The sequence below is a fragment of the Actinosynnema sp. NPDC020468 genome, assembly GCF_040642015.1.
Lineage (GTDB): Bacteria > Actinomycetota > Actinomycetes > Mycobacteriales > Pseudonocardiaceae > Actinosynnema.
On the sequence record NZ_JBFAEO010000004.1, the window covers coordinates 1 to 115,343 of the forward strand.

At 71.2% G+C, this 115,343-nt stretch carries 94 protein-coding genes and 1 tRNA gene (1 of these 95 running past the window's edge); 47 read left to right on the plus strand and 48 right to left on the minus strand.

Features of this window, described 5'->3' with window-relative positions:
* Positions 1-559: 559 nt before the first annotated feature.
* Positions 560-1,243: a hypothetical protein gene (locus tag AB0G50_RS04865; RefSeq protein ID WP_360102339.1), complete on the minus strand. Its 684-nt coding sequence runs from the start codon at positions 1,241-1,243 to the stop codon at positions 560-562.
* A gap of 125 nt (positions 1,244-1,368) precedes the next feature.
* Here AB0G50_RS04865 and AB0G50_RS04870 point away from each other — a divergent pair, with 125 nt between their 5' ends.
* The 11 genes from AB0G50_RS04870 (at position 1,369) to AB0G50_RS04920 (ending at position 10,226) form a co-directional block, all read left to right on the plus strand.
* Positions 1,369-3,120: an acetyl/propionyl/methylcrotonyl-CoA carboxylase subunit alpha gene (locus AB0G50_RS04870; RefSeq protein WP_360102341.1), complete on the plus strand. Its 1,752-nt coding sequence runs from the start codon at positions 1,369-1,371 to the stop codon at positions 3,118-3,120.
* A gap of 10 nt (positions 3,121-3,130) precedes the next feature.
* Entirely contained in the window at positions 3,131-3,568 is a 438-nt protein-coding gene (locus tag AB0G50_RS04875; protein WP_360102343.1) for a DUF1707 domain-containing protein, read from the plus strand.
* The gene (locus AB0G50_RS04880) at positions 3,565-4,389 is read left to right on the plus strand and encodes an HAD family hydrolase (protein ID WP_360102345.1); all 825 of its coding nucleotides are present in this window, start codon (positions 3,565-3,567) and stop codon (positions 4,387-4,389) included. Before AB0G50_RS04875 ends, AB0G50_RS04880 begins: the two co-directional genes overlap by 4 nt.
* Positions 4,389-4,919 (plus strand): GNAT family protein, encoded by a 531-nt coding sequence (locus tag AB0G50_RS04885; RefSeq protein WP_360102347.1) that lies wholly within the window; start codon positions 4,389-4,391, stop codon positions 4,917-4,919. The genes AB0G50_RS04880 and AB0G50_RS04885 overlap by 1 nt, the downstream gene beginning before the upstream one ends.
* 11 nt (positions 4,920-4,930) lie before the next feature.
* On the plus strand, positions 4,931-5,371 hold the full coding sequence (locus AB0G50_RS04890) for a GNAT family N-acetyltransferase (RefSeq protein ID WP_360102349.1): 441 nt from the start codon (positions 4,931-4,933) through the stop codon (positions 5,369-5,371).
* Between the two features lie 21 nt (positions 5,372-5,392).
* A complete protein-coding gene (locus AB0G50_RS04895; protein WP_360102351.1) occupies positions 5,393-5,959 on the plus strand; it encodes a DUF3558 domain-containing protein in 567 nt (188 codons plus the stop codon).
* 132 nt (positions 5,960-6,091) lie between these two features.
* The gene (locus tag AB0G50_RS04900) at positions 6,092-6,433 is read left to right on the plus strand and encodes a transcriptional regulator (protein ID WP_360102353.1); all 342 of its coding nucleotides are present in this window, start codon (positions 6,092-6,094) and stop codon (positions 6,431-6,433) included.
* Positions 6,434-6,474: 41 nt separating this feature from the next.
* Positions 6,475-7,779 (plus strand): PPE domain-containing protein, encoded by a 1,305-nt coding sequence (locus tag AB0G50_RS04905; protein ID WP_360102355.1) that lies wholly within the window; start codon positions 6,475-6,477, stop codon positions 7,777-7,779.
* Positions 7,779-8,570, plus strand: coding sequence for an ESX secretion-associated protein EspG (locus AB0G50_RS04910; protein ID WP_360102357.1), 792 nt, complete (start codon positions 7,779-7,781; stop codon positions 8,568-8,570). The genes AB0G50_RS04905 and AB0G50_RS04910 overlap by 1 nt, the downstream gene beginning before the upstream one ends.
* Positions 8,571-8,670: 100 nt before the next feature.
* Entirely contained in the window at positions 8,671-9,078 is a 408-nt protein-coding gene (locus AB0G50_RS04915) for a YciI family protein (protein WP_360102359.1), read from the plus strand.
* 2 nt (positions 9,079-9,080) lie between these two features.
* Positions 9,081-10,226, plus strand: coding sequence for a DUF6596 domain-containing protein (locus tag AB0G50_RS04920; protein WP_360102712.1), 1,146 nt, complete (start codon positions 9,081-9,083; stop codon positions 10,224-10,226).
* 52 nt (positions 10,227-10,278) lie between these two features.
* Here AB0G50_RS04920 and AB0G50_RS04925 read toward each other — a convergent pair whose 3' ends face one another.
* Positions 10,279-10,728 (minus strand): gamma-glutamylcyclotransferase, encoded by a 450-nt coding sequence (locus tag AB0G50_RS04925; protein WP_360102360.1) that lies wholly within the window; start codon positions 10,726-10,728, stop codon positions 10,279-10,281.
* A gap of 116 nt (positions 10,729-10,844) precedes the next feature.
* Between AB0G50_RS04925 and AB0G50_RS04930 the strand changes: the two genes are divergently transcribed.
* A complete protein-coding gene (locus AB0G50_RS04930) occupies positions 10,845-12,248 on the plus strand; it encodes an NAD(P)H-quinone dehydrogenase (protein ID WP_360102362.1) in 1,404 nt (467 codons plus the stop codon).
* 50 nt (positions 12,249-12,298) lie between these two features.
* Here AB0G50_RS04930 and glpK read toward each other — a convergent pair whose 3' ends face one another.
* Positions 12,299-13,804 carry a glycerol kinase GlpK gene (glpK, locus tag AB0G50_RS04935; protein WP_360102364.1) on the minus strand — a complete coding sequence of 502 codons (1,506 nt, stop codon included), beginning with the start codon at positions 13,802-13,804 and terminating at the stop codon, positions 12,299-12,301.
* 11 nt (positions 13,805-13,815) lie between these two features.
* Positions 13,816-14,556 (minus strand): MIP/aquaporin family protein, encoded by a 741-nt coding sequence (locus AB0G50_RS04940; protein ID WP_360102366.1) that lies wholly within the window; start codon positions 14,554-14,556, stop codon positions 13,816-13,818.
* 172 nt (positions 14,557-14,728) lie between these two features.
* On the opposite strand from AB0G50_RS04940, the gene AB0G50_RS04945 reads away from it, so the two are divergent.
* Positions 14,729-16,456 carry a glycerol-3-phosphate dehydrogenase/oxidase gene (locus AB0G50_RS04945; protein WP_360102368.1) on the plus strand — a complete coding sequence of 576 codons (1,728 nt, stop codon included), beginning with the start codon at positions 14,729-14,731 and terminating at the stop codon, positions 16,454-16,456.
* 78 nt (positions 16,457-16,534) lie between these two features.
* Here the strand turns inward: AB0G50_RS04945 and AB0G50_RS04950 are convergent, their stop codons facing one another.
* From AB0G50_RS04950 to AB0G50_RS04975, 6 genes are all read right to left on the minus strand, one after another.
* Complete coding sequence (locus AB0G50_RS04950) at positions 16,535-17,806, minus strand: amidohydrolase (RefSeq protein WP_360102370.1); 1,272 nt, start codon at positions 17,804-17,806, stop codon at positions 16,535-16,537.
* A complete protein-coding gene (locus tag AB0G50_RS04955) occupies positions 17,803-18,969 on the minus strand; it encodes a M20 family metallopeptidase (protein ID WP_360102372.1) in 1,167 nt (388 codons plus the stop codon). The genes AB0G50_RS04950 and AB0G50_RS04955 overlap by 4 nt, the downstream gene beginning before the upstream one ends.
* A 177-nt stretch (positions 18,970-19,146) precedes the next feature.
* On the minus strand, positions 19,147-19,452 hold the full coding sequence (locus AB0G50_RS04960) for a hypothetical protein (RefSeq protein WP_360102374.1): 306 nt from the start codon (positions 19,450-19,452) through the stop codon (positions 19,147-19,149).
* 40 nt (positions 19,453-19,492) lie between these two features.
* Positions 19,493-20,506 carry a methylmalonyl Co-A mutase-associated GTPase MeaB gene (meaB, locus tag AB0G50_RS04965; protein ID WP_360102376.1) on the minus strand — a complete coding sequence of 338 codons (1,014 nt, stop codon included), beginning with the start codon at positions 20,504-20,506 and terminating at the stop codon, positions 19,493-19,495.
* Positions 20,499-22,670 (minus strand): methylmalonyl-CoA mutase, encoded by a 2,172-nt coding sequence (gene scpA / locus AB0G50_RS04970; RefSeq protein ID WP_360102378.1) that lies wholly within the window; start codon positions 22,668-22,670, stop codon positions 20,499-20,501. The genes meaB and scpA overlap by 8 nt, the downstream gene beginning before the upstream one ends.
* On the minus strand, positions 22,667-24,424 hold the full coding sequence (locus tag AB0G50_RS04975; protein WP_360102714.1) for a methylmalonyl-CoA mutase family protein: 1,758 nt from the start codon (positions 24,422-24,424) through the stop codon (positions 22,667-22,669). The genes scpA and AB0G50_RS04975 overlap by 4 nt, the downstream gene beginning before the upstream one ends.
* Before the next feature lie 113 nt (positions 24,425-24,537).
* Between AB0G50_RS04975 and AB0G50_RS04980 the strand changes: the two genes are divergently transcribed.
* The 3 genes from AB0G50_RS04980 to AB0G50_RS04990 all read left to right on the plus strand — a co-directional run bounded on the left by AB0G50_RS04980 (position 24,538) and on the right by AB0G50_RS04990 (position 29,070).
* Positions 24,538-26,214: a serine/threonine-protein kinase gene (locus AB0G50_RS04980; RefSeq protein WP_360102380.1), complete on the plus strand. Its 1,677-nt coding sequence runs from the start codon at positions 24,538-24,540 to the stop codon at positions 26,212-26,214.
* A gap of 430 nt (positions 26,215-26,644) precedes the next feature.
* A complete protein-coding gene (locus AB0G50_RS04985; protein WP_360102382.1) occupies positions 26,645-27,457 on the plus strand; it encodes a purine-nucleoside phosphorylase in 813 nt (270 codons plus the stop codon).
* A complete protein-coding gene (locus tag AB0G50_RS04990) occupies positions 27,454-29,070 on the plus strand; it encodes a phospho-sugar mutase (RefSeq protein ID WP_360102384.1) in 1,617 nt (538 codons plus the stop codon). Before AB0G50_RS04985 ends, AB0G50_RS04990 begins: the two co-directional genes overlap by 4 nt.
* On the opposite strand, the gene AB0G50_RS04995 is transcribed toward AB0G50_RS04990, so the two are convergent.
* Entirely contained in the window at positions 29,057-29,389 is a 333-nt protein-coding gene (locus AB0G50_RS04995; protein WP_360102386.1) for a hypothetical protein, read from the minus strand. The genes AB0G50_RS04990 and AB0G50_RS04995 overlap by 14 nt on opposite strands.
* 166 nt (positions 29,390-29,555) lie before the next feature.
* Here AB0G50_RS04995 and AB0G50_RS05000 point away from each other — a divergent pair, with 166 nt between their 5' ends.
* A complete protein-coding gene (locus AB0G50_RS05000) occupies positions 29,556-30,008 on the plus strand; it encodes an NAD(P)H-dependent oxidoreductase (RefSeq protein WP_360102716.1) in 453 nt (150 codons plus the stop codon).
* A 28-nt stretch (positions 30,009-30,036) separates the two neighbouring features.
* Here AB0G50_RS05000 and AB0G50_RS05005 read toward each other — a convergent pair whose 3' ends face one another.
* From AB0G50_RS05005 to AB0G50_RS05020, 4 genes are all read right to left on the minus strand, one after another.
* On the minus strand, positions 30,037-30,948 hold the full coding sequence (locus AB0G50_RS05005) for an aldo/keto reductase (protein ID WP_360102718.1): 912 nt from the start codon (positions 30,946-30,948) through the stop codon (positions 30,037-30,039).
* Positions 30,949-30,992: 44 nt separating this feature from the next.
* Positions 30,993-31,376, minus strand: a complete 384-nt coding sequence (locus tag AB0G50_RS05010; protein WP_360102388.1) for a MerR family transcriptional regulator — start codon at positions 31,374-31,376, stop codon at positions 30,993-30,995.
* A gap of 71 nt (positions 31,377-31,447) precedes the next feature.
* Complete coding sequence (locus tag AB0G50_RS05015) at positions 31,448-31,834, minus strand: Fic family protein (protein WP_360102390.1); 387 nt, start codon at positions 31,832-31,834, stop codon at positions 31,448-31,450.
* 304 nt (positions 31,835-32,138) lie between these two features.
* Positions 32,139-32,339 (minus strand): CopG family transcriptional regulator, encoded by a 201-nt coding sequence (locus AB0G50_RS05020; protein WP_360102392.1) that lies wholly within the window; start codon positions 32,337-32,339, stop codon positions 32,139-32,141.
* Positions 32,340-32,420: 81 nt separating this feature from the next.
* On the opposite strand from AB0G50_RS05020, the gene AB0G50_RS05025 reads away from it, so the two are divergent.
* Positions 32,421-33,023 (plus strand): TetR/AcrR family transcriptional regulator, encoded by a 603-nt coding sequence (locus AB0G50_RS05025; RefSeq protein WP_360102394.1) that lies wholly within the window; start codon positions 32,421-32,423, stop codon positions 33,021-33,023.
* Between the two features lie 65 nt (positions 33,024-33,088).
* On the opposite strand, the gene AB0G50_RS05030 is transcribed toward AB0G50_RS05025, so the two are convergent.
* Positions 33,089-34,378, minus strand: coding sequence for a glycoside hydrolase family 18 protein (locus tag AB0G50_RS05030; RefSeq protein ID WP_360102396.1), 1,290 nt, complete (start codon positions 34,376-34,378; stop codon positions 33,089-33,091).
* Between the two features lie 213 nt (positions 34,379-34,591).
* Here AB0G50_RS05030 and AB0G50_RS05035 point away from each other — a divergent pair, with 213 nt between their 5' ends.
* Positions 34,592-35,422 carry an NAD(P)H-binding protein gene (locus tag AB0G50_RS05035; RefSeq protein ID WP_360102398.1) on the plus strand — a complete coding sequence of 277 codons (831 nt, stop codon included), beginning with the start codon at positions 34,592-34,594 and terminating at the stop codon, positions 35,420-35,422.
* Here the strand turns inward: AB0G50_RS05035 and upp are convergent, their stop codons facing one another.
* The 3 genes from upp to AB0G50_RS05050 form a co-directional block, all read right to left on the minus strand.
* A complete protein-coding gene (gene upp, locus AB0G50_RS05040; RefSeq protein ID WP_360102400.1) occupies positions 35,423-36,046 on the minus strand; it encodes a uracil phosphoribosyltransferase in 624 nt (207 codons plus the stop codon). It abuts the gene before it with no gap.
* Positions 36,047-36,241: 195 nt separating this feature from the next.
* Entirely contained in the window at positions 36,242-37,195 is a 954-nt protein-coding gene (locus tag AB0G50_RS05045) for a YncE family protein (protein ID WP_360102402.1), read from the minus strand.
* A gap of 167 nt (positions 37,196-37,362) precedes the next feature.
* On the minus strand, positions 37,363-38,373 hold the full coding sequence (locus AB0G50_RS05050; protein WP_360102404.1) for a hypothetical protein: 1,011 nt from the start codon (positions 38,371-38,373) through the stop codon (positions 37,363-37,365).
* A gap of 118 nt (positions 38,374-38,491) precedes the next feature.
* Between AB0G50_RS05050 and AB0G50_RS05055 the strand changes: the two genes are divergently transcribed.
* Positions 38,492-43,474 carry a trypsin-like peptidase domain-containing protein gene (locus AB0G50_RS05055; RefSeq protein WP_360102406.1) on the plus strand — a complete coding sequence of 1,661 codons (4,983 nt, stop codon included), beginning with the start codon at positions 38,492-38,494 and terminating at the stop codon, positions 43,472-43,474.
* Here the strand turns inward: AB0G50_RS05055 and AB0G50_RS05060 are convergent.
* The gene (locus AB0G50_RS05060; RefSeq protein ID WP_360102408.1) at positions 43,471-43,668 is read right to left on the minus strand and encodes a hypothetical protein; all 198 of its coding nucleotides are present in this window, start codon (positions 43,666-43,668) and stop codon (positions 43,471-43,473) included. The two genes, AB0G50_RS05055 and AB0G50_RS05060, sit on opposite strands and share 4 nt — an antisense overlap.
* A gap of 97 nt (positions 43,669-43,765) precedes the next feature.
* Between AB0G50_RS05060 and AB0G50_RS05065 the strand changes: the two genes are divergently transcribed.
* Both AB0G50_RS05065 and AB0G50_RS05070 read left to right on the plus strand, forming a co-directional pair.
* Entirely contained in the window at positions 43,766-44,605 is an 840-nt protein-coding gene (locus AB0G50_RS05065; protein ID WP_360102720.1) for a helix-turn-helix transcriptional regulator, read from the plus strand.
* Between the two features lie 14 nt (positions 44,606-44,619).
* Entirely contained in the window at positions 44,620-44,778 is a 159-nt protein-coding gene (locus AB0G50_RS05070; RefSeq protein WP_360102410.1) for a DUF397 domain-containing protein, read from the plus strand.
* Here AB0G50_RS05070 and AB0G50_RS05075 read toward each other — a convergent pair.
* Positions 44,759-45,115 (minus strand): hypothetical protein, encoded by a 357-nt coding sequence (locus AB0G50_RS05075; protein WP_360102412.1) that lies wholly within the window; start codon positions 45,113-45,115, stop codon positions 44,759-44,761. The genes AB0G50_RS05070 and AB0G50_RS05075 overlap by 20 nt on opposite strands.
* A 21-nt stretch (positions 45,116-45,136) precedes the next feature.
* On the opposite strand from AB0G50_RS05075, the gene AB0G50_RS05080 reads away from it, so the two are divergent.
* The 5 genes from AB0G50_RS05080 (at position 45,137) to AB0G50_RS05100 (ending at position 50,718) form a co-directional block, all read left to right on the plus strand.
* Positions 45,137-46,711: a caspase family protein gene (locus tag AB0G50_RS05080; RefSeq protein WP_360102414.1), complete on the plus strand. Its 1,575-nt coding sequence runs from the start codon at positions 45,137-45,139 to the stop codon at positions 46,709-46,711.
* A 10-nt stretch (positions 46,712-46,721) separates the two neighbouring features.
* On the plus strand, positions 46,722-47,372 hold the full coding sequence (locus AB0G50_RS05085) for a DUF1707 domain-containing protein (protein WP_360102416.1): 651 nt from the start codon (positions 46,722-46,724) through the stop codon (positions 47,370-47,372).
* 92 nt (positions 47,373-47,464) lie between these two features.
* The gene (deoC, locus tag AB0G50_RS05090) at positions 47,465-48,430 is read left to right on the plus strand and encodes a deoxyribose-phosphate aldolase (protein ID WP_360102418.1); all 966 of its coding nucleotides are present in this window, start codon (positions 47,465-47,467) and stop codon (positions 48,428-48,430) included.
* Positions 48,431-48,434: 4 nt separating this feature from the next.
* Positions 48,435-49,862 carry an aldehyde dehydrogenase family protein gene (locus AB0G50_RS05095; protein ID WP_360102420.1) on the plus strand — a complete coding sequence of 476 codons (1,428 nt, stop codon included), beginning with the start codon at positions 48,435-48,437 and terminating at the stop codon, positions 49,860-49,862.
* Positions 49,855-50,718, plus strand: a complete 864-nt coding sequence (locus AB0G50_RS05100; RefSeq protein WP_360102422.1) for an aldehyde dehydrogenase family protein — start codon at positions 49,855-49,857, stop codon at positions 50,716-50,718. Before AB0G50_RS05095 ends, AB0G50_RS05100 begins: the two co-directional genes overlap by 8 nt.
* On the opposite strand, the gene AB0G50_RS05105 is transcribed toward AB0G50_RS05100, so the two are convergent.
* Genes AB0G50_RS05105 through AB0G50_RS05115 form a run of 3 tightly spaced genes read right to left on the minus strand, consistent with a single transcriptional unit; the run spans position 50,715 to position 52,484 of the window.
* Positions 50,715-51,293 (minus strand): Fic family protein, encoded by a 579-nt coding sequence (locus AB0G50_RS05105; protein ID WP_360102424.1) that lies wholly within the window; start codon positions 51,291-51,293, stop codon positions 50,715-50,717. The two genes, AB0G50_RS05100 and AB0G50_RS05105, sit on opposite strands and share 4 nt — an antisense overlap.
* Positions 51,290-51,880, minus strand: coding sequence for a type II toxin-antitoxin system antitoxin SocA domain-containing protein (locus AB0G50_RS05110; RefSeq protein WP_360102426.1), 591 nt, complete (start codon positions 51,878-51,880; stop codon positions 51,290-51,292). Before AB0G50_RS05110 ends, AB0G50_RS05105 begins: the two co-directional genes overlap by 4 nt.
* A 37-nt stretch (positions 51,881-51,917) precedes the next feature.
* A complete protein-coding gene (locus AB0G50_RS05115) occupies positions 51,918-52,484 on the minus strand; it encodes an SMI1/KNR4 family protein (RefSeq protein WP_360102428.1) in 567 nt (188 codons plus the stop codon).
* A gap of 125 nt (positions 52,485-52,609) precedes the next feature.
* Between AB0G50_RS05115 and AB0G50_RS05120 the strand changes: the two genes are divergently transcribed.
* The 5 genes from AB0G50_RS05120 to AB0G50_RS05140 all read left to right on the plus strand — a co-directional run bounded on the left by AB0G50_RS05120 (position 52,610) and on the right by AB0G50_RS05140 (position 56,212).
* Positions 52,610-52,933, plus strand: a complete 324-nt coding sequence (locus AB0G50_RS05120) for a type VII secretion target (protein WP_360102430.1) — start codon at positions 52,610-52,612, stop codon at positions 52,931-52,933.
* Entirely contained in the window at positions 52,933-54,114 is a 1,182-nt protein-coding gene (locus AB0G50_RS05125) for a C40 family peptidase (RefSeq protein ID WP_360102432.1), read from the plus strand. The genes AB0G50_RS05120 and AB0G50_RS05125 overlap by 1 nt, the downstream gene beginning before the upstream one ends.
* Before the next feature lies 1 nt (position 54,115).
* Positions 54,116-54,490: a hypothetical protein gene (locus tag AB0G50_RS05130; protein WP_360102434.1), complete on the plus strand. Its 375-nt coding sequence runs from the start codon at positions 54,116-54,118 to the stop codon at positions 54,488-54,490.
* Complete coding sequence (locus AB0G50_RS05135; protein WP_360102436.1) at positions 54,487-54,933, plus strand: YbaB/EbfC family nucleoid-associated protein; 447 nt, start codon at positions 54,487-54,489, stop codon at positions 54,931-54,933. The genes AB0G50_RS05130 and AB0G50_RS05135 overlap by 4 nt, the downstream gene beginning before the upstream one ends.
* Positions 54,934-54,997: 64 nt before the next feature.
* Complete coding sequence (locus AB0G50_RS05140) at positions 54,998-56,212, plus strand: primosomal protein (RefSeq protein WP_360102438.1); 1,215 nt, start codon at positions 54,998-55,000, stop codon at positions 56,210-56,212.
* Positions 56,213-56,287: 75 nt separating this feature from the next.
* Here the strand turns inward: AB0G50_RS05140 and AB0G50_RS05145 are convergent, their stop codons facing one another.
* A complete protein-coding gene (locus AB0G50_RS05145; RefSeq protein WP_360102440.1) occupies positions 56,288-57,340 on the minus strand; it encodes an adenosine deaminase in 1,053 nt (350 codons plus the stop codon).
* A 349-nt stretch (positions 57,341-57,689) separates the two neighbouring features.
* Between AB0G50_RS05145 and AB0G50_RS05150 the strand changes: the two genes are divergently transcribed.
* Positions 57,690-58,883, plus strand: coding sequence for a hypothetical protein (locus AB0G50_RS05150; RefSeq protein ID WP_360102722.1), 1,194 nt, complete (start codon positions 57,690-57,692; stop codon positions 58,881-58,883).
* Positions 58,884-59,083: 200 nt separating this feature from the next.
* Positions 59,084-59,911, plus strand: a complete 828-nt coding sequence (locus AB0G50_RS05155; RefSeq protein ID WP_360102442.1) for a hypothetical protein — start codon at positions 59,084-59,086, stop codon at positions 59,909-59,911.
* A gap of 37 nt (positions 59,912-59,948) precedes the next feature.
* Here the strand turns inward: AB0G50_RS05155 and AB0G50_RS05160 are convergent, their stop codons facing one another.
* The 6 genes from AB0G50_RS05160 to AB0G50_RS05185 all read right to left on the minus strand — a co-directional run bounded on the left by AB0G50_RS05160 (position 59,949) and on the right by AB0G50_RS05185 (position 66,733).
* The gene (locus AB0G50_RS05160; RefSeq protein ID WP_360102444.1) at positions 59,949-61,226 is read right to left on the minus strand and encodes a thymidine phosphorylase; all 1,278 of its coding nucleotides are present in this window, start codon (positions 61,224-61,226) and stop codon (positions 59,949-59,951) included.
* Positions 61,223-61,612: a cytidine deaminase gene (locus AB0G50_RS05165; protein ID WP_360102446.1), complete on the minus strand. Its 390-nt coding sequence runs from the start codon at positions 61,610-61,612 to the stop codon at positions 61,223-61,225. Before AB0G50_RS05165 ends, AB0G50_RS05160 begins: the two co-directional genes overlap by 4 nt.
* A complete protein-coding gene (locus AB0G50_RS05170) occupies positions 61,605-62,870 on the minus strand; it encodes an ABC transporter permease (protein ID WP_360102448.1) in 1,266 nt (421 codons plus the stop codon). The genes AB0G50_RS05165 and AB0G50_RS05170 overlap by 8 nt, the downstream gene beginning before the upstream one ends.
* Positions 62,867-63,937, minus strand: a complete 1,071-nt coding sequence (locus AB0G50_RS05175; RefSeq protein ID WP_360102450.1) for an ABC transporter permease — start codon at positions 63,935-63,937, stop codon at positions 62,867-62,869. The genes AB0G50_RS05170 and AB0G50_RS05175 overlap by 4 nt, the downstream gene beginning before the upstream one ends.
* The gene (locus AB0G50_RS05180; RefSeq protein WP_360102452.1) at positions 63,937-65,502 is read right to left on the minus strand and encodes an ABC transporter ATP-binding protein; all 1,566 of its coding nucleotides are present in this window, start codon (positions 65,500-65,502) and stop codon (positions 63,937-63,939) included. The genes AB0G50_RS05175 and AB0G50_RS05180 overlap by 1 nt, the downstream gene beginning before the upstream one ends.
* A gap of 94 nt (positions 65,503-65,596) precedes the next feature.
* Positions 65,597-66,733 carry a BMP family ABC transporter substrate-binding protein gene (locus AB0G50_RS05185; RefSeq protein ID WP_360102454.1) on the minus strand — a complete coding sequence of 379 codons (1,137 nt, stop codon included), beginning with the start codon at positions 66,731-66,733 and terminating at the stop codon, positions 65,597-65,599.
* Between the two features lie 389 nt (positions 66,734-67,122).
* On the opposite strand from AB0G50_RS05185, the gene AB0G50_RS05190 reads away from it, so the two are divergent.
* Both AB0G50_RS05190 and AB0G50_RS05195 read left to right on the plus strand, forming a co-directional pair.
* Positions 67,123-67,632, plus strand: a complete 510-nt coding sequence (locus AB0G50_RS05190; protein WP_360102456.1) for a YbaB/EbfC family nucleoid-associated protein — start codon at positions 67,123-67,125, stop codon at positions 67,630-67,632.
* A 51-nt stretch (positions 67,633-67,683) separates the two neighbouring features.
* Positions 67,684-69,318, plus strand: coding sequence for a hypothetical protein (locus AB0G50_RS05195; protein ID WP_360102458.1), 1,635 nt, complete (start codon positions 67,684-67,686; stop codon positions 69,316-69,318).
* Between the two features lie 8 nt (positions 69,319-69,326).
* Here the strand turns inward: AB0G50_RS05195 and AB0G50_RS05200 are convergent, their stop codons facing one another.
* The 3 genes from AB0G50_RS05200 to AB0G50_RS05210 form a co-directional block, all read right to left on the minus strand.
* Positions 69,327-69,827: a hypothetical protein gene (locus tag AB0G50_RS05200; RefSeq protein ID WP_360102460.1), complete on the minus strand. Its 501-nt coding sequence runs from the start codon at positions 69,825-69,827 to the stop codon at positions 69,327-69,329.
* A 12-nt stretch (positions 69,828-69,839) separates the two neighbouring features.
* The gene (locus AB0G50_RS05205; RefSeq protein ID WP_360102462.1) at positions 69,840-71,528 is read right to left on the minus strand and encodes a hypothetical protein; all 1,689 of its coding nucleotides are present in this window, start codon (positions 71,526-71,528) and stop codon (positions 69,840-69,842) included.
* A gap of 81 nt (positions 71,529-71,609) precedes the next feature.
* Complete coding sequence (locus tag AB0G50_RS05210; protein ID WP_360102464.1) at positions 71,610-72,140, minus strand: hypothetical protein; 531 nt, start codon at positions 72,138-72,140, stop codon at positions 71,610-71,612.
* Between AB0G50_RS05210 and AB0G50_RS05215 the strand changes: the two genes are divergently transcribed.
* From AB0G50_RS05215 to AB0G50_RS05235, 5 genes are all read left to right on the plus strand, one after another.
* On the plus strand, positions 72,085-93,150 hold the full coding sequence (locus AB0G50_RS05215) for a hypothetical protein (protein ID WP_360102466.1): 21,066 nt from the start codon (positions 72,085-72,087) through the stop codon (positions 93,148-93,150). The genes AB0G50_RS05210 and AB0G50_RS05215 overlap by 56 nt on opposite strands.
* A 269-nt stretch (positions 93,151-93,419) precedes the next feature.
* Positions 93,420-93,842: a succinate dehydrogenase, cytochrome b556 subunit gene (sdhC, locus tag AB0G50_RS05220; protein WP_360102468.1), complete on the plus strand. Its 423-nt coding sequence runs from the start codon at positions 93,420-93,422 to the stop codon at positions 93,840-93,842.
* 2 nt (positions 93,843-93,844) lie between these two features.
* Complete coding sequence (locus tag AB0G50_RS05225) at positions 93,845-94,255, plus strand: succinate dehydrogenase hydrophobic membrane anchor subunit (protein ID WP_360102470.1); 411 nt, start codon at positions 93,845-93,847, stop codon at positions 94,253-94,255.
* A 24-nt stretch (positions 94,256-94,279) separates the two neighbouring features.
* Positions 94,280-96,031: a succinate dehydrogenase flavoprotein subunit gene (gene sdhA / locus AB0G50_RS05230; protein WP_360102472.1), complete on the plus strand. Its 1,752-nt coding sequence runs from the start codon at positions 94,280-94,282 to the stop codon at positions 96,029-96,031.
* Positions 96,031-96,813, plus strand: a complete 783-nt coding sequence (locus AB0G50_RS05235) for a succinate dehydrogenase iron-sulfur subunit (RefSeq protein ID WP_360102474.1) — start codon at positions 96,031-96,033, stop codon at positions 96,811-96,813. The genes sdhA and AB0G50_RS05235 overlap by 1 nt, the downstream gene beginning before the upstream one ends.
* Positions 96,814-96,830: 17 nt before the next feature.
* On the opposite strand, the gene AB0G50_RS05240 is transcribed toward AB0G50_RS05235, so the two are convergent.
* Together AB0G50_RS05240 and AB0G50_RS05245 are read right to left on the minus strand one after the other, a co-directional pair.
* Positions 96,831-97,421 (minus strand): GNAT family protein, encoded by a 591-nt coding sequence (locus tag AB0G50_RS05240; RefSeq protein WP_360102476.1) that lies wholly within the window; start codon positions 97,419-97,421, stop codon positions 96,831-96,833.
* Positions 97,422-97,658: 237 nt separating this feature from the next.
* Positions 97,659-98,948: a D-alanyl-D-alanine carboxypeptidase family protein gene (locus AB0G50_RS05245; protein WP_360102478.1), complete on the minus strand. Its 1,290-nt coding sequence runs from the start codon at positions 98,946-98,948 to the stop codon at positions 97,659-97,661.
* A 62-nt stretch (positions 98,949-99,010) separates the two neighbouring features.
* On the opposite strand from AB0G50_RS05245, the gene AB0G50_RS05250 reads away from it, so the two are divergent.
* On the plus strand, positions 99,011-99,235 hold the full coding sequence (locus AB0G50_RS05250; RefSeq protein ID WP_360102480.1) for a hypothetical protein: 225 nt from the start codon (positions 99,011-99,013) through the stop codon (positions 99,233-99,235).
* Between the two features lie 25 nt (positions 99,236-99,260).
* Positions 99,261-99,605, plus strand: a complete 345-nt coding sequence (locus tag AB0G50_RS05255) for a hypothetical protein (RefSeq protein ID WP_360102482.1) — start codon at positions 99,261-99,263, stop codon at positions 99,603-99,605.
* A gap of 748 nt (positions 99,606-100,353) precedes the next feature.
* Here AB0G50_RS05255 and yhjD read toward each other — a convergent pair.
* From yhjD to AB0G50_RS05300, 9 genes are all read right to left on the minus strand, one after another.
* Complete coding sequence (gene yhjD, locus AB0G50_RS05260) at positions 100,354-101,376, minus strand: inner membrane protein YhjD (protein ID WP_360102484.1); 1,023 nt, start codon at positions 101,374-101,376, stop codon at positions 100,354-100,356.
* A gap of 25 nt (positions 101,377-101,401) precedes the next feature.
* Entirely contained in the window at positions 101,402-102,418 is a 1,017-nt protein-coding gene (trpS, locus tag AB0G50_RS05265) for a tryptophan--tRNA ligase (protein ID WP_360102486.1), read from the minus strand.
* A 22-nt stretch (positions 102,419-102,440) separates the two neighbouring features.
* Positions 102,441-102,749 carry a hypothetical protein gene (locus tag AB0G50_RS05270; RefSeq protein ID WP_360102488.1) on the minus strand — a complete coding sequence of 103 codons (309 nt, stop codon included), beginning with the start codon at positions 102,747-102,749 and terminating at the stop codon, positions 102,441-102,443.
* Between the two features lie 104 nt (positions 102,750-102,853).
* A complete protein-coding gene (locus AB0G50_RS05275) occupies positions 102,854-105,373 on the minus strand; it encodes a bifunctional FO biosynthesis protein CofGH (RefSeq protein ID WP_360102490.1) in 2,520 nt (839 codons plus the stop codon).
* A 66-nt stretch (positions 105,374-105,439) separates the two neighbouring features.
* On the minus strand, positions 105,440-107,149 hold the full coding sequence (locus AB0G50_RS05280; RefSeq protein ID WP_360102492.1) for a TIGR03767 family metallophosphoesterase: 1,710 nt from the start codon (positions 107,147-107,149) through the stop codon (positions 105,440-105,442).
* 409 nt (positions 107,150-107,558) lie between these two features.
* Positions 107,559-108,359, minus strand: coding sequence for an exodeoxyribonuclease III (locus AB0G50_RS05285; RefSeq protein WP_360102494.1), 801 nt, complete (start codon positions 108,357-108,359; stop codon positions 107,559-107,561).
* 10 nt (positions 108,360-108,369) lie between these two features.
* A complete protein-coding gene (locus tag AB0G50_RS05290) occupies positions 108,370-108,582 on the minus strand; it encodes a hypothetical protein (protein WP_360102496.1) in 213 nt (70 codons plus the stop codon).
* A 34-nt stretch (positions 108,583-108,616) separates the two neighbouring features.
* The gene (locus AB0G50_RS05295) at positions 108,617-108,913 is read right to left on the minus strand and encodes an SH3 domain-containing protein (RefSeq protein ID WP_360102498.1); all 297 of its coding nucleotides are present in this window, start codon (positions 108,911-108,913) and stop codon (positions 108,617-108,619) included.
* Positions 108,914-109,075: 162 nt separating this feature from the next.
* Entirely contained in the window at positions 109,076-110,296 is a 1,221-nt protein-coding gene (locus tag AB0G50_RS05300; RefSeq protein ID WP_360102500.1) for an NADP-dependent isocitrate dehydrogenase, read from the minus strand.
* A gap of 139 nt (positions 110,297-110,435) precedes the next feature.
* On the opposite strand from AB0G50_RS05300, the gene AB0G50_RS05305 reads away from it, so the two are divergent.
* Together AB0G50_RS05305 and AB0G50_RS05310 are read left to right on the plus strand one after the other, a co-directional pair.
* Positions 110,436-111,242 carry a metal-dependent hydrolase gene (locus AB0G50_RS05305; RefSeq protein WP_360102502.1) on the plus strand — a complete coding sequence of 269 codons (807 nt, stop codon included), beginning with the start codon at positions 110,436-110,438 and terminating at the stop codon, positions 111,240-111,242.
* Between the two features lie 130 nt (positions 111,243-111,372).
* Positions 111,373-111,849, plus strand: coding sequence for a hypothetical protein (locus AB0G50_RS05310; protein WP_360102504.1), 477 nt, complete (start codon positions 111,373-111,375; stop codon positions 111,847-111,849).
* Here the strand turns inward: AB0G50_RS05310 and AB0G50_RS05315 are convergent.
* The 3 genes from AB0G50_RS05315 to AB0G50_RS05325 form a co-directional block, all read right to left on the minus strand.
* Positions 111,846-112,103, minus strand: a complete 258-nt coding sequence (locus AB0G50_RS05315; protein WP_360102506.1) for a Prokaryotic metallothionein — start codon at positions 112,101-112,103, stop codon at positions 111,846-111,848. The two genes, AB0G50_RS05310 and AB0G50_RS05315, sit on opposite strands and share 4 nt — an antisense overlap.
* Positions 112,104-112,267: 164 nt before the next feature.
* The gene (locus tag AB0G50_RS05320; protein ID WP_360102508.1) at positions 112,268-112,624 is read right to left on the minus strand and encodes an MmcQ/YjbR family DNA-binding protein; all 357 of its coding nucleotides are present in this window, start codon (positions 112,622-112,624) and stop codon (positions 112,268-112,270) included.
* Between the two features lie 81 nt (positions 112,625-112,705).
* Positions 112,706-112,783, minus strand: a tRNA-Arg gene (locus AB0G50_RS05325).
* 74 nt (positions 112,784-112,857) lie between these two features.
* On the opposite strand from AB0G50_RS05325, the gene AB0G50_RS05330 reads away from it, so the two are divergent.
* Together AB0G50_RS05330 and AB0G50_RS05335 are read left to right on the plus strand one after the other, a co-directional pair.
* Positions 112,858-113,976: a DnaJ domain-containing protein gene (locus AB0G50_RS05330; protein WP_360102510.1), complete on the plus strand. Its 1,119-nt coding sequence runs from the start codon at positions 112,858-112,860 to the stop codon at positions 113,974-113,976.
* A 676-nt stretch (positions 113,977-114,652) separates the two neighbouring features.
* Positions 114,653-115,343 carry the 5' portion of a hypothetical protein gene (locus AB0G50_RS05335; protein WP_360102512.1) on the plus strand. Its footprint extends 113 nt past the window's final position, so 691 of the gene's 804 nt are visible here — the first part of the coding sequence; the start codon lies at positions 114,653-114,655; its stop codon lies beyond the right edge, outside the window.

The window sequence follows — 115,343 nt, forward strand, 5'->3', positions numbered from 1 at the left end:
ACCCAGGTCCCCCGGAGGTCCTCGCCCCCCCCCATGGGGGTGGGCGAGCACAGCCGGAGTCCACGCAGGCCGGAGCTCATATGGTCGGACCTGCACAGATCAAGCGACCGCAGGCCGGCCCCACTCTCGCCCAACCGCGCCCGCCGCCCTCGCCCGCCGCCCTCGCCCGCCCCAGCTCGCCCCCACCCGCTCCCGCGCTCCCGCCTCAGCCCCCATCCGCCCCCGCGCCCCCGCTCCCGCCTCAGCCCTCACTCGCTCCCGCCCTAGCCCCACTCCAGCCCGCGCCCGCCCGCCGGCTCGTGCTCGTGCTCGTGGGTTGCCTTCGGCTTCGATTGCTCAAACGTCGGATCGTTCAACAATCCCGTTGCTGAACATTCCTACAACCCTCCACCGTGCACTGCCAAAGGATCATTCAACAATTCTACAGTTGAACATTTCTACGGCCATCCCTTCACAGCCAATCGTAGGATTGTTCAACAACCCTACGACTCAACAATCCCCTGAGCGGTACTCGCGGCCGGGGCGTCCGGGGCTCCTGCGAAACGAACGGCCGTGTGGGTCAGGCGCCGCAGGGTTGCAGGTGGGTCGGGTCGGGGGTGATCACCGGCCAGCCGGGGAGGGACTCCGCGTTCGGGGTGACGGTGGTGCAGCCGAGTTCGGTGGTGCCGCCGTTGCCGCCGACCACGGAGAAGACCTGGGCGTAGCGGTTCGGGCAGTCGGTTCCCGTGGCGCACGCCCGTTGCACCGCCACCACGTCCACGACCCCGTCGCCGTTCACGTCGTGCAGGGCCAGGTAACCGCCCGTCGACACGTACGGCAGCGCCGCGCGCGACCACGCCCCCGACCGCCGCACGATGGCCTCACCCTGGGTGTCCGCCCCGACCGCGCCCCGGACCAGGCACACCGCGACCTCGGCGTCGACGCACTGCAACGCGTCCTTGCCGATCGACGCGCCCTGCTGCGCGATGGTCAACTCGAAGATCGTCCGCCCGGTGGTCCCCGACGTCCGGATCCGCCCGGAGTCCGGTCCGACCAGCACCTCGACGGTGTCCGTCCCGACCTCGGTCGACACCACCGACCGGCACGTCGTGGTGCCGCACCGCAGGTCGTCCTGCTCGTTCGAGGACTCGGCCGCCGACCCGGCCGAGGGCGGGCGGAGGGTCCACGCGTACCCCATGCCGGCGATGGTCACGGCGACCGCCACGCAGGCGGTGATCAGCGCGGGAAGCGACGGGCGGGCCACCCGGGTGATTCTTCCACCCCCACGTCCGGCCACATGTGGTCCGTGTCTCGGTCCCACATTACTGATGGGTCACTAAACTCCTGCTCCGTCACTTCCGTACCAACGTCGCTGGAAGGTAGGACGTCGTGTCGCTGCGCAAGGTCCTCGTCGCCAACCGCGGTGAGATCGCCGTCCGGGTCATCCGAGCGTGCCGGGACGCCGGTCTCGCGAGTGTCGCCGTCTACGCCGACCCCGACCGGGACGCGCCGTTCGCGCGCCTGGCCGACGAGGCGTTCGCGCTCGGCGGCAGCACGCCGGGCGACACCTACCTCTCCGTCGACAAGCTGCTGGACGCGGCCAAGCGGTCGGGCGCGGACTCGGTGCACCCCGGGTACGGCTTCCTGTCCGAGAACGCCGACTTCGCGCAGGCCGTGCTGGACGCCGGGCTGATCTGGATCGGGCCGACCCCGCAGGCCATCCGCGACCTGGGCGACAAGGTCACCGCGCGGCACATCGCGACCCGCGCCGGCGCGCCGCTCGTCCCCGGCACCAAGGACCCGGTGTCCGGTCCGGACGAGATCGTCGCGTTCGCCCGCGAGCACGGCCTCCCGGTCGCGATCAAGGCGGCGTTCGGCGGCGGCGGGCGCGGGCTCAAGGTCGCGCGCACGCTCGAGGAGATCCCGGAGCTGTTCGACAGCGCGGTGCGCGAGGCGGTCACCGCGTTCGGCCGCGGCGAGTGCTTCGTGGAGCGCTACCTGGACCAGCCCCGGCACGTCGAGGCCCAGGTGCTGGCCGACCAGCACGGCAACGTGGTGGTCGTCGGCACCCGCGACTGCTCGCTCCAGCGCCGGCACCAGAAGCTGGTCGAGGAGGCGCCCGCGCCGTTCCTGACCGACGAGCAGCGCGCGTCGATCCACACGTCCGCGCGCGCCATCTGCAAGGAGGCCGGCTACCACGGCGCCGGCACGGTGGAGTACCTGGTCGCGCGGGACGGCACGATCTCGTTCCTGGAGGTCAACACCCGGCTCCAGGTAGAGCACCCGGTGTCGGAGGAGACCGCGGGCGTCGACCTGGTGCGCGAGCAGTTCCGGATCGCGGCGGGCGAGCGGCTGCGGTTCACCGAGGACCCGACCCCGCGCGGTCACTCGATCGAGTTCCGGATCAACGGCGAGGACGCGGGCCGCGGCTTCCTGCCCGCGCCGGGCACCGTCACGAGGTTCGAGGCGCCGTCCGGTCCGGGCGTGCGGGTGGACGCGGGCGTGGAGTCGGGCACCGTCATCGGCGGCCAGTTCGACTCGTTGCTGGCCAAGCTGGTCGTCACCGGCGAGGACCGCGCCCAGGCCCTCGAGCGCGCCCGGCGGGCGCTGGACGAGCTGGTCGTGGAGGGCATGGCGACGGTCGTCCCGTTCCACCGGCTGATCGTGCGCGACCCGGCGTTCGTCGGCACGGACGAGGGCTTCGCGGTGCACACCCGCTGGATCGAGACCGAGTTCGACAACACCGTCGAGCCGTTCGCGGATCCCGCCGAGGCCGAGGAGGGCGAGGCGCGGCGGACCGTGGTCGTGGAGGTCGGCGGCCGCCGGCTGGAGGTGTCGCTGCCCGGCGACCTCGCCGCGCCGGCCGCGGCCAAGGACGTGAAGACCAAGGCGCGCAAGCGGTCCGGCGGCAAGGCCGCGGTGTCGGGCGACGCGGTGACCGCGCCGATGCAGGGCACCATCGTGAAGGTGGCGGTCGAGGACGGGCAGCAGGTCCGGGCGGGCGACCTGGTCGTGGTGCTGGAGGCGATGAAGATGGAGAACCCGGTGACCGCGCACAAGGCGGGCGTGGTGACGGGTCTCTCGGCCGAACCGGGCGCGACGGTCACCCAAGGCTCGGTCCTCTGCGAGATCAAGGAATAGGCTGGGTCCCGTGGGCGAGCGGGACATCCGGATAGGCGACGCGGAGCGCGGTCAGGCGCTCGAACTGCTCGGCACCCACCTCGGTGAGGGCCGGCTCTCGGTGGACGAGTACGGGGAGCGGTCGGCGCTGGTCACGGCGGCGAAGACGCGCGGCGAGCTGCTCGCGCTGTTCGCCGACCTGCCCGGGCCGCACCCGGTGTTCGCGCAGACCACGCCCCTGCCGACGGTGACGGCGGGCGCGGCGCCGGTCGAGCGCCGCCGGTTCGAGCTGGACCCGCGGTTGGGCAAGGTCGCGGTGCCGCTCGTGGTGCTGACCTGCGTGGGGTTGTACATGCTGATCAAGGTGCCGGCGATCTTCCTGCTGATCCCCGTCGTGGTGATCCTGGTCGGGTCGTTCGGCGGTGGTGGCGGCCACGGCGGGCACGGTCGTGATCGGCGTCGGCGGTGACGACGCTGCTGCTCGACCTCGACGGCGTGCTGCGGGCGTTCGGCCCGGACGAGCCCATCGAGGACGCGCACGGCCTGCCGCACGGCTCGCTGGCCGCCGCCGCGTTCGCGGTGGTCGGCCCGGCGCTGGTGGGCGAGCAGACCGACCGGCAGTGGCGCGCGGCGATCGTGGACCGGCTGGTGGCCGACGGCGTCGACCGCGCGGTGGCCGAGCCCGCGGTGCGCGACTGGTCCCGGATCGGCTCGGTGGTGCCCGAGGCGGTGGCGCTGGTGCGCCGGGTACGGCCGCGGGCGCGGGTGGCGGTGCTGACCAACGCGACCGACCGGGTGTTCGCCGACCTCGGTGAGCTGGGCTTGGACCGCGAGGTGGACACGGTGGTGTCCTCGGCGGTGCTGGGCGTGGCGAAGCCCGCGCCGGAGGCGTTCGCCAAGGCGTGCGACGTGCTGGGCGTGCGGCCGGCGGACACCGTGTTCGTCGACGACTCGGAGCGCAACGTGGCGGGCGCGCTGGCGGCCGGGTTGGACGCGGCGCACGCGCCGGACCACGTGGCACTGGAACGGGTGCTCGCCGAACGCGGTCTGCTGGGCCCGCTGCTGCTGGTGCTGCACGACCGGGACGAGGCGCTCGCGGTCGCGGCGGAGCTGCGGGCCGCCGGGTGGACGCCGTGCCTGGTGCACCGGGAACTCCTGGCGGGCGAGGACGACGCCGAGGACGCGGACTGGGTGGTGGAGCTGGCAGGCGGACCGGACGGGCCGGCCGCCGCGGCGCGCGCGTTCCTGGAGGAGCTGGCCGACCGGCACGACGGTTTCGTGACGGACTGATGGACCCCGTCGACCTCGTCGCGGACGACTACGTGCTGCGGCAGTTGCGGGCGGAGGACCACGGTCAGCTGGTCGACGCGCTGGGCGACGCCGAGATCCGCCGGTGGCTGTGGGCCTACCGGGTGGCGGACGCGGCGGCGGCGCGGTCCTACGCGGGGTTCCGCGGCTGGCAGTGGCTCAAGGGCGAGCGGTACTCGTGGTCGGTGTTCGCGGCGTCCGGCGAGCTGGCGGGCGAGGTCGGGCTGCGGGACGTGAACGCGCACGACCGGTCGGCCGAGGCGGTGTGCTGGACGACGGCGGCGTTCCGCGGCCGCGGGCTCGCGGTGGCGGCGCTGACCGCCGCGCTGGGGTTCGGGTTCGGCGAGGCGGGGTTGCACCGGGTCGCGTACCGGCACTCGGCGCGCAACCCGGCGTCCCGGCGGGTGGCCGAGAAGTGCGGTTTCCGGCTGGAGGGGACGTTGCGGGACGCCGAGGTGATCGACGGCGCGCCGCACGACCTCCTGCTGTGGTCCAGGCTCTCGACCGACTAACGTGCCTCGGCGTGGAACCGGTCGAGATCAACGCGGGCGAGCTGTACCTGCGCGCGCTGCGGGTGGACGACCGGATCGACGACCGCGTGGCGCTGGTGGAGGGCGGCCGGTTCGCCGACGCGGGAACAGCGGGTGAATTCATCTCCGCGCGCACCACCGACTGGGCGGCCGACGAGGGCTGTTCCTGGGCGGTCTGCGAACAGCTGGGCAACACCGCGGTCGGCGAGATCTCGTTGACCGCGCGGGGTGCGATCGACTGCTGGACCACCCCGGACCGGCGCGGCGAGGGCATCGGGACGGCCGCGCTGGACGCGGTGCTGCGGTTCGGGTTCGGCTTCCTCGAGCTGCCGCACGTGGACGGGAGGCCGGTCGACCCGGCCGGGATCCGGTTGGCGCAGAAATGCGGCTTCGCCCCCGACCGTTCACGTGGCGTGTGGACACGGCTACGGTAGGTGCGCATGAGGGCCACTCGCATGATCGCGTTCGCGGTCGCGTCGTCGCTGGTCTCCTGCACCGCCACGCCCGTCGAGAAGACCGACGGCCACGTGGATGAACCACTCAGCGTGACGACGACCTTCGCGCCCGGTCCGCCGCGGCCCTCCGAGATCCGCCTCGACGGCGTGGACCCGTGCACCGTGCTCTCGCCCGACCAATTGCGGCAGTTGAGCTTGGACCTGCCTCCGAGCGGGTACGTGGAGTCCGGCTTCGGCAACGCGAAGGCGTGCTCGATCCGCAGCGGGATCAGCGGGAACGTGGTGCGCCTCGCGCTCGTCACAGTCGAGGGCGTCGGTGTGTGGCTGGACGAGAACGCGCAGGTCGACGCCCGACCGCTAACGATCGCGGGCTTTCCGGCGATGACTGTCCGTACACCTGGTCTCGACCAGCTGTGCAACGTGGAGGTCGATGTGGCGAACGGGCAGTTCCTCGACGTGATGTTCCGCGACGGGGGAAACGCGCAGAAGTTGCCTCAGGACGCGCTCTGCCTCGGTGCGCAACGCGCGGCCGAGGCGGCGGTGGCCGGTTTGCTCCAGAGGCGCTGACCCACGCGGGGGAGGTTGGGCTCATCCTCTCCCTCAGTGTCGTACCGCATGGCTACAGTGACTGTGCGCTGACGGAAACGGATCACGGGGAGGTCGTCCATGCCGTCGGAAGACCACGGACAGGGTGGCGATGTGGGTGCTCCGCCGACGTCGCACGCGTTGAACGTGGACCCCACCGCCATTCCCGGCCTGAAGAGCGCGTTCGCGGGCGCGCTGTCGAGGCTCGACCAGCAGATCGAGTCGGCCGTCACCGAGATCCGCGTCCGCCCCTGGGCGGGCGATCCGGTGAGCGCCGACGCCGCGCAGAAGTTCAACGACCGCTCGCTGGAGTCCGGCGACTCGGCCCTGGCCGCGCTCCAGGACTACCAGGCGCAGCTGAAGTCGGGTCTGGACGCGCTGAACCTGGTCGAGCGCCAGTACCACTCGATCGAGTCCGACAACACCGGGTTGATGGGGCAGCAGGGCGGCTGTTGATCGGCCACCCGGGATCCGTGCTCTAGGCAAGGGGAAACGTCGTGCCGGAACACCGCTGGAGCGGGTACAGCCACGAGGAGCTGTACAAGCAGATCAACTCCGGTCCTGGACCGGCCGCCTCGCACGCCTCGATCGAGCGGTGGGAGGGCATCTCGGCCGCGTTGACCGAGATCAACGCCGACCTGCACGCGGGTGTGCTGAAGTCCGGCGCCAAGTGGGAGGGGGCCGCGGCCGACCAGGCGCGCAAGGGCATCAACCCGCTGGCGACGTGGGCCGAGGACGCCCGCAGCGGCTCGGAGTTGATGCGGCTGTCGGCCGAGTTCCAGGCCGACCACATCTCGAAGGCCCGCGCGGACATGCCGCCACCGGTGAAGGTGACGGCGGAGAACCCGGGCGCCCTGGTGTCCGGGTTGACCCACCTGATCGGCGGGCAGACGGACTACGAGATCCAGGAGAAGGCGCACAACGCGGCCGAGCAGCGCGCGCGTGAGGTCATGACGACCTACGCGTCCAGCACGGCGGCGAACACGGCGTCGCTGGGCCAGTTCCACCAGCCGCCGCAGTTGGTGATCAACGCCTCGAACATCGTCCGCAACGACACCGCCGGCCTCTCCGGCGTGCCCGGTTTCGGCGGCACGTGGGGCAGTTCCGGCTGGTGGGGCACCGGTCGGCCGCCCGCGGGCGGCGGGATGCGCACCACGCCCGCCGCGCCGAAGGCGGTGCCGACCAACGGTGGCTCGGCGACCGCGCCCGCGGGCAGCGGCTCGGGTTCGGGTGGCACCACGTCGGGTTCCGGCGCGGGCGGCACGACGCGCACCAACACCGGTGGCGGCGGCGGTGGCGCGGGCGGCGGTTCGAGCACGTCCGGCGGCCTCTACGGCTCGGGCGGCGTGATCGGCGGTCGCACCTCGGACCAGGACAAGCGCAAGTCGGGCACCACGACGGCCGAGCAGCACGGCGGTTCGTCCGCGACGACGGGCTCCGGTTCCGACGCGGCGGGCGGGCACGCGCCCAAGTTGGCCGGCACGACGTCGACGAGTTCCGCGGAGTTCGGCGCGCTGGCGTCGGCGCAGCACAACTCGATCGGCGCGGGCGGCTCGACGGGTCTGCTGGGCGGCGGCGGTCCGGCGTCGGCGGCCCACGGCGACAACGGCGACACCGTGCACAAGCGCTCCACCGCGCTCCCCGCGCAGCAGGCGTTCGACCCGTTCGGGTTGGGCACCGGCCGCGCCGAGGAGGAAGAGGAGCAGACCCACGACGCCGCCGAGTACCTGCGGGAAACCGACGACATCTACGGCGTCGGCGGCTACTCCCCCGCCGTGATCGGGGAGATCGCGACCGACTGATGACGATCGGCATCGACTTGGGCACACCGGAACTGCGGGACCCCGTCACGATCTCCGCGCTGGAGTTCGACGTCCTGTGGGAACACCTGCGGCTCGAGTCGATGCCGCTCGTCCTCAAGGTCCCCTCGCCCGGTCGCACGACCGAGGAGCGGGCGACCTTCGAGCAGCGGGCGTGGACGTCGCTGGCGGGCCGGGGTCTCGGCTCGCCGCGGTCGGTGGACGAGAACCTCGAGGAGTTGCTCTCGGTCCTCGACCGCCCGGACGTGGAGGTCGACGCCCGGCTGTGGCTGGGTCGGAGCACCAGGGTGCTGGCCGCGGCGAAGGGTCCGGTCGCGGTGCTGGCCACCCTCACCGAGGACACCCTGACGCTGCGCCCGGCCTCGGCGGAGGGTCTGCCCCGGGAGGCGCTGACCGCGCTCCCGTCGCTGCCGGCGGGCAAGGGCCGGTCGATCACGCTGCCCAGCCCGATCCTGGACGCCGCCGCGGCGGAGGCCACCACCCCGGCCTCGCTGGAACCGCTGCTGGTCGCGGCCGGTGTGCGCGGCTCCGACGCCAGGACGTTGACCGAGATGCTCACCGACGCGGGCCACCGCGGCCAGTTCGGCGCGGCGCACCGCGACAAGTGGGGCAAGCGGCACCGCAACCCGGAGGTCGTGTCGTTCTTCGACAACCCGACCGGCCGCTACCTCCAGCTCCGCAGGCAGGCCGACCCGCAGCCGCCGTGGTCCACGATCTCCCCGACCACGCACCGCGACCTGCTGGCCCACCTCACCGCCCTGCTTCCCGAATAGGGGAAAATTCTTTCGGCGGTCGTGTCGAGAACCTGCGGCGTGCTCCGTCCCCGGGGTGAGCGCGACCGGACCGGGTCGCATCGACGCGAGGAGAACGACCATGGCCAAGTACCTGCTGCTCAAGCACTACCGCGGCGCGCCGGACCCGGTGAACAACGTGCCCATGGCCCGGTGGACGCCGGAGGAGATCACCGCGCACGTGAAGTACATGAAGGACTTCGCGGCCCGGCTGGAGGAGACCGGCGAGTTCGTGGACAGCCAGGCGCTCGCGCCGGAGGGCACGTTCGTCCGGTTCGACGGCGAGGGCCGGCCGCCGGTCACCGACGGCCCGTTCGCCGAGACCAAGGACCTCATCGCGGGGTGGATGGTGATCGACGTCGACAGCCACGAGCGCGCCCTGGAGCTGGCCGCCGAGCTGTCGGCCGCGCCCGGCGCCGGCGGGAAGCCGATCCACGAGTGGCTCGAGCTGCGCCCGTTCCTGGGCGCGTCGCACACCATCACGGAGTGACCGTGGACGAGGCACTGCTCCGGAGCCTGACCCCCGGGGTGCTCGGGATCCTCGTCCGCCGCGGAGCCGATTTCGCGGCGGCGGAGGACGCCGTGCAGGACGCGCTGGTCGAGGCGGTCCGGGTGTGGCCGGCCGACCCGCCGCGCGACCCGAAGGGGTGGCTCGTCACGGTCGCGTGGCGGCGGTTCCTCGACGCGACCAGGGCGGACGCCGCCCGACGGCGGCGCGAGGACCTCGTGGAGGAGGAGCCGGCGCCCGGCCCGGTGCCCGCGTCGGACGACACGCTGCGGTTGTACTTCCTGTGCGCCCACCCGTCGCTGACCCCGTCGTCGGCGGTCGCGCTGACGCTGCGCGCGGTCGGCGGGTTGACCACCCGGCAGATCGCGCGGGCCTACCTGGTGCCCGAGGCGACCATGGCGCAGCGGATCAGCCGGGCCAAGCGCACCGTCTCCGGCGTGCGGTTCGACCAGCCGGGCGACGTGGCCACCGTGCTGCGCGTGCTCTACCTGGTCTTCAACGAGGGTTACTCCGGTGACGTCGACCTGGCCGCCGAGGCCATCCGGCTCACCCGGCAGCTCGCGACCGCGATCGACCACCCGGAGGTCGCGGGCCTGCTCGCCCTGATGCTGCTGCACCATGCCCGGCGGGCCTCCCGCACCACGCCCGACGGCGGCCTGGTGCCGCTCGCCGAGCAGGACCGGACCCGCTGGGACACCGCCATGATCACCGAGGGCGTCGCGATCCTCCAGGCGGCGCTGGCCCGCGACCGGCTGGGCGAGTTCCAGGCGCAGGCGGCCATCGCGGCGCTGCACGCGGACGCGCCCGCCGCCGAGGAGACCGACTGGGTGCAGGTGGTCGAGTGGTACGACGAGTTGGCGCGGCTGACCGACAGCCCGGTCGTCCGGCTCAACCGCGCGGTGGCCGTCGGCGAGGCGGACGGCCCGCACGCGGGGTTGGCGGCACTCGCGGCGCTGGACGCGGGCCTGCCCCGGTACTCGGCGGTGGCGGCCTACCTGCACGAACGCGCCGGCGACCCGGACACCGCGGCCCGGCTGTACGCGGAGGCCGCCCACCAGGCGACCAACCTGGCCGAACGCGACCACCTGACGAGCCAGGCGGCGCGCCTCAACACCCGCGGCGCGGGGTGACTCCTCCCGGCGACCGGGAGGAACCCCGGTCACCTCGGCGGACGTGGCGGGGTCAGGGCCCGATTCCCCGGCACGGCCGGGTGCGCAGGTCGGAGACGTAGTCGTCGGGTGCTCCCGCCGACTCGGCGGCGTCGGCCACCACGCCCAGGTAGCGGGCGCTGGGCAGGCCGCCCTCATAGGCGTCGAGGACGTAGAGCCAGGCCACGACCGAACCCTCCAGGGTCTGGGCGCGCAGCCGGATCTTCTTGTACAGACCCAGCGCGCCCTCCCACCGGTCCAGCAGGGACTCGTCCCGCGGGCTCAGGTCGTACAGGACCACGAAGGTCTGGGCGATCGGGTCCTCGACGATGGTGGCGAGCGCGCCTTCCCAGCCCAGGTCCTCGCCACCGAACGTCAGACGCCATCCGGCGAGCCACCCGGTTCCCGCCATCGGGGAGTACGGGGCTCGCTCCATCATCTGGTTCGGATCCATGTTGGACCCGTACGCGGCATAGAGCGGCACGAGCACAGCCTAGCCACTCGCCGATCACCCGGAGGAACCAGAAGACCGGACGACACGCCCCGACACCCGACCGCGTACGGTTGGACCGCTGCCCTGGAGCTTGAGGAGGACGTGTCGTGACCCGCATCGTCATCATGGGTGGTGGCCCGGCAGGTTACGAGGCGGCTTTGGTCGCGGCCCAGCACGGCGCCGAGGTGACCATCGTCGAACGTGAGGGCCTGGGCGGCGCGTGCGTGCTCTACGACTGCGTCCCGTCCAAGACGTTCATCGCCTCGGCCGGCGGCCGCAGCAGCTTCCGCAACGCCGGTGAGCTGGGCATTCGCACGAACGACAAGGAAGCCAAGGTCGACCTGCCGGTGGTGCACGGCCGGGTCAAGGGCCTCGCGCTCGCCCAGTCCGCCGACGTCCGCGCCCGGCTCCAGCGGGAGGGCGTGCGGATCGTCAACGGCACCGCCCGGTTCTGCGACAGCGAGCGCGGGCTGGCCCAGCACAAGGTCGTCGCGACGACCGCCGACGGCGCCGAGGAGGTGCTCGCGGCCGACGTGGTGCTGATCGCCACCGGCGCGACGCCCCGCGTGCTGCCGGGCGCGGAGCCGGACGGCGAGCGGGTGCTGACCTGGCGGGAGATCTACGACCTGCCCGAACTCCCCGAGCACCTGGCCGTCATCGGGTCGGGTGTCACCGGCGTGGAGTTCGCCAGCGCGTACACCGAACTCGGCGTGAAGGTGACCATGGTCTCCAGCCGCGATCGGGTGCTCCCGCACGAGGACGCCGACGCGGCCGTGGTGCTGGAGGACGTGTTCGCCGAACGCGGCACGGCGGTGGTGAAGCACGCCCGCGCGGACCGGGTCGAGAACACCGGTGACGGGGTCAAGATTCACCTGGAAGACGGTCGCACGATCGAGGCGAGTCACGCCCTCATGACCGTCGGCAGCGTGCCGAACACCGAGGACCTCGGCCTCGAGAAGATCGGCATCGAACTCGGGCGCGGCGGGTACATCCCGGTGGACCGGGTGTCGCGCACGAACATCTCGGGCGTGTACGCGGCGGGCGACTGCACGGGTGTGCTGCTGCTCGCGAGCGTCGCGGCCATGCAGGGCCGGATCGCGATGTGGCACGCGCTGGGCGAGGGCGTCAGCCCGATCAAGCTCAAGACGGTCGCCGCGAACGTGTTCACCAGCCCGGAGATCGCGTCGGTCGGCATCAGCCAGCAGTCGATCGACAGCGGCAAGGTGCCCGCGCGCACGGTCATGCTCCCGCTGGCCACGAACCCGCGCGCCAAGATGGAGGGCGTCCGGCGCGGCTTCGTGAAGCTGTTCTGCCGCCCGGCCACCGGTGTGGTGATCGGCGGCGTCGTGGTCGCGCCGAACGCGAGCGAGCTGATCCTGCCGATCGCGCTGGCCGTGCAGAACCAGCTCACCGTCGAGGACCTGGCCACGACGTTCTCGGTCTACCCCTCGCTGACCGGGTCCATCACCGAGGCCGGCCGCCAGCTCATGCGGCACGACGACCTGGACTGACCACCTGGGACGACGGCCGGAGCCCCGAGGGCGCCCCGGCCGTCCGGCGGTCACTCCACCCAGTCGAACGTGCGGGTCACCGCCTTCTTCCAGTAGTGGTACTGCTGCTCGCGCGTCTCCTCGTCCATCGCGGGGTCCCACTGCTTGTCCTGGGCCCAGTTCTGCCGGATGTCGTCCTCCGACTCCCAGAACCCGACCGCGAGGCCGGCGGCGTAGGCGGCGCCCAGCGCGGTGGTCTCGTTGACCACCGGCCGGATCACCGGCACCCCGAGGATGTCGGCCTGGAACTGCATGAGCAGCTCGTTGACCACCATGCCGCCGTCGACCTTCAACGAGGTCAGCGCGACGCCGGAGTCGGCGTTCATCGCGTCGATCACCTCGCGGGTCTGGAACGCGGTCGCCTCCAGCACCGCCCGCGCGAGGTGGCCCTTGTTGACGAACCGGGTCAACCCGACGATCGCGCCGCGCGCGTCGGACTTCCAGTACGGCGCGAACAACCCGGAGAACGCGGGCACGAAGTACGCGCCGCCGTTGTCGTCCACCGACCGCGCGAAGTCCTCGATCTCGGCGGCGGTCCCGATCATGCCGAGGTTGTCGCGCAGCCACTGCACCAGTGAGCCGGTGACCGCGATCGACCCCTCCAGCGCGTACACCGGGTCGTTCGAGCCGATCTTGTAGCAGACCGTCGTGAGCAGGCCGTTCTCGCTCATCACCTTCTCGGTGCCGGTGTTGAGCAGCACGAAGTTGCCGGTGCCGTAGGTGTTCTTGGCCTCGCCCGGCGACAGGCAGGCCTGGCCGAACGTGGCCGCCTGCTGGTCGCCGAGGTCGCCCGCGATCGGCACGCCCGCCAGCGCGCCGCGTTCCCGGACGTGCCCGTAGACCTCGGACGACGACCGGATCTCGGGCAGCATCGACAGGGGGATGCCCATGTCGGCGGCGATGTCCGGGTCCCAGCTCAGCGTGTCGAGGTTCATCAGCAGGGTGCGGGAGGCGTTGGTCGGGTCGGTGGCGTGCACGCCGCCGTCGACACCGCCGGTCATGTTCCACAGCACCCAGGTGTCCATGTTGCCGAACACCAGGTCGCCCGCCTCGGCCTTGGCGCGGGCGCCCTCGACGTTGTCGAGGATCCAGCGGATCTTGGGGCCGGAGAAGTAGGTGGCCAGCGGCAGTCCGGTCTTGTCCCGGTACCGCTCCTGACCACCGCCGAGGTCGCCCAGCCGGTTGCAGATCTTGTCGGTCCGGGTGTCCTGCCACACGATCGCGTTGTAGACCGGCTGCCCGGTCGTGCGGTCCCAGACCAGCGCGGTCTCGCGCTGGTTGGTGATGCCGACGGCGGCGATGTCGCCGAGGTGGAGGTCCGACCTGGCCAGCGCGCCCGCCGCGACCTGGCGGGTGTTGGTCCAGATCTCCAGCGCGTCGTGCTCGACCCACCCCGCCCTGGGGAAGATCTGCTCGTGTTCCTTCTGGTCGACCGACACGACGCGGCCCGAGTGGTCGAAGATCATGCACCGGGTCGACGTGGTTCCCTGGTCGATCGCGGCGACGTACTTGCTCATGGAGCGTCCTTTCAGACCGGGAGGGCCAGGTAGAGCAGCGCCGCGAGCGCGCCGCCGATCAGCGGGCCGACGATCGGGACCCACGCGTAGCCCCACTCGGCGCTGCCCTTGTCGCGGATCGGCAGGATCGCGTAGGCGATGCGCGGACCGAGGTCGCGGGCCGGGTTGATGGCGTACCCGGTGGGTCCGCCGAGCGAGTTGCCGATGCCGATCACGACGAACGCGACGCCCGCGTAGCCCAGCGCCGAGTTGCCGAACTGCGGGACGCCGTCGGTCGCGGCCTTCGCGGCCGGGCTCAGCAGGACCCACGCCACCAGCACGAACGTGCCGATGACCTCGGAGATCGTGTTCCACGCGGGTGAGGGGACGGTGGGTCCGGTGCAGAAGATGCCCCGGGTGCCCGCCGGGTCGTCGTGCGTGTCGAACTGGAGCTTGTAGGTGAGCCACGCGAGCACGGCGCCGATGAAGGCACCGAGCAGTTGCGCGGCGAAGTACACCGGGACCTGGTCCCACGGGGTCTTGCCCGCGATGGCGAGGCCCAGCGTGACCGCGGGGTTGAGGTGCGCGCCGCTGGGAGCGGCGACGCTGGCGCCCGCGAAGACCGCGAAGCCCCAGCCGAAGTTGACCAGCAGCCACCCGCCGCCGGCGCCCAACGCGTTCTTCAGGACCGTGTTGGCGACGACGCCCGCGCCCAGCAGGATCAGGATCGCGGTGCCGATGGTTTCCCACACGAAGATCGAACCAGTGCTCATCCGGCGACCTCCTCGTCTTGGAAGGAAGCAGCGCACTGGGTACGGCGGCGCTGCCCACCCCACACGATGTGGGATGACGCTAGTTCCGGCATGTTCGGATGTCCACGGTGGCGTACTGGCGGGTAACGTGGTCTGGTCGACGCTGACGAGTCGACTCAGGGAGGCGTTGCCCGTGGTCGCACGTGTGCAGTCCGAGACGTCCGGTCGGTTGGGCCCGGACGAGCGCGAGGCGTCCTGGCGACGACTGGGCGAGGAGACGTTCGACCTGGTGATCGTCGGCGGCGGGGTGGTCGGCGTCGGGTCGGCGCTCGACGCCGCGACCAGGGGGTTGCGGGTCGCGCTGGTCGAGGCCAGGGACCTGGCCTCGGGCACCTCGAGCCGTTCCTCGAAATTGTTCCACGGTGGTTTGCGCTACCTGGAACAACTGGAGTTCGGACTGGTCCGGGAAGCGCTGCGGGAACGCGAACTGATGCTGACCCGATTGGCACCGCACCTGGTGAAACCGGTCAGCTTCCTGTACCCGCTGACCCGTCGGGTGTGGGAACGCCCGTACACCGCCGCCGGATTGCTGATGTACGACACGATGGGCGGCGCGCGATCCGTTCCGGGGCAGAAGCACCTGACCCGCGCGGGCGCTTTGCGCATGGTGCCGGCGTTGAAGCGGGACGCGTTGATCGGCGGTATCCGCTATTACGACGCGCAGGCCGACGACGCGCGGCACACCATGATGGTCGGTCGCACGGCGGCGCACTACGGCGCGGTCGTGCGGACGTCGACGCAGGTCGTGGGCTTCCTGCGGGAGGCGGACCGGGTGTCCGGGGTGCGGGTGCGCGACGTCGAGGACGGTCGGGAGACCGAGGTCCGGGCGCACGCGGTCATCAACGCGACCGGGGTGTGGACCGACGAGTTGCAGCGCCTTTCCGGATCGCGCGGGCGTTTTCGGGTGCGCGCCAGCAAAGGCGTGCACATCGTCGTGCCGCGGGACCGGATCGTGTCCGAGAGCGGGTTGATCCTGCGCACCGAGAAATCGGTGCTGTTCGTGATCCCGTGGCGCAACCACTGGATCGTGGGCACCACGGACACCGATTGGAACCTCGATCTCGCCCATCCCGCGGCGACCCGGGCGGATATCGACTACATCCTCGAACACGTGAACTCGGTGTTGGCGACGCCGTTGACGCACGACGACATCGAGGGCGTCTACGCAGGATTGCGGCCGTTGCTCGCCGGCGAGAGCGAGTCGACCAGCAAGCTGTCGCGCGAGCACGCCGTGGCGCGGGTCGCGCCGGGGCTGGTGGCGATCGCGGGCGGCAAGTACACGACCTACCGGGTGATGGGCGCGGACGCGGTGGACGCCGCGGCGGTCGACCTGCCGGGTCGGATCCAGGCGTCCATCACGGACAAAGTTCCCCTGATCGGGGCGGACGGGTACCACGCCCTGGTGAACCAGGCGGACCAGTTGGCGGCCCGGTACGGGTTGCACCCCTACCGGGTGCGGCACCTGCTGGACCGGTACGGCTCGCTGGTGCACGAGGTGCTGGCCTCGGCGGACCCGGAACTGCTCAAGCCGCTGCCGGGCGCGCCGGACTACCTCCAGGTCGAGGTCACCTACGCGGCGTCGCACGAGGGCGCGCTGCACCTCGAGGACGTGCTGACCCGGCGGACCCGGATCTCGATCGAGTACCCGCACCGGGGCGTGGACTGCGCCGAGGACGTCGCCCGGCTGATGGCGGGCGTGCACGGCTGGGACGACGACCGCGTCGCCCGCGAGGTGCAGGTCTACACGGCCCGCGTGGAGTCCGAGCGCGCCTCCCAGGCCGAGCCCGACGACCAGGCCGCCGACGCGGTCCGCTCGGCGGCGCCGGAAGCCCGCCCGGACCTGGTCGAACCGGTCTCCTGACACCGGAGAAGCCTCCGGGCCGCACCGCGGGGGTGCGGCCCGGAGGCCGGTGACTCGGCGCCGTCGGGGCCGGGTGGCTCAGGCCAGCGAGGTCAGCGCGGTGTGGACCATCACCCGGATGCCGGCCATGAGGGCCCGCTCGTCCAGGTCGAAGCCCGGCTGGTGCAGGTCCTTCTGCTTGGTGACGCCGTCCCAGACGCCCAGGCGGGCGAACGAGCCGGGCACGTGCTCCAGGTACCAGCCGAAGTCCTCGCCGCCCGACGACTGCTCGGTGCCGGCCAGGGCGTCCTCGCCCAGCGCCGCCTCGATGCCGGCGCGCAGCAGCATGGTCGACTCGCGGTCGTTGACCACGGGCGGCACGCCGCGGCGGTGGTGCAGGTCGAAACCGACGCCCAGCGGCGCGAGCAGGGCTTCCACCAGTTCCTTGACCAGCGGTTCCAGCTCGGCCCAGATGTCGCGGTTGCCGGTGCGCAGGGTGCCGCGCAGGACGCCGTCCTGCGGCACGGCGTTGGCCGCCTCGCCCGCGTGCACCGCGCCCCACACCAGCACGGTGCCGGAACGCGGGTCGACGCGGCGGGACAGCAGGGTCGGCAGGCCCGTGATCACCGAGCCGAGCGCGTGCACCAGGTCCGCCGTGAGGTGCGGGCGGGACGTGTGGCCGCCCGGCGAGGTCAGGCGCAGTTCCAGCATGTCCGAGGCGGACGTGATGGCGCCGATCCGGGTGCCGATCCGGCCGACGGCCAGCCGCGGGTCGCAGTGCAGGCCGAAGATCCGCTCGACCCCGTCGAGACCGCCCGCCGCCAGCACGTCGAGCGCGCCGCCCGGCATGACCTCCTCGGCGGGCTGGAACACGAGCCTGATCCGGCCGGGCAGCTGCGTCGCCGACGCCAGGGCCAGCGCCGCGCCCAGCACCACGGTGGTGTGCGCGTCGTGGCCGCACGAGTGCGACACGCCGGCCACCGTCGAGGCGTAGGGCGCGCCGGTCGTCTCGGCCAGCGGCAGCGCGTCGATGTCCGCGCGCAGCGCCACGCAGCGCGGCCCGGAGCCGACGTCGCACACCAGGCCGGTGCCGCCGGGCAGCACCCGGGGCCGCAGGCCCGCCGACCGCAGCACGTCGCAGATCAGCTCGGTGGTCGCCACCTCGTGCCGGGACAGCTCCGGGTGGGCGTGGAGGTGCCGCCGCCAGGCGACGACCTCGGAGGCGTTCGCCGCCAGCCACTCGTCGAGCCACGACGGCCCCCGGCCCGCTCCCGGATCATCCACAGGGGCAATGCTGACCCCGCGATCGGTCAACAGCACTTCGGCTCCCTCCTCTCCCGGCAACGGCGGACGCGAATCCACGACCGTCATGCCGCACCACCCAGCAGACGTGCGCGCTGCGCCGGGTCTGTCGCGGCGGCAATGGTTGTCCAGGCAAGGGCGAGTGCTCCGTCGAGCACAGCTCGGTCGGCGGATGCCGACGCACAGGCGGTCGCGAACTCGATTTGGTGGTTCACCGCGTCTCCGCAGTCGATGGCGATGGTCGGGTGGATGGCCGGCAGCGCGCGGGTGACGTTACCCATGTCCGTGCTGCCGATCTTGTGCTGAGCCTCCTCGGCGGGGCTCAGCGGGGTGCGACCCAGGGACGTGACGGCCTGCCGGTAGGCGTCCGCCAGCCACGGGTCGGGTGTCAGCTCGGCGTATACCGGCGAGACCTTGACGACCTCGTGGGTGCAGCCGGTGGCCAGCGCGCCCGCCTCGAAGCACCGGTAGACCCGGTCCTCGAGCGAGCGCAGCGACTCCAGGTCGGAGGCGCGCAGGTCGAACATCGCCGACGTGTGCGCCGGCACGATGTTGGGCACGGTGCCACCCCTGGTGACGATGCCGCTGACCATCTGGCCCGGCGCGAGGTGCTGCCGGGCGAGCCCGACGGCGACCTGGGCGACGGTGATCGCGTCCGCCGCGTTCACGCCGAGGTGCGGCGCGGCGGCGGCGTGCGAGGGCTTGCCGGTGTAGTGGACCTCGACGTCGGTGATGGCCAGCGACTTCGCCGCGACGGCCTCGTAGGGCGCCGGGTGGACCATCATCGACAACGACACGTCGTCGAATACCCCGCGCTCCAGCATGAGCACCTTCCCGCCGCCCACTTCCTCGGCGGGGGTGCCGATCACCCGGACCGTGAGGCCCAGTTCGTCGGCGAGGTCGCGCAGCGCGAGGGCGGCGCCCGCCGACGCGGCGGCGATGACGTTGTGCCCGCAGGCGTGGCCCACCTCGGGCAGCGCGTCGTACTCCGCGCAGAGGCCGAGGACGACCTCGCCCGAGCCGTAGCAGGCCGTGAACGCGGTCTCCAGGCCGGCGACACCGCGCTCGACCTCGAAACCCTCCGCTGCCAGCAGGTTCGCCACCTTGGCCGCGCTGCGGTGCTCCGCGAACGCGAGCTCCGGCTCCGCGTGGATGCTGTGCGAGAGGCCTACCAGCGCATTCGAGTACCGCTCGACGGCCGAGCGCGTCCTGGACTTGAAGTCGGTACCCATTTGCGTCCATCTTCCATCACGGTCCGGCGGCCTCGCGGCGCGTCACGTTGATCAACCGCCGGCCGGTCGAACCGATGCGCCAAGCGGTGTTCAAGTTTCGGTCAGACCGATCAAGAGTGCGCAGTGGTCCCTGCACCGGGACCGGGAACCGATCAACTCGTCCGAGCCGTGCCGGTACTACTTCTTCCGCGCCTTCCGCCAGTTCGACCAACGTCGCCTGTTACGCAGGTATACGAGGCCGAACAGCACCACCGCGATACCTCCGGCCCACAACTTGTTCTTCGTCTCGCTGCTCACGCCGGCGGCCGGCGCCTGGGGCGCATTGATGTCCGGGCCGGTGGCGGTCGGCGTGACGGTATCGCTCGGTTGGGCGACCAGGTGGGCGACCGCGACGGGCGCGGGCTGCGCCGCCACCGCTGTTCCACCAACGGTGAAAGTGCTGGCCAGCACGAAAAAACAGACCGCGAGCACGGATCGCCACATAGCCGCCAAGCCTAGCTACCGCACCCCAGGCTTACCACTCTCAGTGGTCACCCAAACCGGCGAGGTGAGTACCACTCGTGAAGGCGCGCAAGATCTTCTCGGCGGCGAGGGTCGCCGTCAGCTCACCGTTCCGAACCTGCCGTTCGACTTCGGGAACCAGAAGTCGGACGGCGGGCGCCGCGTGCAGGCTCCCGAGCAGCTGCTCGTGCACCATCGCCCACGTCCACTCGACCTGCTGCCGGCGCCGCGACGCGTCCAGCTCACCCGCCTCCTCCAGGGTCGACCGGTGCGCGCGGACCCGCGCCCACACCTCGTCCAGCCCGGTGCCCTCCAGCGCGCTGCACGTCAGCACCGGCGGGTGCCACAGCGCGTCGGCCGGTCGCAACAGCCGCAGCGCGCCGGACAGCTCGCGGGCCGCCTTGCGCGCGTCCAGCTCGTGCGGGCCGTCGGCCTTGTTCACCGCGATCACGTCGGCCAGCTCGAGCACGCCCTTCTTGATGCCCTGGAGCTGGTCGCCGGTGCGGGCGAGGGTGAGGAACAGCGAGCAGTCGGTCATGTTCGCCACCGCGACCTCGGACTGGCCGACGCCGACCGTCTCGACCAGCACCACGTCGTACCCGGCCGCCTCGACCAGCACGATCGACTCGCGGGTGGCCCGGGTGACGCCGCCGAGCGTGCCGGAGGTCGGCGAGGGCCTGATGAACGCGGCGTCGTCCACCGCGAGCCTGGCCATCCGGGTCTTGTCGCCCAGGATGCTGCCGCCGGTCCGGGTCGAGGACGGGTCGACGGCCAGCACCGCGACCCGGTGGCCGGCGGCGGTCAGCATCGTGCCGAACGCGTCGATGAACGTCGACTTGCCCACGCCCGGCACGCCCGTGACGCCGATCCGGTGCGCCGCGCCCGCGTGCGGCAGCAGCTCGACCAGCAGCTCCTGCGCGGCCGCGCGGTGGTCCGCCCTGGTCGACTCGACCAGGGTGATCGCGCGCGCGAGGATGCCCCGGTTGCCGGCGAGCACGCCCTTGGCGTACTCGCCGACGTCGACCGGCCTAGCCATGCCCGAGCTGGGCCGAGAGCCTGCCCAGCAGGTCGGCCGCCGCGTCCGCGATGACGGTGCCGGGCGGGAAGATCGCCGCCGCGCCCGCCGCGCGCAGCGCGTCGAAGTCCTGCGGCGGGATCACGCCGCCGACCACGATCATGACGTCCTCGCGACCCAGGTCGGCCAGCGCCTCGCGCAGCGCGGGCACCAGCGTGAGGTGGCCCGCGGCGAGCGAGGACACGCCGACGATGTGCACGTCGGCCTCCACGGCCTGGCGCGCGACCTCCTCCGGCGTCTGGAACAGCGGGCCGACGTCGACGTCGAAGCCGAGGTCGGCGAACGCGGTCGCGATCACCTTCTGCCCGCGGTCGTGCCCGTCCTGGCCCATCTTGGCGACCAGGATCCGCGGCCGGCGGCCCTCCTGCTCGGCGAACTCGGCCACGACCTCACGCGTGGCGTCCACGTTGGACACCGAGCCGACCTCCTCGCGGTACACGCCGGTGATGGTCCTGATCTGCGCGGAGTGCCTGCCCCAGACCCGGCCCAGCGCCTCGGAGATCTCGCCGACGGTCGCCTTCGCGCGCGCCGCGTCGATCGCCAGCTCCAGCAGGTTGCCGTCCGCGTCGGCGGCCCTGGTCAGCGCGGCCAACCTCGAGTCCACTTCGGACTGGTCGCGTTCGGCGCGCAGCCGGGCCAGCTTCGCGAGCTGCTGGGCACGCACGCCCGCGTTGTCGACCTTGAGCACGTCGATCTGCTCGTCGGTCGCGACCTGGTACTTGTTCACGCCGATCACCGGCTGCCGGCCGGAGTCGATGCGCGCCTGGGTGCGCGCGGCGGCCTCCTCGATGCGCAGCTTGGGGATGCCCGCGTCGATCGCCCGCGCCATCCCGCCGGCCGCCTCGACCTCGGCGATGTGCGCCCACGCCCGGTTCGCCAGGTCGTGGGTGAGCCGTTCGACGAACGCGCTGCCGCCCCACGGGTCGATCACGCGCGTGGTGCCCGACTCCTGCTGGAGCAGCAGCTGGGTGTTGCGGGCGATGCGCGCGGAGAAGTCCGTCGGCAGCGCGAGCGCCTCGTCCAGCGCGTTGGTGTGCAGCGACTGCGTGTGGCCCTGGGTCGCGGCCATCGCCTCGACGCAGGTGCGCGCCACGTTGTTGAACACGTCCTGCGCGGTGAGCGACCAGCCCGAGGTCTGGCAGTGCGTGCGCAGGGACAGCGACTTGGGCGACTTCGGCTCGAAGGTCTTGACCAGCTTGGCCCAGAGCAGCCGGGCGGCCCGCAGCTTGGCCACCTCCATGAAGAAGTTCATGCCCACGGCCCAGAAGAAGGACAGCCGGGGCGCGAACGCGTCCACGTCCAGCCCGGCGTCGCGGCCCGCGCGCAGGTACTCGACGCCGTCGGCCAGCGTGTAGGCCAGCTCCAGGTCGGCCGTCGCGCCGGCCTCCTGCATGTGGTAGCCGGAGATCGAGATCGAGTTGAACTTCGGCATCCGCCGCGAGGTGAACGAGAAGATGTCGGAGATGATCCGCATCGACGGCGTGGGCGGGTAGATGTAGGTGTTGCGGACCATGAACTCCTTGAGGATGTCGTTCTGGATGGTCCCCGCGAGCAGTTCCGGCGCCACCCCCTGCTCCTCGGCCGCGACGACGTAGAGCGCGAGCACCGGCAGCACCGCGCCGTTCATGGTCATCGACACGCTCATCCGGTCCAGCGGGATGCCGTCGAACAACTGGCGCATGTCGTAGATCGAGTCGATGGCCACGCCCGCCATGCCGACGTCGCCCGCGACCCTGGGGTGGTCGGAGTCGTAGCCGCGGTGGGTGGCCAGGTCGAACGCGACCGAGAGGCCCTTCTGGCCGGCCGCGAGGTTGCGGCGGTAGAAGGCGTTGGACTCCTCGGCGGTGGAGAACCCGGCGTACTGCCGGATGGTCCACGGCTGGTTGACGTACATCGTGGGATACGGGCCGCGCAGGTAGGGCGCGATGCCCGGGTACGTGCCGAGGAAGTCCAGACCCGCCAGGTCCTCCGCGCCGTACACCGGTTTGACCGCGATGCCCTCGGGTGTCTCCCAGGTGAGGGCGTCGACGTCCTTGCCGGTCACGTCGTTGAGGGCGCGCCGCCACGCGTCGTGGCCCGCGCCGGTCGGCTCGCCGAGGTCGAGTCCGGTGAAGTCGGGGATCATCGGGTCACTCCGAGGAACTCGAAGGTGTGCTCCAGCACGCTCAACGCCGGGCAGCCGGTGTACACGTACTCGTCGATCCCGGCGTCGGACTTCTTGCCCGCCAACAGGATCCGCTCGGCACCGGCGGCGCGGAGCGCGTCCGCCACCGGTGCCGCGAGCTCGGCGTAGCCGCTCTCGCTGCCGCACAGGCACACGACGCGAGCGCCGCTCTCGGTGAACTTCGCGACGACGTCCTCGACGGTCTTCGTCGGACCGGCGTTCGGGGTTTCGAGGCCGCCCGCCTGGAACAGGTTGGCCGCGAACGTCGCACGCGCGGTGTGCGCGGCGACCGGGCCGAGGGTGGCCAGGAAGACCTTGGGCCGCACGGGCGCGGCGTCGGCGGCGTCGCGCAAGGCCTCGAAGTCCTGCGCGTAGCGGATCCGGGGCAGTCCGCCGCCGGGTTCGGCCGGCGCGGGCGCGCGGGTCACGGCCGCCTCGCCGAGGTTCGGGAACTCGCTGACACCGGTGATGGCGTCGGTGCGGTCGGCCAGGTTGGCCCGGCGCCGTTCCCAGGTGGCCGCGATCCGGTCGGCGACCAGCGGGAACGCCGTCGGCAGCCCGCCCGCGGCCTCGATCTCGCGGAACCACTCCCAGGCCGCGCGGGCCAGGTCCTCGGTGAGCGCCTCTACGTACCAGGAGCCGCCGGCCGGGTCGACCACGCCCGCGAGCCTGCTCTCCTCCAGCAGCAGCGACTGGGTGTTGCGCGCGACGCGCCGGGAGAAGTCGTCGGGCAGGCCGATCGCGTGGTCGAACGGCAGCACGGTCACCGAGTCCGCGCCGCCCAGACCCGCGCCGAAGCACGCGATCGTGGTGCGCAGCATGTTGACCCACGGGTCGCGCCGGGTGGTCATGGCGGGCGAGGTGACCGCATGCTGCACCTGCGCGGCGGGCGCGCCGGACAGCTCGGTGACCCGCGACCACAACCGCCGCGCGGCGCGGAACTTCGCGATGGTGAGGAACTGGTCGGCGGTCGCCGCGTGCCGGAACTCCAGCAGCCGCACGGCTTTCGCCACCGGCACGCCGCCGTCGACCAGGTGCCGCAGGTAGGCGACGCCGGCCGCGAGCGCGGCGCCCAACTCCTGCGCGTCGCTGCCGCCCGCCTCGTGGAACGGCAGTCCGTCGACCACGACGACCCGCAGTTCGGGGAACGGCTCGGCGCGGGCGACGAGGTCGGTCAGCGCGGCGAGGTCGGCGGGCGCGCCGGTGCGGGCCTGCACGCCGAGCGGGTCGGCGCCCACGTTGCCGCGCACGTCGCCGGGCAGCACGGGGCTCTGGTCCCAGACCCGCAGCATGGCGCGGCCGGTGTCGAGGAAGTCGACGCCGCCGTCGACCACGACGGGCGCGAGGTCGAGGTAGACCTCGGCGAGCACGTCGGCGAGCCGGTCGCCGGGCACCCGGAGCCACAGCGAGGTGACGCCGTTCTCCAGGTCGGCCATGACGGCCTCGCGGTCAGGTGTCCGGTGCAGCTGGCGCACGTCCCACGCGCCGCTCTGCGGTCGGCCGCCCCTGGTGTAGGGCGGCAGGCCGGGGAATCCGGGCGGGACGTCGGTCGCGGTGTACAGCGGCCGGACCCGGATCCCGTCGTAGGTGGTGGTGACGAGGCTGTCGAACTCGGCGCCGGACTTCTTGAGGACACCCTCGACCAACCCGAGCCACTGCTCGTGGTCCGGGGTGGGGAATTCGGCGGCCAGCGCCAGTTCGCCGGACGGCTCCATCATGCTCCGCAGTGTTACTCACTAGTAGTAGGGCGGCTATGTGAGGTTCGCCGCCGTTAACGATGCAGTCCGTTCTCCACGCTAGTGGTTACCCGGTCGTGGAGAATGGCGCGGTGGAGGAGACCGAGCGCCTGATCGGCGGCCGATACCGGCTGCGGCACGTGCTGGGCCGCGGGTCGATGGGCACCGTGTGGGCCGGTCACGACGAGGTGCTGCGGCGCGCGGTGGCGGTGAAGGAGATCCTGCGCCCGCCGGGCATGCCCGAGGGCGAGGCCGAACTGCTGCGCGAGCGCACGCTGCGCGAGGCGCGGTCGGTCGCGGCGCTGACCCATCCCAACGTGGTGACGATGCACGACGTGGTCGTGGTGGACGGCGACCCGTACGTGGTGATGGAGCTGGTCCCGTCACGGTCGCTCGCCGATCTCGTGCGCGAGCACGGTCCGCTGACCGACGGGCAGGGAGCGCTGGTGGCCGACGCGGTCGCGGCGGCTCTGGACGCGGCGCACCGGGCCGGGATCACGCACCGGGACGTCAAGCCGGGCAACGTCCTGGTGGCCGACGACGGCCGGGTGAAGCTGACCGATTTCGGCATCGCGCGCAACGTCGCCGAGGCGACCCTGACCAGTCGCGGCATCACGCTGGGCACGCCCGCGTTCATCGCGCCCGAGGTGGCGGCGGGTGGCGCGGTGTCGCCGGCCGCGGACCAGTGGTCGCTCGGCGCGACGCTGTTCGCGGCGATGACCGGGCAGCAGCCCTACGAGGGCGCGAACGTCCTCCAGACCATCAACCAGGTCGTGCACGGTGACGTGCCCTCCGCCTCGGTGACCGGTGGGCTCGAGCCGGTCGTCGCGGGGCTAATGGTGAAGGACCCGACCAAACGGATCTCACTGGCCGAGACGCGGCGGCTCCTGCGCGGGTTGCTGCCCGAGCCGGACGCCGAGGTGTTCCCGGCGTCGCCGGAGGTGAAGCGCGAGGTCGTGGAGGTCGTGCGACCGCCGCTGGTGACGCCGAAACCGGTGATCCCGCCGGACACGCCGCTCGCCTCGGACCCCGGCCCGCTGCCGTTCCTGTCTTCGACTCCGGCACCGCCGCCGCGCCGCCGACCGCTGCTGTCGACGTTGGTCGTGATCGGCGCGGTGGTGCTGTTCGCGATCGGCGGCGCGGCCGGGTTCACCCTGACCAGGACGCTCGCGGGCCGTTCGTTCCTGCCGCCGTCGGGCTCGGGCACGCCGCCCGTGCCGGCGATCACCGACGCGGTCGACCTGACGCCGGTGACGATGTCCGCGGTGGCGGCCAACGGCGGGCGGCGGGTCGAGTTCACCCTGTCCGTGGGCCGGAACTGGACGAGCTTCCTGGAGCAGCGGGTCAACAAGGGGTTGACCGCGAGCACCGTCGTGCACTTCGTGGACCCGACGGGCGCGTACGAGGTGGCGGTGCAGAAGTTCACCGGCTACTACCCGCGGCACCGGGCGGAGGAGTACTTCGAGCTGGTGCGCTCGACGTGGGGCGAGGGCCAGTACTTCGGCGAAACCCAGGAGCAGACCGACCCGCTGCCGGGCAACACCCCGGAGCCCGCGACCCAGTTCACCTACCGCACGGTGGAACGCCCCACGGCGCTCGAACACGCCCAACCCGCGGGTCCCGACCTCCGGCGCTCGCGGTACTCCCGGGTCCTGCCGTCGGAGTCCGACCTGTGGGTGGTGGAGGTCAGCTTCCCGACGGACCAGGAGGACATGGGCCGCAGCAAGCTGTTCCAGACCATCGCGCCCACGTTCAGGTTGCCGGGCTGACGCCTGCCGGGGGTTGGCGCCGGGCGGGGGCCGGGGGGACGAGCGGTCGCTCCGACGCTGGGGTCCGGGCAGTCGGCAGGCCGGGCGCTCGGGCAGCGGGCGGCGAGCGGTTGGCCGGGCGGCGGCGGGTCGGGTGGGCGGTGGTCGGGCGGCGGCGGGTCGGGCGGTCGGCGGTCTGATCGGGCCGGCGGCAGGTCGGGCGGGCAGTCAGTCACGCAGTCGGCGGCGTGATCGGGCGGGCAGGCGGCGGCGAGGTGAGCGGCGGGGCGGCCGGCAGTCGTGCCGGCTCGGTGGTGCCTGCCCGATGGTGCGGGTCGTGTGGGTCGTCCGAGCTCACCGCCCGGGCCTCGGGTGATCTCCGGGTGATCATCGGGTGGGAGCGGGCGTGGGGCGGCGGCGTGGGCGGGCGGGTGACATTAGGCTCGCGGGGGTGAGCGCCATCAGTGAGAACGGCAGTCCCGAAAGTCTCGCGGCCGACGCCGCGGCCGAGCTCGCCCGGCGGACCGGGGTCGAGCGGCACGACATCGCGGTTGTGCTGGGGTCGGGGTGGCGGCCCGCCGCCGACGTGATCGGCGAGGCCGCCGTCGAGGTGCCGATGAGCGAGTTGCCCGGGTTCGAGCCGCCGACCGCGGTCGGGCACGGCGGCACGATCCGGTCGGTGCCCATCGGCGACAAGAACGCCCTGGTGCTGCTCGGCCGGACGCACGGCTACGAGGGCAAGGGCATCCGCAAGGTCGTGCACAACGTGCGCACCGCCGCCGCGGCCGGGGTGAAGTCGGTGCTGCTGACCAACGCCGCCGGCGGCCTGCGCCAGGGCATGGCGGTCGGTCAGCCGGTGCTGATCAGCGACCACCTGAACCTCACCGCGTCCTCGCCGCTGGTCGGCGCGCGGTTCGTGGACCTGACCGACCTGTACTCGCCCCGCCTGCGCGCGGTCGCGAAGGGGATCGACGCGTCGCTGGAGGAGGGCGTCTACGCCGGTTTGCCCGGTCCGCACTTCGAAACGCCCGCCGAGATCCGCATGCTGCGCACCCTGGGCGCGGACCTGGTCGGCATGTCGACCGTGCTGGAGGCCATCGCGGCCCGCGCCGAGGGTGTCGAGGTGTTCGGCCTGTCCCTGGTCACGAACCTGGCCGCGGGCATCACCGGCGAGCCGCTGAACCACGTCGAGGTGCTGGAGGCGGGCCAGGCCGCGGCGAGCCGGATGGGCGCGCTGCTGCGGGCGCTGGTGGAACGGGCATGAGCCTGTCGCCCGCGCTGCGCGACGCCGCGTTCCGGTGGATCGCCGACGACCCGTCGCCGCAGGACCGCGCCGAACTCCAGGGCGTGCTCGCGCGGGCGATGGGTGGCGCGCCGGGAGCGGCCGAGGAACTGGCCGACCGGATGGCCGGGCCGCTGACCTTCGGCACGGCCGGGTTGCGCGGACCGGTGCGCGCCGGCCCGAACGGCATGAACGTCGCCGTGGTGACCAGGACGACGGCGGGCCTCGCGTCGTGGTTGCGCGGCAAGGGCCTGTCCGGCACGGTGTTCGTCGGCCGGGACGCGCGGCACGGCTCCGAGGCGTTCGCCTCGGCGGCCGCGGACGTGCTGGCGGCGGCCGGTTTCGCGGTGCGGGTGCTGCCCCGCCCGCTGCCGACGCCGATCCTCGCCTACCTCGTGCGCAAGCACGGCGCGGTCGCGGGCGTGCAGATCACCGCCTCGCACAACCCGCCCGCGGACAACGGCTACAAGCTGTACCTGGCGGGCGGCGGCCAGATCGTGCCGCCGGAGGACCGGGAGATCGAACGCGCGGTCGCCGCGGTGCCGGCGGCCGTGTCGGTGCGCCGGTCCACCGACCACCTGCCGGTGTCCGACGCCGAGGTGGACGAGTACCTCGACCGGGTCGCGTCGCTGCCGCGCGGGGTGGCCCGCGACCTGCGCGTCGCGCTGACCCCGATGCACGGCGTCGGCGGCCAGACGGCGGTGGAAGCGTTGCGGCGCGCGGGTTTCACCGACGTGCGGGTGGTGCGCGACCAGGCCGTGCCGGACCCGGACTTCCCGACGGTGGCGTTCCCGAACCCCGAGGAGCCCGGCGCGGCCGACCGATTGTTGGCGTTGGCGCAGGCCGAGGGCTGCGACCTGGCGGTGGCGCTGGACCCGGACGCGGACCGGTGCGCGCTGGGCGTGCGGGACCGCGACGGCACGTGGCGGATGCTGCGCGGCGACGAAACCGGCGTGCTGCTCGGCTCCCTGGTCCTGTCCACTGTGGACACACCGGATCCGTTGGTGGCCACCACGATCGTCTCCTCGTCGCTGCTGAAGTCGATCGCGGCGGCGCACGGCGCGCGGTACGCGGAGACGCTCACCGGCTTCAAGTGGCTGGTGCGCGCGGGTGAGGGGCTGGTGTTCGCCTACGAGGAGGCGCTGGGCACCTGCGTCGACCCGGCGGCGGTCAACGACAAGGACGGCATCTCGGCGGCGGTCGTGGCGTGCGACCTGGCGGCCACGCTGAAGGCGTCGGGTCGGACGCTGCTGGACGCGCTGGACCAGTTGGCGCTCGACCACGGCCTGCACCTGACGGACCAGATCTCGTTGCGGTTCACGGACCTGAGCCGGATCGGGGCGTTGATGGCCGCGTTGCGCGCCGACCCGCCGGCCGGGTTCGCGTTCGAGGACCTGCTGCCGAAGGCGGACGTGGTGCGGTTGACCGCGCCCGGCGCGCGGGTCGTGGTGCGGCCGTCCGGGACGGAGCCGAAGCTGAAGGCGTACCTGGAGGTCGTCGAGGTGGTCGACGACCCGGCCGCGACCCGGTCCCGTGCGGCGGAGAGGTTGGCGGAGTTGCGGCGTCAGGTCGAGGGACTGCTCACGACGCCATAGCGATCAGCAGGCAGAGCACGGCGATGCCCATCGCGGCGCCCGCCACCAGGTACGGCCGCCTGGTCGGCGGGGCCACCGCGTTGTGCCGGTTCTGCGTGACGGCGGCGACGGCGATGCGCCCGGCGATGTAGCTGACGGTGCACAGCGAGACGCCGGCCGCGAGGATCATCGTGTTGACCTCCCACGGGCTGTGGTCCACGCCGGGCCACACCCCGATGAACACGAGCGGCACCCCGATGAGCCCGATGCCGATCGCGAGGCCGGAGCCCCAGGTGATCCTGCGGTTGCGCTCCAGGGTGGCGATGCTGCGAGTTTTCATGTCTCCCTCCAGGTCTGCCTACTAGGACGCGCGGGGACGGGACCGGTTCCCCGGGTGGTCCGCTCCGCGCCCCCGACCCACTATGCAGGAGATGCCGGCGGCCGTGGTCCGGGTCGGCGTCACGAACCGGTTGCGCCCGGCCGGACCGCGCGTCACCGTGGCGGACATGCCCCGTCTGCTGCTCGTGCACCACACGCCGTCACCGAACCTCCAGGCCATGTTCGAGGCGGTGGTGGCGGGCGCGACGGACCCGGAGATCACCGGCGTCGAGGTGGTGCGGCGGCCGGCGCTCGCGGCCACCGCGTCGGACGCGCTGGAGGCGGACGGCTACCTGCTCGGGACGCCCGCCAACCTGGGGATGATGAGCGGCGCGCTCAAGGTGTTCTTCGACCTGGCCTACTACCCGTGCCTGGACGCGACGCGCGGCCGGCCGTTCGGGCTCTACGTGCACGGCGGCGGCGACACGGCGGGCGCGGTGCGCGGGATCGACTCGATCACCGCGGGGTTGGCCTGGTCGAAGGTGTCGCCGCACGTCACCGTGATCGGCGAGCCGTCGCGGGAGGACCTGCGGGCGTGCCGGGAGCTGGGCGCGACGGTCGCCGCGCACCTCGTGCCGTGACCGCGGCACGAGGTGGCGTCGACGCGGCTCAGCGGCCGGACAGGCGGGCCATCTCCGGCGAGTAGCGCTCGCCGGCGGGCGCGGGCACGACCTCCTCGATCCGGGCCAGCTCCTGCGCGGAGAGGGTGATCGACGCGGCGGCGGCGTTCTCCTCCAGGTACTTCACCCGCTTGGTGCCGGGGATCGGCACGACGTGCTCGCCCCGGTGGTGCACCCACGCGAGCGCGAGCTGACCGGGCGTGACGCCCTTGGCGGCGGCCAGTTCGCGCAGCGCCGTCACGATGGCGGCGTTGCGGGCGAAGTTCTCCGCCTCGAACCGCGGCAGGTTGCGCCGCATGTCGTCGGCGGGCAGCTCCTCGACCGAGGTGACCGCGCCGGTCAGGAAACCGCGGCCGAGCGGGGAGAACGGCACGATGCCGATGCCCAGCTCGACGCACGTCGGCGCCACCTCGGCCTCGATGTCGCGCGACCACAGCGACCACTCGCTCTGGAGCGCGGCGATCGGGTGCACGGCGTGCGCACGGCGGATCGTGCCGGCGGCGGCCTCGGACAGGCCCAGGTGCCCGACCTTGCCCGCGGTGACCAGTTCGGCCATCGCGCCCACGGTCTCCTCGATCGGCACGGTCGGGTCGACGCGGTGCAGGTAGTAGAGGTCGATGTGGTCGACGCCGAGGCGCTCCAGGGACGCCTCGCAGGCCCGGCGCACGTAGTCGGCGTCGCCGCGCGGTCGGCGCTCGGCGTCGGCCAGGCCGAACTTGGTGGCCACCACGACCTCGTCGCGCCGACCCTTGATCGCCTTGCCCACCAGGACCTCGTTGGTGTGCGGTCCGTACACGTCCGAGGTGTCCAGCAGGGTGACGCCGAGGTCGAGGGCGCGGTGGACGGTGCGCACCGACTCGGCCTCGTCGTCCCGGGTCCCGTAGGCCTGGCTCATGCCCATGCAGCCGAGACCTTGCGCGCCGGCTTCGAGGGTGCCCAGCAGAGTCACGCGGTGATCCCTTCGACGTACGTGTGTTCGATCTGCTCGTAGTGCGTGATCTTGTAGTCGAGCACGTCGAGCGACGCCTGGAGTTCGGCGATGCGCTCGCGCACCGACGCCCGGTGCTCGAGCAGCACCTGCTTGCGCCGGCCGGCCGTCGCGGGGCCGCGTCGACGCAGCTGGGCGTACTCGCGCATCATCCGGATGGGCATGCCGGTGGTGCGCATCCGGGTGAGGAAGGCGAGCCACCCCAGGTCGTCGTCGGTGTAGACGCGGCGCCCGCCGGAGTCGCGGGCGGGCGGGTCGACCAGGCCGATGCGTTCGTAGTAGCGCAGCGTGTCGATCGACAACCCACTGCGCTCGGCCGCTTGTGCGATCGAATACGTCACCTGTCGACCGTAGGAGCTGGAGTGCACTCCAGGTCAACCCGAAACCACCGTGAGGTGTGCCGGATCCCGACCTAGGAGACGGCCTTCGGGAGGCTCCAGGCCTCCAGGTGGGCGGCCAGGCCCGGCACGTCCACCTGGTCCCGGCCGAGCGCTCGGACCAGGTCGAGGGCGTCGTCCTCGTCGGCGTCGATCCACCAGCCGTTGATGTCGCAGAGCGTCACGGCCGCCACCCAGCCCAGGCGCCAGTTGCCCTCCACGAGGGGGCGCGTGCGCACTATGGAGTCCAGGAGGGCCGACGCCTTGAGCCAGAGGGTGTCGTAGGCCTCGACCCCCAGCACGCTGGCCCGCGGCCGGTGCGCTGCGGAGTCGAGGAGGCCTAAGTCGCGCACGACCAGGTCTCCGCCGGTCACGGCGGTCGCCAGCACGAGCAGATCGCCGGCGTCGAGGTAGTTCACCACTGATTGACGCGCTCCCTGTGCCCGCGACGAGACCACGGAAGGAGCCTCGCCAGGCACGAATCGCCTCCCCGCCCACCCGGCGACGAGGATGTTGTCGGCCGCGTCGTGCGCCCCCGCGCACACCGGACACGACCCGATCTTCATCGGCGAACCATACCGGTGCGCACCGGCCCGCCGTGGCGGTTCACACCGGTGCAGGTGCGAGGCGAACGCAGAGGAGCGGCTGGCCTGCATGAACGCCACCCTATCGAACTGACGTTCGAACGTCAGGCGCCAGACCAGTCCGTCACTCGAAAGGTGCGGTTCAGGCGGGACCCATCCGGTCGAGCAGGCCCCGGTACTTCGGCAGCACGCGTCCCAGCACCTCGGACAGCTGCTCCTCCTTCTGCAACCTCGCCCACCGCTCCGCGAGCGCGAGTCGCACGACCTCCTGCTTCGACCGGCCCTCGGCGGCCGCGAGTTCGCCGAGCCGCCGATTCTCCTCGTCACTCAGACGCAGGGTCATCGCCATGTCACTGACGGTACCAACTTGGTACCACGCTGCCTAGACCGTGTTTTATAACGCTGTTGTGCTTAAGATGGGTCGGTGCCACGACCGAAAACCCACGACGACGCCCTCCGGGTCCGCCTGCTCGACCGGGCGGGCGAGTTGCTGTCCACCGAGGGGCCGAACGCACTGAGCTTGCGCAGGCTCGCGGCGGATGTCAACACCTCGACCACGGCGGTGTACTCGCTGTTCGGCGGCAAGCCCGCGCTGTTGAACGCCTTGTACGAAGAGGCGTTCCACCGTTTCGGCGAACGCCTGGCGGCCGTTCCGCAGACCGACGACCCGGTCGAGGACATCGTGCAGATCGGTCTGGCCTACCGGCGCAGCGCGCTCGCGGACCCGCAGTTCTACCTCGTGATGTTCAGCAAGGTCGTGCCGAACTTCGAGCCGTCCGAGGAGACCAACGCGGCCGCGGCGCAGACGTTCAAACCGGTGGTGGACAACGTGGACCGGGCGATCGCGGCCGGCGCGTTCACCGACGCGCCGCAGGAGCAGATCGCGCTCGCCATGTGGGGCATGGTGCACGGCCTGGTGTCGTTGGAGCTCAACGGGAACCTGCCGAGCGGGCTGGAGGTCTCGCCCGTCTACGAGCGGGCCATCCGGGCGCACACCGACGGTTGGCGAAAGCAGACAGCAGGGTGAAAAAAGGCGGGGCCCGGGGAGGTGGCCGCCGCGAAACCTCCCCGGACCCCGTTAGACTGCCCCGGTCAGGACAGTCCGCTGCGCAGCGCGGAGATCAACTCGCCATCGGCCGTGTCGCCGTCGAGTGACCAGATCATCGCGCCGCCAAGTCCGCGGTCGACCACGTACCTGGCCTTCCGCTTCAACTCCACCGGGTCGTCCCAGGTCCACAGCGTGGAACCGTCGAAGATCCAGGCGAAGCCCGCCTTCTGGTCCCGGTAGACCTTGTACGTGCCCAGCTTGGCCTTGAGGTTCTTGTAGTCCTCGTAGCCCGCCTCGTACTTCGCCGGCGCCGGGCCGGTGGCCGGCTGGAAGATGCCGTTGTCCTTGTTCGTGACACCGGTCCAGCCGCGGCTGAAGAACGGGACGCCGAGCACGAGCTTGCTCCGCGGCGCGCCGGCCTTCAGGTAGTGGTCGATCGTCACCTGGGTCGAGAAGTTCGTCCCGGTGGGGTCGCCCGCCGGCGTCCGCAGCGCCGACTGCTGGTTCGTCTTCGCGTCCCAGCCGCCGTGGTAGTCGTAGCCCTGGATGGTGCCGAACGTCAACAGGGAGAAGACCTTCGGCACCTCGAAGCCGAGGCCGATCTCCCGGGTGTTGGCCGGCAGGAACGCGGTCAGGTCGTAGACCTTGCCGCCGTTGCGCCACCCGAGCGCGGTGAACTGCTTGCGGTACTCGCGCAGCAGCGACGTGAAGTTGACCTTGTCCTCGGGCCGGACCACGTTGCCCTCGGCGCCGGCCGTGCTCGACGGCCACTCCCAGTCGAGGTCGACGCCGTCGAAGATCCCCTTGGCCGCGCCCGCCGGCGCGCCGGGCAGGTCGCCCTTGAGCCACAGGTCGACGCACGACTTCACGTGCGCCGCGCGGGATTCCGGCGTCAGGGCCGCGTTGGAGAAGTACTTGGAGCCGCTCCAGCCGCCCAGCGAGATGTACACCTTGAGCTTGGGGTACTTCGCCTTGAGCTGCTTGAGCTGGTTGAGGTTGCCCGACAGCGGCTGGCCCGCCACGTCCGCCTTGCCGTTCACGGACTGCTCGGCGCCGAAGGGCCGCTGGTAGTCCGCCCACGGGTCCGCGCTGACGCACTTGCCGGCCTCGTCCAGGAACCCGAACGCGTAGTTCAGGTGGGTGAGCTTGGCGGCGGCGCCGTTCTTGACCAGGTCGTTGACCAGGAAGTTGCGGTCGTAGCCGCTCCACTGGGTGTAGTACCCCACGGTGCGGAGGCGCTGCTGGTCGTTCCCGTGAGCCTGCGCGTGCGGCGCCAGCGTCGCGGTGAGGGCCGAAACCAGGAGGGCGGGGAACACCCATCTCCTGCTCTTCATGCTTCTCCTCGCCCCGTCGTCCGTGGTGTGGTCTGGACCACGGTAGTGACGAGGTCTAGACCACCTCTACGGCCGAATGGCCGAATCCGCGCCTACCCGCCCACGGACACCGGCTCACTTTTCACAGTTCTCGCAAACATTTGCATGTGCGCCGGACCCTCCTGTCCCGCTAGCGTGCCGGTGTTCAAACTTGAATAACTAGGAGGGGAGCGCATGGCGATCCTGGTGACCGGCGCCACCGGCGCGGTCGGACGTGAGGTCGTGCGGCAGCTCGTGGCACGCGGGGAGGACGTCGTGGCGATCAGCCGCGACCCGGAGTCGGCGGGGCTGCCCGGTCGGGTCGTGCGGGGCGACCTGACGCGGCCCGAGGAGGTGCCGCTGGACGGGGTGACGGCGCTGTTCCTGCTCGCGCCGCTGTCCTCGGGCAACGGCGTGGAACTGGCGAAAACCCTGGTGGAGCGGGCTTGCGAGGCGGAGCGGGTGGTGTTCCTGTCGAGCGACGCGGTGACCAGGCGGCGGCTCGGCAGCTACGAGGGGCACCGCGCGGTCGAGGAGGTGGTGGAGGCGTCGGGCAAGGCGTGGACGCACCTGCGCCCGGGCGAGTTCATGGGCAACAAGCTGGTGTGGGCGCCGACGATCAGGGCGCACGGCGTGGTGCGGTCGGCGTTCCCGGACTCGGTGGGCGTTCCGGTGCACGAGGCCGACATCGCCGAGGTCGCGGTGCTCGCGCTGACCGGCGACCACGGCGGACGGGTGTACACGTTGAGCGGCCCGGAGCGCTTGTCGCTCCGTGAACAGGCTGCCGCGATCGGGACGGGTCTCGGCCGCCCGATCGGGTTCGAGGCGGTGACCTACCGCGAGGCCCGCGCGTCGCTGATCGCGGACGCCGGATTGCCCTACGAGATCGCCGAGTACCTGCTGGGCTACCAGGTCCAGTACGAGCAGGAGCCGCCCGAGGTCGAGCCCGCCTTCGAGGAGGTGACCGGGCGACGTGGTCGGACGCTGGCGCAGTGGGCCGCCGACCACGCCGCCGAGCTGGGCTAGCTACACCGCGCCGTACAGGCGGTCGCCGGCGTCGCCGAGCCCCGGGACGATGTAGCCCGAGTCGTTCAGGCGCTCGTCGACGCTGGCGGTCACCAGGCGCACCGGCAGTCCGGACTCCTCCAGCCGCCGGATGCCCTCCGGCGCGGCCAGCGCGCAGATCGCGGTCACGTCGGTCGCGCCGCGGTCGGTGAGCAGCTTGATCGTGTAGGCCATGGACCCGCCGGTGGCGAGCATCGGGTCGAGCACGATCACCGGGCGGCCGGCCAACGACTGCGGCAGCGACTCCAGGTACGGCGTCGGCTGGAGCGTCTCCTCGTTGCGGGCCAGGCCGACGAACCCCATCTGCGCGTCGGGGATCAACCGGTGGGCCTGGTCCGCCATGCCCAGCCCGGCCCGCAGGACCGGCACCAGCAGCGGCGGGTTCGCCAGTCGGTAGCCGGTCGTGCGGGCCACGGGGGTGAGCGTCTTCTCCTCGGCCACCGCCGCCTCGCGGGTGGCCTCGTAGACGAGCATCACGGTGAGTTCCTGCAACGCGGCGCGGAACGCCGCGTTGTCGGTGCGCGCGTCGCGCATGGTGGTCAGACGCGCCCTGGCGAGCGGGTGGTCGACGACGTGGACGTCCATCCGCGCACCTTAAAGCCCTGGGGTGCCGACCGGCACGGCGACCGACGGGATCACCGCCGGCCGCCTGGCACCCGATTCCACTGTGGACCGCGATCCGCCGGTCCGCGGTCGCGGCGGCGAGCACGACTCCCCGCGGCTTTCGTGCCCTTCCCGTTGCGGGGTGGGCACTTCCGCGGTCTTCAGCGCGTCAGTGCGTCAGCGCTTCGGCGCGAACGCGAGCGCGGTCGGGGTGTGGCCCGGGATCGAGCCGGTGAAGCGGAGCTTGTTGGTCGACTCCTCGTAGACGTAGGTCCAGCCGCCCTCGCTGCGGTCGCTGACCACCACGTAGTCGCCGTTCGTGGCCACCGAGGTCGCGCGGCCGTTCAGCGGGATCTGCTTGCGGACGGTGAAGGTCGCCGTGTCCACCAGGTACAGCGCGGACTTCGTGCCGTCGGCGGACGCGCCCGCCACGTAGATCGTCGCGCCGTCCTGGCTCACCGCGAGGTCGCGCAGCGGGACGCCCAGGTCGAGGCGACGGCCGTACTGGTCGAACTCCTTGCGCGGCTCCAGCTCCTGGATGCGCTGCTGACCGGTGACGTAGAGGTGCGTGCCGTCCGGCGAGAGGGCCAGGTCCGAGTCGGCGTAGGTGAGGTGGTCGAAGATCCGGCCGACCTTGCCGCCGCCCGCCAGGTCGACCACCGCGACTCCCAGCCACTTGGGGCGGGAGTTGGAGAAGTCGGTGACGTAGGCCGTGGTGCCGTCCGGCGTGATCACGATGTCCTTCGGCGCGTCGGTGCCCTGGAGGTAGCCGACGGCCTCGTCCGTCCTGACGTCGATGTGCACGACACCGCCGGGCTTCTCGCTCTCCGCGACCCACGCGTCGTTGCCGTCCGGCGTGAACGCGATCTCCTGCGCGTCGCCGGCGGGGGTGCGGGCGACCTCGGTGCCCTCGAACGCGTCGTAGGCGACCACGTCGTGCTCGGCCGAGTAGACGTTGCGCCCGCCCGGCTTCACGGTCAGACCGCGCACCGGCGCGGCGGTGTCCCAGGTCCGGACGGCCTGGTTCGGCGTGCGCAGGTCGACCGCGGCGATCGAGCCGCCGTCCGCCGTCTCGTAGCCGATGTAGAGGTAGTCGTTCGCCTGCTCGGCGTTGGCGACAGGTGCGAGCACCGCCGTGAAAAGGGCAGCCGAAACCGAGGCGACAATTGCCTTGCGCATTGCTTTTCTTCCCCCTGATTACCCCGACGCGACCGCGCCGGGCCATCCCCCGTGACCGCGTCTTGCGGCCCCGGGAGAGAAGACGCCTCTCCCGGGGCGGGGTTGCGCGGGTTCGTGGATCAATCTCCGGGAACTTGGAACACGGCGAGGGACGTGGGCCGCGCGCCGGCCGGTGCGTGCAGCTGGTCGACCGCGTAGCCGTTCGCGGTGTCGATGACCGACGTGCGCTCGCCGACCGTGTCGTTGAGGAACACCCTGGACCCGTCCGGGGTCACCGCGAGGTGGCCCCACGCCCCGACGTCCGCCCGCCTGGTGACGGCCATCGTCGCCAGGTCGACGGTGAACAGCGCGCCGACCTGGTTGTAGGCCGCGCTCACGTAGGCGGTGCGGCCGTTCGGGGTGATCGCGAGACCGCGCGCGTAGTTGCCGGCGAGGTCGGTCTGCCTGGCGATCCGGTTGTCCGGGCCGACCTCGGTCAGCTTCGTCTTACCCGCGACGTAGACCTTGTCGCCCGCCAGGGAGAGTCGGGAGCTGGAGTCCGCGACGCCGGTGATCGTCGCGGTCACGGTCTTCGTCGCCAGGTCGACGACGGACAGCGCGCCGGCGGTGAAGTTCAGCGCGTACGCGGTGCGCCCGTCCGCGCTGATCGCGAGGTCGGTCGGCCACGCCACGGCCCGGATGCGGCCGACGATCGCGTCGGTGGCCACGTCGGTGACGTAGATGCCGCCGCGCGAGCCACCCGCGCCCGCGGAGCCCTCGGCGACGTAGGCGAGCGTCGCGTCCGGGCTGAACGCGACCTTGTTCGCGAACCCGCCGACGTCGATCGACACCACCTCCTCGCCGTCGTTCTCGGTGGCGTCGAAGACGTGCACGTTCCCGTCGGCCACGTAGAGGTAGCGGCCGTCGGGCTTGGGTGTCAGGCCGTTGGGTGGGCGGTCGAGGTCCCACCCGGCGACGACCGCGCCGGTCGCGACGTCGACCACCGCGATCGACCCGGTCTGCCCGGTGGCGTAACCGATGTAGGCCAGCGTGCGGGTGTCGGACGCCCTGGCGGGCGCACCGGTGGTCAGCGTGACCACCACGGCCGCGGTCGCGGCCAGCGCTCGGCGGGCCCGGAGTGATCTGGTCATGGAGCACCCCTTTCTTACGCCGTCTGGGTGTTAACCATTACGACGTACAGCTCAACAACGGAGTCGTACATCTAGCACTGCTCGTTACCGCTCGCTCACACGTGGTATTGCTTCAGCCATGCCGGACGGTTCCTTACCGCCCTCGGTCGTGCGGCTGGTGACGACCGACGGGCACACCGCGGGCACCGGCGTCCTCGTCGGCTCGGCACAGGTGCTGACCTGCGCACACGTGGTGAACCTCGCGCTCGGCCTCGACCACCGCTCGGTGGACCGGCCGACGACCCCGATCCGGGTCGAATTCCCTCTTTCAGGTGACGCCCGACTGGCGTCCGTGACGCAGTGGACACCCCCGCCGCCCCGGGAGGGAGCACCGGGCGACGACATCGCCGGATTGGTGCTGGCCGATCCGGTGACCGCGGAACCCGCCCGCCTGGTCACCACGCCGCCGTCGATCGGCCAGGAGGTGCACGCGTTCGGCTACCCGGAAGGACACGAGGACGGCGCGTGGGTGCGCGCGGTGGTGCGCGGCGAGGTCGGCAACCGGTTGCTGCAACTGGACTCCGACTCGGCGGTGCCGGTGCAGCGGGGGTTCAGCGGCGGCGCGGTGTGGGACCGGGAGTTGGGCCGGGTGGTCGGAATCGTGGCCACGGCGGGGAAGACCGGTGACGGCTACGCGATCGGCGCCGACCGGCTGCGGCTGGCGTGGCCGGAGGTGCTGGCACCGCGGATGCTGCTCGACCGCACCGCGGTGACGGTGCTGCACCTGGCCACGCTGCGCTTGCCGCCGCTCGGCGACGTGTGGCCGGATCTGGTGGTGCTGTCCGGGAACCTGACCGCGGGCGCACGGCCCAGCGAGTTCGCCCGGGCCTTCGACCGGTTGCGGCACCTGGCCGAAACCCTGGAGCTGACCCGGGACCGGATCGTGGTGGTGCCGGGCGCGCGGGACGTGAACGTCGACCTGTGCCGAGCCTACTTCGCCGAGGTCGAAGCCTTGGAACAGCGGCCGGTCGCGCCGTACTGGCCCAAATGGCGACCCTTCGCCGCCGCGTTCGAGGCGTTCTACGGCAAGCGCGTGGCGTTCACGCCCGACGAGCCGTGGTCGCTGTTCGAGGTGCCGGACCTGAAGGTGGTGGTGGCGGGGCTGAACTCGACGTTCGACGACACGCACTCCCGACCGGGCGCGGGATTCGGGTCGGCGCAGGTCGACTGGTTCACCCGGCGGATGGAGGACTACCTGGACCGGGGGTGGCAGCGGTGGGGCGCAGCGCACCGGTGGGAGGACAGTCCGATGGGCTTGAACGTGGTGTTCGCCGGCACGCCCTCGCGGGGCCGGTTCGTCGCGCACGGCCCGGCGCACCACCGGCTGGTGGACTTCGCCTCGCCGGGCGCGGACCCGGCGGTGCGCGAGTACGTCGATGGCCGGTGGGTGGATCGACCCGGCCTGGTGATCCGGAACTTCCGCCCGACGTCGGCGTTCTCCGACGCGGGCCGCGACACGTTCTTCGACCACGTGCTGGAGGCGACCCGCGTCAAGCACCCGACCGCGACCGTCGTGCCGCGCCCGGAACAAAGCTATCTGCGGGTGTCCGAGCCGCATCCGGGTGGCGTGACGCAGTGGCCGGTGGGCGTGTCGTCGCTGCCGCCGACCAGTGGGTCGGTGGCCGAGTTCGTGACCCGCGTGCACGACCGGTTCGCCGCGGCCGACTCGACCGTGCCGTCTGTTTTGGTCCACAATGGACGGCCCGCGTCGCCGGACCTCGTTGTGGCGGCTCGTCGTAGTGGGGTGCGGCTGCGCAGTTTCGTGGAGTACCAGGGCATGCTCGACCTGCGGCCGTTGGCCGACCGGCAGGCGTCGCGACTGCTGGCCGACGTCGTGTACCCGGCGGAGCTGTACGTTCCGCAGCGCTTCACCACGACCGGCGGTTCCGAGGTGCAGGACGGCCTGTTGCCGCGGGTGGTGGACTGGCTGGGTCAGGAGAACGCCCGCTTCGTGGTGGTGCTGGGCGATTTCGGGCGCGGGAAGTCGTTCCTGCTGCGGCAGTTGACCCGGGTGCTGCCGGACGAGCAGGCCGGGTTGCTGCCGGTGTTGGTGGAGTTGCGGAGCCTGGAGAAGGCGCCGTCGTTGGACGAGCTGCTCGCCCAGCACCTGACGCGCGAGGGTGTCGAGGACATCAACCTGCCGAAGTTGCGGTACATGATCTCGTCCGGGCGGTTGGCGCTGCTGTTCGACGGCTTCGATGAGCTGGAGCTGCGGGTCGGGTACGAGAACGCGGCCGACTACCTGAAGACGTTGATGCAGGCCGTGACGGATCGGGCCAAGGTGGTGTTGACCAGCCGAACCCAGCACTTCCGCTCCACGGACCAGGTGCTGACGGCCCTGGGCCACCAGGTCTCGATGCTGACGGCGAGCCGGGTGGTGGCGCTGGAGGACTTCACCGACGACCAGATCATCGACTTCCTGACCAGGCACTACCAGGGTGATGTCGAGCGGGCGTCGGCCAGGTTCGCGTTGCTGGGGGCGATCTCGGACCTGTTGGGGCTGTCGCGGAATCCCCGGATGTTGTCGTTCATCGCGGACCTGGACGAGGACCGGCTGCGCGAGATCGAGCAGGAGAACGGCCGGATCAGCGCGGCCGAGTTGTATCGCGAACTGGTCGAGTTCTGGCTGGTGCACGAGGCGAACCGGCAGAGCCACCGGATGGGTGTGACCTCGCTGGACCGGTCCGAGCGGCTCGACGCCTGTGTCGCGCTGGCTTTGAAGTTGTGGCACAGCAAGGCGACCACGATTCCGGCCACGGACTTGACCGAAACGGCCGCGTCGACATTGAGCCGACTGGCCGAGCGCGGCTACTCCAGTGCCGAGGCCGCGCACGCGGTCGGCTCAGGAACTCTGTTGGTGCGCAACGACGACGGCAGCTTCGGCTTCGTCCACCAGTCGGTGATGGAGTGGCTGGTGGCCAAGGTGGCCGCCGCCGACCCGGACGCCCCGGACGGACCCCTCGCCTTGCGCCGCATGTCCCGCCTGATGGTGGACTTCTTCTGCGACATGACCGGCCACGACGAGGTGACGAACTGGGCACGCCGGGTGCTGGCCGCTCCGGTCGCGGCCGAATACCTGAAGGAGAACGCCACCCTGGTGGTCGAACGGCTGGGCGTCTCGGCCGACATCGTCCTCAGGGGGGTGGACACGCGCGGAATGTTCATCAAGTGGGCCGCGCACGTGAGCGCGCAGGTCGCCGGCTCCAACTTCACAGACCAGCGCCTTGAGGACTTCGACATGGCGGGCTCGGACTTGAGCGGCGCGATCATGGACGGGGTGCTGATCGAACGCGGTGATCTGACGGGCGCGAACTTGACCGGCAGTTCGTGGAAGCGCGCCGCCCTGCTCGGCGTCGTCGGGGCCGATCAACCCGAACTCGCCGAGGCCGCCGTCGTGGGTCGTGATCCGTCCCGCCCCTTCCTGCTGCCGGACCGGACGGCGATCGTCGGGAAGGACTACTCGGAAGCACTCGACCTGTCGGCGTTCGCACGACGCGGATCGGTGGTGCTGGGTGCCTTCCACCTGCCCAGCCGCGTCATCCGGGGCCACCGGAAGCCCATCACCGATGTGGCGTTCTCGCCGGACGGCGCGCTGCTGGCCACGGCGTCGGAGGACTGCACGGTCTGTCTCTGGCGTACGAACAGCGGAAAATTGGCGAGACGTCTCAAAGGTCATCTCGGAGCGGTCCACTCGGTGGCGTTCGTCCCGGACGGGTCGATGATCGCCAGCGGATCTGCCGACGCCACCGTGCGATTGTGGGACGTGGTGACCGGCCGAGCAAAACTCGTGTTGCGCGGCCATGCCGGCGCGGTCGCGTCGATCGACGTCTCGCCGAGCGAGAACAACCTGGTCAGTGGTTCGTTCGACAAGACCGCCATCGTGTGGGACATCAGCGAGGGCTCGGCGGTGTCGCGACTGGAGGGGCACACGAGCGAGGTGTTCGAGGTGGGCTACTCCACCGACGGACAGACGATCACAACCAGGTCGGGCGACCGGACCGTGCGAACCTGGACCACGTCAGGCACCGAGTTGACGGTGTACGAAGCCCGCGAAGAGCGGAATCCTCCTGAACTCGAACGGTTTCCCCGGTGCACGGTCGTGAGCCCTGACCCGTCCGGACTCACGGTCGTAACCAACGGACAGTCGTGGAACACCGACAACGGCGGACTCGAAGGCCACCTGGTCGACGGTGTGGGCGCCCTCGCCCACTCCACGGCGACCGGTCGGATCGCGGTCGGGAAGGTGGACGGATCGATCTTCTTCGCGCAGGGGGACGGCGGGTCGGTGCTGATGGGCTCGGACAGCCCGGCGACGAGGTTGACCTTCTCCCCCGACGGTTCCCGCCTGGCGGCGGTGAACCGGAACGGCGGAGCTCAGATGTGGGATGTCGAGTCGCGGGAACTCGTGAGGTCGTGGCCTTCACCCGAGTTCCAACTCCGGTCGATCGCTGTCTCCACCGGTGGGATTCTGGTGGCGACCGGGACGACGTACGGCGGAATTCAGCTGTGGGGCCGGGACGAGCCCATCGATCGCCTGCTGCATTTCGGGTCGGTCGAGGCCATGGCTTTCACGCGCGACGGGACACAGGTTCTCTCCGGAGGTGGGGACCGGGCCGCGAGGTTGTGGGATCTGGCCGAAGACACGCAGGTGGTGTTCACCGGGCACACCGAACGTGTGGCCGGTGTGGCGTTCTCGCCGTCCGAAACCCGACTGGCTACTGCGTCCGACGACTGGACCGCCCGGTTGTGGCGGCCCGATGGACGGCAGATCACCGTGTTGAACGGGCATGAGGGCGCAGTGACTCAGGTGGTGTTCTCGCACGGCGGGGCTCGGGTGGCGACTGCTTCCGAGGACGGGACCGTGAAGGTGTGGAATTCCAACAGTGGGGACTTGATTGTCACGCTAGCCGATTGGGGGGAGGGGCGGGTGAAGTTGTTTCCGGACGGGTCGTACCAGCTTTGGGGCGAGGCCGGCGATCACCTGTGGTGGGCGGTGAAGTTGTGTCGGTTCTCGCCTGGGGAGATCGACGGGTACGACCCGGCCGTTCGGCGGTGGGTTTAGGCTCGGTTCAACTCCTGGAGGGCCTCGTTCATGTCCACGATGCTGCGGAAGTGGTGGACCAGGCCCTCGAAGTTCGGGGTTCGGGTCAGGGTTTCCGGGGTGGGGTCCGGGTCTTCGGTGGTGTCGGGGGCGGTGACGTCGATTGAGACGGTCCAGGTGGCGTAGACGCCGTTGATCTTCCACTGCTGGTGCATGTGGAATAACCTCCCCTCTTGCCGCACGTTCACGCAACACGCCTTTTTGGGTGACATTGCTTTCTTGCCACGGGCGCAAGGGTGTTCAGTGCTCGGCATGACAAACAAGGGGGCTTCGTTTCGCCACCGCCGGGTGTCGAGCGAAATGCGTGCACTGCGAATTGCACGAAACCTGACCTGCGCGGATGTCGGGCGGGCGATCGGATGTTCGGAGAGCAAGGTCAGTCGGCTGGAGACCGGTAAGCGTGGGCTCCACGTGGACGAGGTTGCCGCGATCCTGGGCTTCCTCCAGGCACCACCGACGTTGAGGCAAGAACTCCTCGCGCTGGTGCAGGCCGGTGAAGACCGGAACTGGCATGTCATCAGCAGCGGCAAGCTGCCGACCAACTGGAAGGAGTTCATGACGTTCGAGGCGGAGGCGTCCGCGCTGTACAACTTCGAGCCGGTCCTGGTACCCGGGTTGGCGCAGACCCCCGATTACGCCCGCGCGGCCATCCACAGTGCCAACAGCCGGTTCACGCCGACCGAAGTGGACGCGCTCGTGGCGACCCGTATGGGGCGACAGGTGAACCTGGGCCGGAAGAATGTTCACCTGATCATGGATGAAACGGCGCTTCGCCGGCCGCTCGGCGATCCGGCCATGATGCGCGCCCAGCTCAACCACCTGCTGGCATTGGCAACTCGCGCCAGCGTGATCTTGCAGGTCGTTCCGTTCGACGCTCCGGGCCATCCGGGGATCAGCGGACCCATGACCCGAATGGAATTCCCCGACCAACCGGATCTGCTCTACGAGGAAGGCCGAACCAGCGGCATGTTCATGGAGGACAAGATCCACATCGAGGGCGCTAAGATCGCTTGGCAAGCACTTCTCGACGTGGCCTGGTCGACGGACGAGTCGATGTGGCAGATCGCCAGGATCGCGGGAAGTCCGACGTGACGTGGGGAGCGGACATGTGGCGCAAGTCCAGTTACAGCAGCGGTGGCGGTAACTGCGTGGAGTTGAATCTCGGCGCGCACCAGGTCCAGGTGCGTGACTCGAAGAACCCCGATGGCCCAATCCTGGTGTTCCCGCGGGTCGACTGGCGTTCGGTCATTCGATCTCGCGGGTGAAGAAGTCCTTGACGGCCGCCAACTCCTGGTCGGTGGCGCGGCCCTTGATCGTCACCGTGCGGTTGCCGTCCTTGATGGTGAGCGCGCGGTGACGGTCGCGGTTGACCCAGTCCTGGAGGACTCGGCCCAACCGCACCAGCACCGGTGAGGCGGCCAGGGAGGCGATGATCGTGCTGACCGTGGCCGGGTCCCAGCCCTTGGAGTCCGGCGGCGGGGCCTCGCCGGGGGCGAACTCGGCGGGCACGCGCAGGGCCTTGATCTCGCCGAGCAGCTGCCGGGTCTCGAAGTCGACCCGGCCGGGGTCGGAACCTTCCACCGTCACCGAAATGTTCGTCACGACGCCGACGATATCCACCTCATGCGGAACGCGTTGCTGATCGCGACGGACACCTACGCCGATCCGACGTTGCGGTCCCTGCGCGCGCCCGGTGCGGACGCCCTGGCGCTCGGGCTGCTGCTCGCGAACCCGGAGATCGGCGGGTTCGCGACCGAGGTCCTGCACAACAGGCCGGCGCACGTCGTCACGCAGGCCGTGGAGGCGCTGCTGGCGAACGCGGGCGCCGACGACCTGGTGCTGCTGTACTTCTCCGGGCACGGCATCAAGTCGGCGGCCGGCGAGCTGCACCTGGCGATGACCGACACCCGCACCGAGCTCCTCCGGGCGACGTCGCTTGCGGCGGCGACGGTGCGGGACATGGTGGACGACACGGTGGCCGCGCAGGTCGTGGTGTGGTTGGACTGCTGCTTCTCGGGCGCGTTCCCGTCCGGGCAGCGGGCCAAGGCGGGCGGGCAGGCCGACGTGCTCGACCAGCTCCGGACGGACGGGTCCGGATGCGCGGTGATGACCGCGTCGACCCGGTTCCAGTACGCGTTCGAGGGCGCCGGCGCGGTGGACGAGCTGGGCGGCGCGCAGGAGTCCGTGTTCACCGCGTCGATCGTGGAGGGGTTGCGGACGGGCGCGGCGGACCTCGGCGGTGACGGGCGCGTCGACGCGGCGGAGCTGTACCGGTACGTGCACGACCGGGTCAAATCCCTGACGCCGCACCAGACCCCGACGCGCAACGACCGGCTGACGGGTGAGGTGTACATCGCGTTCGCGGCGCCGGTCTACGAGGGCGAGACCTCGGTGGTGCAGCTGACCACCGAGGACGTGGCCGGGTGGCCGGCGTTCCACCCGAACGGCCGGTTCCTGGTGTTCGACGGGACGGTGTTCGACACGGTGACCTGGGCCGTGGCGGCGGTGCTGCCCGCGACCACGCCGCAGGCGTTCAGCCGGGACGGGCGGTGGCTCGTGACCGGGCACGAGGGCAAGGCGGTCGTGTGGGACGTGACCGATCCGTCCCCGCTGGCGTGGCGGTTCGTGACGAGGTTGGACACGGAGGTGGACCCGGGCGTCGAGTTCGGGTTCGACGACGCCGGCACCATGTTGATCCGGCAGGGTTCCCTCGCCGGGTGGACGACCGACGACTGGGAACCCGAGCCCTCCGACCCGGACGACGAGATGGTCGCCTACCTGGTGCCGGGTCGACCGTCGCTGCTGCTGGCGCTGGTGGGCCCCGAGGGCGCCGTGATCGACATGGACTCCGACGAGCTGGTGCACGAACTCGACGGGTCGTACCAGCGGCTGGAGGCGGTCGACGCGGACGGGCGGGTGGCGGTGTTCCGCACCTCGGCCGGGCTCGTCGTGACGCGGGACTGGGAGTTCCTGCTGAGGTTGCCGCCGGCGCCGGGGATGGAGGAGTTCTGCGCGGCGGGCGTGGACACGGTCGTGACGACCGGGCCGGCGGGGATGCGGGTGTTCGGGCTGGAGGAGAAGGAGGTCCTGTTCAGCTGGGACGGCGGGGCGTGCCACCAACCGGCGATGAGCGCGGACGAGCGGTTCCTCGTGGTCCCCGGGGTGGACGGGCTTCGCCTGTGGTCCGTCGAGATCTAGACTCTTCCGGGTGAGCGATGAGCTGGTGCCCGACCCCGGTCAGATGCGCGCCTCCGACGCCGACCGGGAGAAGGTCGCGCAGGTCCTCCAGCAGGCGCACGGCGAGGGCCGGCTGGACCTGCACGAACTGGACGAACGGCTCGGGCAGGTCTACGCGGCCCGGACCTACGGCGAGCTGGTGCCGTTGACCGCCGACCTCGGCATGATCGCGCCGCCCCTGACGACGCCGCTCCCGGTGCACCAGACGAACTCGCCGGCGGCGCGGATCGGTGGCGTACCGGGGTCTTCGTCGTCCATCGCCATCTGGTCGGGTGTCAACCGCAAGGGTGACTGGGTCGTGCCCGAGCACCACACCGTGGTCGCGATCATGGGTGGTGTCGAACTCGACTTCTCCACCGCGCGGTTCGAGAAGGCCGAGACCACGATCAACATCTTCGCGTTCTGGGGCGGCGTGGAGATCTACGTGCCCGAGGACGTGACGGTGCGGGTCGACGGGTCCGGGATCATGGGCGCGTTCGAGGACTCCACGCACAAGACGCCGACCATCCCGGGCGGACCGGTCGTGCGGATCACCGGGCTCGCGATGATGGCGGGCGTCGAGGTGCGGCGGCCGAAGCGCAAGAAGATCAAGAACCGGAAGAACCCCGAGCTCGAGGGCTGATCCGGAGCTGATCCCCGGGCCGACCCGGGACTCCCACCAGGCCGAACCGCTTCGTTGGGGACGGCCGTCCCACTCCGCCTAGACTCGGGCGCATGGCCGCACCCACGACGAAGCCGTCGCTGCCACCGGCGCTCGCGGACGCTGTCCGCGACGACGCGTCGTTGCGCCGGTTCCTGCACGGACTGCCCGGAGTCGACCAGGTCGGCGTGGAGCAGCGGGCCGCCGGGCTCGCCACGCGCAGCATCAAGAAGGCCGCGAAGCTGTGGGCGATCGACACCGCGATCTCCATGGTGGACCTGACGACGTTGGAGGGCGCGGACACGCCCGGCAAGGTCAGGTCGTTGGCCGCCAAGGCGAAGCGCCCCGATCCCGACCACCCCGAGGTGCCCCGGGTCGCCGCGGTGTGCGTGTACCCGGACATGGTGTCGACGGCGATCGGTGAGCTCGGCGGCACCGGGGTCGGGGTCGCGAGCGTGGCGACCGCGTTCCCGTCGGGCAGGTCCTCGCTGAAGGTGAAGCTGGAGGACACCGCGTTCGCGGTCGAGGCCGGCGCGACCGAGATCGACATGGTGATCGACCGGGGCGCGTTCCTCTCCGGCCGGTACGGCCAGGTCTTCGACGAGATCGTGCAGATCAAGCACGCCTGCGGGGACGCGCACCTGAAGGTGATCCTGGAAACCGGCGAGCTGGCGACCTACGACAACGTGCGGCGGGCGTCGTGGCTCGCGCTGCTGGCGGGTGGCGACTTCGTCAAGACCTCGACCGGCAAGGTGTCGCCCGCGGCGACCCTCCCGGTGACGCACGTGATGCTCCAGGCGGTGCGCGACTGGCGCGACCGGACCGGCGAGCTGCGCGGGGTGAAGCCCGCGGGTGGCATCCGCACCACCAAGGACGCGGTGAAGTACCTGGTCGCGGTGCACGAGGTGGCGGGCGAGGAGTGGTTGACCCCGACGCTGTTCCGGTTCGGCGCCTCGACGTTGCTCAACGACCTCCTGATGCAGCGGCGCACCCAGCTGGCCGGCCACTACAGCGGCCCCGACTACGTGACGGTGGACTGAAACCATGTGGGAATACGCGCCCGCGCCCGAGTCGCGGGACATCGCGAACCTGAAGCCGCAGTACCGGATGTTCCTCGACGGCGAGTTCGTGGAGGGCTCCGGCGAGCCGCTGAAGTCGATCAACCCGGGCACCGAGGAGGTGCTGGCCGAGGTGTCCACGGCGTCCGAGGCGGACGTGGACAAGGCGGTGAAGGCGGCCCGGCGCGCGTACGACCGGGTGTGGGGCCGGATGCCGGGCAGCGAGCGGGCCAAGTACCTGTTCCGGATCGCGCGGCAGGTCCAGGAGCGGGCGCGCGAGCTCGCGGTGCTGGAGTCGCTGGACAACGGCAAGCCGATCAGGGAATCGCGGGACGTGGACGTGCCGACGGCCGCCGCGCACTTCTTCCACCACGCGGGCTGGGCCGACAAGCTCGGCTACGCCGGGTACGGCCCGGACCCGAAGCCGCTGGGCGTGGCCGGTCAGGTGATCCCGTGGAACTTCCCGCTGCTGATGGCCGCGTGGAAGATCGCGCCCGCGCTGGCGTGCGGCAACACGGTCGTGCTCAAGCCCGCCGAGACCACACCGCTGACCGCGCTGGTGCTGGCGGAGATCATCCAGCAGTCGGAACTGCCGCCCGGCGTGGTGAACATCCTGCCCGGCGCGGGTGACGTGGGCGCGGCGCTGGTCGGGCACGCGGACGTGGACAAGGTGGCGTTCACCGGGTCCACCGAGGTGGGCAAGACCATCCAGCGCCAACTGGCCGGCACCCACCGCAAGCTCACCCTGGAGCTGGGCGGCAAGGCGGCCAACATCGTGTTCGACGACGCGCCGCTGGACCAGGCCGTCGAGGGCATCGTGAACGGCATCTTCTTCAACCAGGGTCACGTGTGCTGCGCGGGCTCGCGGCTGCTGGTGCAGGAGTCGATCGCCGAGGAGCTGATGGAGAAGCTGCGCGCGCGGATCTCCACGCTGCGGGTCGGCGACCCGCTGGACAAGAACACCGACGTGGGCGCGATCAACTCGCGCGAGCAGCTCACCCGGATCCAGGAGCTGACCGCGGTCGGCGACACCGAGGGCGCGCAGCGCTGGACGTCGTCGTGCCCGTTGCCGGACAAGGGTTTCTACTTCGCGCCGACGGTGTTCTCCAACGTCTCGCAGGCCATGCGGATCGCCCGGGAGGAGATCTTCGGGCCGGTGCTGTCGGTGCTGACCTTCCGCACCCCGGACGAGGCGGTGGCCAAGGCGAACAACACGCCGTACGGGCTGTCGGCCGGCATCTGGACCGAGAAGGGCTCGCGGATCCTGTGGGCGGCGCAGAAGATGCGCGCCGGGGTCGTGTGGGCGAACACGTTCAACCGCTTCGACCCGACCGCCCCGTTCGGCGGCTACCAGGAGTCGGGCTTCGGCCGCGAGGGCGGTCGCACGGGCTTGGAGGCGTACCTCGATGTCTGATCGGCTGGCGGTCGCGAAGACCTACAAGCTCTACATCGGCGGCGCGTTCCCGCGCTCCGAGTCCGGCCGCAGCTACCCGGTGGTCGACGCGAAGGGCGCGTTCCTGGCCAACGCCGCGCAGGGCTCCCGCAAGGACGCCCGGGACGCGGTCGGCGCGGCGCGCAAGGCGTTCGGCGGGTGGTCCGGCGCGACCGCGTACAACCGGGGTCAGGTGCTCTACCGGGTGGCCGAGGTGCTGGAGGGCCGCCGCGAGCAGTTCACCGCCGAGGTCGCCGCCGCCGAGGGCGTCGCGGCGAAGAAGGCGCAGGCGCTGGTGGACGCGGCGATCGACCGGTGGGTCTGGTACGCGGGGTGGACCGACAAGGTCGCGACCGTGCTGGGCGCGGCGAACCCGGTGGCCGGGCCGTACTTCTCGTTCTCCGTGCCGGAGCCGACCGGCGTGGTCGCGGTGCTGGCGCCGCGGGAGTCGTCGCTGCTGGGGTTGATCAGCGTGCTGGCGCCGGTGGTCGCGACCGGCAACACGGCCGTCGTGGTGGCGTCGGAGGACCGGCCGCTGCCCGCCGTGACGCTCTCGGAGGTGCTGGCGACCTCGGACGTGCCGGGCGGCGTGGTGAACGTGATCACCGGTCGCACGGCCGAGATCGCGCCGTGGCTGGCCTCGCACGCGGACGTGAACGCGCTCGACCTGACCGGCGCGCCGGACGGTGCCCGGGCCGACCTCGAGCGGGCGGCGGCGGGCACCGTCAAGCGCGTGCTCCGGCACCGGGCGGCCGAGGACTTCGCCGCCGAGCCGGACCTGACGCGGTTGCGGGCGTTCCTGGAGACGAAGACGGTGTGGCACCCGATCGGCGTCTAGGCGGGCTGCACGATCGGGTCGAACAACTCGCGGAGCGTGTCGGTGGAGCCGGACAGGCTCTCCCGGCACGCCTCCCCGTACTTCTCCACGTCGAGCGGCGCGAAGTCCACGCGCCACCCCGCGTGCAGGGCCATCTGCCGGAAGAAGGCGCGCTGGGCCCGCCCGTTGCCTTCCCGGAACGGGTGAACGGCGTTGACCTCGGCGAAGTAGTGGACGAAGCGGTCCAGGAACTCGTCGCGGTCCAACCCCGCGAGGTGCCACTCGGCGCGCAACCGGTCGAACACCGAGGTCGCGTACGGCACCACGTACCGCCAGTGCGCGAACCGGGCGGTGCGGGCGATGTCGACCCGACGCGGTGTTCCCGCGAACGGGTAGAGGTCGCCGAACAGCCGCCGGTGGAACCCGCAGAGGTGGTCGAGGTCGAACAGTCCGGGCAGTGGTCTGATCTTGAGTTCCGCGTCGCGCAGCGCCGACACCTCGGCCTCGACCTGCCGCAGCAGAGCCTCGTCGGTCACGCCGAGGTGGTTGAGCAGCACACCGGAACCCGGATCCACGTAGGGGTCCGAGTGGTTCACGACTTGAGCAGCGCCTCTATTCTTCGGGCCACGGCCTCGTCGGCGGTCGCACGTCCGGCGGCCACCGCGCGGATCTCGGCCACCGCCTCCGGTGACAGGTCCAGCCCCTCGAGCCGGACGTTCGCCACGGCTTCGGACACCGCGTCGTCCACGGGAGTGGTCAACCGGCGGAAGTACCTGGCCATGACCGAGTGCGACAGCGGCGCGGTGGACGGTGCCGAGTCGGGCAGGCCCGCACGCGCCACCTTCCAAGGTTCCTCGTCGTGGGCCATGTCGCTCAACTGATGGCGGGTGAACGCGCCGTAACGGTCGACCACCGACCGGACCAGTTCGGCCTCCGCGGGCGCGAGCCGGCGCGGATCGCCTTCCTCCCAGGCCGAGACGTACGTGCGGCCGGCGTGCCTGCGGTACACCTCGGGCACCACCGGGCCGCGACTCCAGGCCTCGATGCGGGCTTCGAACAGGGGTCGGTCGTGCGAGGCGAGGTGCCAGGCCTGCGCGTAGTACAGCAGCTTCTGGAGCTTCATCGGCGAGGACGGCCCGGCCGCCGCGAGCACCGCCGCGGCCACGTCGTGCACGTCCGCCATGTCGCCTCCCCCGCCACCGAGCCAGAGGGCGATTCTATCAGTCGGTGCGCCAGCCGAGTCGGCCATCGGCCGTGATCAGGGGCTCGCAATGGCCCAGTCGACCCCGGTGTTCGAGTGCCGTCGCGACCTCGTCCAGCATGTCGCCGAACCCGGCGAACTCGGGCTTGAGCATCTCCTGGCCCTCGCGGTCCCACTCGACCACGCAGCCGCGCAGCGCCCCCGGCCGCAGGTCGAGCGCGAGCGCGTCGCCGCAGCCGTCGAACGCGATCGGCAGCCACAGCGGGTGGTAGCCGGTGGTGGGGGTGCCTGCCTCGGAGTCCAGCTCGTCGGGCCGGAACCGGGCCTTGAGCCGCCACGAGCGCAGCGCGTTCGTGGGACCCAGCGGCGTGTAGAAGGGCGGCAGCACCTCGGCGAAACCCAGGTTCGCCGTGCCACCGCACACGGACCAGAACGCCCGCAGTTCGTCCGGCGGTTCGAGGCCGGTCGCGTCGGCCAGCGCCTCCACGGCGGCGGCGTCCTCGTTGGGCACGAACGCCGAGCCGGTTGAAGGTGCGTAGTCGTCCAGCCACGCCAGGATCCGCTCCCAATGGCGCAGAACACCCACGAACCCATGATCACGTAAGGCCGTCGCGCGCGGTACCGCTCATCGGGGCACGATCTGCCGGAAAGTCGGCACGGGCAAGGGGCCGATCGGGCAGGATCGGGACCCTGGCACGCGAGGGGGCGAAGGTGGCGAAGGGCTTCGGCGTCGACACGGCGGCGTTGGCGCAGTACGGCTCGACCGCGTCGGGACTGGCCGCGGAGGTCGGGACCGTCGGCACGTCGACGCTGTCGGGTGTCGACGCGCTGTCGGCGGGCAGCTTCGGGAAGCTGGGCGACGAGGTCGGCCTCGGCGCGGCGTTCCGGAAGGCGGCGAAGGCCCAAGTGGACGGTGTCGCCGCAGCCGCCAAGGGGTTGGCCGGGTTCGCGTCCGAGGTCTCGAAGACCGGCGCCGCGTACACCGAGCAGGAACAGCAGCACGGTGACTCCCTCCAGCGGACGTACCAGGTCTGATGTTCGACGTAGCGGGTTTCCTCGCCGCCCTGGTCGCTCCGATGAAGGACCACCTGGCCAAGCTGGACGGCGACACGGGCGGCGCCACGCGCGCGGCCGAGTCGTTCGGCACGGCCGCCACGACGTTGGGCGGGATCGACGGCCGGCACTCCGGCGCGGCGAACGCGGTGCTCGGCACCTGGTACGGCGACAAGGCGACCGCGTTCCAGGGTCGGGTGGCCACCTTCTCCTCGGGCGTGCAGGCGTTGTCCCGCAACGCGACCACGATCCAGGGCGCGGCCACGTCGGCCACCCAGGCGGTCACGTCGGGTCGCACCGCGATCCAGGGCCTGATCGACGAGTTCACCGGGTGGGCGCAGCCGAGGCTCGCGGCGGCGGTCGCGGCGGGCGTCGTCGGCGGACCGGGCGTCGCGCTCGCGGTGGCCGCGGGCATCACCGCGAAGGCGCGCGAGTACGAGGGCCGGTCGTCCGGCGAGCTGGACAAGGTCCGCACCGCGCTGACCGACGCGGTGACGCAGCTGAACGGGTTGGCGCAGCCGAAGTTCGACGGCCTCGACCAGCCGATCGGTGTGGAGGACGGTGGCACCACCTCGGTGTCGGGCGCCGAGGACACCGCCGGGCACCCGCCGCGCGACCCGGGCACCGTCGGCGGCTCGTCCGGCGACTCCTCGGGATCGTCGGGTTCTTCCGGCTCGTCCGGCGGATCCTCCGGCGGCGGTTCCGGTGGTGGCGGCGGTGGCGCGACCGGACCCCGGCTGCCCGTCGCGATCCCGCCGCAACCCGGCACCGGCGTCGGCGTGAACCTCCCGGACGGCAGTTCGGCCGAGGCGCCCAACGAGACCGCGGCGCGCGCCGTGCGCAACGCGCTGTCGGCGCTGGGCACCCCGTACGTGTGGGGCGGCGCGAACCCGCCGCAGGGCACCGACTGCTCGGGCCTGACCCAGTGGGCCTACGGCGGTGCCGGTTTCGACATCCCGCGGCCGGCGTCGTCCCAGGCGATGGGTGCCTCCGTGCCGCCGGACCAACTGCTGCCGGGCGACCTGGTGGTGTGGGACGGTCACGTGGCGATGGTCATCGGCAACGGCCAGATGGTCGAGGCCGGCGACCCCGTCCAGGTGAACCCGGTCCGCACGAGCAACATCGGCATGGGTTTCCTCGGCTTCTACCGACCGACGGGGTGACGTGGACGAGACGACGCGGGCGGCCGAGCGGGTCGCCGACACCGGGCGCGCGGTGGCCGAGCACGTCGCGCGCACCGGTCCGGTGCTGGGTCGGGCCTCGTCGGCCGACGGCGCGGTGACCGTGACGACCGCGCCCGGCGGGCCGCCGGTGGAGGTCCGGGTTTCCCCGGCCGCGCTGCACGCCGGTCCGCAGGCGCTGGCCGCGGAAATCCTCCGGGTCGCGGCGCAGGCGTCGGCCGACGCGTCCGCACGACTGCACCGGTCACTCGAACGGGTCGTCGACCCGGCGGTGACCCGAGCCCTGACCGAACTCGGCTTCGAGCGCGGCGAGGTCGAGGACGACTTCGGCGGCGGCTACCTGCGAGGAGCACGGTGAACGAACAGGCCCTGTCGGCGGCCGAGCGGCTGACCGCCGTGCTGGCCCGCACGGTCGGCGCGGTCGAGCACCCGTCCGGCCTGTGCCGGGTGACCGCGACCGCCACCGGCGAGCTGCGCGACGTCCGGCTGCACCCGGCGCTGCTCCAGCGCGGCTCGGACGCGGTCGGCGAGCTGGTCGTGGCCACGGCCAGGCTCGCGACCGACTCGGCGATCCAGAAGTCGTTCAACGAACTGGCCAAGGCGCTGGGCGACGGGATGGCCATGGCGGTCGAGGCGTTCGCCGGTCCGCCACCGCTGCACCAGCACCTGGTGACGGACCCGGCACCACCCGTGAGCAGCACTCCGCAGGCTCGCGCGACCCGCCCGCGACGTCCGCCGGCACCGCCCGAGGAGGACGAGGACGACTTCTTCGCGGACCCTTTCCGTGGTCAACGGCGGTAGGGACTGATCGACCCCGTACTCTTGCGGCGCATCGCAAAGGGGCATGGCGTGACCGGGAGGTCGGATGGCACAGGACATCGTCCCGATCGAGCTGGGGCTCACCCAGGGTGATGTCGTCACCCTGTGGGCTCCCCGCTGGCGGGAAGAGGGCGAGGAGTGGGAAGCGTTCCTCGGCCACGAGGAGGACCTGTACGCGTTCCCCGATGCCGCGCACCTCGCGGCGTTCGTGCGCACGGCCGAGGAGCACGACCTCACCGACCACCCCGCGTGGCACGCCGTGCCGGGGCTCTCGGTCGGCGAGCTGTCGCCGGACGACAACCACCAGTTCGACCTGGTGGGCGTGCCGGAGCTGGTGTCGGAGGACCCGGACACCTGGGTCATCGGCGAGCTGGCCGACGTGATCTCCATCGTGCGGTCGCTGGCGGACGTGTGCGAGCTGGAGAAGGTGCACGAGATCCTCGACTCGGCGGAGGGGTTCGCGCTGCTGCCGCAGGGCACCCTGCCGTTCACCGGGCGCGAGGGCGCCGCGCTGTGGACGGAGATCTCCGAGGTCGTCGCCGAGAAGTGGGACGAGGTGCTCGACGCGATCGACGAGGTCGTGACCACGCCCGACGTGGACGAGACCGAGTTGAAGACGACGCAGGAGGAGCTGGCCGCCTTCGAGGAGGCCACCGCCGCCGCTGCCGCCGCCTCGGCGGACGAGGACGACGACGAGGACGACGAGGAGCCCACGGGCTTCTGGGCCGAGGTCGGCATCGACCCCATCAAGATCATCTCGGGGGCGGGCGAGTACTACACGCTGCGCTGCTACCTGGACGAGGACCCGCTGTTCCTCGGCCGCAAGGGCAAGATCGACGTCTTCGGCTCGCCGCGCGCCCTGGCCCGGTTCGTCGTGGAGGCCGACGACACCGACCTGGCCGAGGTGTCGACGTGGGGCGAGCTGGTGGTCAAGGCCACCGGCGGCGACCTGGACGTCGAGGTCGACCCGGACAACGTGTACGTGCTGACCGGGTTGGACGAGGACATCGCCGACGGCCCGGACGCGGTCGACCCCACGCAGCTCGACCTGGTGGTGGAACTGCTCGAGGACGCCGCCGACTGGGCGAAGGACGACAGCGTGAAGGTGGCGCTGAACCAGTCCGAGTCCCTGGGCTGGCTGGTGTCCTACGTGCTCAAGCCCGACCCCACCCGGCTGGCGCCCTCCGCGCCGTTCGACGCCGAGGTGACCGCGTGGCGCGAACTGGTGGCCGCCTTCGAGGACCGCCTGCGCATCCACTAGCAACACCACGGAGAAGGGGCGCTCCCACACCGGGAGCGCCCCTTTTTCCTTGCCCTCAGCTCGTCGGAGGTCGGCTCACAGCGCGGCGTACCCGGGCAGGATGACGTCCTCGATCAACGCCTCGCGCTCGGGCAGCGGCAGGAACGCCGCCTCGGCCGCGTTCACCGTCACGTCGCGCAGGTCGTCCAGGGTGAACCCGAAGACGTCGACGGCGGTCTGGAACTCGTTGATCATCGAGGTCTGGCTCATCAACCGGTTGTCGGTGTTGAGCGTGACCCGGAAACCGAGGTCCTTGAGCCGGCGCAACGGGTGGTCGGCCAACGTCGCGACCGCGCCCGTGTGCACGTTCGACGTCGGGCAGGTCTCCAGCGCGATCCGCCGGTCCCGCACGTACGCGGCGAGGTGGCCGACCCGGTCGCCGTCGATGTCCTCCACGATGCGCACCCCGTGCCCGAGCCGCTCGGCGCCGGCGAACTGCACCGCCTGCCAGATCGACTCCGGACCGTCGGCCTCGCCCGCGTGGATGGTGAAGTGCGCGTTCTGCTGCCGCAGCCACTCGAAGACCGGCAGCTCCCGGGTGGCCGGGAAACCCAGCTCGGGCCCGGCGATGTCGAACCCGACCACGCCCGCGTCCCGGTAGCGGACCACCAGGTCGGCGATGCGCTGCCAGCCGTCGTTCTGCCGCATCGCGCACAGCAGCGCGGAGACCCTGATCCGCTCGCCGGTCGCGGCCTGCCCCTGCCGGAAGCCCTCCTGCACGGCCTCGACGGCCTGCTCCAGGCTCAACCCGCCCTCGGTGAACAACTCCGGCGCGTAGCGGACCTCGGCGTACACCACGCCCTGCCCGGCCAGGTCCTGCGCGGCCTCGGAGGCGACCCGCACCAGCGCCGCCTCGTCCTGCATGACGCCGCACGTGTGCGCGAAGCCCTCCAGGTAGCGGACCAGCGAGCCGGAGTCGGCGTTCTCGCGGAACCAGGTTCCGAGCTTCTCGGGGTCGGTGGTCGGCAGGCCCTGGTGACCGGACGCGTCCGCGAGCTCGATCACGGTCTGCGGGCGCAGTCCACCGTCGAGGTGGTCGTGCAGCAGCACCTTGGGCGCGGCGCGGACGATCTCGGGGGTGAGAGACATGGTCGTCACGGTATACGGGCACCCGGTGTGGCCAGAACCACTCGATCTTGGGCAGGTGCCGTTGTCCAGTCGTGACGGAGAACTTTGTGCGACCCCCATCAGGGGTTTGGTCACCCGAGAGGCGGAAGCCGTTCACTCGGTTCTGTGAGCGTAGTTCGGCTTACTCTCAGGTAACCGGCCCGTTCGTCACTCCAACGGAGTACTGCGATAGACCTGTACGTGGGTCTCACACAGGGGGCAGTAGGAGTCGGGGCCCGACGTGGCTAGGCTGCCGGAGGTCTCCCCTCCCCTGGACGAAGGCACCCGAGCCGTGAACGAGAACAACAACTCCACGATGTCCTTCGATCGGATGCGCAACATGCTGACGCGCGCCGCGGAGATCCGTGAGAGCGAACAGCAGCAGATCTTCGACGCACTGGACGAGATCCACGCGCGGATGTCCCCGCTGGAGTCGCTGGGCTCGGTTCGCAAGCGCCTGTCCGAGCTGCCCGACCGGACCGAGGTCAGCGTGCTGGCCGAGCGCCTGGACGAGGCGTTGGCGAGGCTGGAGGCCCAGGACCAGGCGGTGCAGGGCATCGGCCGCGCCGTCGAGGGCCTGGTGGACAAGCTCGCCAAGCCGTTCGCGCAGCTCGACGGTCGCCTGGACGGCGTCGCGGGCCGCTTCGAGGGCGTCGCCGGCCGGATGGACGGCCTGGAGGACAAGCTCTCCCACATCCACAAGCGCATCGACGACCTCGACGTGCACCTGGACAAGCAGGACTCGAAGGTCGAACTCGTCCCGGGCGCCGTCACCGGCCCGCTGCGCGAGCGCATCGAGGCCCTGGAGGCCACCCTCCGCAGCCGGCTGGACGAGGTGGACGAGGGCGTCCACGAACACCTCGACGGCACCCGCGAAGCCCTCCAGCGCTCGGTCGCCGACACGTCGACGTCCCTGCACAGCCGCCTGGACGAGGCCCGCGACAACCTCAACGCGACCCGCGACTCGTTCGCGGTGTCCCTGGGCGAAACCCGCGACACCCTCTCGGCGTCGCTGCGGGAGACCAACGACACCGTCCACGGCAAGCTGGACGAGGCCCGCGAGGCCCTCCACGCCGCCCTGGACGAAACCCGCGACCAGGTCGACGCCACGGACCGCCTGGAAGCCCTGGCCCAGCGCCTGGAGCAGGTCACGTCCCACCTGGACACCATGACCACCCGCCTGGACGCCGTCGAGGACGACTTCGCCGCCCGCCTGGCGGAGCTGAACGGCACGGTCTCCACGGGCATCTCGAAGGTCGAGGACACCCTGTCCTCCCGCCCGGACGCCGACTCCCTGGCCACGATGGTCCGCAAGAGCAACCAGGAGTCGGAACTCCGCATCGGCGGCCAGCTGGACGAGGCGATGGCGACCTTCGCCGAGCTCATCCTCGGCGGCGGCTCCCCCACCCCGCCCCCGCCCCCCACGGCCCTGCCGCGCCCGCAGCGCCGGACCCGCAAGAACGGCCCCAAGCCCGCCGACGCCCGCAACGTGGACGACGACGACCTGGCCGCCGAAGGCGCCTGAGCGCACACAGCTGACGAAGAGGCCCGTACCTCCCCGGTGGAGGTGCGGGCCTCTTCGTGTGCTGTGCGCACCTCGATCGCGCCGGGTGCCGTCGATTCCGCCGTCCGTCACTTGTCCGTGGGCGCCACAAAGCCCGACGTGAAGGCACGAGGTCACACCGCGAGGCACCAGCCGGTACGCCGACGGACATCGAGGGAACCATGTCGCAACAACAAGGTCAGCCACCACGACCGCGCACGCTGGAAAAGATCGGCGCGATCGCCGGGGTCGCCACCGCCCTGGTCGTCCTGCTGAGCCTGGCTTCCGGCAGGGACTTCTGGCCCTTCCACTCGAGCCCGGCCCTCGCGGCCGTCGTCGGAGCACTGCTGCTGCTTTTCTGCTTCTTCGGGCATTTACGCCTCAACGGCGACGGCAAGCCGACGGTGGCCGCCGCGCTCAGCCTGGCCGCGACCCTGGGTGCGAGCCTCGTCGTCGGCGCGGTGGCGGCCGGCGGCCACGAGCCGGGAAACCGGAACTCCGCCGCCGACCTGCCGATCGACACCACCACCGTCGTCGCCACGACCACGACGTCGACCACCACACCCACGTCCACGTCCCGGCAGACGACCACGGTCACGACCACCACAGCGGCCGGTCCCTACGGGGAGAAAGAGCGGTACCGGCTCACCGTGTCGCCCACCTCCTACGTCGATCTCGACAGTCGGAAGGCGAGCCTGGAGGGCGGGCCGGAGTACGAATTCCGCTACCCCGGCGACATCAACCACGAAATCAGGTTCGCGCCGGAACCGGCGGTGTACGGCGAGTCGAAGGTCTCCCTCGTGGATCCCGAGGGCGCCGATCCCCAAAAATGCGACAGCAGCACCAGGCCCCAGAAGAACTCCGTCAGCGGCTACATGCTGGACGGTGCCATCATCTGCTTCACGACGAGCGAAGACCGGTTGGCGATCATCACCGTCCAGAGTTTCGGCAAGGGCAACAGCTGGGACGGGATCTTCGACGTCGTCCTGTACGAACGCAGCCCCTCCTGACACCCGCGCCCGCGCAGCCGCGGCAGACGTCCACGAGTCAGCCGGCCGGCGGGATCTTCCCCAGGATCAGCGGGGACCCGGGCGGCGGGGGGCCGAACTCGTAGGCGGACGTCAGCGCGGTCAACGCCGACGGGATCGCGTCCGGGGTGTCCGTGTGCAGTTCCATCAGCGGGTCGCCGGCCGAGACGTAGGTGCCGGGCTTGGCGTGCAACACGATCCCGGCGGCGGCCTGGACCGGGTCCTCCTTGCGGGCTCGGCCCGCTCCCAGGCGCCACGCGGCGACACCGACGGCGTACGCGTCCAGGGAAGCCAGCACGCCCGACTCCGGAGCGGTGATCAGGTGGCGGTGGGTGGGTGCGGGCAGCGGCGCCTCGGGGTCACCGCCCTGGGCCCGGATCATCCGGGCCCAGGTCTCGTAGGCCTCCCCGGAGGCCAACACCCGCGCGGGATCGGCCGAGATCCCGGCCGACGCCACCATCTCCTCGGCCAACGCCACCGTCAGCGCGACGACGTCCGCGGGCCCACCACCCCGCAGCACCTCGACCGACTCGGCGACCTCCACCGCGTTGCCCACCGCGAACCCCAACGGCGTGGACATGTCCGTCAACAGCGCCGAGACGGCCACCCCGGAAGCCGAGCCGATGGCCACCAGCGCCTCGGCCAGGGCGGTGGCCGAGGGCAGGTCCTTCATGAACGCCCCGGACCCGACCTTGACGTCCAGCACCAACGACTGCGCGCCCTCGGCGATCTTCTTGGACATGATCGAAGAGGCGATCAACGGAATCGACTCCACCGTGGAAGTCACGTCCCGCAGCGCGTACAACTTCCGATCGGCCGGCGCCAACCCCTCGGTCGCCGCGCAGATCACCGCGCCCACCGACCGCAGCTGCGCCTGGATCTCGTCCACCGACAGCTGCGCCCGCCACCCGGGAACGGACTCCAGCTTGTCCAGGGTCCCCCCGGTGTGGCCGAGCCCCCGCCCGGACAACTGCGGCACGGCCGCCCCGCAAGCGGCCACCAGCGGTGCCAGCGGCAACGTGATCTTGTCGCCGACACCGCCGGTCGAGTGCTTGTCCACGGTGGGCCGGTCCACGTCCAGCGACAGCACCGTCCCGGAGCGCACCATGGCGCGGGTCCACCGGGCGGTCTCGGCCGACGTCATCCCGTTCAGGAAGATCGCCATGGCCAACGCCGACATCTGCTCCTCGGCGACGACCCCGCGCGTGTAGGCGTCGACCACCCAGTCGATCTGGTCGTCGGACAGCACGCCCCGGTCCCGCTTGGCCCGGATCACGTCGACAGCGGTGTGGCTCATGGCAGGTCCTCCGGCCCGAAGGCGTCAGGCAGCACAGCGGACATCGGCAACACCCCGGACGGCGTGTCCACCAGGCACTCGGCCCCACCGAGCTCGTAGAGCACCTGCCGACACCGCCCGCACGGCATCAACAACTCGCCGGCACCGCTGCGGCAGGCCACCGCGACGAACCGCCCGCCGCCGGTCAACCGCAACTGGCCGGCCATCGCGCACTCGGCGCACAACCCGAGCCCGTAGGACGCGTTCTCCACGTTGCACCCGACGACGATCCGCCCGTCGTCGCACAACGCGGCGGACCCGACCTGCAACCCGGAGTACGGGCAGTAGGCCAGCGCGGCCGCCGCGACAGCCCGCTCCCGCAACGACTCCCAGTCGACCTCAGCCACGGCGGTACACCAACCCGTCCGCCGCCGGCATCCGCAACCGCTGCGACGCCGCGGCCAGCACCACCAACGTCACCAGGTGCGGCGCGTACGTGGTCAACTCCGACGGCACCTCGTCCACGCTGTAGTACACCGCGTACAACACGACGGCCGCCACGATGCCGCCCGCCGCCGCGAACCACCGCCGCCGCACGAGCTGCCACACCACGATCGCCCCGAGCAGCAGCACGGCACCGTAGACCAGGGCCAGGAACGTCTTCCCGCCCGACCTCAACTGCAACCCGTCCGCGTACCCGAACAACGCCGCGCCACCGAGCAACCCGCCGGGCCGCCAGTTCCCGAAGATCATCGCCGCGAGCCCGATGAACCCGCGCCCGTTGGTCTGCCCCTCCAGGTACCCGGGCTGCCCCGGGTTCAGCACGAGCGCCGCGCCGCCGATGCCCGCCAACGCACCGGAGGCCAGCACGGCCAGGTACTTGTACCGGTACACGTTGACGCCCAACGACTCCGCCGCGACCGGGTTCTCGCCGCAGGACCGCAACCGCAACCCGAACCGGGTCCGCCACAGCACCAGGTAGGTGCCGATCACCAGCAACACGGCCACCATCGTCAACGGCGACACCCCGGTCACCAGCCCGCGCAGGATCCCCGCGACGTCGGACAACCCGACCCGCTGCTGGGACTCCAGGTCCCCCAGCCAATCCGACAGCAACGGCGTCGAGTAGGTGTCGAACTTCGGCACCGCGGGCGATTCGCGCGGGTTGTGCGACAACGGGAAGAAGATCAACGTGGACAGGTACTTCGCGAGTCCCGCGCCGAGCAGGTTGATCGCCACACCGGACACGATGTGGTTGACCCCGAACGTCACCGTCGCGATCGCGTGCAACAGCCCGCCGAGCGCCCCGAACACCGCCGCCGACACCAGGGCGGCCCACGGCCCCCACTGGTACCCGGCCCACGCGGCACCCCAGGTGCCCATGATCATCATGCCCTCGAGCCCGATGTTGACCACACCGGCCCGTTCCGCCCACAACCCGCCCAGACCGGCGAGCAGGATCGGCAACGCCAGTCGTACGGCCGTCTGCACGGTCCCGGTCGAGGTCAGCTGCGGCACGTCCGTCAGGTACGACGTGGTGGAGATCAGCACCACCGCGCCCGCCACGCCCAGCACCCCGACCAGCCAGCCGGGGAACCGGCGCGCGCGTCGGGGCGGCGGCACCGTCGACGGCGCCTCGGAGGGGTTCATCAACGACGTGCTCATGCCGCACCCACCGTTCCGAGCTCCTTGCCGACCTGGCGCTGCTGCGCGGCCAGTTCGAACCGGCGCACCACCTCGTAGGCGACCACGACCGACAGCACGATCGCGCCCTGCATGATCGTCACGATCTCGCGCGGCACCCCGACGTTGTCCAGCGCCAGCGCCGACTTGTCCAGGAACGCCCACAGCAGCGCGCCGAACGCGATCCCACCGGGGTGGTTGCGCCCGAGCAGGGCGATCGCGATGCCGGAGAACCCGATGCCGGCCGGGAAGTTCAGGCTGTAGGTGTGGTCGCGACCGAGGATCTCGGGCATCGACACCAACCCGGCGATCCCGCCGGAGAGCAGCATCGCGATCAGCACCATCTTCTTCGCGCTGACGCCACCCGCGGTCGCCGCCGTCGAGGACTCGCCGGAGGCCCGCAGCTCGAACCCGAACCGGGTCCGGTTCATCATCACCCAGTAGCCGATCCCGAGCAGCGCCGCGACGAAGACGAACCCGAACACCGTCCCCGAGGAGCCGAGCGGGATACCGGGCATCCAGCCCGAAGCCGGGATCTCGGGCGTGCGGATGTTGTTGCCGCGCAACTCGCCGAACACGTCCGACCGGATCAGGTACGCCGCCAACCCCAGCGCCAGCCCGTTCATCATGATCGTGGAGATGACCTCGTTGACGCCGCGGGTCACCTTGAGCACCGCCGGGATCGCCGCCCACAGCGCGCCGACCACCGCCGCCACCAGGATCACCACCAGCGTGTGCACGCCGGGCGGGAGGGCGATCGACCCGCCGACGACCGCCGCCACCACGGCCGCCACCCGGTACTGGCCCTCGACGCCGATGTTGAACAGGTTCATCTGGAACCCGATCGCCACCGCCAGCGCCGCGATGTAGTAGGTGCCCGTGCTGTTCACGATGTCGACGGCGGTCGTGCCCTCGCCGACCTGCGACACCATGACCCCGAACGCCCGCAGCGGGTTCGCGCCGGACACCACCAGCGCGACACCGCACAGCAGCGCGGAGAACAGGATCGCCAGGACGGGCGGCAGCAGCTTGCCGCGCAGGATTCCCATCAGTCGCCTTCCACTTCCACCACGGCGGCACTGGTGGCCCCCGCACCGGTCATCGCGCTGCCCAGGTCCTCCGGGGTGACCGTGGCCGGATCCGCGTCGGCGACGAGCCGGCCGCGCAGCATCACCTTGATCGTGTCGGACAACCCGATCAGCTCGTCCAGGTCGGCGGAGATCAGCAGCACCGCGAGCCCCCTGGCCCGGGCCCGCTTGATCTCGTCCCAGATCAGCGCCTGCGCGCCGACGTCGACGCCGCGGGTCGGGTGCGAGGCGATCAGCAGCACCGGGTCGCCGGACAACTCCCGCCCCACCACGAGCTTCTGCTGGTTGCCGCCGGACAGCGCCGCCGCCGCCACGTCGATCCCCGGCGTGCGGACGTCGAACTCGGCCACGATCCGCTCGGTGTCCTTCTTCGCGCCGACCAGGTCCAACCACGGTCCGCGGGACACCGGCCGGCGGGTCTGGTAGCCGAGGATCCGGTTGGCCCACAACGGTTGTTCGAGCAGCAGCCCCTGCCGGTGCCGGTCCTCGGGCACGTACCCGATGCCCGCCTCGCGCCTGGCCAGCGTGCCGAGCCGCGAGATGTCCCGCTCGCCCAGCACGACGGTGCCGCGGTGCGCCCGCCGGATGCCCATGATCGTCTCGACCAGCTCGGTCTGCCCGTTGCCCTCGACGCCCGCGATGCCGACGACCTCGCCGGACCGCACCACCAGGTCGATCCCGTCGAGCACCGGCCGGTCGTCCGCGACCAGGCCCAGCCCGCGCACGTCGAGCACGACCCGCTCGGTCACGGTGGACTCGCGGGTTTCCGGGCTGGGCAGCTCGGAGCCGACCATCATCTCCGCCAGCTGCCGCGAGGACACCGCCTTGGGGTCGGCGGTGCCGACCGTGGTGCCGCGCCGGATGACCGTCACGGAGTCGGCGATCGCCCGCACCTCGTCCAGCTTGTGCGAGATGAACAGGAAGGTGAAGCCCTGGGCCTGCATGCCGCGCAGCGTGGTGAACAGCTCGTCCACCTCCTGCGGCACGAGCACCGCGGTCGGCTCGTCGAGGATGATCACCCGGGCGCCCCGGTAGAGCACCTTGAGGATCTCCACCCGCTGCCGGTCGGCGACACCGAGCCGCTCGACCAGCACGCCGGGGTCGACGGTCAACCCGGTGGCCTTCGCCAACTCCTGGATCCGCCGCCGCGCCTTACCGCCGATGCCGTGCAACGCCTCCGCGCCCAGGACCACGTTCTCCTGGACGGTGAGGTTGTCGGCGAGCATGAAGTGCTGGTGCACCATGCCGATGCCGGCCTTGATCGCGTCGGCCGGCGTGCGGAAGCGGACCTGCTCGCCCGCGACCTCGATCGTGCCCTCGTCGGGTTGCTGCATCCCGTAGAGGATCTTCATCAGCGTCGACTTGCCGGCGCCGTTCTCACCGCACAGCGCGTGGACCTCGCCGGTCGCGACGCTCAGGTGCACGTCGCTGTTGGCGACGACGCCGGGGAAGCGCTTGGTGATGCCCGACAGGACAACCGCCGGGGTGGTGCTCGTGACCTGGGTGCTCATGGCTGGTTCGCTCATGGCTGGGGAGGCTCCGTCCGGTCCGCAAACCTGGTTCTCCACGCACAAGGCCCCGCGGAGGTCGTCCGCGAGGCCGAGTGCGTTGCCGGTCGGATCAGCTGCTGGGCTGGTCCGAGACCTTGATGGCGCCCGAGATGATCTGGGCCTTGTAGCCCTCGAGGACGGCCTTCAGGTTGTCGTCGATCTTGCCGCCCGAGGTCGCGTAGCCCACGCCGTCGACCTTGAGGTCGAACACCTTGGGCAGGCTCGCCAGGTCGTTCTTGGCGGCGGCCCGGACGAAGTCGTACACCGCGACGTCGACGCGCTTGAGCATCGAGGACACGATGACGTCCTTCGAGTCGGCGACGGTCGCCTGGTTGTACTGGTCGGAGTCGACGCCGATGGCCTTGACGTTCGCGGCCTTCGCGGCGGAGAAGACGCCCTTGCCGGACGCGCCGGCCGCGTGGTAGAGCACGTCGGCGCCGGCCTCGATCTGGCCCTTCGCGGCCTCCTGGCCCTTGGTCGGGTCCTGGAAACCGGTGAAGTCGCCGGCCGGGGTCAGGTACTTCTTCTCGATCTTGATGTCCGGTGCGGCGGCCTTGGCGCCCTGCTCGTAGCCCGCGTCGAACTTCTGGATCAGCGGGATCTTGACGCCGCCGATGAAGCCGACGTGGCACGCCTTGGACTGGTAGGCGGCGATGACGCCCGCCAGGAACGAGCCCTGCTCCTCGGCGAACAGCAGCGGCGTGACGTTGGCCGCGCCCTCGACCGTGCCGTCCACGAGCGCGAACTTCGTGTTCGCGAACTCGGGCGCGACGGTCTTGAGCGACTCGGCGTAGGCGAAACCGACCGCGATGATCGGGTTGTAGCCCTCGCTCGCCAGCTGGCGGAGACGGGTCTGCTTGGCGTCCTCGGCCTCGTTCGGGGCCGCGGTCAGCTCCTTGACGTCGGTGAACCCGAAGTCGGCCTTCGCCTTGTCCAGGCCGGCGGCGGCGGAGTCGTTGAACGACGCGTCGCCACGACCGCCGATGTCGTAGGCCAGGCCGACCTTGAGGGCCTTGCCGTCGACCTTCTCACTCGCGGAACTGCTGCTCGACGCGGCGGCGGGCGCGGGCGGCTTGTCGGCCAGCTTGCAGCCACCGGCGGCGCTCGACGTGGAACCGGACCCGGTGGAGCCACCGCTGTCCTTGGCGCAGGCGGCCATCGACAGAACGCTGGTCAGCGCGATCGCGGCCACGGCCACTCCACGCATTGGACGACGCACGACTCGTCTCCCTCCCTGCTCGGTGAGCAGCTGTTCCCCCGACCGCGGTGTCGGGAGTTCTCGAGTGGCGAACCGTACCCCGTGGTAACTCCGGGCGCGTGCCCGCCGGTCCGCCGTGACCTAATCGTTGGTGCGATCGCCGCACGCCGCCACTCGGGGTGATCCGTCGACCTCATCGGGTGGCGACGATCACTGGGGGTCAAACCGTGAACCCCGACCCTCACCTCTCCGTATGACTCAGTGGAGACCAGGGCCTACGGCGGGGTTCTGGTCTCCCCTTTTTTGCCCTCCGTTAGCCCGTTGGTGCGACGTTGGGGGCACGTTGGCGGACTCCGGTGGAGTCCAGGCTGCACCGGTATCCACCCCAGGAGGCAGCCTTGGACCCCCGGCAATGGCTGGACGACTACGAGAGTCGCATCGCCGATCTTGCGCAGAAGTCGGCCGCGTTGCAGGAGAACTACGCCGCGGCGCACGCGAAGGTCACCAGCCCCGACGGCGCGGTCACGATCACGGTCGGCCCCAACGGCGGCCTCCAGGACATCGAGCTCGGCCACCGGGCGTGCGACCTCGGCCCGGCGCGGCTCACCGCGGTGATCATGCAGACCGCGCGGACCGCGCAGCGCCAGGCCGCGGCGAAGGTCGTGGAGGCGTTCGAGCCGATCGGCGCGGGCACCGAGGCCATGCAGTTCGTGCTCGACTCGATCCCCGACGACGAGGACGAGGAGGTGCCCGTCGCGGCGGAGAACGAGGACTTCGGACAACCGGAGCCCGAGCCCGAGCGCCCGGCGCCACCACAGCGTCCTCCGTACCAGCAGCAGGTCGCACCCCGGCCGCCGGCGCGCCCGCGCCACGCCGTCGAGGACGACGACGAAAACCAGCCCTGGTGATCTAGGAAGGCACTTGTCATGGCGGAAACACCCATCTCGTCGCCTCCCGGGATGAACATCACCGAGGAGAACAAGTTCAAGGGCTCGCTGTTCATCGAGGCCTTCGACGGGTTGATCGACTCGATCAGCGGCGACGCCGAGTCGGAGACCGAGCGCGCGCTGGACATCACGTTCAACGCGATCGGCGCCGCGTCGTCGGTCGCGATGTTCGCGATGGACCCGTTCGGCAGCATCCTGGGCGCCGGCATCGGCTGGCTGATCGAGCACATCTCCTTCATCAAGGAGGGGCTCGACCAGCTGATGGGCGACCCGGAGGACATCCAGGCCAACGTCGAGGCGACCAAGAAGCAGGCCGTCGACCTGCGGGTGCTCGCCGACGACCACAAGCAGGGCCTGGTCAAGGTCGACGGCTGGACCGGCATGTCCGCCGAGCGGTTCCAGGCCAGCATGGAGGCGATGGGCAAGGAGCTGGACGACCTCGCCAACGCCGTCGAGACCAAGGCCAAGATCGTCGCGATCTGCGGCATGCTCGTGCAGGTCCTGCGGGACATCGTGCGCGACATGATCTCGCAGTTCCTCGGCTCGCTGCTGGCCGGCGCGATCGCCGCCGCCGCGGCCGCGGTCTTCACCTTCGGCGCGTCCATCGCGGGCTTCATCGGCTACGCCGTGGGCAAGGGCATCGCGCTGGCCACCAACATCGCGTCCCGGATCGCGCGGCTGGTCGGGTCGCTGACCCGGAACATGAGCCGCATCAAGAACCTGGACGAGATCGTCGAGAAGATCGGCAAGGGCTGGGACCGGTTCGAGAACATCGCCGACGTCGGCGAGATCGCGTGGGAGGGCTACAAGGCCCAGGACGACGTCGGCGACGCGATCAGCGACGGCCAGAAGCAGGACGACGACCAGGACGTCGTGGACAAGGCCAACCAGGAGTCGCAGCAGGCCAACGACAAGTACACGCAGGCCAAGGACAACGAGTCCAAGGCCTCCGACGAGCTGAAGACGGCCAACGACAAGCTGAACGACGCGTCCACCAAGGCGGCCTCGGCCAACGAGAAGGCGAACGCGGCGGCCGACGAGCTGAACCGGGCCGCGGCGTCGGGCGACCAGGCGAAGTACGACGCGGCCAAGGCCAAGTTCGACGCGGCCAAGGCCGAGGCGGACACGGCACGCGGGGCGGCGGCGAGCGCGGCGACCGACGCGGCGACGAAGGCGCGGGCCCTCGCGGACGCGTCGAAGGCGAGCAAGGGCGCGCTCGACGCGACCAAGCCGTACGACGACGCGGCGCAGAAGGCGTTCAAGGACTTCCAGACCAAGCACCCGAACGAGGGTCCGGTCGACCCGGCGCGCACCGCCGCCGAGAGCGACCTGACGTCGAAGGGCAACGCGGCCAAGGACGCCAACGCCAAGTACGAGCAGGCGAACGTCGACTTCACCGAGGCCAACGCGAAGGCCGCCGAGGCGAACGCGCAGGCGTTCAAAACCGGCAGCGAGGCCGACATCGCGGCGGCCGAGAAGGCCTCCAAGGCCGCCGAGGACGCGGGCAGGAAGGCCGAGACGGCCGCGAACCAGGCGAAGTCTTCCGGCGAGGACGCCAAGAAGAGCTACGAGGAGTACCAGAAGAAGTACTCCAACCCCCAGACCACGTCCACCAAGTCCACGCCGGACACCAACGTCCACGTGTAGTCCGCCACTCACGGGGGAGAACCGGCCATGGCCAAGAACATCAACTCCAACTCCAACTCCAACACGAACTCCAACGCGAACCCGAACAACAACACCAACAACGGGTCGAAACCACCGCCGTTGACCGGCGTGGGCGGCCCGACCGGTGGCACCGGGTTCTCGATGAACAGTTCGTCGATGGAGGGGTTGGCGTCCAAGGCCGGTTCTTTCCAGGAGCGGATGACCTCGATCTCCCGAGGGTTGAAGGGCCTCGAGCTGAAGCCGAACGCCATGGGCCCGATCGGGCTGTTCGCGGTGCCGGCGGTCAACAACTCGAACCAGAACTCGGTGGCGCAGGCGGACCGGGCGGCGACGACGTTCGGCAACGTGCAGCAGGGCATCAAGGCGACGCACCAGACGCACGCGAACACCGACACCAACTCGGGCACCCAGTTCGGCAAGATCATCCCGAACTCGAACGCCCAGCGCCCGCCGGGCACGTCGGGCACGACCGCGGGCGCGTCGAACACCAGCGGCCAGAACTACACCGCGCCGCCGCCTCCCAAGGGCAGCAACGGGACCACCGCCGGCGCGTCGAACACCAGCGGCTCGACGGCCACCCCGCCGCCGCCGGTCAAGGGCGCCAACGGGACGACGTCCGGCGGCGCGAAGAACACCGGCGGCGCGACCGCGGCCCCGCCGCCCACGGTCAAGGGCAACAACGGCACCACGCCCGGCGGCGCGAAGAACACCGGCGGCGGGTCGACCGCCACGCCACCCCCGACGGTCAAGGGCGCGAACGGCACCACGGCGGGCTCGTCGACCAACACCGGCGGGTCCACCGTCACCCCGCCGACTCCGGTGAAGGGTGCCAACGGAACGACGTCCGGCGGCGCGAAGAACACCGGCGGGTCCACCGTCACCCCACCGGCACCGGTCAAGGGCGCCAACGGAACGACGTCCGGCGGCGCGAAGAACACCGGCGGGTCCACCGTCACCCCGCCCGCGCCGGTCAAGGGCGCCAACGGAACCACCTCCGGGGCCCAGAACACCGGAGGGTCCACCGTGACCCCACCCCCGCCCGTCAAGGGCGGCGGGTCGACGCCCGGCGGGTCGGGGATCCCGGGCGGTTCGACGCCCGGCGGCACGCCCGCTCCCGGCGCCAAGGCGCCCGGCGGTTCGGCCACGAACCCGGTCGCCGGCGGCAAGACCCCGGCGGTCGTCCCGCCGACCACGTCACCCTCCGCGAGCCCGATCACCAAGGCGCCGGACGGCCGGAGCACCGTCCCGCCGTCGACCCCCGGCGGCACGCCCCCGGCCGGCGGCACCGCACCCGGCGGCGCGGCGGCGTCGGAGCGCACGAGCAAGTACGCGGGAGGCGGGGGCAAGGGCATCTTCGACGCCCCCAAGCCCGGCGCGGGCTCCACCGGCTCGATCACCACGCCGCCGACGTCGTCCTCCACACCGCAGAGCGCGCCGCCGAAGTCGACCACGCCGACGTCCCCGGGCTCGCCGACGTCCCCCGGCTCGCCGGGCTCACCGAACTCGCCGGGCTCGCCGGGCTCGCCGACGAAGTCCCCCACGACGACCACCCCGACGTCCGCGGTACCGCCCTCGGCCCCGCCGAAGACGTCGCCCACGACCCCGTCGCCGACCACGACCACGCCACCGCCCGCGGCGCCCCCGACCGCCGGCGGCGCGAACCCGGCGAACACCGGCACCGACCGCACCAGCAAGTACACGGCCTCCCCGGGCAAGAGCGTCTTCGAGGGCACGAAACCCCCGACCGGCAACGGCACGATCTCCACCGCCCCACCAACCTCCACCTCGACCCCGCCACCGGCCCCGAAGCCGACGCCGGTGAACACCAAACCGACGGTCCAGTCACCGACGGTCCAGTCACCGACCGTCCAGTCGCCGACCGTCCAGTCGCCGACCGTCCAGTCGCCGACGGTCCAATCGCCGACCGTCCAGTCGCCGACGACGCCGAAGCCCGTGACGCCCGCGCCGGCCGGCACGACGAACCCCGGCACGACGGTGCCGAGCCCGACGGTCCAGTCGCCGACCACGCCCAAGCCCGCCACGCCCACCCCGGGCAACACCACGAACCCCGGCACGACGGTGCCGAGCCCGGCCGTCCAGTCGCCGACCACACCCAAGCCCGCCACGCCCACCCCGGCCGGCACCACCAACCCCGGCACGACGGTCCAGCCGCCCGCGGTCCAGAGCACGCCGGTCCAGGCTCCGCCGGTTCAAACGCCGCCCGTTCGAACGCCGCCCAACCCATCGCCTTCGGTGCAGAGTCCGGCGGCTCAGACCTCGAGCACGCCCAAGCCCGGCGCGGACCTGAACCCGCCGCCGGTCGGGTCCACGCCGGTCGGGTCCGGGTCGCGGTCCGCCGTGTTGCCGGAGAACTCCACCCCGTCCACCACGACGCCGTCCACCACGACGCCGCCGAAGCAGAGCACCCCGGCGAAGAGCACCGACTCGAGCTCGCAGACCACCCCGGTCGTCGCGCCGATGCTGCCCAACTCGCCGTTGGGCGACAAGATCAGGAAGGCGTTCGGTCGAGGCACGCCCACGACCACCACCGGCGGCAACACCAACCCGAACGCCGGCACCAGCACCACCACGAACACCACCACCGGCAACCCGCCGCCGGTCATCACCGTCACCCCGCCCACCGGCAACACCAACACCGGCAACACCAACACCACGACGACGGTCACCCCGCCGCCCAACCCGAACCCGAACCCCAACCCGAACCCCGGCGCCCAGAACCCGATCGTGCCCGGGAAGAACCTCCCCGACTTCGTGCAGAACGGCCGGGCGCTCGGCGCCATCGCGACCGCCAACCCGCACGGCGTGCCGCAGGTCCTCACCGCCGCCACGAACCTGCTGCCCCGGATCGACGGCGCGACGCCGCAGGGGATCGGGCAGATCGAGACCGCCATCAACGGCAACTTCGAGTCGCTGCTCGGCACCGGCCGCAAGTTCCCGGTCCGCGTCGGCAACATGAACTACGAGATCCAGGTCGTCGCGACCCTGCACCCGGCGCCGTCCACCGCACCGCCGACCACCTCCACCAAGGTGGACATGGCGACCAACAGCGGGTCGACCACGTCGTCCACGACGCAGGTCTCGACCACCGGCGACATCGGCACCTCCGTGCTGTTCGGCACGAGCGTGGGTCCGTACGGCCAGGTCGGCGCGAAGGCGCAGTTCGCCCGCCCGTCCGAGACGAACACCTCGCAGACGTCCACAGTGGACAACCGCCAGATCAGGTCGGGCAAGAACTCCACCAACGCGGTGGTGCCCGTCACCTACACGTTGACGCTGATCAACCCGCAGAACGTCGCGGGCACGCCGGTCACCGTCCCCGGGCCGGTCACGCCCAACACCCCGAACCCGGGTCCCGTCGACATCACGCTCAAGATCCCCGACGAGATGACCAACCTCACGCCGCCGCCCGCGACCACCAACCCGGTCGCCACGCCGGCGGACGGGAACTGGGGCGCGAAGATCGAGCACCCGGCGCCCGAGGCGGTCACGTTCGACGGCAACGTCACGCCGGACCAGGCGTTCACCGACGTCGCGAGCAAGCTGCCGCCGTCGGTCACGAAGATGGGCGCGCCGGGCCGGACCGAACTCCAGAACTTCCTGAGCCCCACCAACATCCGCGACAACGCGGGCGCGATGCTCAACGGCTGGATCACCTCGCCCGACCTGGTGAGCCCGAACAGCTCGTACGCGAGCGCGGTGCAGATGCGGTTGACGCCGATCAGCGCGGAGCTGGTCGGCACGACCTCGGACACCCAGCTGCGCATCCACGAGTCGGCGACCACGAGCAGCTCCGTGTCGGCGTCGACGAAGAGCGGTTTCGACGTCAACATCGCGGTCGGCGGCGGCGCGCTGGTGCCGAAGACGGTCGGTGGCACGGCGGGTTTCGTGGGCGGCATCTCGTCCAAGAACACCGAGACCTCCGGGTCCGGAACGGTCAGCGGCAACAAGTCCGGCATCGAGATCAAGTCCGAGACCGGGCTGTACAAGGTGACCGCCAACCTGGAGGTCAAGACACCCAGCGGGCAGAACGTGGTCGTGCCGACGACCGTGTACATGCGCATCGGCACGTTCGAGGCCGCCGCGCACGGTCTGCCGGTGCAGCCCACGTCCAAGACGACCTTCGTCGCCGGCACGCCGAACACCCGCCACGCGCCGCCCTACCTCGCGTCGCAGGTCGCGAGCGGTGGCGCGAAGGTCGGCGAGTTCGCGCCGGCCAACGACGTCAAGGGCCACGTCGAGACCGCGTTGAGCGGCATCCCCGGTTTCGACGGGTTCCTGCCGAAGTGGAACACCACCGCGAACCCGCGCACGTCGGGCAAGAACTTCGCCGACGTGGTCGACGCGATGGCCAACCAGCGCAAGCTCGACACCGAGCTCAACCGCGCCGCGCTGACCGCGAAGATGGACACCATGCTCGGACCGGGCGTCACGGTCCAGCTCAAGCGGCGCGGCCTGTGGTCCAACGACTACGTCAACGTCACGGTCAAGGCGACGTTGCGCAACCCGACCCACCTCGGCCAGGTCGACGGCCACGCGGTGCGCGGCTCGGCGTCGGCGGCGCCGAAGCTGGACAGCTCCACGACCGTCCAAAAAGGATGGAACGCGGGCGTCGAGGGCAGGCTCGTGGTGCCGACGGTGTCCGGCGGGAACCTGGTGACCCCGGCGCCGAACGTCAGCGCGAAGTACAACAGCTCGACCTCGTACAAGACGTCGTCGGGCGCCACGGCGAACACCACGACGCTCAGCACGGGCGGTTCGAAGGCCCAGGTGTTCCAGCACGACGTGGACATCACGGTCGAGGTCACCAAGTTCAGCGCCCACCGCGCGTGGGTGAAGCGGCTGATGCCTGGCTCGCCGAGGATGAAGCTCCCGGAGCCCCAGGTCGTGGCGATGACCAACCCGAACCCGGCGCCGAACGCGACCCCGAACACCACCGCGACGCCGAACGCGACGGCCACGCCGAACGCCACCCCGAACACCGCCGCGCCCAACACCACCGCGACCCCGGCACCGAACCCCGCACCGACGGTGTCGCCCAACGGCGTCCCGATCGCGGCGAACGTCGCGCACATCCCGCCGATCGGCGGCAAGGTCAACTTCTGGGTGCCGGACGGCGCGACGTTCAAGACGCCGCCGAACGCCTCCCCGATCGGCGCGCCGAACCCGCAGCCGATCACCAACCCGCCGACGATCGCGGACCTGGTCAGCGGCAAGTGGACCTCGCCCGCGCCGGCCACCACCACCCCGGCGAACACCCAGACCCCCGCGAACACGCAAACGCCCGCGAACACCCAAACCCCGGCCGCCACGACGACTCCCGCGCCCGCCACCCGGAACAAGTACAACCTGCTGCACGTCGACGCGGTCGCGAACACCGGTGCCATCCACGCCGAGGCGCTGAACGTGCTGAACCGGGCGTCGAACGCCGACGGCTCGCTGACCAGCCTCGGCACCCAGGCCCGCAACCAGATCGACAAGATGTTCAGCGCCGAGAACATCAAGGCGCAGCTGCCGATCTCCTCGAAGACCGGCATCCAGGAAGGCGGCATGAAGTACAGCCGCCGGGTCGCCGACCGCACCGGCGCGATCGGCATGAGCGTCGAGCTGTCCAACCCCAAGCTGATGTCGTTCTCCGACGGCACGCCGACCGAGAACGCGATCACCGGTGGTTTCAAGACCGGTGACAGCAAGGCGACGAGCAAGTCGATCGACCTGGCCGGGACGCTGAACGTGCCGATCAAGGCCGAGACCGAGGCGAAGGCGTCGGGCAGCATCGGGCCCACGGCCAAGTGGACGCCGTGGTCGAAGTCGGACACCACGGCCCGCGAGGTCGGCGGCGAGGTGTTCCGCAACAAGCGCAGCCAGGCCCAGCGGACGTACTTCGTGCAGCTGGACGCCAAGGTGAACGTGGTCGCCGAGTCGCGCAACGCCAACACCCTGCACAAGGGCACGACCAGCCGCGCCGGGTCCACCGTGGACATGCCCGGCAGCGTGTTCGTCCGGGTGGACGAGGCGACCGCGCGCCAGATGGGCCTGCTGCCACCGGTTCCGGCGCACGTCGGCAAGATCCAGTTCCCCGGCATGCAGACGCCGAAGCTGTTCACCCCGGCGCCCACGCCCGCCGTCGCCACCCCGGCCACCACCACGCCGGCCAACACCACACCCGCCAACACCACACCCGCCAACACCACGCCGGCCACGAACCCACCGGCCGTCACCCCGACGCCGACCACGGCCACGCCGGCGACCACCCCGCCGGTGGTGGCCCCGACCCCGGTCAACCTGGGTCTGAGCCACATCGAGACGGTTCCCGACCTGTCGAACCTCGTGCCCGAGCTGCGCACGAACCTCGCGCGGCTCGGCACCGACCTGATGCCGACGTCGGTGCTGGACGACTCGATGAACAACTTCCAGCGCATGGTCGACCTCACGTCCGAGGCGAGCGTCAAGGCGCTGATGGACAGCGCGCTCGACGGCGGCGTCCCGCTGCTGGTGCACAAGCCGGGCACGTTCGGCAAGAACAGCTACCAGGTCACGCTCAAGGCGGTGCCCGCCGGTCCGCCGACGTTCGTCAAGGCCACGCACGACGGCTCGGACATGGAGCACGCGTCGACCGGCTCGCAGAAGGACACCGAGCAGCACGGCAAGGGCAAGGCCTGGAACGTCGGCATCCGCGCGCAGGGCAGCGGCATCCCGCAGACCTCGAACCCCGACCTGACCGTCGGCGTCGGCGCGATCGGCACCGCGACCGTCGGCCAGGCGCACACCAACTCGACGTCCACGTCGACCACCGAGCAGGCGGGCAACCTGCGGCAGGCGCTCGGCCCGCAGGCCCACTACACCGTGCCGCTGAAGTTCGAACTGGTGGTGGAGCGCGGCGACGTCGAGCTGGGACGGGTCGAAACCGCCCAGCCGCAGGACATGACGGTCCGGCTGCTCGCGGACAACATGAAGGTGTCCACGCCGACCCGGCCCGCGCCGCCGCCGTTCACGAAGTCGGTCTCGGTGCGGCCGAACGCGGAGGCGCGACCGGCGAACATCACCGCGTGGCAGCAGAGCGGCCACCCGGTGGACGTGCCGACCACGAACACCTCGGTCGAGGGGTTCCGGGGCGCGGCGGAGCTGCGCGAGGCGTCGATCCGGGCGCTGACCGGCGCGGGCGCGTTCGGCGGCATCACGGCCAAGGGCTCCGGCTCGCGCAACGCGCTGGAGACCACGCTCAGCTCGGAAACCCTCCAGCCGACGTTGATCGGCATGAACTCGACCCCGCTGGACGTGCCGGGGCTGCACGAGGCGACGCTCGGCTTCGGCCAGCACGCGTCGCTCAAGATCTACAGCAAGATGGTCAACCCGCGGCTCGCCGGCATCAGCGACACGATCGCCCTGGAGAACCCGACCTCCACGACGTCGGCCACCTCCAGCGACTCCAAGCACACCGAAACCGGTGACGTCACGATCGGCGTCGGCGCGACCAACGTGACGTCGAAGCAGTCGCCGGACCTGATCTTCGCGTCCCCCGGCATCGACACCAAGCACGGCTCCGAGGTCGCGGACACCAACGCCGGCGGCGAGACGAGCAACAAGTCCCAGAACCCCAAGGCGGGCGGGCGTTCCGGTCTTGTCGACGTGGACATGGAGTACCGGATCGTCGCCGACCTCGGCGACGGCCGGATCCGGGTGGTCGACCTGACGATCCCGGACTCCGTGCAGCTGCGGATGCCGGCGCCCCAGGTCGAGACGGTGCTGGGCAAGCCCTTGACGCCGTTGAACGCGCCGCAGACCGACGTCAAGAACGCGGCGGCCGAGTGGCGCAAGGCCGAGGCCGCGGCCGAGGTGTCGCTGCACAAGGCCGAAGGCCTGCACACCGACATCGCGAAGGCCACGCAGACCGTGGCGAACGCCGACACCGTCGTGACGAACGCGACGAACGCCCACGCCCCGAACGCGACGGCGGTGGCCGACCGGACGGCCGACGTCACGGCCGCGACCGACCGGCTGAACACCGCGAACGAGGCGGTGCGGCAACGGGTCGAGGAGCTGCGGCGGGCGCAGGAGCCGTTGACCGACCTGGACAACACCCTCGCCGGAGCGAAGTTCAGCGCGCAACACCTCGACTCCGACGTCACCGCGCTGGGCGACAAGCTCGCGGTGGCGCAGCAGGCGGTGGCGAACACCACCCTGCCGCCGACCGACTCGCCGGACTTCGCCCGTGCCCAGGCCGACCTCCGGGAGCGCCAGGACCGGGTGGCCGACCTGACGGCCGAGTTGCAGGAGCGGACGAACGAGCGGGCGGCCGCCGACGGGCGACGTCAGCAGGCCCAGAACGCCTTCGACCGCGCGAACGCCGAGGCGATCGCGGCGCAGGGCAGGCTCGCGACGGCGCAGACCGAGGTGACGACGAGGACCGGCGAGCTCGACACGGCCAACAACAACCTGCACAACGCGGTGCAGACCGCGGCGGGCACCCAGGCCACGCTCGACACGGCGATCGAAAACCGGGACGCGGCGGTGGCGGCCGTCGACCTGCTGCAAACCGACCTCGACACCACGCTGAACGAGCTGGCCGACCTCCGCGACGCGGCGGACGTGCGGCAGAAAGCCTGGTGGGACGCCAAGATCACGCTCGACGAGGGCATCGACACGCTCAACACCCCGCCGCCGCCTCCCCCGCCGGCCACCCAGCAGGGCGGCTCGACCCAGCAGCCGAACACCACCCCGAACACCCAGCAGGGCAGCACCACCCCGCAACCGAACACCACCACCGGCAGCACCTCGACCACCAGCGGCAACACCCCGATCACCACGCCGGGCAACCAGCAGGGCAGCACCACCCAGCAGCCGAACACCACCACCACGCAGACCAACACCACACCGGCACCGCCCGCGCCGCCGTTCGCCACCGACGTCCCGGCGCCCCGCTCGACGCCTGCGGTCGACCCCACCGCGAGCCCGAACGCCACCCCGCGCACCGCGCGCCCCGAGCAGTCGTTCGACTTCGCGCCGGGCGACACGAGGCTGTCCGACGCCCAGAACGCCAGGCTCGACGCGCTCGCCACCGACCTCACCGACGCGAAGTCCCAGCGCGACCGGCTCGGCTACCTGCCGCCCAGGGTCGAGGTGTCCGGCGCGAACGCCCAGTCCGTGCGCGCCGAACTCGTCGCCAAGGGCATCGACGCCGTGGTCCGCCCCGGCGGTCGCCCGGACGGCGCGGACGTCCACGTCGACTGGGACCTCAAGCGCCCCGAGGGCTACGTGCCGCCGGCCGCGCCGAAGTCCACCCCGATGGCCCAGCCGGTCGTGATCACCTCGACCGACCTGCCCGCCCGCTCGGAGCTGGACGACCCCAAGTGGCGGCACAGCACCGACAGCACCGCCGACTGGTTCGACAACACCACGCCGGTGTCGAACGACGCGATCGCCGACGCCCGCCGGAACACCCCGCCCACCAGCTGGGTCCGCGGCGAGGACGGCGGCATCCTGGACAACTCGAAGGTCGGCCCCGACGGGATCGACCTCAAGGCGTGGCGCGGCCCGATCGCCTACGACGTGCGCACGTTGGACATCGACGGCGTCAAGGTCAAGGACCTCACGGTCAAGATCCACTTCGACGGCAACGTGGACGCCCGCACCGAGGTCGAGGCCCGCGCCCGGGCCGGGATCGACGAGTTGTTCAACCAGGGCAACAAACTCCCGTCCGGTGAACAGCTGCACGTCACGGTCGAGTTCGTGGACAACCCGGCCGACGCGCACAGCACCGTCACGCTGACCGACCCCGACGGCCGCGCCAACCAGCTCAACTGGCCCGTCGACACCGACCAGCGGCGCCTCGCGCACGAGGTCGGCCACTTCATCGGCCTGCACGACGAGTACTTCGAGACCACCGACGTCAAGCCGATCTTCCAGCACCAGGACGGCAAGGGCCGCGTCGTCAACGACAACGCGCCCATGACGCAGGGCATCGACGCCGACGACGCGAGTCTCAAGCCCCGCAACGCGTGGCTCATCGACAGCCGCATGAAGGCGTTGGAGTCGTTCACCAACCCCACGACGGCCTTCGACGTCGACCAGAACGTGCAGGCGCCCAACGCGCCGGGCCTGCGCGACCTGTTCCGGCCGACGCCGACGCCGGCGGCCGCGATCCCGCTGATCGTGGTGACCCCGGCGCCGGCCTCGGTGCTGCCGACCACCACGCTGCCGGACTTCTTCCAGGGCAACCACGCGCTGGGCACGATCGCGATCACCGGCGTGCACGGCACCGACCGCGTCACCACCGCGGTCACGACCCTGTTGCCGCCCAACGCGAACGCGACGCCCGAGGGCATCGACAAGATCGACCACGAGCTCACCACCAACTTCGAGTCGTTCCTCGGCGAGGGCCGCACGTTCCAGGTCAAGCAGGGCAACGAGTGGTTCGACGCCAAGGTGCAGGCGGTCATGAACCCGCCCGCCGCGACCCCCGCGCCCGCGCCGAACCCCAACGGCAGCAAGCCGCTGCCGGCCAAGGTCGACCTGGTGACCCAGTCGGGCTCGTCCAGCTCGACCACGACCACCGTCGCGACCTCGAACTCGCTCGGCATCACCGCGACCGCGAGCCAGGGCATCGGCGCGTACGGGTCGATCGGCGTGAGCACCCCGCTGTCCACCCCGACGTCGACGGTCACCCTGCAATCGTCCACTGTGGACGAACGTTCGATCCGCTCCGGCGACGCGTCGACCCAGGTGTCCGTGCCGGTCACCTACAACGTGACGCTGACCAACGCGCAGGGCACCCCGATCGGACAGCAGGTCATCGACACCGACCCGGGCACGACGGTGGACCTACAGATCCCCGACGACCTGGCGAAGCTCAAGAACACCGACAACACGCAGGGCGCGATCACCCCGCCCGACGCCGACTGGGGCGCCAAGGTCGAGCACGTGGTGCCCGAGGCCGTCGTCGTGCTCGACCCGGACCAGGCGTTCACCGACGTGGCCGCCGAGCTGCACCCGTCGATCACCAAGCCGGGCGCGGACGGCCGCACGGCGCTGCGCGAGTTCCTCAGCGGCACCAACATCCGCGACAACCTCGGCGCGATGCTCACCGGCCAGGTCACCTCCAAGCTGCTGACCAGCCCGCACCTGGCCTACGGCAACGCGGTGCAGATGAGCGCGAAGCTCACGTCGGCCGAGCTGGTCGGCTCGCACGACTCGGCCCAGCTGCGCCTGCACGACTTCTCGACCAGCGGCAGCTCCGTCACCACCTCGACCACCAGCGGCTTCGACGTCACGGCCTCGGTCGGCGGCGGCGCCAACGCGCAGGTCGTCGAACTCGGCTCGGCGGGCATCACCGGCGGCTACTCGGCGAAGAACACCGAGTCGTCCACCTCCGGCAGCAGCGCGACCAACCGCACCGGCATCCAGGTCAAGGGCAACTCGGGGCTGTACAAGGTGACCGCGGACGTCACCGTGCGCACGCCCAGCGGCACCGACGTGGTCGTCCCGGTCACCACCTACATGCGGATCGGCCTGCCCGAGGCCGCCGCGCACGGCCTGCCCGTGCCGCCCGGCACCCAGCCCGGCATCACCAAGCCCACCGCCGAACCCCGGTTCGAGCCGCCGTACCTCAAGGAGGGCCTGGCGGCGGGCAACATCAAGGTCGGCGAGTTCACCGCGGCGAGCAACGTGCAGCCGCAGGTGGAGTCGACGCTGAAGTCGCTGCGCGGCTACGGCGACTTCCTGCCCAGCTGGGACACCCCGACCAACCCGAGGCACCGCAAGAACTTCTCGGACATCGCGCTCCAGCTGGACAACCAGCGCAAGCTCGACACCGAGCTGTCCAAGGCGGCGCTCAGCGGCAAGATCGACAGCCTGATGGGCCCCGGTGTCCAGGTGCAGCTCAAGCGCCAGGACGGGACGAAGACGCACTACGTCAACGTCACGGTCAAGGCGAAGCTGAAGGACGGCACGCACCTCGGCCAGGCCGACAACCGCAACATCCGGGCGTCGTCGGCGGTGGCGCCGAGGCTGGACTCCTCCACCACCACGACCAAGGGGTGGAGCGCGGGCATCGAGGGCCGCGGCGGCAAGGTCACCAAGCCGGGCGTCTCGACCGTCACCCCCGTCGCGGGCGCGGCGGTGAAGTACACCAGCGCCACGTCGACCAGGACCAACGCCGGTCCCACGGTCAACAACCTGTCGCTGAACACCGGCACCGCGCACTCCCAGGTCTTCGACCACGACCTGGACTTCGAGATCACGATCACCGAGTACAGCCGCAACCGCTCGTGGGTCAAGCGGGTCACGCCCGGGTCGCCGTTCCTCCAGGTGCCGCGGGAGCGCGTGGTCGCGCGCACGGTCGACCCGGCGAACCCGGTCGACCCGACGAACCCGAACGCGCCCAAGGAGATGCCGGCCATCTCGGGCAACGTGCACCTGTGGGTGTCGGACAGCTCGGCGATGAAGACCGACCCGGCCGCGTTCAAGCCGGGCGACCCGACGGTCGCGAACCTGGACACCACGATCCACCGCATCCTCAACCCGAGCACGCCGCGCACCCCGCCGCCGGACTGGATCCACGTCGAGGCGGTCGCGAACGCGGACAAGCTGCGGGACCAGGCGATCGCGCTGCTCAACGAGTCCGCCGGGCAGGGCACCGCGCTGACCGTGCCCGGTTCGGACGCGCGCAACCAGATCGACCGGATGTTCAGCCCGGAGAACCTGAAGGCCTCACTGCGCCGCGCCGGCGAGAACGGCGTGCAGGAGACGGGTCTGAAGTACGACCGGCGGGTCACCGACCGGACCGGCGCGATCGGCATGGCGGTGAAGTTCGGCAACGCCAAGCTGGTGTCCGTCTCGGACGCCACGCCGAGCGAGAACATCATCTCCGGCGGTTTCCGGGCCGGTGACGCCAAGAGCACCACGCAGTCGGTCGAGGGCAGCGTCAACGCCGGCTTCGCGGCCCGGCCGGACAACCCGAAGCCCCAGGGGGCCGGCGGTTTCTCGGCCACCGCCAAGTGGACGCCGTGGTCGCGGACCAAGGGCACGGCGACCGAGGTCGGCGGCAGCATCGACCGCAACACCGTGCGCCCGGCGACCAACCGGACCGTGCTGGTGCAGCTCGACGCCACGTTCGACCTCGCGGCCGAGAGCCGGTCGGGCAACGCGCTGTACAAGGGCACGCCGCGCACCGCGGCGAAGTCCGTGACGATGCCGGGCAGCGTGTTCGTCCGGGTCACCGAGGACGTGGCGCGCGACCTCGGGGTGCTGCCGCCGCTCAAGGACATCGCGCTCGACCCGCTGCCGCAGATGCAGTCCCCGAAGCGGTTGCACGCCAACGAGCCCGGCTCGCTCGGCCTGTCGATCATCGAGGACGTGCCGGACCTGACGACGACGGTGAACGACCTCGTCACGCAGCTGAACGAGAACACCGGCGGCCGGGTGGCCGCCCCGCTGATCCCCGAGTCGGTGCTCAACGACTCGATGAACAACCTCCAGCGGCTGGCCGACCTCACGTCGAAGACCAGCATGAAGGCGCTCATCGACAGCGCGCTGGACGGCGGGGTGCCGCTGCTGCTGCACAAGCCGGGCACGGTGATCGGCAAGGACACCTACCAGGTCACGCTCAAGGCGCACATCGGCGAGCCGGTGTTCGACCGCGCGATCAACGACGGCGTCGACTTCGAGCACCGCGTGTCGGGCTCGTCCCGGGACACCGAGTCGCAGGGCAGGGGCAGCTCGTTCGGCATCGGCGCGCGGACACCCGGCCTCGCGGTGCCGAACTCGTCGGGCAACCTCAGCGGCACCGCGGGCGCCGCCGCCGCGACGAACCTCAACTTCGCGCAGAGCCGCACCACGTCCGAGACCGTCGCGAGCCAGGAGAGCAACTGGCAGATCTCGACCGGTCCGGCCGCCCGCTACAACGTCCCGATCCGGTTCGAACTGGTGGTGGAGAAGGGGAACTCGGTCGTCGGCCGCTCGGTGAGCCCCGAGGGCAACCTCGCCGTCCGGCTGCACGCGGACAACGTGAAGGTGGACGCGCCGACCGGCCCGCCCCCGCCGGCGCCCTACCGGGCCGAGGCGACCGCGCGACCGGCCGTCGAGGCCACGCAGCCCCGGATCGACCAGTGGAAGGCGCAGGGCACCCCGGTCGTGCTGCCGCCGACGTCGTCGGTCGAGGCCATCCGCGGCGTCAAGGACATGCGGTTCGGCGCGGTCGCCGCGCTCCAGCGGGCCGGCGCCGGCAACGGGATCACGGGCAAGGGCAGCGGGTCGCTCAACGCCCTCCAGTCGGCGATCAGCCAGGAGAACCTCCAGTCCTCGCTGTCGGAGATGACCCTGGTGCCGCTGGACGTGCCGGGCCTGCACGAGTCGAGCCTCGGCTCGTCCCAGCACGCGAACCTCAAGGTGTACGCGAAGCTGGTCAACCCCAGGCTGGCGTCGGTCACCGACGGCGTGAAGCTGGAGAACCCCAAGGGCACCACCTCCTCGACCACGTCCGACCTGCGGACCGCGGAGACGGCCGACGCGCTGCTCGGCGGGGGCGCCGGCGGGTTCGCGATGGCCGAGAAGGACGCCGCGGGCAACGCGGACCCGGTGCACTCGCCGAACTTCACCACCACGGGGTTCGAGGGCAAGCACGGCGCGGAGTCGTCCGACGGCCGGTCCGGCGCGCCGACCGGCGGCAAGGGCCAGAACATCAAGCCCAGCGGGCGGACCGGCCTGGTCGAGTTCGACGTGGAGTACCGGTTCGTGGCCGACCTCGGCGGCGGGAAGGTCGGCGTGTACGACCTGGTCGTGCCGAACTCGGCGGACGTGCGCATGGGCGCGCCGGACATCGAGGCCATGCTGGGCAAGGACTTCGCCGACACCGACCTGTCGACCGCGCAGGACACGTCGAAGAAGTCGGCCGAGACCTGGCGCAAGGCCGAGATCGCGACCGACAAGGCCCGCTACACGGCGCAGGACCTGATCACCAGGACCGCGCCGGAGATCAAGACCGCCGGTGACGCGGTCACGGCGCGGGACGGCGAACTCCGGATCGCGCGCGACGCGCACCGGATCGAGTTCGACCGGATCGAGCCGCTGCGGGCCACCGCCGAGGACCTGGGCACGACCCTCGACAAGGCCGAGGCGGACGCGGAGACGTGGCGGCTCGCGGAATCCCGGCTGGCACCGGAGGCCCGGAGCGCCAACGAGGACGCGGCCCGTCTCGGCCAGGCCGCGCGGGACCTCGACACCGAGGTCCGCACGCTGGAGAACGACGCGCGGCTGGTCGGTACCGCGTTGACCGACATCCAGCGCGTGGTCGACACCTCCGAGCCGGGCCTGGCCCTGGACCAGGCGGTGGAGACCAGGGACGGCGCGCGGTACCGGTTGCGGGAGCTCGAGTTCCAGCTGGAGGACGCGCGCGTGCGGCTCGACGAGACCGCGCGGCGCCACGAGCGCGCGGTCGAGGTCGCGACCGAGCTCGACGGCCGGCTGGACCACGCCTCCACGGAGCTGGGCAAGGCGAACGAGACCGTCCGGACCACCCGCGAGCGCCTTGACGACGTCGACGGCAGGTTGACCACCGCGATCGAGGCCGAGAAGACCACCCGCGACGAGGTCGCCAAGGCCGAGCGGCGGCAGCAGGACGCGGCGGACGAGCACGCCCGGCTGCTGAAGGAGGTCGCCGACGCGGAGGCCGAGCTGGACGCCAAGCGCCGGGAAGCCCACGCGGCGCAGGCGAAGTGGTGGACCGACCGGGCGGCCGTCGACGCGCAGATCACGGCGTACAACAACGCGCCGCCGCGGGTCGTGCCGGCACTCGACACGAACGTCACGCCGAACCCCGGGAACCCGCCGCAGAACGGGCAGGGTTCGTCCGGCAGCGCCACCTTCGCCTCGCCCTCGGCGCCGCCGCGCGCGGACGTGACGCCGCAGCCGATGGCCGTGCCCGAACCGGTGACGCCCAGGTCCGCGCCCGTCGGCGCGAAGCCGGAGCTGTCGTTCGAGGTCGCACCCGGCGACACCGCGCTGTCCGACGCCCAGACCGCCCGGCTCGACTCGCTGGCCACCGAGCTGGAGTCGATCACGCGGTCCCGCGAGCGGCTGCGCTACCTGCCGCCGACCGTCGAGGTGTCCGGCGCGCACGCCCAGAGCGTCAAGGACGCCTTGGCCGCCAGGGGCATCGACGCCGCGGTCCGCGCGGACGGCCGCACCGACGGCACCGACGTCCACGTGGACTGGGACCTCAAGCGCCCCGAGGGCTACGCCCCGAAGCCCGCGCCGGTGTCGACCCCGATGGCCGAGCCGGTGGTCATCACCTCCGAGGACCTGCCCGCCCGCACGGAGCTGGAGAAACCGGGTTGGCGGCACGACACCGCGGCCACCGACGCGTGGTTCGAGAACGCCACACCGGTGTCGAACGACGCGATCGCCGACGCCCGCCGCACCACCCCGCCCACCAGCTGGGTCCGCGGCGAGGACCACAGCGTGCTGTCGAGTTCGGCGGTGGCCGCGGACGGCATCCGGATCGACGGCCAGCGCGCGCCGATCGCCTACGACGTGCGCGCGTTCGAGGTCGACGGCGTCAAGGTCAAGGACCTCACGGTCCGGATCCACCTCGCCGGCAACGCGGACGCCCGCACCGAGGTCGAAGCCCGCGCCCGGGCCGGGATCGACGAGTTGTTCAACCAGGGCAACAAACTCCCGTCCGGCGAACAGCTGCACGTCACCGTCGAGTTCGTCGGGCACCCGGCAGCGGCGCACGCCACCGTCGCGCTGACCGACGCGGAGGGCCGCGCCGACCAGCTCAACTGGCCCGTCGACACCGACCAGCGGCGGCTCGCGCACGAGGTCGGCCACTTCCTCGGCCTCCAGGACGAGTACCACGAGACCGACGCCGTGAAGCCGATCTTCCAGCACCAGGACGGCAGGGGCCGCGTCGTCAACGACAACGCGCCGATGACCCGGGGCATCGACGCGGACGACGTCCGCCTCAAGCCCCGCAACGCCTGGCTGATCGACAGCCGCATGAAGGCGCTGGAATCGTTCAACGACCCCAATCCCGCCCCGCCGGCCCCGCCGCGCACCGTCCCGGCAGGACCGCCGGTCACCCCGCCCCGGATGCGGCCGACCACCCGGCTGACCCCGATCGAGGACTTCGGGACCGACCACACCGCCCCGTGGCTGCACTCCGAGAAGTGGGTGTCCGGCCGGGACATCGCGGCGGCCCGCGCCGCCACGCCGGTGACGTCCACCGTCGCGGCGCCGACCGCGGACCTGCCGAGCGGCCAGGTCGCCTACGACGTCCGACGGCTCACCGTGGACGGCGTCCCGGTGCACGAGGTCACGCTCAAGATCGCCATGGTGGCGGCCGACGGCGTGGACCCGGCCCACCTGAACACCATGAAGCAGTGGACCGCCTACGCCGCCACGCAGCACTTCAACCGCGGTTACAACCTGCCCAACGGCGAGCTGTTCGCCCTCAACGTCGAGTTCACCGACAACCCGGCGGACGCGCACCAGACGATCACCGTCGTGCCCGGCGGCCACCGCGGCGCGGCGGACGAGTGGTCCGAGGCCGCCAACTCGAACCACCTCGGGGGCAAGGTCGCCCGACTCCTCGGCCTGCCGCCGGAGTCGGCCGCGCCGATCGACGACAACAGCATCACGGGCCGGCGCGCGGACCAGGTCGGCTCCGAGCTCAAGCCCCGGCACCTCCAGCGGCTCGCGAGCGACATCGGCACGTACGGCACCGCCGTGCCGCCACCCGCGGGCCACCAGCCCGCCGCGGTGGCGACGCCCGCACCCGCGCCCGCGCCCGACAACTCGGCCCCGGTCGTCGTGCCCACCACCTCCCCCGAGACCAAGGCCTTCATCGACCGGGTGCGCGCGGGCCGCACCCCGGAGCAGACGCTGGACTTCTTCTGGCGCAAGGCGGACCTGGACACCCTCGTCGCCGACGTCACCGAGGCGACGGCGAAGCGCGCGGCCAGGGGCTACCTCCCGCCGGTCGTGAAGGTGTCCGGGGTGCAGGCGCCGCTGGTGGTGGCCGCCCTGGGCAAGCGCGGCGTCAAGGCGACGGTCGACTGGTCGCAGAACGCGATGGCCACCTCGGTCAGCGTCGACTGGGACCCCAAGCGGCCTCCGCGCACCACGCCACTCCCGGAGCCGCTGGTCCGGCCGGACGACTCCCCCGAGGTGCTGGACGACCCGGCGCACAAGCCGATCGACCCGAAGCTCACGACGCTGGACGACGAGACCTGGCGGCACAACCAGGCGCCCACCGCCCCCTGGTTCCGCCCGAAGAAGTGGGTCGCCCCCGAGGCGATCGCCGCCGCACGCGCCTCCGCGCCCATCGCCTCGCGGGTGCGCGGCGAGTACCGGATGGTGCTGAGCACCGCGGCGATCACCCCCCACCGGTTCTTCCCCAAGGCGGTCGCCGGAACGGCCGGCTACGACACGCGGACGTTCGAGGTCGACGGCGTCCGGGTCCGCGACTTCACCGTCCGGATGAAGCTGACCCCCGACGCGACGGTCACCCCCGAGCAACTGGCGAAGGTGAAGGCGTACGCCGCCGCCGGCGTGGCCGACCTGTACAACCGCGGCTACCACCTGCCCGGCGGCGAGATGTTCAACGTCACGGTGGAGTTCACCGACGACGCCGCCGACGCGCACCACGTGATCAGCATCTCCGAGAGCCACACCAGGCCGAACCAGATCTCCTGGCCGCCCACGATCCTCCCCAACGTCGCCGCGCACGAGATCGGCCACAGCCTCGGCCTGATCGACGAGTACGTCGAGGTCACCCCGGTCAAGCCGGTGTTCTCCCGCCGTCCCGGCGTCGGCTCGTCACAAACCGACAACAGCCTGATGAACGAGGACACGGAAACGCCCACCGCGGCGATCAAACCGCGCCACCTGTGGTTGATCGAAAACCGGCGGATCGCGATGGAGTCGACCGCGCCACCGGCGCCCACCGCCACCCCGCACCCGGCCGTGGCGCCCATGAACGCCCCGATGGCGGACGTCGACTCGGACACCTCGTCGCTCTACTCCGACGTCTCCTCGGAGATCGACGACGTCGACGCCCGCTCGCTGTACTCGGACCTCTCGTCCGTCGCCGACTCCGACGACCTGGCCTCCTCCCAGGAGGTCCACGACGTCGCGGTGCCGGAGACGCCCACTCCGGAGACCGCGCGGGTCGAACCGCCGCCGCTGCCGAAGGCCGACCCGCTGGAGTACGGCACCGACCACAACGCGCCGTGGTTCCACTCGGAGCACACCCGGTTCCCGGAGGCCATCGCCGCCGCGCGGACCCAGGTCCCGGTGAGCCGCACGGTCGCCTACCCGTCCGGAGACCTCGACTCCGGCCACGTCGCCTACGACACCAGGCTGATGGTCGTGGACGGCGTCCCGGTCCGCGACATCACGCTCACGCTCGACCTGGGCGCGAACTCCCTCCACCCCGACGACCTCGCCGCGCTGACCGAGAAGATCGGGCGCGGCGCGGAGAGCGTGTTCAACCGGGGTTACGACCTGCCCACCGGCGAACGCCTCAACGTGACGGTCGAGTTCACCCTCAACGGCTCCGGGCACCAGGCGGTCAGCGTGACCGGGCACAGCGCCGACCGCCCGGACGTGATGTCCACAGTGGACTCGGAAGCCCTGCTCGCGCACAAGGTCGGCCGGCTCCTCGGCCTGCCGCCCGAGCCCGTCGGCACGATCGCGGGCAACAGCGTCATGGGCGTCCCGGGTGCGCACTCCGAGCTCGAACCCCGCCACCTGATGCGGCTCGCGCACCACCTCGAAGCCGACGGCACGGTCGTGGCGTCGCAGGTCGAGGGCCACGAGTCCGCGATCCGGGCGGCGACCTTCGTCGACGCCCACCGCGCGCGGCTGGAAGCGCACGCGGCCGCCGTGCCGCCCGTCGACCCGGCACGGCTCGTCGTCACGCCGGAGAAGCAGGCCGAACGCGACCTGCGGCGCGGCCCGAACCGCCCCGAGCAGGTGCTGGAGAAGGGCTGGCAGCCGGCCGAGCTCGACACCCTGATCGCGAACGTGCACGACTCGACGGTGGTCCGCGCGGACCGGGGCTACCCGCCGCCGGCCGTCGTGGTGTCGGGTCCGGACGCGCACCAGGTCGCCGCGCTCCTCGGCATTCGTGGCATCAGGGCGACCGCCACGGCGACCACCGGCACGTCGACCGGCGTCCACGTCGACTGGACCCTCCCGGGCACGTCGACCCCCGACGCCACCCCGGGCACCGAGCCGCCGACCGCCGACCACACCCCGGTGGCCGAACCCGTCACCGACCCGCTGACCGACGAGACCTGGCGGCACAGCGAGGCCTCGACCGCCGACTGGTTCCACGGCGCGAAGTGGGTCGACCACGACGCGATCGTCGCGGCGCGCGCCACCACCCCGATCACCAGCCGGGTCCGCTCCGAGGTGGCGATCCCGATGACGCACTCGGTGGTCACGCCCGACTTCGCCGACCTCCGGCTGACCACCGGGAAGGTCGCCTACGACACCCGGTCCTTCACCGTCGACGGCGTCCCGGTCCGCGACTTCACCGTCAAGGTCAAGCTGACCTCGCAGGACGGCACCACGCCGGCGCAGCTCGACGCGGTGAAGCAGACGACCCGCGAGGGCGTCGACACGCTCTACAACCGCGGCCACCACCTGCCCTCCGGCGAGATGTTCCACGTCACCGTCGAGTTCACCGACGACGCCCGGGACGCCCACCAGGTCGTCCACGTGTCGCCGAACACGACGCGGGAGGACCAGTACCACTGGGCGCCCACCTCGACCCCGGCCACGCTGGCGCACGAGATCGGGCACACCCTCGGCCTGCACGACGAGTACCTGGAGGTCGACCCGGACAAGACGGTGTTCCAGCAGCCGACCGGCGGCCGGGAGACCGCGGGTCGGGTCCAGGGCGACGACACCCTCATGGGCTCGCGCTCGGGCCGACCCAACCCGAAGATCAAACCGCGGCACCTGTGGCTGATCGACAACCGCCGGATCGCGACCGAGTCCACCGCGCCCGCCAAGCCGGGTCTGCGCCGACCCGAGCTGATCACCAACCCGGACAAGGGTCGCGCCGCGCCCGAGGTCGTCCTGGGCTTCGACAGCGACGCGACCTCGTTCACCCCGCGCCAGGTGGCGCGGCTGGAGGAGTTCGCCGCCGAGATCACCGAGGCGGTCACCACCCGGGACGCACTCGGCCGGTCGCGCCCGGCGGTGTGGGTCGACGGCGCGCACTCCTCGACCGTCGCCGCCCTGCTGCGCCGCTTCGGCGTGGACGCCGTCGCGACGCCCGGAGGCCTGCCGGACCGCGCCGCGGTCCACGTCGACTGGAGCCCCGACCTCCTCGAACCGCGCGAACTCGCCGAACCGCTGACGCCTCCGACCGAAGCGAGGTACGGCGCCAAGACCCAGCAGCCGCGGACCACCACGCCACTGGCGCCGGACTCCTCGCCGCAGCAACGACTCGCGCACTGGGAAGCCGAAAGCCGCCGCCTGGACGCGGAACTCGCCGACGTCGAGGACCGCGCCCGCCTGACCGAGTTCCGCGAAGCCCACCTCCGCAACCGCGCGGAGTCCGGCGACACCCGGGCCCGGACCGAACTCCCCACCGCGATCTCCGACCACGCCGCCACCCGCGCGGAACTGGACGACACCCGCGCCCGAGCCCGGGACGCACACCGCCTGGCCGACATCGCCCGCGCGAACGTCGAAAACCACACCCGGCCCGACTCCGACTCCGACGACGCGTACTCCGACCGGTCCTCGGACGTCGGCGACCACGACACCACCGACCGCTCACTCCCGATCGGCGCCACCCTCGACTACGAGATCGACACCGACGGCGCCGTGCCGCCGTTCACCCGCAACGACCGGACCCCGGTGCTGCGCGAGAACCCCGCCGGCTTCCCGTCCGTCGTCGTGGAGCAGAACAGCACCCCGGTCGACAAGCCGCCGCTGGTCTTCGCCGACGACGGCACGATCGCGGTGCCGAGGTCCGACGCGGACAGCTCCTTCCAGGAGTTCTACGCCACCGAGGCCGTCGTGGCGGACGCGAACACCCACCTGCGCGAGAACGGCAGCATCCTGGAACTGCGCGCCGTTCCCGGCAACGGCGTCCGCCGACCGGGCGGCGAACGCCTCGTCATGGTCAAGCCGCACTTCACGCGGCGACCGCCCGACGTGTGCAACGAACTGGCCCAGAGGATCACCGGCCGACCGCTCAACAAGGTCGTGCTCCGCTCGCCCGACGACGCCACGCCGGTGGTCGGGCGACTCGCCGACTTCGACGGGCAGCGGTTCGCGGGACTGCACGAGATCGCCTACATGGTCGCCCTCGACGTGCACGACCCCGGCTTCACCGCGACCGGCGAGCAGGTCGCGGAGGTGCTGGGCGCGACCACGGCGATCACGAAGGTCGCACCGGGCAGGCCGTACGGCGAGGCGCTGCGCCCCGGTTCCGCGCAGGGCGCGCACCTGGACGCCGTCGCGGAACGCCTGGGGATCAACCAGTTCGCCGTGGCCCGCAAGGGCGAGTCGTACATCGCCCAGAGCATCGACACGCTCGACGTCGACGAGGACGGTCGCGAGCGGCTCGGGTCGGCGGCGACCGGGCACACCTGGTCCTACCACGTCACCCCGGTGGTCGCCGAGAGCACCGACGGCCGCTCCCAGGTCAGCGTCGAGGTGGGCCGCCAGTCCGCGCTGCGCGTGCGACTGCTGGACCGCGCGGTGGACGACAACATCGCGCGGCACGGCCACGAGCTCGACGCCCTGGCCCAGCACCCCTCCGAGCGGGTGCGCCACCTCGCCACGGCGCTGTCCGCGGTGTCGCGGCTCCGCGCGGAGGCCGAGCTCGACCCCGCCGACCGGGGCAAGTCCGACGCGCACCGCGCCGCCCGCACCCGGGCGCGGGCCCTCCTCAACACGCTGCCCGACCCCTCCGGCACCTGGTTCGTGCGCTCGTTCGGTCGGAACGCCGGCGACACGTACTTCGACCACTCGGCCTCCGACCTGAAGCAGGAGAGCCGGCTGGTGGTCGTCGCGGCGGGCGAGGCCCAACCGGGTCACCGCCAGGTCGCCATGGCCGGGGCCAAGCACCTCGACCCGGCCGCCGTCGCCGACGGCACGGTCGACCTGCCCGAGCGGAGCAGCCTGACCGGCACCGCGACGGACGCCGTCAACGCCGCGCTCTGGCGGGCGCGCAACGGGCTGCCGATGCCCGAGATCCACCTGCACGGCCAGGGCAACTCGCACCTGCACGCCACCCGCACCGGGCAGCAGCGCGCCGACGTCGCCGCCGCGTGGACCAGGGCCGAGGTGGTGCGGCTGCTCGCCGAGCGGCAGGCGGGCGTGCCGCCGGAGCACCGGCTCTCCCCGGACGCGATCAGGATCGTCGCGGTGTCGCACGGGCGCGGTCCCGGACCGGACGGCGGCACGCCGACGCCGGAATCGCGCCGCAACGTGAACGCCGAACTGGTGCTGCCCGACCGGCCGACGCCGCCACCGGCGTGGACCGGCGCGCAGCTGACCCACCTGCTGCGCACCGAGAACGGCCCGATCAGCGCCACCGTGCTGAACTCCGGATTGGACCCGAACGGGTTGGCCCGGCTGCTGGGCCACGCCGAGCACATCGTGCGCACCGTGAGCGGACGTCCGTTCACGCCCGCGATGACGCCCGAGTTGGCGCACGTCGCGCTGGTGCTGCTCACCAACGGCGAGCAGGCCGCGGTCCAGGTCGCGGGAGCCATCACCGCGGCACCACCGGCCGGCGGCACGGGCACCCACCAGCGCGTTTGAGCACCCGCCGACGGCGTCGGAAACCCTCCGGCGCCGTCGGTCCGCACGAGGGCGCCACTCCCCTGTGGACGGAACATGTCACCAGGTCGAGTGACCCGCGCCGCACGTCAGCGCCGAAGTGTACCGATCAAGCCGCGACACCGTGTCTCGTCGCTCACAGAGCGGGTCCGGCCGTTGGGTCGGCCACCACGCTCGGGTCTAGCATCCGGGGGTCAAGGTCGGCGTAGAACGCGCGACCAGTCCACCACTGACGCTGGAGGCCGTTGCGCATGGCCGGCACCACCGCTACTGAGCGGGCGGGCACCTCCCGAGGAGGCGGAACGCTCTACCGCGGCGACCTGGGCATGTGGTCCTGGGTCGCGCACCGCATCACGGGCGTGCTGACGTTCTTCTTCCTGTTCGCGCACGTCCTGGACACCGCGTTGGTCCGCGTGTCGCCGGACGCGTACGACAAGGTCATCGAGACCTACAAGAACCCGGTCGTGAACCTCTTCGAGGTCGGCCTGGTCGGCGCCGTGCTCTACCACGCGCTCAACGGCCTCCGCGTGATGCTGGTCGACTTCTGGTCCAAGGGCCCCAAGTACCAGCGCCTGATGCTCTGGGTGATCCTGGTGATCTGGGCGGGCGTCATGGCGCCCGGCGCCTACTACATGATGGCCCGCACGCTCAACGACCTGTTCGGGGGTAGCTGACGATGAGCGAGCTGACCCTGGCCAAGCCGCGCAGCCCGCGCCGCCCGGCCGCCCGCCGCAGCAACGGCGAGCTGTACGGCTGGCTGTTCATGCGCATCTCCGGCCTCGCGCTGATCGTGCTCGTGCTCGGCCACCTGTTCATCATGAACCTCCTCGACGGCGGTGTGCACCGCATCAACTTCGGGTTCGTGGCGGGCCGCTGGGCGTCGCCGTTCTGGCAGTTCTGGGACCTGTCGATGCTCTGGCTCGCGCAGATCCACGGCGGCAACGGCCTGCGGACGGTCATCAACGACTACGCCCGCAAGGACGCCACCCGGTTCTGGCTCAAGGTGCTGCTCTACGTGTCGATCGTGCTGGTGATCAGCCTCGGCTCGTACGTGATCTTCACCTTCGACCCGAACATCACCAACTGACCCGTCCCGGGGAGTGCTGTAGTCATGCAGTTCCACAAGTACGACGTCGTGATCATCGGCGCGGGTGGCGCCGGGATGCGCGCGGCCATCGAGTCCGGGCAGCGCGCCCGCACCGCGGTGCTGACCAAGCTCTACCCCACGCGGTCCCACACGGGCGCGGCGCAGGGCGGCATGTGCGCCGCGCTGGCCAACGTGGAGGAGGACAACTGGGAGTGGCACACCTTCGACACGATCAAGGGCGGCGACTACCTGGTCGACCAGGACGCCGCCGAGATCATGGCGAAGGAGGCCATCGACGCGGTCCTCGACCTGGAGAAGATGGGCCTGCCGTTCAACCGGACGCCCGAGGGCAAGATCGACCAGCGCCGGTTCGGCGGCCACACCCGCAACCACGGTGAAGCCGCCGTGCGCCGGGCGTGCTACGCGGCCGACCGCACCGGTCACATGATCCTCCAGACGCTGTACCAGAACTGCGTCAAGCACGGCATCGAGTTCTTCAACGAGTTCTACGTGCTCGACATCTGCCTGACCGAGACCGAGGACGGCCCGGTCTGCACCGGCGCCGTGGCCTACGAGCTCGCGACCGGCGAGATCCACGTCTTCCACGCCAAGTCCGTGGTCTTCGCGACGGGCGGTTTCGGCAAGGTCTTCAAGACCACGTCGAACGCGCACACGCTGACCGGCGACGGCATGGGCATCGTCTTCCGCAAGGGCCTTCCCTTGGAGGACATGGAGTTCTACCAGTTCCACCCGACCGGTCTGGCGGGTCTGGGCATCCTGCTCACCGAGGGCGCGCGCGGCGAGGGCGCGATCCTCCGCAACGCCTCGGGCGAGCGGTTCATGGAGCGGTACGCCCCGACCATCAAGGACCTGGCGCCCCGCGACATCGTGGCCCGCTCGATGGCGCTGGAGGTGCTCGAAGGCCGCGGCGCCGGTCCGAACAAGGACTACGTGCTGCTGGACTGCACGCACCTGGGCGCCGAGGTGCTCGAGACGAAGCTGCCCGACATCACCGAGTTCGCCCGCACGTACCTCGCGGTCGACCCGGTGAAGGAGCCGGTGCCGGTGTACCCGACCGCGCACTACGCGATGGGCGGCATCCCGACCAACATCCACGGCGAGGTGTTGCGGGACAACGACAACGTGGTCCCGGGCCTGTACGCGGCCGGCGAGTGCGCGTGCGTCTCGGTGCACGGCGCGAACCGGTTGGGCACCAACTCCCTGCTGGACATCAACGTGTTCGGCCGCCGGGCCGGCATCGCGGCCGCGGACTACGCGAACGCGCACGAGCACGTGGAGCTGCCGGAGAACCCGACCGCGTCGGTCGAGGCGCAGGTGGCGCTGGCGCTGTCCGAGCACGGCGAGGAGCGGGTCGCGGACATCCGCACCGAGCTCCAGGCCACGATGGACGCCAACGCGTCGGTCTACCGCACTGAGGACACGCTCAAGCAGGCGCTGCACGACGTGCAGGCGCTCAAGGAGCGGTACCAGCGGATCTCGGTGCAGGACAAGGGGAAGCGCTTCAACACGGACCTCCTGGAGGCCGTGGAGCTCGGCTTCCTGCTGGAGCTGGCCGAGGTCCTGGTGCACGGCGCGCTCGCGCGCAAGGAGTCCCGCGGCGGCCACGCGCGCGAGGACTACCCGAACCGCGACGACACGAACTTCATGCGCCACAGCATGTACTACAAGCAGGGTGACGGCCTGGCGGCGGACATCCGCCTCGACTACAAGCCCGTGACGTTCACCCGGTACCAGCCGATGGAGCGCAAGTACTGATGACCGCTACCGCTGAAGTCTCCACGGGATCGCGCGGCGCCCAGCCCCCGGTGCCGGACGGCGCGATCACCGTCACGCTGAAGATCCGCCGGTTCAACCCCGAGGTCGACCCGGAGCCGCGCTGGGACTCCTTCGAGATCCCCGCGCTGCGGTCGGACCGGGTGCTCAACCTGCTGCACTACGTGAAGTGGTACCTGGACGGCACGCTGACCTTCCGCCGGTCGTGCGCGCACGGCATCTGCGGCTCGGACGCGATGCGCATCAACGGGGTCAACCGGTTGGCGTGCAAGGTCCTGCTCAAGGACCTGCTCGCGGGCGGCGGCAAGCAGACCACGATCACCATCGAGCCCATCAAGGGCCTGCCGGTGAACAAGGACCTGCTGGTCGACATGGAGCCGTTCTTCGAGGCGTTCCGCGCGGTCAAGCCGTACCTCATCACCTACGGCAACGAGCCCACGCGCGAGCGCATCCAGTCGGCCGCCGACCGCGAGCGCTTCGACGACACGACGAAGTGCATCCTGTGCGCCTGCTGCACCACGTCGTGCCCGGTGTACTGGACCGAGGGCTCCTACTTCGGCCCGGCCGCGATCGTCAACGCGCACCGCTTCATCTTCGACAGCCGCGACGAGGGCTCCGAGGAGCGGCTGGACATCCTGAACGACATCGACGGCGTGTGGCGCTGCCGCACGACGTTCAACTGCACCGACGCGTGCCCCCGCGGCATCCAGGTGACCAAGGCGATCCAGGAGGTCAAGCGCGCGCTGCTGTTCAAGCGCGTCTGACCCGGCGAACCGCCCGCTCAGGCCTCCCGGACCACCGGTTCGGGAGGCCTGACGTCGTCAAAGGGGTGCCGCGCGGCGAACTCGTCCACGGTCAGCCCCAGCAGCACCACGTCGTGGTGCCTGCCGCCGAAGAACTCGTGGTCCCGCAACCGGCCCTCCACCCGGAACCCGAGCGACTCGTGCAGCGCGATCGACGGCTCGTTGAAACCGTAGACGCCCACCCCGCACTTGTGGAACCGGCGCTCGGAGAACATGAACCGCATCAGCAGCACCACGGCCTCGGACGCGTAGCCGAGCCTGCGGTGCTCGCGCCCGATCGCGATGCCGCACCGGAACCGACCGGCGCGCCGGTCGACCGCCTGCGTGCTGACCGAACCCACCAGCGCGCCGCCCGCCAGTTCCTCCACGGCCAGGAACAACTCGTCCTCGGACTCGTTGCGCGCCTGCGCCTCCGTCCACGCCCGGTAGCCCGCCGCGGACCGGGGCAGCCGCACGAGATCACCCGCGCGCACGTCCTCGGTGTGCTCGTCAAAACTCCGGAACGTCTCCCAGTCCTCCGGCTCGACCGCCCGCAGCCGAACCCTGTCACCAGCCCACATCGAGGTCATGCCCCCACCCTACCGAGCCGAAAACCGTTGGGGGAAAAGGGTTTTCGTCCTCCCAGTGGTGCGCGCGACCGTGCTGAGCAGCGACTACGTCGGTGCGCGCACCATCCCGTCGAACCCGCCGACGCCCACGACCGGGGCCGTGCACCCCGCACCACCGGAGCGCGCGATTTCCGCCGCCACAACGAGAACGGCACCCCGAACGCGAGGTTCGGGGTGCCGTAGTGGACTCGCCAGTGGCTAGCCGGCCTGCCGGGCGGCTCGACGGGCGCGGGCGGCCCGGGCGCGCTTGTTGCGCAGCACCATCATGAAGGCCAGCAGCAGGCCGACCGCGGCCACGCCGGTCACCGGCAGACCCACGGTGCCGAACGCCTTCTCCATCGCGGTGTTCTGCGTGGTCGGCGTGTCCCGGCCGGCCGCGGCGCCGGGCTGCGCGCTGGTTTCGGTCGGCTTGGCGGTCGGGGTCTTCTTCTCCGCCTGCGGCGCGCCCTTCACCAGCCTGCCGACCGGCTCGGTGTTCGCCGACGCGGGCAGCGCGAACCCGTAGTCCAGCAACCGGGCCGCCTGGTCGGTCATCCGCACCGGCTCCTGCGTGCCGCGCAGGAGCACCACCACGAGCCTCTTGCCGCCACGCTGGGCCGCTCCCACGTAGGTGTGCTGCGAATCGTCGGTGAAGCCGGACTTGCCGCCCAGCGCGCCCTCGTAGTTGGCCAGCAGCCGGTTGTCGTTGAACACCGGCACGGTCCCGGTGCCCGACGCCGCCGGGAAGTCGATCTGCCGCGCCTGCACGGCGTTGGCGAAGTCCGGGTACTCCATGGCCTTGCGGAAGATCAGCGCCACGTCGTAGGCGGACGTGCTGGTGCCCGGTGCGTCCAGTCCGGACGGGGTGATGGCCCGGGTGTCCAGCGCGCCGAGCTCGGCCGCGAGCGCGTTCATCTTGCGCAGCGCGCTCGGCAGGCCGCCGAGCCTGCGGGCGAGCAGGTGCGCGACGTCGTTGCCCGACGCCATCACCAGCGCCTGGAGCAGTTGCTCCACGGTGTACTCGCCGCCGTCGCGCAGGCCGACGCAGGTGCACTCCTGCGCCAGGTCCTCGGCGGACGCGGTGACCTTGCCGTCCAGCGGCAGCTCCTTGGCCACCACCATGGCCAGCAGCACCTTGATCACCGACGCCGGCCGCTGCCTGCCGTGCGGGTTGAACCCGGCCAGCACCGCGCCGCTGTCCATGTCGGCCACCAGCCACCCGGCGGCGCTCAGCTCGGGCGGCGTCGGCGCGCCGGTGGGCAGCACGGCACCGCACTCGCCCATCCGCTCACCGCCGACGGGGTTCTCCGGCACCGGCACCGGGCGCGGCGCCTGCTGACCCTCGGGCACCTGCTCGGAGGTGTCCACCGGCGGGGGCGGTGACTCGCGGTTCTCGCACGACGCCTGTCGCGCGGCCGCCACGGGCGCGGCGAACGCACCGGAGCCCATCAGCGTGCAGGCAGCCAGCACGAGGGCGACCAGGGGCCGTCGGGACGCAGTGGAACGCACGGTGCCCAGGCTAGCCACCCCGGTTGAGTGATGCGCACCCGCCACGGCCGATACTGGCGGCCGTGAAGCTCTCCCGAGGCATGGCCCTGTTCCTGGTCGCTTTCGGGGTGTGGTCGTGGGTGATCTGGCCGACCTTCTTGCGCAACATCTGGAAGGACCCGCGTTCGTGGGACTCCGGCCCCACGGCGTTCTTCACCGTGCACCTGCTGCTCGTGCTGGCGTCGCTGACCTTCGGCACGATCATCGGCGTGCTGGGCGCGCGAGGACTGCGCGCGCTCCGCAAGTAACCACCACACCTTGGAGGACCCCGCCGTGGACTTCGTGCGCTTGTTGCTGGTGTTCCTGCACCTGCTGGGCATGGGCATGCTCATCGCCATGTTCTTCGTCCAGCGCAGGGCGGGCGCCGACGCGCCGCTGAACAAGGGCTGGCTGCACGGCAGCGCCCTCCAGCTGCTGACGGGCATCGCCCTGGTCGCCCTGTCCCCGCTGACCGACAAGGACTACAACCACGTCAAGATCGGGGTGAAACTCCTGGTCCTGGTCGTGATCGGCGGCATCGTGGCGCTGAACCTGAACAAGAAGCCCGCCGCCTGGATCACCCCGGGCCTGGCCGGCCTGGTCGTGCTGAACGTCGCCATCGCCGTCTTCTGGACGTGACCGACCCGGTGCGGGCGAGGACCGGTACCCCTCGCCCGCACCCACGGGTTCGATCGTCCAACCCTAGAATCGTTCAACAATCCAACATCTCAACCTGCCAACACCTCACACCAGGACCGCGGCACTCGGAGCCACCCGCCACCCCGACCGCCGGTCGGATCACGCCCGGCGGCGAACCCGACGCTCGCGGCGCGCTCGGCAGCCACAGCGCGCTCGACAGCCACAGCAGGCTCGGCAACCTCGCGCATTCGCCGCCTCAGCGCCCGGCGACCGCAGCAGGCTCGGCAACCTCGCGCATTCGCCGCCTCAGCGCCCGGCGACCGCAGCAGGCTCGGCAACCTCGCGCATTCGCCGCCTCGGCGCCCGGCGACCGCAGGAGGCTCGGCAACCTCGCGCATTCGCCGCCTCAGCGCCCGGCGACCACAGCAGGCTCGGCGCGTTCACAACCCCAGCGCCGGGCCACCACAGCCGGCTCAACGCGTCCGAGAACCCGCCGCCACTCAGGACGAGCGCCCACCCCGGTGCCCCCACAGCGGTCCGAGCGCCAGGCCGCCCCTCGACCACCGGCGCCACCCCTCGACCACCGGCAAGATCACCGCCGGCAGCAGGGCCGGGAAACGCACTGGGCTTGGGACGCGCGCGCGAGAACCACTACCTCACGCCCCCGGCCCACGCCCACGGGTTCGATCGTCCGATCCTAGAATCGTTCAACAATCCAACATCTCAACCCGAGAACACGCGCCGGGCGTCAGGACGAGCGTCGACCCCGGTGCCGCCACAACGTCGCCAGCACCGCCCCGGCACCCACCAGAACCGCGGCGGTCCGGGCGGTCGGCCGGCCCGACACCTCGACCACCGGGCGGATCACCGCGGGCGGCGGAGGGGCGGGCAGGTCGCGGAGGGCGTTCTCCTTCGCCGTGGCCGTCCACGCGGTGATGAACAGCAGGAACTGCGCGACCAGGTTCGCGAACACCAGCACACCGATCACCGGCCCGAACGCCGCGCCGGCGGGCGACGACGTCACCGACGACAGGTAGATCGTCCCGACCTGCTTGAGGACCTCGAACCCGAACGCCGCCGCCGCCGCACCCCGGAACGCCGACCGCCACGTCACCGGCTTGCGCGGCAACTTCGCCAGCACCCACAGGAACACCAGCCAGTTCGCCGCGAGCGACAGCACGATCGTGCCCGCCTTCAGCAGCGCCTCGGCCCACCACACACCCGACAGCCCCACCCAGTCCAGCAGCAGGTGCGCGAACCCGGACCCGGCCGCCGTCAACCCGAACGACACCACCAGCGCCGCGCCGAGACCCAGCAGCGACAGCAGGTCCTTGAAGATCGTCTTGAGGAACGGCAGGTCCTCCTTGCCGTGCCCCCACTGCGCGGTCAACGCGTCGCGCAGGTTGCTCATCCACCCCAAACCGGAGTACGCCGCGCCCAGCAGACCGAAGACACCGACGGTGCCCTTCGACTCCACGGCCTGCTTCACCACGTCGTTGACCGTGTCGCCCAACGCGCCCGGCACCGCCTCGGCGATGCTGCTCTGCAACTCGGTCAGCAGGTCGGGCTGCGACGACAGCACGAAACCGGCGATCGCGAAGCCGATCATCAGCATCGGCACCAGCGACAGCACGCTGAAGTACGTCACCGCCGCCGCGTGCTGGGCGCCGTACCGCGAGGTGTACCGCTCGGCGGCGCGCAGGAGGTGGTCGAGCCACGGCTTGTCCCGCCGCAACTTCTCGATCTTGGAGGGCTCAGCAGGGTCGGCCACGCCCTAAAACTAGGCCCGCCGGTGATCAACCGCCACTCGGCAGGAACCCGATCCGGTCATACGCCCGCGCCAACGTCCGCGACGCGACCTCGCGGGCCTTCTCCGCGCCCCGCGCGAGGATCTTGTCCAGCTCCACCACGTCGTCCAGGTACCCGGCGACCGCGGCCTGCACGGGCGTGACGAACTCGGTGAACACCTCGCCGAGGTCCTTCTTCAGGTCCCCGTAGCCCTTGCCCTCGTAGTCCGCGACGAGCGAGTCGACCCCGCGCCCGGTCAACGCCGAGTAGATCACCAGCAGGTTCGACACACCGGGCTTCGCGGCCGGGTCGTAGGTGACCTCGCGGCCGGCGTCGGTCACCGCGGAACGGATCTTCTTGGCCGACCGCTTCGGGTCCTCCAGCAGCTCGACCACACCCGTCGGCACCGACTTCGACATCTTCGCCGTCGGCTCCTGGAGGTCGAAGATCTTCGCGGTGTCCTTGACGATGTAGGGCTCGGGCACCCGGAAAGCCTTGCCGTACCGGGAGTTGAACCGGGTCGCGAGGTCGCGGGTCAGCTCGAGGTGCTGCCGCTGGTCCTCGCCGACCGGCACGTGGTGAGCGTTGTAGAGCAGGATGTCCGCGGCCTGGAGGCTCGGGTAGGTGAACAGCCCGACGCCGACGGCCGTCTCCTGGCGCGCCGACTTGTCCTTGAACTGGGTCATCCGCGACGCCTCGCCGAAACCCGTCAGGCACTGCATGACCCAGCCCAGCTGGGCGTGCTCGGGCACCTGCGACTGCACGAACAGCGTCGACGTGTCCGGGTCGACGCCGAGCGCGAGCAGCTGCGCGACCGACACCCGCGTGTTGCGCCGCAACACCTTCGGGTCCTGCTCGACGGTGATCGCGTGCAGGTCCGCGATGAAGTAGAACGCGTCGTGCGTCTCCTGGAGCGCGATCCACTGCCGGATGGCGCCGAGGTAGTTGCCGAGGTGGAACGAATCGGCGGTCGGCTGGATGCCGGACAGCGAACGCGGACGGCTCACGGGCACGGGTTCGGACACACCCGCGATTGTCCCAGGCGGGTCACGCCTGGGTGGTGGCGGGTTCCACGTCCGGTGCCACGACCGGCACGACGGCGGCGACCGACGCGGTGGCCGTCGCGACGACCGCGGCGGCGGTCTCCTCGGCCCGGTCGGCGGCGGCCTTGCGGCGGCGCACGAGTCCGGTGACCAGACCCACGACGCCGAACGCCACGGCGGCGATGCCCACCGGCGCGTTCAACGACACCGAGCCCGCGGCGACCGTGGCCGTGGCGGCGTCGGCCACCCCGGTCACCACCAGCGGTGTCGCCAGTCCGACGAGCACACCCAGCGCTGCACCACGTCTGCGCACTGCCGAGCCTCCTTCACCCACACCGGGTCCCCACTACGGGTGAACCGGGTCGACGGATTGGCGGCAGACTAACCACGACGGCAGACGTGGGGTGTTCCGGGGGTCTATCCGACCACGTCGACTCGTCCGTACGTCGTAGTGCGCTGCCGGGCCCGGCGACCCGCGAGCGCGGCCGTGGCGTGCAGCTGCTCGACGGTGCGGTTGGAGCCGTGCTCGGAGCCCGCCATCCGGCTGATGGTCTCCTCCATCAGCGTGCCGCCCAGGTCGTTCGCGCCGCCCCGGAGCACCTCGGCGGTGCCCTCGTCGCCCAGCTTGACCCACGAGACCTGCACGTTGTCGACCCGACCGTGCAGGGCGAGCCGCGCGAACGCGTGGACGGCCCGGTTGTCCCGCCGGGTCGGACCGGGCCGCGCGACGCCCGCCAGGTAGATCGGGGCGTTGCGGTGCACGAACGGCAGCCCGACGAACTCGGTCAGCCCGCCGGTGCGGTCCTGGAGCGCGGCCAGCGCCCGGAAGTGGCCGAGCCAGTGCCCGGGGTGGTCGACGTGGCCGTACATCATCGTGGACGACGAGCGGATGCCCAGGTCGTGCGCGGTGGCGACGACGTCGAGCCAGGTCGCGGCGGGCAGCTTGCCCTTGGTCAGCACCCAGCGCACGTCGTCGTCGAGGATCTCGGCGGCGGTGCCCGGGATGGTGTCCAGACCCGCGTCGCGCAGGTCGGTCAACCACTCCCGCACGCTCACCCCGGCCTTGGCCGCGCCGCTGACGATCTCCATCGGGCTGAACGCGTGCACGTGCATGCCCGGCACCCGGGCCTTGATCGCGCGCACCACGTCGGCGTAGTAGGTGGTCGGCAGCTTGGGGTCGATGCCGCCCTGCATGCAGACCTCGGTCGCGCCCGCGTCCCACGCCTCCTGCGCGCGGTCGGCGACCTCGTCCAGGGACAGCCGGAACGCGTCGGCGTCGCGCTCGCGCTGGGCGAACGCGCAGAACCGGCAGCCGACGTAGCAGACGTTGGAGAAGTTGATGTTGCGGTTGACCACGTAGGTCACGTCGTCGCCCACGACCTGCGCGCGCAGCTCGTCGGCGAGCCGCGCCATGGTCTCCAGGGCGTCGCCGTCGGCGGTCAGCAGCGCCATGGCCGCGTCGGTGTCCTCCAGCAGGCGCGCCGGGTCGTCGGCGGCGATCCGCAGCGCGCGTGCCGCGTCCTCGGGCAGCCGTTCGACGGCCCGGGGGACGTTCAGGGACTTCCAGTCGCCGTAGACGGAGTCGAAATCGCCGCGGCGGTCCTCGGTGCGGCCCTCGGTGTCGATCGCGGTGTGCAGGTCGGCGCGACCGTAGGTGTCCAGGCCGCCGTCGGGCTCCTGCCACTCCCGGCCCACCACCGGCGCGTCCGGCTCGGCGAGGCCGTCCTCGCGGGCCAGCGCGGTCACGTGGGTGGTCAGCCGGGTGTCGATCCACTGGCCGGCCGCCGCGCGCACGTACCGGGGGTAGACGGCCAGCCGTTCGGCCAGCGCGAAACCGGCCTTGCGCGTCTCGCCCTCCAGGAGGTCGACCTGGGGCCACGGGCGTTCCGGGTTCACGTGGTCGGGCGTGACCGGCGAGACGCCGCCCCAGTCGTCGATGCCGGCGCGCAGCATCAGGTCGTACTCGCCGCCCACCAGGTTCGGCGGCGCCTGCACGCTCGTGGACGACGGCATCACCAGCCGGGCCACGGCGATCGTGGCGGCGAGTTCGTGCAGGTCGGCGTCGGGCATGCCGCGCATCGCGGTGTCCGGCTTGGCCCGGAAGTTCTGGATGATCACTTCCTGCACGTGCCCGTACTGGCGGGCCACGCCGCGCATCGCGAGCAGCGAGTCGGCGCGCTCGGTGATCGTCTCGCCGATGCCGATGAGGATTCCGGTCGTGAACGGAATGTTCACCCGACCGGCATCGGTCAGCACCCGCATCCGGACCGCGGGCTCCTTGTCGGGACTGCCGTAGTGCGGTTGGCCCTTCTCGCTCCACAACCGCTCGGACGTGGTCTCGAGCATCATCCCCATGCTGGCCGCGACCGGCCGGAGCCGCGTCAGCTCCTCCCAGCTCAGCACGCCGGGGTTGAGGTGCGGCAGCAGCCCGGTCTCCTCCAGCACCGCGATGGCGCACGCCCGCACGTAGTCGAGCGTCGACTCGTAGCCGCGCGCCTCGAGCCACTCCTTGGCCTGCGGCCAGCGGTCCTCCGGTCGGTCACCGAGGGTGAACAGCGCTTCCTTGCACCCCTGGGCGGCCGCGGCGCGGGCGATGTCGAGCACCTCGTCGCGCTCCAGGAACGCGGCGGGGAGCTTGTGCGGGACCGTCGCGAACGTGCAGTAGTGGCAACGGTCCCGGCACAACCTCGTGAGCGGGATGAACGCGTTCCGGCTGTAGGTGACGACGCCGGGCCTGCCCTCCGCGAGGAGGTGCGCGTCCCGGACCTTCCCGGCCGCCGCGAGCAGCGCCTCCAGGTCGTCGCCCCTGGCGTGGAGCAGCACGGACGCCTCGGTCACGTCCAGCGTCGCGCCGTCCGCGGCCCGGCGCAGCGCACGCCGCATGGCCGCCTGGCTGGGCTGTGCTTCCGGCGGGGTGATCGAGATGTCCACGGCCACGTCAACGACCCTAGCCGGCGGGTATTCCTCCAGCGCGCCCGACAGTGATCCGGCGCACTATCGCCGCTAGGCCCTGGCCGGACTCCGACCGGCCACCACGAGTTCGACGTTGCGGTCCTGGAGTTCACCCAGGGCCGCCGGGACCGTGTACGGCGTGTTGAACGAGAGTTCACGGGCGTGTGACGCCAGCCCCGTCGGAGAGAGATCGTCATAGGGTGCCGAATACGGAGCGTCACCCTCGATCAGGGTGGTGAACAGCGACAGCGTGCCGTCGCCGTTGTCCACGAGTTCGAGCACCCGGGCCACCTGCGGGTAGTCGATGTGCGAGGCGGTGTTGACCTCCCAGAACGCCCGTTCGCCCGCGCCGTGCGAGACGATCTTGTTCTCGTGGATGTGGCCGTTGACCCAGGCGACCACGTTCGGGTAGCGGGTGAGCAGGTCGACCAGCGCCTGACCGTTGAGCCGGAGGTCGAGCGGGCGGCGCGCGTCCGGGAGGGTGTTGTCCATGGTCCAGCTGGTGTGGTGGCTGAACAGGACGAACAGCTCGTCGGTCGCCTGCTGCGTCCTGAGCCGGCCGAACAGGTCGTAGTAGCGGGAGCTGCCGCGGCGCAGCACCTTCTCCAGCCACTGGTACTGGTGCAGGCCGATGGAGCCGTTGGCGAGGCCGGACGTGGTCGTGGTGTCCAGGCTGATCCCGGTGACGCCGGGCGCGATCGGGAACGTGTAGAACACGTCGACGCCGTCCGCGTTGTCGTCGGTGAACCCGTGCCCGCGCGGCCCCGGGCCGGTGTTGCGCGGGTCGAGGTGCGCCCGCACGAACTCCCCCGTGGTGAACGGTGTCCGCCTCGGGTCGGGCGTGACGCCCCGGACCACCCCGGTGCCGCTGGTGAGCACCGCGACGGCGTCGGCCAGGTAGGCCGGGTCCCGGAAGGCGCGGGCGATCCGGGCGGTGGCGGCGGCGTCGAACCCGTAGATCTTCGTGCCGCCGGTGTAGAGGGCGTTCACGAACGGGACGCCGTCGGGCAGGGCGCCGAGGACGCTGTCGTCGTGGTTGCCGAACGTGCAGTACCACGGGACGTGCAGGCCCGGGCTGTCGAACGGCCGGCGCGCGGCGTCGAGCAGGCCGGGGACGACCGGGTAGCCGCGGGCCTTGTAGTCGTCCTGTGCGGTGGAGTGCGGGTTCCAGAAGGTGGTCGACCCGGAGTCCTGGACACCCTCGTAGCGCGTGAGGTCGCCGGTGTCGGCGGTGACGCGACCGCCGTTGAGCACCTGGAAGAACCAGTCCAGCTCGACGTGCTCGTGGTTGTCGGTGTTGTCGCCGGTGGTGATCACGAAGTCGATCGGCCGCCCGGTGAACGGCCCGTCGCGCAGCGCGCCGACCTGCCTGACCAGCGAGGTGGCGGTGTGCTGGGCCAGCGTCTCGTGCGGCCGGAAAGCGCTGTTGTGCACCAAGGGGTGCGTGTACTCGAACCGGGCCGGACTCTGCGCGTCGACCATGTGCATGTCCGTGAACTGCACGAAGCACGCCACCGCCACCCGCCGCTCCTCCCGCCCGGCACCGGGCGTCGCGACGTCACCGCGCACCACCAACGGCCACCCGGCCCCGGCCGCGAACCTCCGGTACCCACCGGTCCCGACAGGCACCCCGGCCACGTCCAACGTCGTCCCTGCGGCGGAAACCGCCGCGTGCGCGGGCAACGTCGGCAACCCCAACGCCGCCGCGGCCCCACCCACCCCCGCGGCCCGAAGAAACCGCCGCCGAGTGATCCCAGCCATCGATTGGCCCCCCTCTCGATCACCGCGACCCTGCCACGCCGAATCCACCGCCGTCACGCCGAAAAAGAGGAATTCCCGCGACCCCCGAACCCTCGTCCCCCGCCGCCTACTCCCCCCGACCCCCCACCTCGTTCAATCGTTCAACAATCCCCACCCTCAACAATCCCCCAATCCCACTCGAGGCAATCGTTGAACAACGGGATCGTCCAATCATAGAATCGTTGAACAATCCCAACGCATGCGCCGCCCCCGAGCCGCCGAAAACGCGCTCCGACAACCCGTCCCCAGACTCAAGCCCGACCGAGCTCGGTTCGAGTCCGACCCGAGTCCGGCTCGAGGCGCGTCCACCCGCCGCCTCACCCCAGCCCCGCGGCGACTCCGAACCCCAGGCCGCCCGAACCTCCAGCGCTCAGGCGTCGCCGAACGTCACCGTCACCGGCGCGTGGTCGGACCACCGCTCGCCGTACGTCGCCGCCCTCTCCACCACCGCCGACACCGCCCGACCGGCCAACCCCTCGGTCGCCACGTGCAGATCGATCCGCCACCCCGAGTCGTTGTCGAACGCCTTGCCCCGGTACGACCACCACGTGTAGGGCCCGGTCACGTCCGGGTGCAACGACCGCACCACGTCCACGTACCGCGCCTCGCCGAACACCCGCCCCAGCCACTCCCGCTCCGCGGGCAGGAACCCGGACGACTTCTGGTTCGTCTTCCAGGCCTTCAGGTCCGCCTCCCGGTGCGCGATGTTCCAGTCACCGCACACCAGCACCTCCCGCCCGTCGGCCGCGGCCTTCTCCCGCAGTTCGACCAGGTACGGCAGGAACGCCGCCATGAAGCGCTCCTTCTCGTCCTGCCGGGGCGTGCCCACGTCACCGCTGGGCAGGTACAGCGACGCCACCACGACGTCGGCCAGCTCGACCTCCACGTACCGCCCGGACTCCTCGAACTCGGCGACACCGAACCCGACCCGCACGGCGAGCGGCTCGGCGCGGGTCAGCACGGCCACCCCGTTGCGCCCCTTCACCGACGAGTGCGCGGAGGCGACGTGCCACCCCGCGGGCGACCGCACCTCCTCGGTCAGCTGCCCGGGCTCGGCGCGGACCTCCTGGAGGCACACCACGTCGGCCGCCGTGGCGGAAAGCCATTCCAGGTAGCCCTTTTTGGCCGCCGCGCGCAGGCCGTTGACGTTGATCGAGGAAACCGTCAGCACGCCGCGCAGCCTAGTCGGCGACCGCCCACCCACCGCGGTACCGCGCCGCGCACCGCCCGCACACCGCGACCAACCCCAGCATCAGCACCATCGGGCTGCTCCCACCGGGCGAGGGCACCCCGCGCACCGGGTGCCCGTCCAACGACGACACCAACTCCGGCCACTCCGGCGTGCACGCGCACGTCGTCACCTCGGAACCACCGGACCTCCATCGGAAGAACACCGGTCCATGGTCCCAGCCCCGGTGGTCCCGAGCCTCAGCAGGAGCTGTCCGACGTCGGCGTCACGAACGCCTCGTTGACCCACTTCCCGTCGTCCAACCGGCGGAACCCGTTCTCCACCACGCGATCCGCCCGCACGACCGCGTCCCGCGCCATGGTCGACACGATCGGCAGCGTGTCGGCGGGCCCGGACCGCACGTTCAGCACGTCCGCCGTCACGGTCACCTCGCAGTCGGCGACCGTCTCGACCTTCGCGCCCCGCCCGACGTAGAGCACCCCGGCGACCGCGAACACCCCGATCACGACCATCCCGCGCGTGGGAATCCCGAACATGGCCTCCACCTCTCCACCGAATGGAGGTATAGCGCGGAAAACCCGCAGGCAGCAGACCCGGAACCCGACAACACCCGGTAGGGACACCGAAAGGGTGACCCCGACCAGGCAAAAAAAGGGGCCGCCCCCGAAGGGACGGCCCCGAAGGCGAACCGGTCGGACTCAGCCGGCCATCCGCTTCTGGAGGTTCTCGTCGAGCGTGCCGAGGAAGTCCTCGGTGGTCTGCCACTCCTGGTCCGGACCCACGAGCTGGGCCAGGTCCTTGGTCATCCGGCCGCTCTCGACGGTCGAGATGATGACCTGCTCCAACGTCTCCGCGAAACCGGTCACCTCCGGCGTGGAGTCGAGCTTGCCGCGGTGCTTCAGGCCACCGGTCCACGCGTAGATGGACGCGATCGGGTTGGTGGACGTCGGCTTGCCGGCCTGGTGCTGGCGGAAGTGCCTGGTCACCGTGCCGTGCGCGGCCTCGGCCTCGACGGTGCGGCCGTCCGGCGTCATCAGCACCGACGTCATCAGGCCCAGCGAGCCGAAGCCCTGCGCCACGGTGTCGGACTGCACGTCGCCGTCGTAGTTCTTGCAGGCCCAGACGTAGCCGCCCTCCCACTTGAGCGCCGCGGCGACCATGTCGTCGATCAGGCGGTGCTCGTAGGTGAGGCCGGCCGCGGCGAACTTGTCCTGGAACTCGGACTCGAACACGGCCTGGAAGATGTCCTTGAAGGCGCCGTCGTACGCCTTGAGGATGGTGTTCTTGGTCGACATGTACACCGGGTAGTTCCGCTGCAACCCGTAGGCGAACGAGGCGCGCGCGAAGTCCTCGATGGACTTGTTGAAGTTGTACATGCCCATCGCCACGCCGCCGTCGGCGCCGTAGTTGGCGACCACGTGCTTGATCGGCTCGGAGCCGTCCTGGGGCGTGAACGTGATGGTCAGTTCACCCGCGCCGGGCACCTTGAAGTTGGTGGCCTTGTACTGGTCGCCGTGCGCGTGACGGCCGATGATGATCGGCTTCGTCCAGCCCGGCACCAGCCGCGGGATGTTCGAGATGATGATCGGCTCGCGGAACACGACGCCGCCCAGGATGTTGCGGATCGTGCCGTTCGGCGAGACCCACATCTTCTTGAGGCCGAACTCCTCGACGCGCGCCTCGTCGGGGGTGATCGTGGCGCACTTCACACCCACGCCGTGCTTCTTGATGGCGTTGGCGGAGTCGATCGTGACCTGGTCGTCGGTCGCGTCCCGGTGCTCGATGCCCAGGTCGTAGTACTCGAGGTCGACGTCCAGGTACGGGTGGATCAACTTGTCCTTGATGAACTGCCAGATGATCCGGGTCATCTCGTCGCCGTCAAGCTCGACGACGGTCCCCTGAACCTTGATCTTGCCCATACTCAGGGCGCTCCTCTCGCGACAGTGCAAGCAAGACAAGCGTACTGCTATGTCCGGCTGCGTGTTCCCACCACGGCTGAAAAGGGAACGTCGTCACAATGCCCTAGCCTCCGTACACGATCTTGTGAGGGGGGGCACCATGTCGACCGGACCCACGCACGCCATGAGCGGTCTGCTGGCTTGGGCGGCGGTCACCGCGCTCGCGCACAACCATCCCATCGGCCAGCTCAGCCCGCAGAGCTGGGCCGTCGGCGGCGTGCTCGCCACGGGCGCCGCGCTGCTGCCCGACCTCGACCACCCCTCGTCCACCATCTCGCGCACGTTCGGACCGCTCAGCCAGGGCGTGTCCGGGCTGCTCAACACGGTCAGCTCGTTCGTCTACCGGACCACGCGCACCCGCCGCGACTCGAACCGGGACGGCGGGCACCGCGGGTTGACGCACACGCTCGTCTTCGCGCTCGCAGCCGCCGTCGGGACGACCGCGGTGGTCCAGACGTCGCAGAAATGGGCCCTCCCGGCGCTCATGTTCGTGTTCGCCGGCCTCGCCGTGCGCGGGATCATGAACGACTGGAGCCCGAAGAAGGACGCCCTTCTGATCACCGTCGTGTCGGCGGCGATCACCGGCGTGTGCCTGATGTGGACCACCCAGACCGACGCGAACGCGGCGGCGTGCGGCATCGCGGTCGGCGTCGGCTGTTTCGCGCACTACCTGGGCGACGCGATCACCGAGCAGGGCTGCCCGATCCTGTGGCCGATCCCGCTCGCGGGCAGGACGTGGTTCCCGGTGGCGCCGCCGAAGATCATGCGCATGCAGACCGGCGGCACGGTCGAGCTGATGATCGTGGGCCCGCTGATCACGATCCTGACCGTCTGGCTCTCGTTGGCCGCCCTCCAGAACGTCGGCGCGCTGCCGTTCCTCGACCAGTGGGACCTGTTGCCGATCTAGGTTCACGCCTCGGCCATTCAGCGGCTACCGCCACATCACCCGATCGGACTAGCCTCCACGCACCCCCAGCGTTCCGCCGAGGAGGACCCGTGCCCGATCACGTCCGCGACATCGCCGTCGAGGCGGCCGGATGACCACGTGGCTTGGCCTGGACGCGGGCCACACCGAGCCCGTCCAGGCCGACGAGACCGCGCTGTCCCTCTACGAGTCACTGCTCTTCCACGCCCAGGTCGTGTGCGTGCACGTGGTGGAGGACCACCACGCGATGTCGTTCCGACTGGTCGAGAGACCGTCCGAGAACACCGTCTCCACGCTGGTCGAACGGGGTTACGGGGTCGCCGTGCACGACGGCAACCTCCAGCGACTGGCCGGGCCCGAGGGGTTGGACCGGGGCGCACTGCGCGCGGCGTTGGCGCACCGCCAGCGACGCGAGGGCCGGGCGCTCAAGTTCCCGGGCCAGCGCGCCCTGCACGGCCGCTACGGCGTGTCGGACATCCTGGCGTTCAGCGCGATCGAGGAAGTCCTGCCGCACGGGGTGAAGAGCGTCGACGCGCGCGGCGACCTGCGGCCGTCGTTCGTGAACGGCAAGCTCACGCTGGTCCTCTAGCCGGGGTGCGCACCGACGGTGTCGCGGATCTGGGCGCCCAGGTCCTCGGCACTGCGGGCGCAGTGGGCGCAGCAGAAGAACCGCCCGGCCACCTCGACACCGTGGCCGAGGATCCGGCAGTCGCAGTGCTCGCACCGCGGCGCGAGCCGCTGGATCGCGCACTCGAAGCTGTCGAACGTGTGCACGTCGCCGCTGATCGTCCGCACCTCGAACGCCAGCCAGTAGTCGTTTCCGCAGACATCGCAGGTAGCCACGTCCGCAGCGTGCAAGCTCCCCGCGGGCTCGGCAACTCGATCCGACCGGACGCCCCGGGCCGAGGTGGCGCCCGCGCCCGAGTCCGTGCGCACGCCGGCCGAACTCACCAGGGAGTCGAACGCCACGACGCTGTGGCGGTGGCTGTCCGAAACCGCGCGGCCGGTCAGCCCTCGCGCGCGTCCAACAACGCCACCAGCCTCTTCGACGCCACGCAGCGGTAGGCGTCCGCCACCAGTTCGCCCAGCACGGCCTCGTCCACCGGCACGTCCAGGTACGCGCCGACCCAGCCGCGGTGGCCCACGTACGGCGGTCGGAAGTAGGAGGCGTCCGCCACCAACGCCTCCTGCACGCCGGGCCCGGCCGCGAGCCAGACCGCCACGCGGTCGTCGTGGTGGTGGTCGGCGTACATCGCGAACATCCGACCCGCGAACCACGCCGGTTCCCCGTGGCTCACCTTCTCCGTCGCCTCGGGCAACCCGAGGCACAGCGCCCGCACTCGTTCCAGCACGGGCACGAGCATGCCAAAAGAAGCGGACCAGGCCGGAGTCGAACCGGCTGCCCGCGCGCCGGAGGCACGTGGGCAACAGCCGCTGCAGGTCCCTGGCGAGCCGGGTCGGATTCGAACCGACGTCCTCCCCCACACGAATGGGGGCGCGACAACCACTGCGCTACCTGGCTCCCGAACACCACCCTAGCCACGACAACACTAGCCATGGCCGACAGCCGGCGGACAGTGCCGCTAAGGTCTGCCGGGTGCGCGGGGTCGACTACTACGAACTCCTCGGAGTGGGCCGCAACGCGTCCACGGCGGAGATCAAATCCGCCTACCGCTCCCTGGCGAAGGTCATGCACCCCGACGCGGGCGGCTCCTCCGGGACGTTCCGGATGATCCAGGAGGCGTACGACACCCTCCGCGACCCCGCCCGGCGGCGCGACTACGATCGCGGCTGGTCGTTCACCAGACCCGCGTCGCCGTCCGGCCCGACGAGACCGAGAACCGGTCGCACGGGCCGGTTGCGGAACTTCGGGGAGGATCCGGACTTCGTACCCCCGAAGCCGCGCGTCGACCTCGGCGACGTGCCGTGGTGGCACCTGGTCGACGTCGCCCAACGCGTCCGCTACACCCCGGCCGCCGGTCCCGGCCACGCACCGGCCCTGGCCGCCGTGCTCGGCTGGTTCCTCCTCGTCGTGGCGCTGACGGTGATCGACTTCTCCCCGCTGGCACTGGGCCTCTGGCTCCTGGTCGTCGCGGCCGCCGCGTTCGCCACGTTCCGCCTGGTCCGCCGCCACCTCACGGCCCTGCGCGCGGACCGCCGCTTCACCGCCGACGTCGACACCGCCCGCGTCCACGGCACCACCGACGACCGCCACTGCGAAATCCTGACCGCGGACGTCCTCTCCCAGTACCTGACCCGCCTCCCGGGCGCCCGCGTCTTCCACGGCCTGGCCTGGCCGGGCAGCGTCTTCGCCGACGTGGACCACGCCGTCCTGTGCGGCCGGCGGCTCGTGCTGATCGAGTCGAAGTCCTGGCTGCCCGGCCACTACGACGCCGAGGACGACGGCACCCTGTGGCGCAACGGCCACCCGTTCCGCGGCGGCGGCACGAGACTGCCGCGAAGCCTGGCCGTGTACCGGAAGCTGTTGCCCTGGTTGGACATCCGAGCCGTCCTGATCCTCCACCCGAGCCGCGCGGGCGAGGTGACGGCGGAGGAACCGGACGTCCTGATCCCCCCGATGACCCCGATGCAGTTCGTCGCGGAAATGGGCGACTGGCTGTCCGAGGACCCGGCCACCGTCGACCGCGAGGCCTACCGCCTGCTGCTGGACCAGGTCGTCCCGATCAAGCACAAACCCGGTTCCGACGCGGAGTAGCCGCGAACGGCGACAGCATCTCGCCATCTCCCGCCTCCACGATGAGGGCTTCGGCAAAACTCGCCCTCTCGGCATCAAGGCCGCCAAATCCACCTTCCACATCGGAAGGCACCTGGCGGCGGCCTCGCGACGCGCCCCTGAATCGATCTCGAGCAGGGACCACCCTGTCACTCTTTCGGGTTCAACCAACCTCACGTCTGAGGTACACGCGACCCGGACACCGCGCTTCGCGCCGACTCATGCCCCTTCGGGGAGATTTCGCATACATCGACATCCGGGACACACAGTCGCCGGCCCTCGTCGCCTTGTCCAACCCGCCGATACCGCATAGGACAGGCAGCCGAGCTGCCCTTTTACGCACCGAACACACTTTATTGCACACACAACAATCACCGCATTGATGCATATCGCGCGACTTAAACCCGATGCTAGAAGTGGTCGACCAGATGACCCAATCCGCAAAATTGTGGACACGCAGCCCACCCATGGAGCGCAGGGACGCATTCGACGTGCTCTAGCTGTGGTAGCGTTCCTTCGCCGACAGGCAGTCATCCGCACGACCAGCGATTCGGCTATAACCCCATGAATAGAAGGAAACACATTGGCAACAAACTTTCCGTCCCTCGAAGGACGTGAACTCAAATTTCTGTCCGGAGACGAGGAGATCATTTCCGGCGTGTACGTACTGACCCCCGAGGTTGCATCCGAGATCCTGGGACGCAATATCGAAAATCGCCGACTTGATCGGCACACGGTCGAGTTGTACGCGAGCGCCATGAACCGAGGGGAATGGAAGCTCTCCCACCAGGGCATCGCGGTGGACCACCGTGGCGTGCTGCTGGACGGCCAGCACCGACTGGCCGCAGTGGTCAAATCCGGCAAAGCCGTACCCATGCTGGTGGTCAGAGGAGTACAGCGCGACACGTTCAGCGTGGTGGACACCGGAAAGAAGAGAAGTGCAAGCGACGCTCTTCAACTCACCGGAGCACAGGACACGAACCACCTCGCCGCAGCGCTACGGTACCTGCACATGTACGAGACGCTCCCCAAAGACATCGGCAGCTGGAGCGGAGGTCGGACGAGGACGACAAACGAACAGATCCTCGAACTGCTCCGGACTCACCCCGGCATGCACGACTGCGTCCGAAGGGCGCGCCCCCTCTCCACCAACACCGGCATCATCGCCTCGGCATGCGCAACCGCGATCTACCTGACCGAACGCGCCGCGCCGAATGTCGACGCCACCGAGTGGTTCTCCGGAGTCCTGACGGGCGCAAATCTCGATCTCGGAGACCCGAGGCTCGCATTTAGGAACTTCTTCGTCAATGGTCGCGCACAGGCAGGTCGTCGACGTATGAACGCGCGCG

Excerpts from the sequence above, each read along its gene's own strand:
- AB0G50_RS04885 (WP_360102347.1), top strand. The coding sequence starts at position 4,389 with ATGGACCCCGTCGACCTCGTCGCGGACGACTACGTGCTGCGGCAGTTG.
- AB0G50_RS04895 (WP_360102351.1), top strand. The coding sequence starts at position 5,393 with ATGATCGCGTTCGCGGTCGCGTCGTCGCTGGTCTCCTGCACCGCCACG.
- AB0G50_RS04910 (WP_360102357.1), top strand. The coding sequence starts at position 7,779 with ATGACGATCGGCATCGACTTGGGCACACCGGAACTGCGGGACCCCGTC.
- AB0G50_RS04915 (WP_360102359.1), top strand. The coding sequence starts at position 8,671 with ATGGCCAAGTACCTGCTGCTCAAGCACTACCGCGGCGCGCCGGACCCG.
- glpK (WP_360102364.1), bottom strand. The coding sequence starts at position 13,804 with ATGAGCAAGTACGTCGCCGCGATCGACCAGGGAACCACGTCGACCCGG.
- AB0G50_RS04940 (WP_360102366.1), bottom strand. The coding sequence starts at position 14,556 with ATGAGCACTGGTTCGATCTTCGTGTGGGAAACCATCGGCACCGCGATC.
- AB0G50_RS04950 (WP_360102370.1), bottom strand. The coding sequence starts at position 17,806 with ATGACGGTCGTGGATTCGCGTCCGCCGTTGCCGGGAGAGGAGGGAGCC.
- AB0G50_RS04955 (WP_360102372.1), bottom strand. The coding sequence starts at position 18,969 with ATGGGTACCGACTTCAAGTCCAGGACGCGCTCGGCCGTCGAGCGGTAC.
- AB0G50_RS04960 (WP_360102374.1), bottom strand. The coding sequence starts at position 19,452 with ATGTGGCGATCCGTGCTCGCGGTCTGTTTTTTCGTGCTGGCCAGCACT.
- meaB (WP_360102376.1), bottom strand. The coding sequence starts at position 20,506 with ATGGCTAGGCCGGTCGACGTCGGCGAGTACGCCAAGGGCGTGCTCGCC.
- scpA (WP_360102378.1), bottom strand. The coding sequence starts at position 22,670 with ATGATCCCCGACTTCACCGGACTCGACCTCGGCGAGCCGACCGGCGCG.
- AB0G50_RS04975 (WP_360102714.1), bottom strand. The coding sequence starts at position 24,424 with ATGGAGCCGTCCGGCGAACTGGCGCTGGCCGCCGAATTCCCCACCCCG.
- AB0G50_RS04990 (WP_360102384.1), top strand. The coding sequence starts at position 27,454 with ATGAGCCTGTCGCCCGCGCTGCGCGACGCCGCGTTCCGGTGGATCGCC.
- AB0G50_RS04995 (WP_360102386.1), bottom strand. The coding sequence starts at position 29,389 with ATGAAAACTCGCAGCATCGCCACCCTGGAGCGCAACCGCAGGATCACC.
- AB0G50_RS05000 (WP_360102716.1), top strand. The coding sequence starts at position 29,556 with ATGCCCCGTCTGCTGCTCGTGCACCACACGCCGTCACCGAACCTCCAG.
- AB0G50_RS05005 (WP_360102718.1), bottom strand. The coding sequence starts at position 30,948 with ATGGGCATGAGCCAGGCCTACGGGACCCGGGACGACGAGGCCGAGTCG.
- AB0G50_RS05020 (WP_360102392.1), bottom strand. The coding sequence starts at position 32,339 with ATGACCCTGCGTCTGAGTGACGAGGAGAATCGGCGGCTCGGCGAACTC.
- AB0G50_RS05030 (WP_360102396.1), bottom strand. The coding sequence starts at position 34,378 with ATGAAGAGCAGGAGATGGGTGTTCCCCGCCCTCCTGGTTTCGGCCCTC.
- AB0G50_RS05035 (WP_360102398.1), top strand. The coding sequence starts at position 34,592 with ATGGCGATCCTGGTGACCGGCGCCACCGGCGCGGTCGGACGTGAGGTC.
- upp (WP_360102400.1), bottom strand. The coding sequence starts at position 36,046 with ATGGACGTCCACGTCGTCGACCACCCGCTCGCCAGGGCGCGTCTGACC.
- AB0G50_RS05050 (WP_360102404.1), bottom strand. The coding sequence starts at position 38,373 with ATGACCAGATCACTCCGGGCCCGCCGAGCGCTGGCCGCGACCGCGGCC.
- AB0G50_RS05055 (WP_360102406.1), top strand. The coding sequence starts at position 38,492 with ATGCCGGACGGTTCCTTACCGCCCTCGGTCGTGCGGCTGGTGACGACC.
- AB0G50_RS05060 (WP_360102408.1), bottom strand. The coding sequence starts at position 43,668 with ATGCACCAGCAGTGGAAGATCAACGGCGTCTACGCCACCTGGACCGTC.
- AB0G50_RS05065 (WP_360102720.1), top strand. The coding sequence starts at position 43,766 with ATGACAAACAAGGGGGCTTCGTTTCGCCACCGCCGGGTGTCGAGCGAA.
- AB0G50_RS05070 (WP_360102410.1), top strand. The coding sequence starts at position 44,620 with ATGTGGCGCAAGTCCAGTTACAGCAGCGGTGGCGGTAACTGCGTGGAG.
- AB0G50_RS05080 (WP_360102414.1), top strand. The coding sequence starts at position 45,137 with ATGCGGAACGCGTTGCTGATCGCGACGGACACCTACGCCGATCCGACG.
- deoC (WP_360102418.1), top strand. The coding sequence starts at position 47,465 with ATGGCCGCACCCACGACGAAGCCGTCGCTGCCACCGGCGCTCGCGGAC.
- AB0G50_RS05095 (WP_360102420.1), top strand. The coding sequence starts at position 48,435 with ATGTGGGAATACGCGCCCGCGCCCGAGTCGCGGGACATCGCGAACCTG.
- AB0G50_RS05100 (WP_360102422.1), top strand. The coding sequence starts at position 49,855 with ATGTCTGATCGGCTGGCGGTCGCGAAGACCTACAAGCTCTACATCGGC.
- AB0G50_RS05110 (WP_360102426.1), bottom strand. The coding sequence starts at position 51,880 with ATGGCGGACGTGCACGACGTGGCCGCGGCGGTGCTCGCGGCGGCCGGG.
- AB0G50_RS05125 (WP_360102432.1), top strand. The coding sequence starts at position 52,933 with ATGTTCGACGTAGCGGGTTTCCTCGCCGCCCTGGTCGCTCCGATGAAG.
- AB0G50_RS05140 (WP_360102438.1), top strand. The coding sequence starts at position 54,998 with ATGGCACAGGACATCGTCCCGATCGAGCTGGGGCTCACCCAGGGTGAT.
- AB0G50_RS05145 (WP_360102440.1), bottom strand. The coding sequence starts at position 57,340 with ATGTCTCTCACCCCCGAGATCGTCCGCGCCGCGCCCAAGGTGCTGCTG.
- AB0G50_RS05150 (WP_360102722.1), top strand. The coding sequence starts at position 57,690 with ATGCGCAACATGCTGACGCGCGCCGCGGAGATCCGTGAGAGCGAACAG.
- AB0G50_RS05155 (WP_360102442.1), top strand. The coding sequence starts at position 59,084 with ATGTCGCAACAACAAGGTCAGCCACCACGACCGCGCACGCTGGAAAAG.
- AB0G50_RS05160 (WP_360102444.1), bottom strand. The coding sequence starts at position 61,226 with ATGAGCCACACCGCTGTCGACGTGATCCGGGCCAAGCGGGACCGGGGC.
- AB0G50_RS05170 (WP_360102448.1), bottom strand. The coding sequence starts at position 62,870 with ATGAGCACGTCGTTGATGAACCCCTCCGAGGCGCCGTCGACGGTGCCG.
- AB0G50_RS05175 (WP_360102450.1), bottom strand. The coding sequence starts at position 63,937 with ATGGGAATCCTGCGCGGCAAGCTGCTGCCGCCCGTCCTGGCGATCCTG.
- AB0G50_RS05180 (WP_360102452.1), bottom strand. The coding sequence starts at position 65,502 with ATGAGCGAACCAGCCATGAGCACCCAGGTCACGAGCACCACCCCGGCG.
- AB0G50_RS05185 (WP_360102454.1), bottom strand. The coding sequence starts at position 66,733 with ATGCGTGGAGTGGCCGTGGCCGCGATCGCGCTGACCAGCGTTCTGTCG.
- AB0G50_RS05195 (WP_360102458.1), top strand. The coding sequence starts at position 67,684 with ATGAACATCACCGAGGAGAACAAGTTCAAGGGCTCGCTGTTCATCGAG.
- AB0G50_RS05210 (WP_360102464.1), bottom strand. The coding sequence starts at position 72,140 with ATGGCGCCGAGCGCCCGGCCGTTCTGCACGAAGTCGGGGAGGTTCTTC.
- sdhC (WP_360102468.1), top strand. The coding sequence starts at position 93,420 with ATGGCCGGCACCACCGCTACTGAGCGGGCGGGCACCTCCCGAGGAGGC.
- AB0G50_RS05225 (WP_360102470.1), top strand. The coding sequence starts at position 93,845 with ATGAGCGAGCTGACCCTGGCCAAGCCGCGCAGCCCGCGCCGCCCGGCC.
- sdhA (WP_360102472.1), top strand. The coding sequence starts at position 94,280 with ATGCAGTTCCACAAGTACGACGTCGTGATCATCGGCGCGGGTGGCGCC.
- AB0G50_RS05235 (WP_360102474.1), top strand. The coding sequence starts at position 96,031 with ATGACCGCTACCGCTGAAGTCTCCACGGGATCGCGCGGCGCCCAGCCC.
- AB0G50_RS05240 (WP_360102476.1), bottom strand. The coding sequence starts at position 97,421 with ATGACCTCGATGTGGGCTGGTGACAGGGTTCGGCTGCGGGCGGTCGAG.
- AB0G50_RS05280 (WP_360102492.1), bottom strand. The coding sequence starts at position 107,149 with ATGGCTGGGATCACTCGGCGGCGGTTTCTTCGGGCCGCGGGGGTGGGT.
- AB0G50_RS05295 (WP_360102498.1), bottom strand. The coding sequence starts at position 108,913 with ATGTTCGGGATTCCCACGCGCGGGATGGTCGTGATCGGGGTGTTCGCG.
- AB0G50_RS05300 (WP_360102500.1), bottom strand. The coding sequence starts at position 110,296 with ATGGGCAAGATCAAGGTTCAGGGGACCGTCGTCGAGCTTGACGGCGAC.
- AB0G50_RS05305 (WP_360102502.1), top strand. The coding sequence starts at position 110,436 with ATGTCGACCGGACCCACGCACGCCATGAGCGGTCTGCTGGCTTGGGCG.
- AB0G50_RS05310 (WP_360102504.1), top strand. The coding sequence starts at position 111,373 with ATGACCACGTGGCTTGGCCTGGACGCGGGCCACACCGAGCCCGTCCAG.
- AB0G50_RS05320 (WP_360102508.1), bottom strand. The coding sequence starts at position 112,624 with ATGCTCGTGCCCGTGCTGGAACGAGTGCGGGCGCTGTGCCTCGGGTTG.